This window comes from Streptomyces sp. NPDC057697, from assembly GCF_042799335.1.
Taxonomy (GTDB): domain Bacteria; phylum Actinomycetota; class Actinomycetes; order Streptomycetales; family Streptomycetaceae; genus Streptomyces.
In genome coordinates this window covers 1-115,343 of sequence record NZ_JBHVJA010000016.1, presented here as the reverse complement: position 1 = coordinate 115,343, position 115,343 = coordinate 1, and the positions used below count along the sequence as shown (strand labels likewise).

At 72.5% G+C, this 115,343-nt stretch carries 80 protein-coding genes and 1 pseudogene (1 of these 81 running past the window's edge); 34 read left to right on the top strand and 47 right to left on the bottom strand.

Going from position 1 to position 115,343, the window contains the following annotated elements; translation table 11 throughout:
* Both ACFVFH_RS31580 and ACFVFH_RS31575 read right to left on the bottom strand, forming a co-directional pair.
* On the bottom strand, nucleotides 1-704 hold the 5' portion of the coding sequence (locus ACFVFH_RS31580; protein ID WP_383775025.1) for a sensor histidine kinase. It extends 535 nt beyond the left edge of the window; 704 of the gene's 1,239 nt are visible here — the first part of the coding sequence; it begins with the start codon at nucleotides 702-704; the stop codon falls past the left edge of the window.
* A gap of 100 nt (nucleotides 705-804) precedes the next feature.
* On the bottom strand, nucleotides 805-1,815 hold the full coding sequence (locus ACFVFH_RS31575) for an alpha/beta hydrolase (RefSeq protein WP_383775022.1): 1,011 nt from the start codon (nucleotides 1,813-1,815) through the stop codon (nucleotides 805-807).
* A gap of 244 nt (nucleotides 1,816-2,059) precedes the next feature.
* On the opposite strand from ACFVFH_RS31575, the gene ACFVFH_RS31570 reads away from it, so the two are divergent.
* Nucleotides 2,060-4,096 carry a DUF4139 domain-containing protein gene (locus tag ACFVFH_RS31570; protein ID WP_383775020.1) on the top strand — a complete coding sequence of 679 codons (2,037 nt, stop codon included), beginning with the start codon at nucleotides 2,060-2,062 and terminating at the stop codon, nucleotides 4,094-4,096.
* Nucleotides 4,097-4,104: 8 nt separating this feature from the next.
* The gene (locus ACFVFH_RS31565) at nucleotides 4,105-5,667 is read left to right on the top strand and encodes a DUF4139 domain-containing protein (protein ID WP_383775018.1); all 1,563 of its coding nucleotides are present in this window, start codon (nucleotides 4,105-4,107) and stop codon (nucleotides 5,665-5,667) included.
* A 59-nt stretch (nucleotides 5,668-5,726) separates the two neighbouring features.
* Here ACFVFH_RS31565 and ACFVFH_RS31560 read toward each other — a convergent pair whose 3' ends face one another.
* The 8 genes from ACFVFH_RS31560 to ACFVFH_RS31525 form a co-directional block, all read right to left on the bottom strand.
* Nucleotides 5,727-7,163, bottom strand: a complete 1,437-nt coding sequence (locus ACFVFH_RS31560) for an MDR family MFS transporter (RefSeq protein WP_383775015.1) — start codon at nucleotides 7,161-7,163, stop codon at nucleotides 5,727-5,729.
* Nucleotides 7,160-17,155 (bottom strand): amino acid adenylation domain-containing protein, encoded by a 9,996-nt coding sequence (locus tag ACFVFH_RS31555; protein ID WP_383775013.1) that lies wholly within the window; start codon nucleotides 17,153-17,155, stop codon nucleotides 7,160-7,162. Before ACFVFH_RS31555 ends, ACFVFH_RS31560 begins: the two co-directional genes overlap by 4 nt.
* A gap of 1 nt (nucleotide 17,156) precedes the next feature.
* Nucleotides 17,157-17,942, bottom strand: coding sequence for an ABC transporter ATP-binding protein (locus ACFVFH_RS31550; protein ID WP_383775010.1), 786 nt, complete (start codon nucleotides 17,940-17,942; stop codon nucleotides 17,157-17,159).
* Complete coding sequence (locus tag ACFVFH_RS31545; RefSeq protein ID WP_383775206.1) at nucleotides 17,939-18,880, bottom strand: FecCD family ABC transporter permease; 942 nt, start codon at nucleotides 18,878-18,880, stop codon at nucleotides 17,939-17,941. Before ACFVFH_RS31545 ends, ACFVFH_RS31550 begins: the two co-directional genes overlap by 4 nt.
* Before the next feature lie 50 nt (nucleotides 18,881-18,930).
* A complete protein-coding gene (locus ACFVFH_RS31540; protein ID WP_383775008.1) occupies nucleotides 18,931-19,953 on the bottom strand; it encodes a FecCD family ABC transporter permease in 1,023 nt (340 codons plus the stop codon).
* Entirely contained in the window at nucleotides 19,950-20,945 is a 996-nt protein-coding gene (locus tag ACFVFH_RS31535) for an ABC transporter substrate-binding protein (RefSeq protein ID WP_383775006.1), read from the bottom strand. Before ACFVFH_RS31535 ends, ACFVFH_RS31540 begins: the two co-directional genes overlap by 4 nt.
* A gap of 101 nt (nucleotides 20,946-21,046) precedes the next feature.
* A complete protein-coding gene (locus ACFVFH_RS31530) occupies nucleotides 21,047-21,898 on the bottom strand; it encodes a siderophore-interacting protein (RefSeq protein ID WP_383775003.1) in 852 nt (283 codons plus the stop codon).
* The gene (locus ACFVFH_RS31525) at nucleotides 21,895-22,134 is read right to left on the bottom strand and encodes a phosphopantetheine-binding protein (RefSeq protein WP_383775204.1); all 240 of its coding nucleotides are present in this window, start codon (nucleotides 22,132-22,134) and stop codon (nucleotides 21,895-21,897) included. The genes ACFVFH_RS31530 and ACFVFH_RS31525 overlap by 4 nt, the downstream gene beginning before the upstream one ends.
* A 340-nt stretch (nucleotides 22,135-22,474) precedes the next feature.
* Between ACFVFH_RS31525 and dhbA the strand changes: the two genes are divergently transcribed.
* The 4 genes from dhbA to ACFVFH_RS31505 all read left to right on the top strand — a co-directional run bounded on the left by dhbA (nucleotide 22,475) and on the right by ACFVFH_RS31505 (nucleotide 26,949).
* Nucleotides 22,475-23,305 (top strand): 2,3-dihydro-2,3-dihydroxybenzoate dehydrogenase, encoded by an 831-nt coding sequence (gene dhbA, locus ACFVFH_RS31520; protein ID WP_383775000.1) that lies wholly within the window; start codon nucleotides 22,475-22,477, stop codon nucleotides 23,303-23,305.
* Nucleotides 23,306-23,376: 71 nt separating this feature from the next.
* Entirely contained in the window at nucleotides 23,377-24,582 is a 1,206-nt protein-coding gene (gene dhbC / locus ACFVFH_RS31515) for an isochorismate synthase DhbC (protein ID WP_383774997.1), read from the top strand.
* Between the two features lie 20 nt (nucleotides 24,583-24,602).
* Nucleotides 24,603-26,240: a (2,3-dihydroxybenzoyl)adenylate synthase gene (locus ACFVFH_RS31510; protein WP_383775200.1), complete on the top strand. Its 1,638-nt coding sequence runs from the start codon at nucleotides 24,603-24,605 to the stop codon at nucleotides 26,238-26,240.
* A gap of 76 nt (nucleotides 26,241-26,316) precedes the next feature.
* On the top strand, nucleotides 26,317-26,949 hold the full coding sequence (locus ACFVFH_RS31505) for an isochorismatase family protein (RefSeq protein ID WP_383774994.1): 633 nt from the start codon (nucleotides 26,317-26,319) through the stop codon (nucleotides 26,947-26,949).
* A 30-nt stretch (nucleotides 26,950-26,979) separates the two neighbouring features.
* Here the strand turns inward: ACFVFH_RS31505 and ACFVFH_RS31500 are convergent, their stop codons facing one another.
* Both ACFVFH_RS31500 and ACFVFH_RS31495 read right to left on the bottom strand, forming a co-directional pair.
* The gene (locus tag ACFVFH_RS31500) at nucleotides 26,980-27,564 is read right to left on the bottom strand and encodes an SMI1/KNR4 family protein (RefSeq protein WP_383774991.1); all 585 of its coding nucleotides are present in this window, start codon (nucleotides 27,562-27,564) and stop codon (nucleotides 26,980-26,982) included.
* An 87-nt stretch (nucleotides 27,565-27,651) separates the two neighbouring features.
* A complete protein-coding gene (locus tag ACFVFH_RS31495) occupies nucleotides 27,652-31,287 on the bottom strand; it encodes a CHAT domain-containing protein (protein WP_383774989.1) in 3,636 nt (1,211 codons plus the stop codon).
* A gap of 101 nt (nucleotides 31,288-31,388) precedes the next feature.
* Between ACFVFH_RS31495 and ACFVFH_RS31490 the strand changes: the two genes are divergently transcribed.
* A complete protein-coding gene (locus ACFVFH_RS31490; protein ID WP_383774986.1) occupies nucleotides 31,389-32,360 on the top strand; it encodes a hypothetical protein in 972 nt (323 codons plus the stop codon).
* A 40-nt stretch (nucleotides 32,361-32,400) separates the two neighbouring features.
* Here ACFVFH_RS31490 and ACFVFH_RS31485 read toward each other — a convergent pair whose 3' ends face one another.
* From ACFVFH_RS31485 to ACFVFH_RS31425, 13 genes are all read right to left on the bottom strand, one after another.
* Entirely contained in the window at nucleotides 32,401-35,001 is a 2,601-nt protein-coding gene (locus tag ACFVFH_RS31485; protein ID WP_383774983.1) for an AAA family ATPase, read from the bottom strand.
* Nucleotides 34,998-36,383, bottom strand: a complete 1,386-nt coding sequence (locus tag ACFVFH_RS31480; protein WP_383774980.1) for a hypothetical protein — start codon at nucleotides 36,381-36,383, stop codon at nucleotides 34,998-35,000. Before ACFVFH_RS31480 ends, ACFVFH_RS31485 begins: the two co-directional genes overlap by 4 nt.
* Nucleotides 36,380-37,072 carry a 4Fe-4S single cluster domain-containing protein gene (locus ACFVFH_RS31475; RefSeq protein WP_383774978.1) on the bottom strand — a complete coding sequence of 231 codons (693 nt, stop codon included), beginning with the start codon at nucleotides 37,070-37,072 and terminating at the stop codon, nucleotides 36,380-36,382. The genes ACFVFH_RS31480 and ACFVFH_RS31475 overlap by 4 nt, the downstream gene beginning before the upstream one ends.
* A complete protein-coding gene (locus tag ACFVFH_RS31470; protein WP_383774976.1) occupies nucleotides 37,069-38,655 on the bottom strand; it encodes a VWA domain-containing protein in 1,587 nt (528 codons plus the stop codon). Before ACFVFH_RS31470 ends, ACFVFH_RS31475 begins: the two co-directional genes overlap by 4 nt.
* Nucleotides 38,652-40,052 carry a sugar kinase gene (locus ACFVFH_RS31465; RefSeq protein ID WP_383774973.1) on the bottom strand — a complete coding sequence of 467 codons (1,401 nt, stop codon included), beginning with the start codon at nucleotides 40,050-40,052 and terminating at the stop codon, nucleotides 38,652-38,654. The genes ACFVFH_RS31470 and ACFVFH_RS31465 overlap by 4 nt, the downstream gene beginning before the upstream one ends.
* A complete protein-coding gene (locus ACFVFH_RS31460; protein ID WP_383774971.1) occupies nucleotides 40,049-42,541 on the bottom strand; it encodes a hypothetical protein in 2,493 nt (830 codons plus the stop codon). The genes ACFVFH_RS31465 and ACFVFH_RS31460 overlap by 4 nt, the downstream gene beginning before the upstream one ends.
* Nucleotides 42,538-43,728: a hypothetical protein gene (locus ACFVFH_RS31455; protein ID WP_383774968.1), complete on the bottom strand. Its 1,191-nt coding sequence runs from the start codon at nucleotides 43,726-43,728 to the stop codon at nucleotides 42,538-42,540. Before ACFVFH_RS31455 ends, ACFVFH_RS31460 begins: the two co-directional genes overlap by 4 nt.
* Before the next feature lie 38 nt (nucleotides 43,729-43,766).
* The gene (locus ACFVFH_RS31450) at nucleotides 43,767-45,629 is read right to left on the bottom strand and encodes a hypothetical protein (RefSeq protein WP_383774966.1); all 1,863 of its coding nucleotides are present in this window, start codon (nucleotides 45,627-45,629) and stop codon (nucleotides 43,767-43,769) included.
* Between the two features lie 503 nt (nucleotides 45,630-46,132).
* Nucleotides 46,133-47,230 (bottom strand): macro domain-containing protein, encoded by a 1,098-nt coding sequence (locus ACFVFH_RS31445; protein ID WP_383774964.1) that lies wholly within the window; start codon nucleotides 47,228-47,230, stop codon nucleotides 46,133-46,135.
* A 58-nt stretch (nucleotides 47,231-47,288) separates the two neighbouring features.
* Nucleotides 47,289-47,966, bottom strand: a complete 678-nt coding sequence (locus tag ACFVFH_RS31440; RefSeq protein WP_383774961.1) for an RES family NAD+ phosphorylase — start codon at nucleotides 47,964-47,966, stop codon at nucleotides 47,289-47,291.
* Entirely contained in the window at nucleotides 47,966-48,643 is a 678-nt protein-coding gene (locus tag ACFVFH_RS31435) for a hypothetical protein (protein ID WP_383774959.1), read from the bottom strand. The genes ACFVFH_RS31440 and ACFVFH_RS31435 overlap by 1 nt, the downstream gene beginning before the upstream one ends.
* On the bottom strand, nucleotides 48,627-52,076 hold the full coding sequence (locus ACFVFH_RS31430; RefSeq protein ID WP_383774956.1) for a CHAT domain-containing protein: 3,450 nt from the start codon (nucleotides 52,074-52,076) through the stop codon (nucleotides 48,627-48,629). Before ACFVFH_RS31430 ends, ACFVFH_RS31435 begins: the two co-directional genes overlap by 17 nt.
* 49 nt (nucleotides 52,077-52,125) lie before the next feature.
* Entirely contained in the window at nucleotides 52,126-52,704 is a 579-nt protein-coding gene (locus tag ACFVFH_RS31425; RefSeq protein WP_383774954.1) for a hypothetical protein, read from the bottom strand.
* A 716-nt stretch (nucleotides 52,705-53,420) separates the two neighbouring features.
* Here ACFVFH_RS31425 and ACFVFH_RS31420 point away from each other — a divergent pair.
* The 3 genes from ACFVFH_RS31420 to ACFVFH_RS31410 all read left to right on the top strand — a co-directional run bounded on the left by ACFVFH_RS31420 (nucleotide 53,421) and on the right by ACFVFH_RS31410 (nucleotide 57,097).
* A complete protein-coding gene (locus ACFVFH_RS31420) occupies nucleotides 53,421-54,833 on the top strand; it encodes a family 2B encapsulin nanocompartment shell protein (RefSeq protein WP_383774952.1) in 1,413 nt (470 codons plus the stop codon).
* A gap of 105 nt (nucleotides 54,834-54,938) precedes the next feature.
* Nucleotides 54,939-56,198, top strand: a complete 1,260-nt coding sequence (locus ACFVFH_RS31415; RefSeq protein WP_383774949.1) for a family 2 encapsulin nanocompartment cargo protein terpene cyclase — start codon at nucleotides 54,939-54,941, stop codon at nucleotides 56,196-56,198.
* Between the two features lie 5 nt (nucleotides 56,199-56,203).
* A complete protein-coding gene (locus tag ACFVFH_RS31410; RefSeq protein ID WP_383774946.1) occupies nucleotides 56,204-57,097 on the top strand; it encodes a geranyl diphosphate 2-C-methyltransferase in 894 nt (297 codons plus the stop codon).
* 77 nt (nucleotides 57,098-57,174) lie between these two features.
* On the opposite strand, the gene ACFVFH_RS31405 is transcribed toward ACFVFH_RS31410, so the two are convergent.
* Nucleotides 57,175-59,418, bottom strand: coding sequence for a PQQ-binding-like beta-propeller repeat protein (locus tag ACFVFH_RS31405; RefSeq protein WP_383774944.1), 2,244 nt, complete (start codon nucleotides 59,416-59,418; stop codon nucleotides 57,175-57,177).
* 366 nt (nucleotides 59,419-59,784) lie between these two features.
* Between ACFVFH_RS31405 and ACFVFH_RS31400 the strand changes: the two genes are divergently transcribed.
* Together ACFVFH_RS31400 and ACFVFH_RS31395 are read left to right on the top strand one after the other, a co-directional pair.
* The gene (locus ACFVFH_RS31400; protein WP_383774941.1) at nucleotides 59,785-60,138 is read left to right on the top strand and encodes an AAA domain-containing protein; all 354 of its coding nucleotides are present in this window, start codon (nucleotides 59,785-59,787) and stop codon (nucleotides 60,136-60,138) included.
* Nucleotides 60,081-60,602: a hypothetical protein gene (locus ACFVFH_RS31395; protein WP_383774939.1), complete on the top strand. Its 522-nt coding sequence runs from the start codon at nucleotides 60,081-60,083 to the stop codon at nucleotides 60,600-60,602. Before ACFVFH_RS31400 ends, ACFVFH_RS31395 begins: the two co-directional genes overlap by 58 nt.
* Before the next feature lie 34 nt (nucleotides 60,603-60,636).
* On the opposite strand, the gene ACFVFH_RS31390 is transcribed toward ACFVFH_RS31395, so the two are convergent.
* Complete coding sequence (locus ACFVFH_RS31390; RefSeq protein WP_383774937.1) at nucleotides 60,637-61,680, bottom strand: beta family protein; 1,044 nt, start codon at nucleotides 61,678-61,680, stop codon at nucleotides 60,637-60,639.
* A gap of 508 nt (nucleotides 61,681-62,188) precedes the next feature.
* On the opposite strand from ACFVFH_RS31390, the gene ACFVFH_RS31385 reads away from it, so the two are divergent.
* Nucleotides 62,189-63,577, top strand: coding sequence for a condensation domain-containing protein (locus ACFVFH_RS31385; RefSeq protein ID WP_383774934.1), 1,389 nt, complete (start codon nucleotides 62,189-62,191; stop codon nucleotides 63,575-63,577).
* Nucleotides 63,574-64,863 (top strand): MFS transporter, encoded by a 1,290-nt coding sequence (locus tag ACFVFH_RS31380; protein WP_383774932.1) that lies wholly within the window; start codon nucleotides 63,574-63,576, stop codon nucleotides 64,861-64,863. The genes ACFVFH_RS31385 and ACFVFH_RS31380 overlap by 4 nt, the downstream gene beginning before the upstream one ends.
* 33 nt (nucleotides 64,864-64,896) lie before the next feature.
* Here ACFVFH_RS31380 and ACFVFH_RS31375 read toward each other — a convergent pair whose 3' ends face one another.
* The 6 genes from ACFVFH_RS31375 to ACFVFH_RS31350 all read right to left on the bottom strand — a co-directional run bounded on the left by ACFVFH_RS31375 (nucleotide 64,897) and on the right by ACFVFH_RS31350 (nucleotide 71,129).
* The gene (locus ACFVFH_RS31375) at nucleotides 64,897-65,556 is read right to left on the bottom strand and encodes a YdcF family protein (RefSeq protein WP_383774930.1); all 660 of its coding nucleotides are present in this window, start codon (nucleotides 65,554-65,556) and stop codon (nucleotides 64,897-64,899) included.
* A gap of 18 nt (nucleotides 65,557-65,574) precedes the next feature.
* On the bottom strand, nucleotides 65,575-66,660 hold the full coding sequence (locus ACFVFH_RS31370) for a hypothetical protein (RefSeq protein WP_383774927.1): 1,086 nt from the start codon (nucleotides 66,658-66,660) through the stop codon (nucleotides 65,575-65,577).
* Entirely contained in the window at nucleotides 66,657-67,982 is a 1,326-nt protein-coding gene (locus tag ACFVFH_RS31365; protein ID WP_383774925.1) for a hypothetical protein, read from the bottom strand. The genes ACFVFH_RS31370 and ACFVFH_RS31365 overlap by 4 nt, the downstream gene beginning before the upstream one ends.
* The gene (locus ACFVFH_RS31360; RefSeq protein WP_383774923.1) at nucleotides 67,979-68,236 is read right to left on the bottom strand and encodes an acyl carrier protein; all 258 of its coding nucleotides are present in this window, start codon (nucleotides 68,234-68,236) and stop codon (nucleotides 67,979-67,981) included. Before ACFVFH_RS31360 ends, ACFVFH_RS31365 begins: the two co-directional genes overlap by 4 nt.
* A gap of 12 nt (nucleotides 68,237-68,248) precedes the next feature.
* Nucleotides 68,249-69,493: a radical SAM protein gene (locus tag ACFVFH_RS31355; RefSeq protein WP_383774920.1), complete on the bottom strand. Its 1,245-nt coding sequence runs from the start codon at nucleotides 69,491-69,493 to the stop codon at nucleotides 68,249-68,251.
* 715 nt (nucleotides 69,494-70,208) lie between these two features.
* Nucleotides 70,209-71,129 carry a hypothetical protein gene (locus ACFVFH_RS31350; protein ID WP_383774918.1) on the bottom strand — a complete coding sequence of 307 codons (921 nt, stop codon included), beginning with the start codon at nucleotides 71,127-71,129 and terminating at the stop codon, nucleotides 70,209-70,211.
* A gap of 340 nt (nucleotides 71,130-71,469) precedes the next feature.
* Here ACFVFH_RS31350 and ACFVFH_RS31345 point away from each other — a divergent pair, with 340 nt between their 5' ends.
* On the top strand, nucleotides 71,470-73,011 hold the full coding sequence (locus ACFVFH_RS31345; RefSeq protein WP_383774916.1) for a hypothetical protein: 1,542 nt from the start codon (nucleotides 71,470-71,472) through the stop codon (nucleotides 73,009-73,011).
* A 1,130-nt stretch (nucleotides 73,012-74,141) separates the two neighbouring features.
* Here ACFVFH_RS31345 and ACFVFH_RS31340 read toward each other — a convergent pair.
* Together ACFVFH_RS31340 and ACFVFH_RS31335 are read right to left on the bottom strand one after the other, a co-directional pair.
* Nucleotides 74,142-74,908, bottom strand: a pseudogene (locus ACFVFH_RS31340) (transposase).
* Between the two features lie 36 nt (nucleotides 74,909-74,944).
* Nucleotides 74,945-75,358, bottom strand: coding sequence for a hypothetical protein (locus ACFVFH_RS31335; RefSeq protein WP_383774914.1), 414 nt, complete (start codon nucleotides 75,356-75,358; stop codon nucleotides 74,945-74,947).
* 1,474 nt (nucleotides 75,359-76,832) lie between these two features.
* Between ACFVFH_RS31335 and ACFVFH_RS31330 the strand changes: the two genes are divergently transcribed.
* Both ACFVFH_RS31330 and ACFVFH_RS31325 read left to right on the top strand, forming a co-directional pair.
* Nucleotides 76,833-77,108 carry a hypothetical protein gene (locus ACFVFH_RS31330; RefSeq protein ID WP_383774912.1) on the top strand — a complete coding sequence of 92 codons (276 nt, stop codon included), beginning with the start codon at nucleotides 76,833-76,835 and terminating at the stop codon, nucleotides 77,106-77,108.
* Between the two features lie 591 nt (nucleotides 77,109-77,699).
* Nucleotides 77,700-82,343: a sacsin N-terminal ATP-binding-like domain-containing protein gene (locus ACFVFH_RS31325; RefSeq protein WP_383774909.1), complete on the top strand. Its 4,644-nt coding sequence runs from the start codon at nucleotides 77,700-77,702 to the stop codon at nucleotides 82,341-82,343.
* Nucleotides 82,344-82,363: 20 nt separating this feature from the next.
* On the opposite strand, the gene ACFVFH_RS31320 is transcribed toward ACFVFH_RS31325, so the two are convergent.
* From ACFVFH_RS31320 to ACFVFH_RS31310, 3 genes are all read right to left on the bottom strand, one after another.
* Nucleotides 82,364-83,181 (bottom strand): IS5 family transposase gene (locus tag ACFVFH_RS31320; RefSeq protein WP_383774906.1). Its coding sequence is split into 2 segments (ribosomal slippage): nucleotides 82,364-82,824 and nucleotides 82,824-83,181, totalling 819 coding nucleotides; the frame shifts between segments, so codons are not numbered across the junction.
* A gap of 740 nt (nucleotides 83,182-83,921) precedes the next feature.
* A complete protein-coding gene (locus ACFVFH_RS31315; protein ID WP_383774903.1) occupies nucleotides 83,922-84,404 on the bottom strand; it encodes a recombinase family protein in 483 nt (160 codons plus the stop codon).
* A 67-nt stretch (nucleotides 84,405-84,471) separates the two neighbouring features.
* Nucleotides 84,472-84,894, bottom strand: coding sequence for a secondary thiamine-phosphate synthase enzyme YjbQ (locus ACFVFH_RS31310; protein ID WP_383774900.1), 423 nt, complete (start codon nucleotides 84,892-84,894; stop codon nucleotides 84,472-84,474).
* A 92-nt stretch (nucleotides 84,895-84,986) separates the two neighbouring features.
* On the opposite strand from ACFVFH_RS31310, the gene ACFVFH_RS31305 reads away from it, so the two are divergent.
* From ACFVFH_RS31305 to ACFVFH_RS31280, 6 genes are all read left to right on the top strand, one after another.
* Complete coding sequence (locus ACFVFH_RS31305) at nucleotides 84,987-85,070, top strand: putative leader peptide (protein WP_350692898.1); 84 nt, start codon at nucleotides 84,987-84,989, stop codon at nucleotides 85,068-85,070.
* Nucleotides 85,071-85,307: 237 nt separating this feature from the next.
* The gene (locus ACFVFH_RS31300) at nucleotides 85,308-86,168 is read left to right on the top strand and encodes an ABC transporter permease (RefSeq protein ID WP_383774897.1); all 861 of its coding nucleotides are present in this window, start codon (nucleotides 85,308-85,310) and stop codon (nucleotides 86,166-86,168) included.
* On the top strand, nucleotides 86,141-86,905 hold the full coding sequence (locus ACFVFH_RS31295; protein WP_383774894.1) for an ABC transporter ATP-binding protein: 765 nt from the start codon (nucleotides 86,141-86,143) through the stop codon (nucleotides 86,903-86,905). Before ACFVFH_RS31300 ends, ACFVFH_RS31295 begins: the two co-directional genes overlap by 28 nt.
* Before the next feature lie 57 nt (nucleotides 86,906-86,962).
* Entirely contained in the window at nucleotides 86,963-87,994 is a 1,032-nt protein-coding gene (locus ACFVFH_RS31290) for an ABC transporter substrate-binding protein (protein WP_383774891.1), read from the top strand.
* Nucleotides 87,991-89,199 carry an LLM class flavin-dependent oxidoreductase gene (locus ACFVFH_RS31285; RefSeq protein WP_383774888.1) on the top strand — a complete coding sequence of 403 codons (1,209 nt, stop codon included), beginning with the start codon at nucleotides 87,991-87,993 and terminating at the stop codon, nucleotides 89,197-89,199. Before ACFVFH_RS31290 ends, ACFVFH_RS31285 begins: the two co-directional genes overlap by 4 nt.
* Nucleotides 89,200-89,312: 113 nt before the next feature.
* Entirely contained in the window at nucleotides 89,313-90,437 is a 1,125-nt protein-coding gene (locus ACFVFH_RS31280) for an NAD(P)-binding domain-containing protein (protein ID WP_383774885.1), read from the top strand.
* A 12-nt stretch (nucleotides 90,438-90,449) separates the two neighbouring features.
* On the opposite strand, the gene mltG is transcribed toward ACFVFH_RS31280, so the two are convergent.
* Together mltG and ACFVFH_RS31270 are read right to left on the bottom strand one after the other, a co-directional pair.
* Entirely contained in the window at nucleotides 90,450-91,301 is an 852-nt protein-coding gene (mltG, locus tag ACFVFH_RS31275; RefSeq protein WP_383774882.1) for an endolytic transglycosylase MltG, read from the bottom strand.
* A gap of 386 nt (nucleotides 91,302-91,687) precedes the next feature.
* The gene (locus tag ACFVFH_RS31270) at nucleotides 91,688-93,493 is read right to left on the bottom strand and encodes an ABC transporter ATP-binding protein (RefSeq protein WP_383774879.1); all 1,806 of its coding nucleotides are present in this window, start codon (nucleotides 93,491-93,493) and stop codon (nucleotides 91,688-91,690) included.
* 133 nt (nucleotides 93,494-93,626) lie between these two features.
* Here ACFVFH_RS31270 and ACFVFH_RS31265 point away from each other — a divergent pair, with 133 nt between their 5' ends.
* The 5 genes from ACFVFH_RS31265 (at nucleotide 93,627) to ACFVFH_RS31245 (ending at nucleotide 102,636) form a co-directional block, all read left to right on the top strand.
* A complete protein-coding gene (locus tag ACFVFH_RS31265; RefSeq protein ID WP_383774876.1) occupies nucleotides 93,627-94,070 on the top strand; it encodes a MarR family winged helix-turn-helix transcriptional regulator in 444 nt (147 codons plus the stop codon).
* A gap of 133 nt (nucleotides 94,071-94,203) precedes the next feature.
* Nucleotides 94,204-97,155, top strand: a complete 2,952-nt coding sequence (locus tag ACFVFH_RS31260) for an FAD-binding and (Fe-S)-binding domain-containing protein (RefSeq protein WP_383774873.1) — start codon at nucleotides 94,204-94,206, stop codon at nucleotides 97,153-97,155.
* Nucleotides 97,156-97,366: 211 nt separating this feature from the next.
* Nucleotides 97,367-98,812, top strand: a complete 1,446-nt coding sequence (locus ACFVFH_RS31255) for a Gfo/Idh/MocA family protein (RefSeq protein ID WP_383774871.1) — start codon at nucleotides 97,367-97,369, stop codon at nucleotides 98,810-98,812.
* Nucleotides 98,813-99,019: 207 nt separating this feature from the next.
* A complete protein-coding gene (locus ACFVFH_RS31250; RefSeq protein WP_383774868.1) occupies nucleotides 99,020-100,858 on the top strand; it encodes an ABC transporter transmembrane domain-containing protein in 1,839 nt (612 codons plus the stop codon).
* On the top strand, nucleotides 100,855-102,636 hold the full coding sequence (locus ACFVFH_RS31245) for an ABC transporter ATP-binding protein (RefSeq protein ID WP_383774865.1): 1,782 nt from the start codon (nucleotides 100,855-100,857) through the stop codon (nucleotides 102,634-102,636). The genes ACFVFH_RS31250 and ACFVFH_RS31245 overlap by 4 nt, the downstream gene beginning before the upstream one ends.
* A 60-nt stretch (nucleotides 102,637-102,696) precedes the next feature.
* On the opposite strand, the gene ACFVFH_RS31240 is transcribed toward ACFVFH_RS31245, so the two are convergent.
* Entirely contained in the window at nucleotides 102,697-103,488 is a 792-nt protein-coding gene (locus ACFVFH_RS31240) for a metal-dependent hydrolase (RefSeq protein ID WP_383774862.1), read from the bottom strand.
* A gap of 138 nt (nucleotides 103,489-103,626) precedes the next feature.
* Here ACFVFH_RS31240 and ACFVFH_RS31235 point away from each other — a divergent pair, with 138 nt between their 5' ends.
* On the top strand, nucleotides 103,627-106,140 hold the full coding sequence (locus tag ACFVFH_RS31235) for a DEAD/DEAH box helicase (RefSeq protein WP_383774859.1): 2,514 nt from the start codon (nucleotides 103,627-103,629) through the stop codon (nucleotides 106,138-106,140).
* 49 nt (nucleotides 106,141-106,189) lie between these two features.
* The gene (locus ACFVFH_RS31230; RefSeq protein ID WP_383774857.1) at nucleotides 106,190-107,062 is read left to right on the top strand and encodes an acyl-CoA thioesterase; all 873 of its coding nucleotides are present in this window, start codon (nucleotides 106,190-106,192) and stop codon (nucleotides 107,060-107,062) included.
* 10 nt (nucleotides 107,063-107,072) lie between these two features.
* Here the strand turns inward: ACFVFH_RS31230 and ACFVFH_RS31225 are convergent, their stop codons facing one another.
* The 5 genes from ACFVFH_RS31225 to ACFVFH_RS31205 all read right to left on the bottom strand — a co-directional run bounded on the left by ACFVFH_RS31225 (nucleotide 107,073) and on the right by ACFVFH_RS31205 (nucleotide 111,181).
* Nucleotides 107,073-107,330: a DUF6011 domain-containing protein gene (locus tag ACFVFH_RS31225; RefSeq protein WP_383774854.1), complete on the bottom strand. Its 258-nt coding sequence runs from the start codon at nucleotides 107,328-107,330 to the stop codon at nucleotides 107,073-107,075.
* 251 nt (nucleotides 107,331-107,581) lie between these two features.
* Nucleotides 107,582-107,863 carry an SHOCT domain-containing protein gene (locus ACFVFH_RS31220; RefSeq protein ID WP_383774852.1) on the bottom strand — a complete coding sequence of 94 codons (282 nt, stop codon included), beginning with the start codon at nucleotides 107,861-107,863 and terminating at the stop codon, nucleotides 107,582-107,584.
* Nucleotides 107,864-107,940: 77 nt separating this feature from the next.
* Nucleotides 107,941-108,390, bottom strand: coding sequence for a DUF6325 family protein (locus tag ACFVFH_RS31215; RefSeq protein ID WP_383774849.1), 450 nt, complete (start codon nucleotides 108,388-108,390; stop codon nucleotides 107,941-107,943).
* Between the two features lie 430 nt (nucleotides 108,391-108,820).
* Nucleotides 108,821-110,647: a glycoside hydrolase family 15 protein gene (locus ACFVFH_RS31210; protein WP_383774846.1), complete on the bottom strand. Its 1,827-nt coding sequence runs from the start codon at nucleotides 110,645-110,647 to the stop codon at nucleotides 108,821-108,823.
* 93 nt (nucleotides 110,648-110,740) lie between these two features.
* On the bottom strand, nucleotides 110,741-111,181 hold the full coding sequence (locus ACFVFH_RS31205; protein ID WP_383774844.1) for a hypothetical protein: 441 nt from the start codon (nucleotides 111,179-111,181) through the stop codon (nucleotides 110,741-110,743).
* A gap of 177 nt (nucleotides 111,182-111,358) precedes the next feature.
* Between ACFVFH_RS31205 and ACFVFH_RS31200 the strand changes: the two genes are divergently transcribed.
* The 3 genes from ACFVFH_RS31200 (at nucleotide 111,359) to ACFVFH_RS31190 (ending at nucleotide 113,203) form a co-directional block, all read left to right on the top strand.
* Nucleotides 111,359-111,940, top strand: a complete 582-nt coding sequence (locus ACFVFH_RS31200; RefSeq protein ID WP_383774842.1) for a helix-turn-helix domain-containing protein — start codon at nucleotides 111,359-111,361, stop codon at nucleotides 111,938-111,940.
* A gap of 13 nt (nucleotides 111,941-111,953) precedes the next feature.
* Nucleotides 111,954-112,496 (top strand): GNAT family N-acetyltransferase, encoded by a 543-nt coding sequence (locus ACFVFH_RS31195; protein WP_383774839.1) that lies wholly within the window; start codon nucleotides 111,954-111,956, stop codon nucleotides 112,494-112,496.
* Nucleotides 112,497-112,714: 218 nt separating this feature from the next.
* Nucleotides 112,715-113,203, top strand: a complete 489-nt coding sequence (locus ACFVFH_RS31190) for a glutathione peroxidase (RefSeq protein ID WP_383774837.1) — start codon at nucleotides 112,715-112,717, stop codon at nucleotides 113,201-113,203.
* Nucleotides 113,204-113,279: 76 nt separating this feature from the next.
* Here the strand turns inward: ACFVFH_RS31190 and ACFVFH_RS31185 are convergent, their stop codons facing one another.
* Complete coding sequence (locus ACFVFH_RS31185) at nucleotides 113,280-114,506, bottom strand: acyl-CoA dehydrogenase family protein (RefSeq protein ID WP_383774834.1); 1,227 nt, start codon at nucleotides 114,504-114,506, stop codon at nucleotides 113,280-113,282.
* A gap of 174 nt (nucleotides 114,507-114,680) precedes the next feature.
* Here ACFVFH_RS31185 and ACFVFH_RS31180 point away from each other — a divergent pair.
* The coding region (locus ACFVFH_RS31180) for a TetR family transcriptional regulator (protein WP_383774832.1) at nucleotides 114,681-115,343 on the top strand (663 nt) is incomplete at its 3' end.

Sequence of the window (115,343 nt, the reverse complement as noted above, 5' to 3'; positions counted from 1 at the left end):
TCCCGGATGTCCTCCAGCGCGGTCAGGATCTGTTCCGGCCGCTGGTCCACCAGGTGGACGGCGACGCCCGCCTGCGCGTTGATCAGGGCGATGTGGTGCGCGACGATGTCGTGCAGCTCGCGGGCGATCCGGACCCGCTCGGCGGCGACCCGCTGCCGCGCCTCCTGCTCCCGGGTGTGCTCCGCGTGCTCCGCCCGTTCCTCCACGGCGACGACATAGGCGCGCCGGGAGCGCACCCCGTCCCCGACCGCGGCCGGAAGAGCCGTCCAGGCCAGCGTCGCGGCCGTGTCCGGCTCCAGCCAGGACTGCGGGGTGAACACCGCGGCGGCGCTCACCAGGACCGTGGCCGCGACGGCCGCGGAGACCCAGGCGGTACGCCGGTCGGTCCTTACGGCCACGTTGTAGACGGACACCAGGACCGGGCTCACCACCAGCGGGCTGTCCCGGACCCCGAGCAGCTGGAAGACCACCCCGCAGCCAAGGGTGACGGCCAGTACACCGAACGGGTGGCGGCGCCGCCACACCAGGGCGGCGCAGCCGATGGCCGCCACCAGCACCGGGGGCCAGCGCAGCAGGACCTGGTGCCGGTGCGGGTCGACCGAGGCGGCCACGACCGCCAGCACGAACAGCACGGCGGCGCCCGTCGCGTCCGCCGCGCGGAGCCGGGCCTGTCCCCCCGGCCGCCAATCGTTGATCACCGCCATTCCCCCACGGTAGGGGCGGTGGACGGATCGGGCATCGCCGCGCCGGGGCCGGGGAGCCCGCTCACGCGATGGCGTCCCGGGCCCCGGCGCAGGCCCGTTCCTACGTTCCGGCGGGCCGTCCGAGGAGGCGCCGGAGCCAGCGGGTGCGGGCCTCGCGTGCGTCCCGGCTCAGCGCGGCCCGCGGTGCCAGGCCGTCGAAGCCGTGGCAGCCACCGGGCCATACGTGCAGCTCGGCCGCGCCGCCCGCCTGCCAGATCGCGTTCGCGTAGGCCACGTCCTCGTCCCGGAACATCTCGGCCGACCCGACCTCGACATAGGCCGCGGGGAGGCCGGAGAGGTCGGTGGCGCGGGCGGGGGCCGCGTGGGGCGGCAGGTCGGGGTCGCCGTAGCGGTCCCCCAGCAGCGCCTTCCAGACGGTGGTGTGGGAGGTGAGGTCCCCCGTGCCGATGCCCGACATCTGGTGGCTGGAGAAGGTGTCGCCGCGGTCGTCGAGCATCGGGCACAGCAGCAGTTGTCCCAGCAGCCCCGGACCGCCGCGGTCGCGGGCCAGCAGGGCGAGGGCCGCGGCGAGCCCGCCGCCGGCGCTCTTGCCTCCGACGACGATCCGGTCCGCGTCGATGTCCAGCTCGGCCGCGTGGCCGGCCGCCCAGCGGAGTCCGGCGTAGCAGTCCTCCAGCGGTTGCGGGTACCGCGCCCGCGGTGCCAGCCGGTACTCGACGGAGATGACGGCCAGCCCCAGCGGGAGGGCCCATTCGCGCAGGATCCGCGGAAGCACGGACCACGCGTTGCCCATGACCATCGCGCCCCCGTGCATGTAGTACAGCAGGGGCAGCGGCCCGGTGAGGCCGGAAGGGCGCGCGCCCACGAGTGCGACGTCCGGTCCGCCGGGCGGTCCCGGCACCTGGAACTCCGTCACCTCGAAACGGCCGTCGGCGCGCAGTTCCCCGGCCGTCGGTCTGGGCCGGGACGCGGCGTCGCGTTCCTGCCGGGCGGCCAGGTTCGCCGGGGTGAGCGGCTCCGGAGCCTCCTCGCCCAGGGCGGCGAGCACCACGTCCAGTTCGGGGTCGAAGGGCGGCACCGCCCCCGGGACCGGGACACGGCCGGTGCTCATGCCCCGTCTCCCGGCCGGACGGCGGGAGGCCGTGTCGCGTCCGCTCCGTGCCGGCCGGTCCGCGCGCCCGTGCTCGTGGGGACACCTCTCCTGAGACCCATACGGCCCAGCCAACCACACCGCCGGGCCCGGCAGTCGGCGTACGCCGCGGGGTCCCGGCTCCTCTCCTCCCGCTCGGCGCGTGCCCTCGGACCGTCCGGGCGTAGGCTGCCCTCAGCATGGACACGGCAGGGGGGCGGAACACATGACGACCGGGGCGACACCGCGGTGGGACTCGACGCTCGACGCGGTCGTGGTGTACGCGCAGGGCGCGGTCTGCAGACGCCTGGCCCGGGGCCGCGTGTCGCCCGGCGGCCGGGTGCGGGTGACGGGGCTGCCCCGTTCGCTGGACCCGGGATCGCTGCGGGCCCGGGTGCTGGGCGCCTCCGGGGCGCGCGTCACCGAGGCCCGGGTGGAGGTCGAGGCCGAGCCGCTCGGCACCGGCACGCCGGACGGGCTGCGACACGAGGCCGAGCGGCTGGGCGACGAGCACGCGGCTGCGCGGGAGCGCCGGGACCGGCAGCTGGGCCTGATCGAGGAGGTCGCCGCTCTCCGCCCGGTGCCGCCGCCCCGCAGGCGCGACGACCCGCACCGCCGCGCCCCGGTCGACGCGTGGCTGGAGCTCGCCGACTTCGTCGACGAACGGCTGGCGGGACTGCACCGGCGCCTCGTCGCCCTGGAGGAGGCGCTGCGCGACATCGAGCACGCTCACCACATCGCCGTCGACCGGCTCGGACGCGCCTCCACCGACGCGCCGTCGGCGCATGTGGAGACCACGGTCTGCGCGGCCCTGACCCTCGACGGCTGCGGCGACGCGGAGACCGAGGTGGAGCTGGAGTACGGGGTGCCGGGCGCCGTCTGGGTCCCGGCCTACCGGCTCGCCCACCGCCGGGCCGACGGCAGCGGCAGGCTGACGCTGCGCGCCTCGGTCGCGCAGCGGACCGGCGAGGACTGGACCGGCGTACGCGTCTCCCTGGCCACCGCCGATCTGCGGCGCCGCACCGACCTGCCGAAGCTGCGCTCGATCCGGATCGGGCGCAGTCAGCCCGCCCCCGCTCCGTCCGGCTGGCGCGAGCCCCCGGCCGGGCTCGGTGACCTGTTCACCGGGTACGACTCCGCGGGCCCCCGCCCGACCCCTTTCCGCGCGCCCACGGCTGTCGCGGGCAGTGCCGCGCCGCTCCCGCCGCCGCCTCCCCCGCCGTCGGCGCCGCAGGGCTACGGCGCCCCGGCGCCCGGCGGCGCGGTGCCCGGCGGCGCGGTGCCCGCCCCCGCTCAGCAGACCGGGGCACGGCCGGGCGGGCCGTCGCGTGCCCGCTCCCGGTCCTTCGCGGGCCCGCCCGCGCCGATGATTCCCCCGGCTCCCGGCGGGGCCGTGCCGCCGCCCCCTCCGGCACCGGTGGCCGGTCCGCCGCAGCCGAGCGGGAGCGAGCTCGACTACGACGGCCTCGTCCTGTGCGGCCCGGACGAGCAGGGCGATCGCCGAGGGCGGCTCTTCCCCGGCTCGTCCTTCGACCCGGTGGCGGCCGAGTACCGCCGCCGCGCGGAGGCGGTGGCCGCGCTGCCGCTGCCCGGGAAGGCCGTACGGCCCCGCGAGTCGGCGGGCTCCTTCGACCACCGCTTCGACGCCGCCGCCCGCGCCGACATTCCGTCGGACGGCACCTGGCACACCGTCACCGTCGGTGAGATCCCGGTCGGCCTGCGCACCGAGTACCTCTGCGTGCCGTCCGTGGAGCAGACCGTGTACGCGACGCTGGTGCTCTCCAACGCCACCGATCAGGCACTGCTGGCCGGACCGGTGGAGGTCACCGTCGACGACGAGTTCCTGCTGACCGCCGCACTGCCGACGCTCGCACCCGGCGGTGTCCGCCGGATGGGGCTCGGGCCCGCCGAGGGCATCCGGGTCACCCGCCGTACCCATCTGCGCGAGTCGACGTCGGGCCTGCGCAACAACACCACCGTGCTCGACCACCGCGTCCACGTGGAACTGGCCAACCTGCTCGCCGGGCCCGTCGCCGTGGAAGTCCGCGAACGGGTGCCGGTCACCTCCGAACCGGACGTCCGGATCGAGGAACGGGCCGACTGGACGGCACCCGAGGAGGGAACCGGACCCGACCGGCTCGCTCCGGGCACCCGCGTCTGGCGACTGGACCTCCCCGCAGGCGCCACCGCCGCCCTCGACGGCGGCTACGAGATCCGCATCCCGACCGGCAAGGCCCTGGTCGGCGGCAACCGCAGGAGCTGACACACCACATGTCCACGGCCCCGAAGCCGATCGCCCTCCCCGTCGTCGCCGTGACCTGCCTGGAGGACCGCGCCCACGTCGAGCGCGCCGCCGTGCTCGATCTGGAGGCCGGGGTCCAGCGGCTGCGTCTCGGCCCGGTCGGCGCGCAGGCCGTCGACCGGACCCTCCATGCCGAGCTGACCGCCGATCACCCCGCGACCGTGCTCGACGTACGGATCGTGCGTGACTGGACGCCGCGCGGACCGCGGCCGTCCCCGGACGACGACTCCGCCCTGCGCCTGCGCGTCCACGCCCTGGAGGAGGAGCGGCTCGCCCTGGGAAGGCGGCACGACCGGCTGCGGGCCCGCCTCGACCTGCTCGGCGGCCTCGCCACCGATCTGCTGCGGGAGATCGGCGAGGGCGCCGGCGCCGGGGAGAGCGAACCGCCGCGCTGGGCCCGCGAACTGGACCGGGTGGACGACGAACGCGATACGCGGGGCGAGGAACTGCGCGCCGTGAAGGACCGGCTCTCCGCGCTGGACGTCGAACTCGGCGAGGCCCAGCAGGCGCTGTGTCTCGCCGAGGACGAGCCCGCCGAGCTGACCGGTCACATCGAGCTGACCGTGGAGAGCGCGGTCGCCGGTCCGGTCGGTCTGCGCCTGAGCCATCTCACCCCGTGTGCGCTGTGGCGGCCCGCCTACCGGGCCGTGCTCGACGGGGACGCGCTGACGCTGGAGACCGACGCGGTGGTCTGGCAGCGCACCGGTGAGGACTGGTCGGACGTACGGCTGACGCTGTCGACGGCCCGCTCGACACCGGCCACCGATCCACCGGGGCTGGACGAGGACCGGCTGACGCTCATGGAGCGCTCGGCGGCGGAGCGCCGAACGGTCGACGTCGAGCTGCGCGAGGAGGAGATCGGGGCCCTGGGCCCGGCCCCGGTGCTCGGTCTGCCGGGGGTCGACGACGGCGGCGAGGCCCGGGTGCTGAGAGCGCCCGCGCCGGTCTCGGTGCCGGGCGACGGCCGTGCGCACCGGGTGCCGCTCTCGGCGTTCACCACGGCCGCGGCCGGGGAGTACGCCTGCGTACCGGAGTTGTCGCCGCTGGTCACCCAGGTGGTGCGGTTCGACAACAGGTCCGGACACGCGCTGCTCGCCGGTCCCGTGGACCTGGTCCGCGGCAGCGGCTTCAGCGGCCGGGGCACGGTCGACTTCACCCCGCCCGGCGCACCCGTCGAGCTGGCCTTCGGCAGCCGCGACGACTACCGGGTGGTCCGCCGGGCCGAGGAGACCCGCGACTCCACCACCCTCACCCAGCGGACGGTGGTCACCCGCACGGTCCGGCTGCATCTGTCCCGGTTCTCCGCCCCCGGGGAGCGGGGCGAGCGGGTCGTCGCCCTGCGGGAGCGGATCCCCGTCTCCGAGGTCTCGGCGGTGGAGGTGCGCCTGCGCGAGGACGCGTGCGTCCCGGCGCCCGACGTGGTCGACGCCGAGGGCGTCGTCCGCTGGGACGTGCCGCTCCCGCCCGGCGGCCGCCGCACGGTCACCCTGGTCTACGAGCTGTCGGCGAGCGCCCGGGTCACCGGGCTCTGAGCCAGGGGGTCCCGGTGCCCGGGCACCGGGACCCCCTGGTCCGGCGGGAGGACCGTCCGTCAGCCCGCGGGCTTCACCGGAGACTCCGCCGGCTTCCCCGAGGGGCGCGGACCGGTCCGCGGCAGCCGGGTGGCCCCGACGGCGGCGAACAGGCAGAAGCCGAGCACCCACCAGAAGGTGTCGCCGAACGCCCCGGAGACGTCCGGGCCCCGGGCGGACAGCCGGTTCTGAAGGACCACGGCGAGCGCGGCGGTGCCGACCGAACCGCCCACCGTGTTGAGCAGGTTGAGCGCTCCGGACGCGCGCGGGAGGAGTTCGGGTTCGATGCGGCTGTAGACGATGTTCATCACGGGCGCGCCGACCATGGCCATCCCGACGCCACGGACCGCGAGCGCCGCCGCGATCGCGATGTCGGGAGGCTCGTGGCCGAGCTGGGTGAACGGCACCGTACCCAGCAGGATCAGCCCGATGCCGGTGACCACCAGGGTCCGGGGCGCGACTCTGTCGATGGTGCGGTTGACCAGCACGGACCCGGCCGCCGCGCCGATCCCCTGGGGGGCGAGGAGGAGCCCGGCCCCCCAGGCCGACATTCCGCGGCCGGTCTGGAAGTACAGCGGCAGCAGGAACATCGTTCCGAACACCGAGGCGCCCAGGACGAGCAGCGCGACGGCGGCCGCGCCGAAGGGCGGCCGGGCGAACAGCCGGGGGTCGACCAGCGGTGTGCGGCGGGTGCGCAGTCCGTGCACGGTGAATCCGGCCAGCATCGCCAGCCCCGCCGACACCCCGGCCGCGGCCGGGAGGGTGCGGCCGTGGGCCACCTCGGTCAGCCCGAACACCAGCACGGCCAGGCCGGGCGAGAGCAGCAGGGCCCCGCGCAGGTCGAAGGCCGTCCGCCGGGTGGCGGGGGGCACATCGGGCACATGGCGGCGGGCGAGCAGGACCGCGACCGCGCCGATCGGCAGGTTGACCAGGAACAGCCAGGGCCAGGGCGCCACCGCGAGGATGGAGCCGCCGGCCAGCGGGCCGAGCACCGGTGACAGCAGCGGGACCACCGCGACGACACTGATCACCCGGCCGGTGCGGCCGGGCCCCGCGACCCGGGCCAGCAGCGCCTGCCCGGTGGCGGGCAGCAGCCCGCCACCGAGCCCCTGGACCACCCGGAACAGGATCAGGCTGGTCACCGACCAGGCCGACGCGCAGAGCACCGAGCCGAGCAGGAACACGCCCACGGCGACGAGCCATGTCCGTCGGCCGCCGAACCGGTCGGCCAGCCAGCCGGACGCGGGCACGGCGGCCACGACGGCCAGCAGATAGGCCGTGGAGACCCACTGGATTTCCGCCACGGAGGCATCGAACTCCTGGGCCAGGCCCTCGATGCCGACGCTGACGATGGTGGCGTCCAGGGTGGCCATGAAGGTGCCGAGCACCAGGATGAACGCGGTCCTCAGCAGCTGCTTGTCCACCCGCTCCACGGGTGGCGCGGCGCCGCCGCTCATCGGCCCTCCAGGAGGTTGCTGACGTCGTCGTCCAGGTGCTTGTCCAGGCTGCCGAGCAGGTCGAGCAGTTCGCCCGCCAGCCCGTCGACGTCCGTACCGGCCCGGTGGGCGAGCACACCGGTCCAGCCGTCGCCGTCCGGCATGACGGTCAGGGTCGCGGGGTGGTGGGTGGATTCCCGGAAGCGGGTTCCCACGACCGTGAGGCCCGGGGCGGGTTCACGGAGCCGGTCCGGGTCGACCGGGTAGTTCTCGAAGACCACCAGGCTGTCGAAGAGCCTGCGCCGCCCGGTGAGCCGTTCCAGGTCGGACAGGGCCACGTGGTGGTGGTCGGCCAGCGTCCGCTGGCGGGACTGGAGTTCGGCGAGGCTGTCGGCGAGGGTGCCGTCGAGCCGTGCCCGGACGGGCACGGTGTTGGCCAGCAGCCCGATGATCTCCTCGACGCCCTCCAGCGCCGGGGGCCGGCAGGCGACCATGGCGCCGAAGCAGACGTCGGCCCGGCCGGAGCGCCGCGCGAGCAGCACCGCCCACGCGCCCTGCACCAGGGTGTTGCGGGTCAGGCCGCGCCGGGCGGCGAGCCGGGTGAGCTCGGCGACCAGCGCCGCGTCGAACTCGATGACCTCGGGTTCCTGCCAGGCCGGACCGGGTTCGCCGCCGCCCAGGTAGTCGCCCTCGGGCAGTCCGTCGAGCTCGGCCGCCCAGGCGCCGAGGTCGGGCTCGTGCTCGGCGCACCAGTCCAGGTAGCCGGCGAACGGCACGGGGGCCGGCAGCTCCGGAGCCCCGCCGCGCAGCCTCGCCGTGTAGAGGGCGAACAGCTCGGTGAGGATACGGGGGGCCGACCAGCCGTCGGAGAGGACATGATGGCTGGTCAGGACCAGGTCGGCACGGTCGGGTCCGCGCCGGACGACGGTGAGGCGCAGGAGCGGTCCCCGGGCGAGGTCGAACGGTTCGGCGAGGTCGGCCGCTAGCACCTCGTCGGCGGGCCCGTCGCCGAGGCCGAGGTCCGGCCCGTCGCAGACACGGAAGTCCGGCCGGGGCGACACCGGGATCACCGCCAGGGAGGCGGGGAACACGGCGCCCAGGTTCGGGTGCCGGGCCAGCAGGTCGTCGCCCGCTCCCCGCAGGGCATCCGTGTCGAGCGGACCGGCGAGGGAGAACGTCGACTGCACGGTGTACGGGTCGGGGCGCTCGGTGCGCGAGTGCCGCAGCATCACCTCCTGCAACGGGGTGAGCGGCTGCACTCCGGCGACCGGGCGGTCCCGGTCGAGTGCCCCGAGCTCCGGTGCGGCCGCGATCCGCAGCAGCGCGGTCCGCAGGTGCTCGGCCAGGTCCTCCACCTCGGCGGCGGTGAACAGCGCGGACGGCCAGGTGATCCGGACCCCGAGCATGTCGTCGCGCACCAGGGCGTTGACCATCAGTCCGTACGGCAGGGGCATCGCGTCGGAGCCGCCCGAACCGAGCGGGTCGGCGTCCGGGGGCGCCTGCCACGGCGTCTCCCGGTCCGGGGCGCCGGGGTACCGGCCGAGGTAGTTCCAGGCGATCTCCGGGGTCACGGGGTCCAGCAGGCCCGCCGCGGTGAGGATGCCGTACCCGAGGCCGTCGCCTTGGGCGCGCAGCCGCTCCCTGACCGCCGTCACGTCGTCGCCGGCGTCGAGCCGCACGGGGTGGACGGCGGTGAACCAGCCGACGGTCTGGGAGAGGTCGACCTCCCGGGGACGGCCGTGGCTCTCCAGCGCGACCAGTACCTCCGGCGTTCCGCGCCAGGCGCGTACGGCCTGGGCGAGCGCCGTCAGCAGCACGGCGTCCGGGGTGGTGCGGTGGGCGGCCGGCAGGGTCGTGACCAGGGCCCGGGTCGCCCCGGCGTCGAGCGCGATCTCGTGGTGCGTCGCGGTGGCCACGGTGTCGCGTGCGGGGTCGAGCGGCCGGGCGAGGGCCGGGGTGGCGCTCATCCGCCGCCAGTGCGGGAGTTCGGCCCGCCGGTCGGCGTCGCGCAGCGTACGGGCCCAGCCGAGGAAGGACTGGCCGTGCCGGGTCGGCGTCCCGCCGGAGTGGATGTGTTCCAGGTCGTCCAGCAGCACGCGCCAGGACACCCCGTCGACGACCAGGTGGTGGGCGACGAGGACGAGCCGGCCCGGCCGGTCCGGCCCGGCGTCCACCCAGACCGCGCGCAGTACGGGGCCGGTGCGCGGGTCCATCGCCTCCCGGGCGGTGGCGATCCCGGAGTCGACGGTGGCCCGCAGGTCGTCCCCGGCCCGCAGTGCGGTCAGCACCTCGGCGCCGGTCACCGCGCCGACCGGCGGGATGCGCAGCACGTCGTCGGCCAGATGGGCGCGCAGCACGTCGTGCCGGGCCAGCAGCGCGTCGAGTACGGCCCGCCAGCCCGTCTCGTCGCCGCCGGGCGGTACGCAGATCTCCACCCACTGGCAGAAACCGTCGGCGGCCGCCCCGGAGCGGCGCAGCAGCTCCCGCATGACCGGGGTCAGCGGCGCGTCCCCCACGGCGGGTGCGGTGTCGTCGTCGAGGGCGCGGGCGCGCGCCGCGATGCCCGCGACCGTCTCCCCCTCGAACACGTCCTTCGGGGTCAGGCCGAGTCCTCGGCGCCGGAGCCGGGAGACCAGTTGGAGCGACACGATGCTGTCGCCGCCGATGTCGAAGAAGCTGTCGTCGGGGCCGATGTCGTCGGTGCCCAGGATCTCGCGGAACACTCCGAGCAGTACCGTCTCCGCCTCGGTGGCCGGTTCGCGCCGCGCGGCGCTCACGGTCCCGGGGTCGGGCAGCGCGGCGGGGTCGAGCTTGCCGCCGGGGCTCAGCGGCAGCCGGTCGATCGGCACGAGTGCCGTCGGCACCATGTGGTCGGGGAGTTCTCCGGCCAGGTACGCGCGTATCCGCGCGGTGTCCGGGTCGGCGCCGTCGCTCGGGATGACGTAGCCGACGAGCCTGCCCTCCCGCACGATCACGGCCGAGGCGCGCACATCGGGGTGGCCGGTCAGCGCGGACTCGATCTCGCCCAGTTCGACGCGGAAGCCGCGGACCTTGACCTGGTGGTCGGCGCGGCCGAGGAAGACCAGTTGCCCGTCCGGCCGCCAGCGCACCAGGTCGCCCGTGCGGTACATCCGATCGCCGGGCGGGCCGTACGGGTCGGCCACGAAGGCGGCGGCGGTCAGGGCGGGCCGGCCGAGGTAGCCGCGGGCCAGGCTCGGCCCGCCGAGGTACAGCTCGCCCGTCACGCCGACGCCGACCGGCTGGAGCCCGCCGTCCAGGACGTAGGCGCGGACGTTGGGGTCGGGGCGGCCGATCGGCAGCGGTCCCGCGTCGTCCGGGTCGTAGTGCCAGGTCGTGGAGTTGACCGTGACCTCGGTCGGTCCGTAGGCGTTGAAGAGCGCCCGGCGGCCCCGGCCCCAGCGGCGGGCCAGTTCGGGGTCGAGGCGTTCGGCGCCGACGACGAAGAACACGTCGGGGTCGACGGTGCGGTCGTCGGGCATCGCGGCCAGGAACGAGGGGAGCAGGTTCACTCCGGTCACCCGGTGCTCGACGATGTAGTCGAGCAGTTCGTCGCCGGGGACGCGCACCTCCTCGGGGGCGATCACGGAGGTGCCGCCGGAGAGCAGGGGCACCATGGTCTGCCAGAACGCGACGTCGAACCCGGTCGACGCGAAGTGCAGGTAGCGGTCGTGCTCGGTGACGCCGACGACCTCCTCCTGGAGCGCGATCAGGTCGGGCACGCCGCGGTGGGTCACGCCGACGCCCTTGGGCCGTCCGGTGGTGCCCGAGGTGTAGATGACGTAGGCGAGCGCGTCCTCGGTGAGCCCGGCGCGGGCTCCGGCCGGGTCGGTGTCCGGTGCGTCGGCGAGTGCGGCCGGGTCGTCCAGGCGCAGTACCGGGACGCCGCGGTCGACGGGCGGTTCGGCGCCGGTCGTCACGAAGGCGGCCGGGGCGATGTCGTCGACCATGAAGGCCAGCCGCTCGCGCGGGTAGCTCGTGTCCATCGGCACGTACACGGCGCCCGCCTTGGCGACGCCGAACAGGGCCACGGTCATCTCGATGTCACGGCCCGTCAGGACCACGACCGGGTCCTGCGGTCGCACCCCGAGCCCGATCAGCGCGTGGGCGACCTGGTTGGCCCGCCGGTCCAGTTCGGCGTAGCTCAGGCTGCGGTCGCGGCAGACCAGGGCCTCGGCGCCGGGCCTGCGGCGCACCTGGGCGGCGAACTCCTCCAGCCAGTGGCCGCGGGTCCTGGCGGGGGTGGCGCCGGTGCCGGTACGCAGCATCCGGGCGCGCTCGTCGGCATCGAGCGCGGGCAGCCCGATCGCGGGCCGCGCCGGGTCGTCGACGATCTCGCGCAGGAGGTTGTGGAGCCAGCGGCCGTAGTCGCGCACCGTCTCCGCGGCGAAGGCGCCCGGCTGGTGGCCGAGGCCGATGGTGATCTCCTCGTCCGGGATCACGATGACGGTCAGCGGGTAGTGCGTGGCGTCGGTGATGTCCACGCCGGTCAGGTCGAGTCCGGGGGCGAGCGGGGTGCGGTTGCGGCTGGAGAGCGGGAAGTTCTCCATGACCAGCATGGTGTCGAAGAGTTCGCCGACGCCCACCGCCCGCTGGATCTCGGGCAGGCCGACGTGGTGGTGCTCGGCCAGTGCGACGCTCTCGGCGTGCACCTGTGCCATGAGCTCCAGCACGGTCTGGTCCTGGGTGTGCCGGACGCGTACCGGGACGGTGGTGCCGAGCTGGCCGATCATCGACTCGACGCCGTCGACCTCGGCGGGGCGCCCGGAGACCGGGCAGCCGAAGACGACGTCGCGGCGTCCGGTGAGCCTGCCCAGCAGCAGTCCCCACGCCGTCTGGAGCACGGTCGTCAGGGTGATGCCCCGCTCGCGGGCGAAGGCGCGCAGCCGGTCACTGAACTCGCGGCCCAGCGCGACGGTCTCGCGGCCGGGGCGCTCGACACCGGTCCCGGTGCTTGCGGGGGCCAGCCGGGTCGCCTCGTCGACGCCGGCCAGCGCGTCCCGCCACGCGGCGAGCGACGCCTCCGGGTCCCGGCCCGCCAGCCACCGGAAGTACTCCGACAGCGGCGGGGCGGTGGGCGCGGCGGGGCCGCCGCCCAGCTCGGCGTAGAGGGCGAGCAGGGTGCGGCCGACCAGCGGCATCGACCAGCCGTCGAGCAGGGCGTGGTGGTTCGTGATCACCAGCTTGTGCTCGGCGGGTCCGACCCGGGAGAGCAGGAAGCGGATCAGCGGCGGCCGGGCCGGGTCGAAGGGGCGTTCCAGATCGGCGCGGGCCGCTTCGGGGAACCGGTCGTCCTGGCGCCAGTCCAGGGTGACGTCGGCGGGGACCACCTGCACCACGTCGTCCCCGGCCGTGGCCAGATGGACGCGGAGCGCGGGGTGGCGGCGCAGCAGTTCGTGCGCGGCCTCGGCCATCCGGGCCGGTTCCAGTGCTCCCGCCAGGGTCGTCACGGCCTGGACGACGTAGACGTCGGTGTCATCGGCGTCGCGGACCAGGGTGTGGAAGGAGAGTCCGACCTGGAGGGGGGTGGCGGGCAGTACGTCGGCGACGCGGCCGGTGCGTTCGAGGGCGTCGATGGCGCTCTGGTCGAGGCCGACCAGGGGCAGGTCCGACGGGGTGAGCCCGCCCTCGGTGTGCAGCGCGTGGGCGGCCAGCGCGTCCAGGGCCGCGGCCCAGGACTGCTGGAGTTCCGCCACGGCGTCGGCGCCGAGCACCCCGGTCGCGGCGGTCCACTCGACGGCGAGCCGCGGCTCGTCCTGTTCGTGGACGAAGCAGTTGAGGGCCAGTACCTGTTCCAGGGCCTTGGCGTCCGGCTCGGTCACCGAGAAGGCGTCGTCTTCCGGGAGGGCCCATCCGGTGCCGGTCAACGGGGCGAACCGGCCCAGGTAGTTGAGGAGCACGTCCGGCGGCGGGGTGGCCGCGAGCCCGGGACCGGCCTCCGGGTCGAGGTGGCGCAGGACGCCGTAGCCGACGCCGCCGTCGGGGACCGCGCGCCGGGCCTCCTTGGCGGCGCGCAGTGCCCGCCCGATGTCGTCGAAGGCGGGTACGCGCACCGGGTACTCGCTGGTGAACCAGCCGATGGTGCGGGCCAGGTCGAGGTGTTCGCGGCCGTGTCCCTCCATCGAGACGGTCACCGCGTCCTCGCGCAGGCCCCAGCCCCGCAGGGCGAGCACCAGCGCGGCCAGCAGTACCTCGTCGACGCCGGCGCGGTAGGCCGCGGGCAGGGTCGTCAGCAGTGCCTCGGTGGCCTCGGCCGAGGCCACGGTGACCGAGCGGTGGGCGGTCGCCACCGTGTCCCGCGCGGGGTCCAGCGGCCGGTCGCCCAGCCGGGACGCGGCTTCGAGCGCGGTGCGCCAGTGGTCGAGTTCGCCGCGCCGCGCGCCGGATTCGCCCTGCTCGGCGAGGAGGAGGGCGTGCCGCCGCCAGGACGTCCCGGCCGGGGCGAGGGTGCCGCCCGTGCAGGCCGTGTGCAGGTCGGGCAGGAGGATGCGCCAGGACACGCCGTCCATGGCGAGGTGGTGCACGACGACGACCAGCCGGTCCGGGGTGCCGTCGTCGGTGCGGAGCAGGGCCGCCCGCAGCAGGTCGCCCGACCTCGGGTCGAGCTCTCCGGCCAGCCGCCGGGCCAGGGCGGTCACGTCCTCGCCGCGGAACTCGCCGACGACGGCCCGTACCAGGCCGCGGGGCAGTGTCTCCAGGCCGTCGGCCACCCGCAGCCGCAGGGCGTCGTGGTGGTCGAGCACGGCCTGGACGCCCGTGACCAGGGCGTCGTGGTCGAGTCCGTCGACGCTCAGGGCGGTCCACTGCGCGTATCCGGCGACGACGTCCACATCGGGGTGCGGGTCGAGCAGACCGCGCACGATCGGCGGGGCGGGCACGGCGCCGACCGGGTCGTCCACCGGCTCCGGGGCGTTTGCCAGCAGCTCGGCGGAGGCCGCCAGTGCGGCGAAGCTGCGGCGTGCCAGCAGGTCCCGGGGCCGCAGCCCGAGGCCCGCCGCGCGCAGTCTGCTGCTGACCGTGATCGCGGTGATGCTGTCGCCGCCGAGGGCGTAGAAGTCGTCGTCCACGCCGACGCGTTCGACGTCGAGCGCCTCGGCGAGGACCGCGCACAGCAGTCGCTCCCGCTCGGTGGCCGGCTCCCGGCCGTTGCCGCCCGGCAGCGCGGGTGCGGGCAGGGCGGCGCGATCGAGCTTGCCGTTGGGTGTGAGGGGCAGCCGGTCCAGCACCACCACCGCCGTCGGCACCATGTGGTCGGGCAGCCGCGCGGCCAGGTGGGCGCGGGCCTCGTCCCCGGTGACGGAGGCGGACACGATGTAGCCGACCAGTCTGGACGAGCGGACCGAGGCGGCCGCCGCGCCGACGCCGGGTACCGCCGCGAGCGCCGCCTCGACCTCCCCGGTCTCCACCCGGTGGCCGCGGATCTTGACCTGTCCGTCGCCGCGGCCCCGGTACTCCAGGCCCCGGCCGGGCACCCAGCGGGCCAGGTCGCCGGTGCGGTACATCCGCTCGCCCGGCGCGCCGAAGGGGTCGGCGACGAAGCGCTCGGCCGTCGCCCCGGGCCTGCCGAGGTAGCCGCGGGCCAGGTGCGGCCCGGCCAGGTACAGTTCGCCCGGCGTGCCGTGCGGCACGGGTTGCAGCGCGCCGTCCAGCAGATGGATCCGGGTGCCCGCGAGGGGGTGGCCGATGGTCGGTTCGCCGCCGTCGATCCGGGCGGTGGTGCTGTCGACGGTCGCCTCGGTCGGCCCGTACATGTTGCGCGCGGTGACGCCCGATCCGGCGACCTTCCGCCACAGGGCGGGCGGGGTCGGCTCGCCGCCGAGGACCAGGAGTGCCGGCCGCCGGTCCAGCAGCCCGGCGTCGACCAGGGGCGAGGCCATCGACGGGGTGGTGTCCACGATGTCGATGCCGTCGCGGGCGTACGCGTCGAGCAGGGCGTCGGCGTCGCGGGCGGTCTCGCTGTCGTAGACGTGCAGTTCGTGTCCGCACAGCAGCCACACCAGGTGGTCGAGGGCGGAGTCGAAGGCGAACGAGTAGGTGTGGGCGGCGCGCAGCCGTCGCCCGGTGGTCCGTTCGGCCTCGGCGACGACCGTCGACCGCTGGTGGTGCAGCAGCGCGGCCAGGCCGCCGACCCGGCCGAGCACGCCCTTGGGGCGTCCGGTCGAGCCGGAGGTGTGGATGACGTAGGCGAGGTGCTCGGGGTGGCGGGGCGCGGACAGTTCACCGGCCGTCAGGGGCGCGGCGGAGAGCCCGGCGGCCTCGTCGAGCAGGGTGGTCCACGGCAGCCCGTCCACCGCCCCGGCGGTCAGCACCAGTGCGGGGCGGGCGTCGTCGATCAGCTCGCGCAGCCGCTCGGGCGGGTGCGCGGCGTCCAGGGGCAGGAACGCGGCACCGGCGTCCAGCACCGCCAGCAGCGCGACCACCGAGTCGGCGGAGCGCGGCAGCGCGAGCGCCACCACGTCGTCGGCCCCGATCCCGCGCGCCCGCAGGGCACGGGCCACCCGGTGCACCCGGTCCGCCAGTTCCGCCGCGGACAGCCGGTCGTCGCCGCAGACCAGGGCCGTGTGCCCCGGGCCCGCGGCGGCCATCGATTCGAGCGCGGCCGGCACGTCCACCGGCGTACCGGGCAGCGCGGGCGGGCACCAGTCGGACGGCGGCCCGGACGTGTCGCCGGTCAGGGCGATGCGTCCGACGGGCAGGCCGTCGGTCAGCCCGGACAGCAGGGCGCGCAGGCCCGAGAGCAGGCCGTCGACCGAAGCCTGGTCCTTGGCGCGGGCGTCGACCTCGAAGCCGAGCAGCAGTCCGCCGTCGCGGGTGGGCAGGACGCTCAGGCCCATGTCCTCCGGCGGTCCGCCCGCGACGTTGCGCATCACGCCCGCGGCCCCGGCGAAGTCGAGCGCCAGGTCGAACGCCTTGAGGTTGATCCCGCGCCCGTGCAGCAGCGCGCCCGCCCCGGGCGCTCCGAGGTCGCGGGGCAGGTCCTCGCCCCGGTAGCGCTGGTGGTCACGCATCTCGCGCATGGCGGAGGCGACCCGCCGGCTCAGCTCCACGAGGTCGTCCCCGGCGCGCACGGTCACCCGCAGCGGCAGCACGTTGACCGCCATGGCGGGGGTGCGCAGTTCGGTCGATCCGGTCCGGCACATCAGCGGCAGTGCGAACACCACGTCGGTGCGGCCCAGTACGCGGTGCAGGAAGGCGGCGTAGCCGGCGATCAGCGCCTCTCCCCAGGTGACGCCGATCCGGTCGGCGAAGGCGCGCAGCCGGGCCGTCTCCTCGGGGGTGACGACGGCGCGGGCGGTCAGCGTGCGGTCGGGGGGCCCGGCCGCGGAATCGCCGGGGTCGCCGAGGTCGGGCAGCGGGGTGAACCGCTCGACCCAGTACGCGCGGTCCTCGGCGCACCGGTCGCCGTCCCGGTAGGCCCGGTCGGCGGCGACGAGGTCGGCGAAGCGGCCGAACGTCGGCCGGGGCGCCTCGGTCCCGCGCACCAGGGCGGTGTAGCGGGCGGCGGTGCGGCGGGCGAGCATGGAGGCGGTGTAGCCGTCGAAGACCAGGTGGTGGCCGAGCTGGGTGTACCAGACCTCCTGGTCCGACAGCTTGATGACGGTACGTGAGCAGAGCGCCCGGCCGACCATCCCCCGGCATGCCTCGGCGAGCCGTTGCCGTTCGTCCGCGACGAGCACCCGGGCCGCGGCCGCGGGGTCGGCCGCGCCGCTGACGTCGACCACCTCGGGCAGCGCGACCGGCTCCTCGCTCACCGCCTGGCGCGGCCCGTCCGGGGTGTCGTACACCCGCAGCCGGAGGGTCTCGGCCTCCTCGGTGGTCGCCCGGACCGCCTCGGCCAGGGCGTGCGGGTCGACCGGCTCGCCGCCGGATATCTCCACCACGTCGCCGACCACGTAGTACGGCGAGTCGGGTTCGAGGCGCTGCGCGTTCCAGATGCCCAGCTGGGCTCCGGTCAGGGCGAGAAGGCCGTTGGAGGGCACGCTTGCGGGGCTCAACTTACTCTCCTAGAAGTGTGGGAACGACCATCGGTGTGCCGGTCACCGGGTCGGGGACGATGACGCTCGGCAGGTCGAACACGTCCTTGATCAGCGCGGCGTCCACGATGTCCCCGGGGTCGCCCTCGGCGACCACCCGGCCGTCCTTCATGGCGACCAGGTGGTCGGCGAACCGGCATGCCTGGTTGATGTCGTGCAGGACCGCGACGACGGTGCGGCCCTCGTTGCGCAGCCTGACCAGCAGGCCGAGCAGTTGGTACTGATGGGTGATGTCGAGGAACGACGTCGGTTCGTCGAGCAGCAGATAGGGCGTCTGCTGGGCGAGCACCATGGCCATCCAGACCCGCTGCCGCTGTCCGCCGGACAGTTCCTGCACGGGTCTGTCGGCGAGGTCCCGGACTCCGGCGGCGGCCAGCGCCTCGTCCACGGCGCTCTCGTCCTCCCGCGACCACAGGGCCAGCAGCGACTGGTGCGGGAACCGCCCCCGGCCCACCAGTTGCCGGACCTTGATGTCGTCCGGTGCCAGCGGGTCCTGCGGCAGGAAGCCGAGCTTCTTGGCCAGGGCCCTGGTCGGGTAGTCGCCGACCTCGCGGCCGTCGAGCTCCACCCGCCCGGAGTCCGGGCGCAGCAGCCGGACCAGCGCGCTCAGCAGGGTGGACTTGCCACAGCCGTTGGGGCCCACGACGGCGGTGAACGCGCCGTCGGGAATGTCGAGGCTCAGCCGTGTGGCCACGGTCCGGTCTCCGTAGCGCAGGGTGATCTCCCGCGCCGTCAGGCGTGCGGTCACGCGCGCCTCACCTCCTTCGTCAGCAGCCAGATCAGATAGCAGCCGCCGATCGCGGTGCTCACCACGCCGACGGGCAGCGCGACGGGCGCCAGCAGCATCTGGGCGATCAGGTCGGCGCCCAGGAGCAGCACGGCTCCGCTCAGCGCGGCCGGGAGCAGGGGTACGCCGGCCGCGCCGGCGAGCCTGCGGCCGATCTGCGGGGCGGCCAGGGCGATGAACGCGATCGGGCCCGCCACCGCGGTCACGGTGGCCGTGCAGCCGACGCCGACCAGCACCATCAGCAGCCTCAGCCGGTCGAGTCCGACCCCGGTGGTCACCGCGATCGCGTCGCCGAGCGAGGCCTGGTGCATGGCGTGCGCCCGCGTGGCCATGAGGACCAGCAGTACGGCGATCACCGAGAACGGGATGCCGAGGTCGGCCCAGCCCACTCCGTTGAGCGAGCCCGCGCTCCAGCCGACGGCGGCGATCGCCACGTCCAGTTCGGCGCGCAGCACGATCCACGAGTTGATCGCGGTCACCATCGCGTTGACGGCGATGCCGATGACCACCAGCCGCATCCCGGAGAAGCCCCGTTCGACGGAGAGCAGGTAGATCGTCGCCGCGACGACGAGCCCGCCGAGCACCGAGCCGAGGGCCAGTTGCGCGGAGGTGCCCGAGAGCACGGTGAGGGCGACCAGGGCGCCCGTGTAGGCGCCGGCGTCGAGGCCGATGACGTCCGGGCTGCCCATCGGGTTGCGGGTGAGGTTCTGGAAGATCGCCCCGGCCACGCCGAGCGCGGCGCCGAAGACGAGTCCGGCCAGGACCCGCGGCAGCCGCCAGTCCTCGATCACCACGGAGTGCTCGGCCCCGGTCAGCACGGCGAACACCCGGCCCGGGGAGGACCAGGAGGCGCCGTAGCAGAGCCCGAGGAGTCCCAGACCTAGCATCAGGACGACCATCACGACGACGAGCAGCAGCGTGCGGCGTCCGACGGCGGGTACGCGTACGGTCACAGCGATCCCGCCCCGTACCGGCGCACGGCCCAGATCAGCATGGGGCCCCCGAGGAACGCGGTCACGATGGCCACCGGCACCTCGCCGGTGGGCAGCAGCACGCGCGAGCCGATGTCGGCGGCCAGCAGCAGGATCGGTCCCAGCACCATCGTGTAGAGGATCAGCCACGGGACCGAGCCCGCGGCGGGCCTGCGGACCAGGTGCGGCACGATCAGCCCGACGAACAGGATCGGTCCGGCCACCGCCGTCGCCGCCCCGCTGAGCACGGTGATCAGCACCAGGGCGGCGCCCCGTACCCGGCCCACCCCGGCGCCCAGCGTCTGGGCCACGGTCTCGCCCAGTGTCAGGGCGTTGAGGGCCCGGCTGAGCAGCAGCGCGCCGAGCAGGGAGGCGCCGATGGCGGTCAACGGCAGGGCCAGCGGGGCCTGTTCGCGGCCCGCCAGCGACCCCACCGACCAGAACCGGTAGGAGTCGAAGACGTCCGGGAGCATCAGCCGCAGCCCCATGGCGACCCCGCCGAGCACCGCGGTGAGGGCGACGCCGGTGAGGACCAGGCGCAGCGGTGAGCGCCGTCCGACGGCGGCGACCAGCAGGGCCGCGAGTACGGATCCGGCGATCGCGAAGCCCAGTTCGCCCGCCTGTCCGGCGGCCAGGCCGAGCGCCGATCCGACGGTGACGGCGAACCCGGCGCCCGCGGTGACCCCGAGGATGCCGGGCTCGGCCAGCGGGTTGCGGGCCAGCGTCTGGATCAGCGCGCCGGCCACCGCGAGCGCCGCGCCCACCGCGATGGCGAGCAGGGCGCGCGGGGCCCGGATGTCGCGCACGATCACCTGGTCGTCGGTGCCCCGGTGGTCGAAGAGTGCCCGCACGACCTCGGCGGGCGGAACGTGGCGGGCCCCGACGCCCATGCTGAGCACGGCGATCGCTGCCAGCAGCAGCAGTCCGCCGACGAGCAGGCCGATCTGTGGCCCGGCCCGTCCGGTCCTCGCCGTCCGGGGCGCGCGGCCCGCGACGGTCACCGGTTCAGCAGCGGAGCGAGCGACGTGTCGATCGCGTCCAGGGTCTTGAGGGCCTCGCCGTAGGTCGCGGCCTCGGTGTAGCGGAACGGGAAGACCTTGCCGGCCTTGACGGCGGGCAGGTTCTTCCAGAGCTTCGAGTCCAGGACGTACTGGACGGACTTGGGGACGCTGCCGTCGGCGTTGACCGAGTACGTCAAGACGTCGGCCTCGCGGAAGGCGGCGGGGAGTTCCTCGATGGAGGGGTACTCGCTGACCGACTGCGAACCGGGGCCCGCCTTCTTGACCTTGCCGTAGTACGTCGCGCCGAGGTCCTCGGCGATGTTGGTGCCCCACGAGCCGTTGAACTCGCGCTGGAAGGTGCCCTTGGCGGCGTCCCCGTACGCGCCGACGTGGCCCATCTTGAGCTGCGGCAGCACGTCCTTGTACTTCTTGGCGAGCTCCGCGGCCTTGGTCTCGTACGTCTTCTTGGCGACGTCGAACTGTCCGAGTGCGCCCGCGGCGTCGGCCTGCTTGTGGGAGAGCTCGCGCCACGCGGAGGGCACGGTCGGGCCGATCGCCACGACCGGGGCGATGGACTCCAGCCGCTTGATGTCGATGTCGCCGAGGACCGGGGCGGGTACGCCGATGACGATCAGGTCGGGGTCGGCCTCGGCGACCGCCTCGTAGTTGGTCTCGGCGGCCTGCTCCCCCGCGACCTTGGGAAGCTTCTTGTAGGTGGCCAGGTCCTCCTTGGTCATCATCGGCTCGCCGCGCTTCCACGACGAGATCCCGACCAGTGGTGCGTCGGCCTCGATCATGACGGGCACGGCGTAGCCGGTGGCCACCACGCGCTTCGGATCGGCGGGGATGGTGATCTTGCCGTTGTCCGCGGCGAACACCCGGGTCTTCGACTTGCCCGAGGCGTCCGGCCCGTCGTCCGACGACCCGCACCCGGTCAGGACGAGGGCCAGCGACACGGCGCCGACCAGACCGAAGGTTCTGCGTATGGACATGTGGTGCTCCTTGCTGATTGCGTGAGGGCCGTCCGGATCGACGGCCCGGTGACGGAAGTGCGGGGAGGCGGCGTGAGGCCGGCTCCCTTCGGGTCCGCGGGTCAGTGGTCGTCCTCGTCGAAGTCGGCGACGCCGCGCTTCCAGTAGCCGGTGATGTCGTGATCGGCCCTGTCCAGCCGCAGCACGTCGCGGACCCAGCGGCGCAGCGGTTTGATCTGCCCCGCCTCGCCCGCGACCCACACGTACACCCGCTCCCCCTCGGGCACGGTCACGGAGGTCACGGCCCGCTCCAGCGCGTCGCCGGTGCCCGGGGGCAGGTCGCCGCGGTGCAGCCAGCGCACCTCGACGCCCTCGGGCGCGGACAGCTCGATCTCCTGTGCGGCGTCGACGACTTCGACGAATGCCCAGCCCTTCGCGTCGCCGGGGAGTTCCTCCAGCCAACGGGCGATCGCGGGCAGGGCGGTGATGTCTCCCGCGAGCAGGTACCGGTCGTAGGCGTGCGGGACGATCAGCCCGCCGGGCGGCCCGGCGACGTGCATGGGGTCGCCGGGCCGGGCCGCGCGTGCCCAGTCCGACGCGAGGCCGCCGTCGTGCGCGGCGACGTCGATGTCGATCTCGCCCACGACCGGGTCGTAGCGGCGCACGGTGTACTCCCGCGAGACGAGCGCGGGCCGGGGCCAGCTGAGCATGGCCCCGTTCGGTTCGGGCAGCCGCAGCGTGCCGTCCGGGTCCGGGAAGATCAGTTTCACGTGTTCGTCCGGCGCGTGGGCCTCGAACCCCTCGGCGCCGGGCCCGCCCAGCGTCACCCGCAGCAGACCGGCGCCGACGGTGGTCACGCGGACGACCTCGGTCGCCCGGATGCCGATCGGGTAGCCCACCTTCTCGGCGTGGCGGCCCGCCCGGACCTCGGCGATCCGCTCCAGGTGCCGGTGGCGGTGGTCGACGCGGCTCATGCGGCATCGCCCGTCAGAAGGGTGATCCAGTGCCCGAGTTCGGGCTGTTCGGCCAGGTCGGGGAATTCCAGTGCGGCCGCTCCGGCGGCGCGCCAGCGCCCGACCAGGGTCATGATCCGCACCGAGTCCAGGCCCAGGTCGACCAGGTTCTCCTCGGGCGCGATCTCGGCGGGGTCGCAGTCGAGCAGTTCCGCGACGTCCGCTCGGACGCGTTCGGGCGACAAGGTCTGCTGCATCGGGGCTCCTGCGGGGACGAGCGCCGACAGCGCGGTCGACGCGTCGGCGGTGGTGGTCACGACGCCATGGCGCGGGGCGTGCGCCCGGTCATGGCGTGCGGGAAGAACGGGAGAAAGCGGTGGTCAGCCGGAACACCGGCACCCCCACTTCAAACCCAGGTAAGGCTAACCTAACCGATCGATGCCGGACACCTGCCCGTACCCCCGCACGAACCGACCCCCTCGTGCCAACTCCGCCCGCACCAAAGCGGGTCACACCACCACATCGCCCCACCGGTACCTCCGTCGACGGTCAAGAGTTAGGTTACCCTTACCTAACTTTCCCCACAGGAGGTTGCTCATGCCTGAGCACATACCGGACAGAAGCGGCGAGTTCGACGGCCGCACTGTCCTGGTCACCGGTGCCGCACAAGGCATCGGGGCGGCCGTCGCCGAGTTGTTCGCCGGACTCGGCGCCCAGGTGGCCGCCACCGACCGCTCGCCCGACGGCATCGACGCCCTGGCCGCGAGGTGGATCCGCCGGCAGCGGGAGGCCCCGGGCGCCGCAAACGCGGCGGGCCGTCTGGAGCCGTACGTCATGGACGTCACCGACCGGCCCTCGGTGGAGCGCACCGTGGCCCGCGTCGAGCACGAACTCGGCCCCGTAGACGTGCTCGTGAACGTCGCGGGCATCCTGCGCACCGGTCCCGCCGCCGAACTCTCCGCCCAGGACTGGTCGGACACCTTCGCGGTCAACACCAGCGGCGTCTTCCACGTCTCGCAGACCCTCGCGCCCCTGATGGCCGGACGGGGCAACGGCTGTGTCATCACCGTCGGTTCCAACGCCGCCGGAATTCCCCGCACGGGGATGGCCGCCTACGCCGCGTCGAAGGCGGCGGCCACCATGTTCACCAAATGCCTGGGCCTCGAACTCGCCCGCAGCAACGTGCGCTGCAACGTGGTCGCCCCCGGATCCACCGACACGGCGATGCAACGCGCCCTGTGGACCGGCCCCGGCGCCGAGCAACGCGTCATCGACGGGGACCCGGCGACCTACCGCACCGGCATCCCGCTGGGCCGCATCGCCGCCCCCGAGGACATCGCCGAGGCCTGCGCGTTCCTCGCCTCGGACCGCGCCCGCCACATCACCCTCCAGGAACTGTATGTCGACGGCGGCGCCACCCTGCGCTGAGCGGCCCTCGACCCGTCCGTACCCCCCCATCCACCGCACTCGCTGACCGAACCACCGAGAATGGAGCCCCCGTGTCGACGGCATCCCAGGTCGCCACACACGTACCCGCGGCCGATCCGGCCCACCCGGCCGTAGGCGCCGCCACCTCACTGCTGGACGCCTACGCACCGGGTGACCGCTTCCTCGCCACCCCGGGACGCACCCTGCTGGCACACGGCGCGGTCCGCCCCGTGCCGCACGACGAGAGGCCCCTGGACGACCGGGTGCGGGCCGCCCTCGCCGAGGCGGGCGCGGCCGGACAGCCGGAACCCGTGGTCATCGGCGCCATCCCCTTCGACCACGAGGCCCCGGCCGCCCTGGACGTACCGACGGCACTGCGCGTCGCGCCGCCGCTCGCCTCGGACCCGCTGATCGCCCTGCCCGTCGCAGTCTCCGGCCCGGCCGGCTGGGCGATACGCCCGGTGCCCGGACCCGAGGTCTACGGGGCGGGCGTGGCCTCGGCCGTGGAGCGCATGTGGCGCGGCGAGTTCAGCAAGGTGGTGCTCGCCCGCACCCTCGAACTCACCTCCCCCGGCCCGCTCGACCTGCCCACGATGCTCCAGCGCCTGGCCCGCCGCGACCCCCTCGGCCACACCTTCGCGCTGCCGACCGGGCCCGGCCGCACCCTCATCGGCGCCAGCCCGGAACTGCTGGTCTCCCGGCAGGGGCGGCAGGTCGTCGCCAATCCGCTCGCCGGGTCCACCCCGCGCAGCACCGACCTCGCCGAGGACGTGCGCCGCGCCGCCGCGCTCCTGGAGTCCGCGAAGGACCTCCACGAGCACGCCGTCGTCGTGGACGCCGTCCACCAGGCCCTGGCCCCGCACTGCACGGAACTCACCGTCCCCGCCCGGCCGACCCTGATCCGCACCGCCACCATGTGGCACCTGTCCACCACCGTGACCGGCACGCTCGCCTCCCTCGACACCTCGGCCCTGGCGCTCGCCTGCGCCCTGCACCCGACACCCGCCGTGTGCGGCACGCCGACCTCGACGGCCCGTCAGGTCATCGCCGAGACCGAGCCGTTCGACCGCGGGTTCTTCACCGGGATGGTGGGCTGGGGCGACGCCCGCGGCGACGGCGAGTGGGTCGTCACGATTCGCTGCGCCGAGGCCGAGCAGCGCACCCTGCGCCTCTACGCGGGAGCGGGCGTCGTGGCCGCCTCCGAGCCCGAGGCGGAGACCGCCGAGACCGCGGCCAAATTCCGTACGTTCCTCAGCGCCCTGGGAGCCGAACTGTGAGCCGAAACGTGAGCCGGGACGTGAGCCGGGACGACGCCCCCACCTGGCCGCCCGTCTTCGCCGAGCGGTACCGGGCCGCGGGCTGGTGGCGCGGGGAGACCTTCGGCTCCATGCTCCGGGAGCGCGCCGAGGCGCACCCGGACCGGATCGCGGTGGTCGACCCCGTCGCGGACATCCGGTGGAGCTACGCGGAGCTGGACCGGCGCGCCGACCGCCTGGCCGCGGGGTTCCTCGCCCGGAACATCACCAAGGGCGACCGCGTGGTGGTGCAACTGCCCAACATCGCGGAGTTCTTCGAGGTCGTCTTCGCACTGTTCCGGATCGGCGCGCTGCCCGTCTTCGCGCTGCCGGCCCACCGCGAGACGGAGATCTCGTACTTCTGCTCGTTCACCGAGGCGGTCGCCTACGTCATCGCGGCGGAACACGACGGCTACGACTACCGCGAGCTGGCGGCGAAGGCCCGCGCCGGGGCCGACACCCTGCGGCACGTGTTCGTCGCCGCCGGGGACCCGGGCCCGTTCGAGGCGCTGTCCGACGTGGCGCGGGCTCCGGTGAGCTGTCCCCCTCCCCGCCCGGACGACCTGGCCTTCCTCCAGCTGTCCGGCGGGAGCACCGGCGTCCCGAAACTCATTCCGCGCACCCACGACGACTACCTCTACTCGCTGCGCGGATCGAACGACATCTGCGGGGTCGACGAGAACAGCGTGTACCTCTGTGTGCTGCCCGCGGCCCACAACTTCCCGCTCTCCTCCCCCGGCTCGCTCGGCACGCTCCACGCCGGCGGACGCGTGGTGCTGTGCCCGCGGCCCTCGCCCGAGGTGGCCTTCCCGCTGATCGAGCGGGAGGGGGTCACCCTCACCGGGCTGGTGCCGCCGCTGGCCCTGCTGTGGACCGAGGCGGCGGCCACCACCGCGTACGACCTCGGCAGCCTGGACGTCCTGCTGGTGGGGGGCGCCAAGTTCAGCGAGGAGGCCGCGCGGCGGGTCGGACCGGCCTTCGGCTGCACCCTGCAACAGGTCTTCGGCATGGCCGAGGGACTGGTCAACTACACCCGGCTGGACGACCCGGACGAGGTGATCGTCACCACCCAGGGGCGGCCCATCTCCCCGGACGACGAGATCCTGGTCGTCGACGACCACGGCCGCGAGGTCGCACCGGGCGAAACGGGCCACCTGCTGACCCGCGGGCCGTACACGATCCGCGGCTACTGGCGGGCGCCGGAACACAACGCCCGCTCCTTCACCGAGGACGGCTTCTACCGCACGGGCGATGTCGTCCGGCTCACCCCGAGCGGGCACATCGTCGTCGAGGGGCGTGCCAAGGACCAGATCAACCGGGGCGGCGAGAAGGTCGCCGCGGAGGAGGTGGAGAACCACATCCTCGCCCACCCGTCCGTGCACGACGCCAATGTGGTGGCCGAGCCCGACCCGTACCTGGGCGAACGCGTCTGCGCTTACGTGATCCGGCGGCCCGGCACGGATCCGCTGAAGCCGGCCGCCATCAAACGGTTCGTACGCGAACGGGGCCTGGCGGCGTACAAGGTGCCGGACCGGGTGGAGTTCGTGGACGTGTTCCCGCAGACCGGTGTCGGGAAGATCTCCAAGAAGGAGCTGCGGACCGCCGCGGCCCGCCGCGCGGACGTCCCGCCCAACGCCTGAACCGGACCGGCCCGCCCGGCCCCTCCCCCTTTTCCCACTCCGGCCCTTTTCCCACTCCGAACGGATTCCCAGCACCATGGCCCTGCCCGCCATCGCCCCGTACCCCATGCCGACCGCCGACGAACTGCCCGCCAACCGGGTCGAGTGGACCGTCGACCCCGCGCGCGCGGTGCTCCTCGTCCACGATCTGCAGAACTACTTCCTCTCGGCCTACGACCGCGGCACCTCGCCGGTTCCGGAACTCCTGTCCCATGTGGCCGAGTTGACGAAGGAGGCGCGGCGCCTGGGCATTCCGGTGCTCTACACCGCGCAGCCCGGCGGCCAGAGCGCGGTCGAGCGCGGGCTCCAGCAGGACTTCTGGGGTCCGGGCCTGCCGGCCGATCCGGAGGCGGCCGCCATCGCGGAGGCCGTCGCACCCGAGGAGGGCGACACGGTGCTCACCAAGTGGAAGTACAGCGGCTTCGTCCGCACCGATCTCCTGGAACGGATGCGCGAGCAGGGCCGCGACCAGATCGTCGTCACCGGCGTCTACGCCCACATCGGCGTCCTGATGACCGCCTGCGACGCCTGGATGCAGGACATCCAGGCGTTCGTGGTGGCCGACGCGGTGGCCGACTTCTCCGCCGAGGACCACGCGATGGCGCTGCGCTGGGCGGCCGGAAAGTGCGCCGTCGTCACCACCACCCGGTCCGTCCTCACGGGCGGCTGACCGGGGCGCGTCGCCGCCCGGCGCCCTCGGCTACCGGCCGTCGGCCACGGCGCCCGGGGCGTCATCGAGGTCCTGCTCCGGGGTGCCGTGGACGGCGGACTCGTCGACCAGACCCATGACGAAGGCCTCGAAGTCCTCCGCGACCGGAGTGATCGCGAAGTCGCCCTCCTGGTCGACATGGACCACGGCCGGTTCGCCCCGCCTGCCGCAGGCGCGGTAGTCGAGGGCGAGCATGTCGTGTCCGGCGGAGGGGGTGTCGGCGAAGTAGACCCCGATGTCGGGGTACTCCCACATGTCGATCCAGAACCGGCTGCCGAACTCGCCGCCGAGCGACTGCGGCCGGGTCCGTCCCACGCCCCTGATGCCGGTGATCACGACATGGTCGTCGGCCCGGGAGGACGGTCCGGCCAGGGGGAAGTGGTCCCGCCCGGGGATGCCGCCGTTGTGCGCGGCCATCAGCGCGAGGTACGAGGCGGGGAGCCGGTATCCGCCGAGCTCCTCCTCCAGCGACGCGATCAGCCCGGGGGCGGGCGGGCCCTCCTCCACGTACTCGCTCAGCGCGTACGCCGAGTCGTCCCAGAACCCGGCCTGGTCGAAGCCCTCGAAATGTCCCACTGTGCCCTCCCAGACCCGCTCGCCCGGCGATCGTACGTCCCGGCCCCGGACGCGGGTGCGGCGCCCCGGCGCCGTGTGCGCGCCGCGCTACCCGCCGCTCGCCGTGGGATTGCCCTGATGGGTGAAGGCCGCCCAGTGGTGCAACCGGTGCAGATCGGGCCGGGCGGCCTCGGCGCGGAGGGGGCCGTCGAGGGCGGGCGGGGGTACGCGGCGCGGGTCGAGCATCCAGAGCTGGGCGGCGCGCAGGGCGTCGGGCGGCGCCAGGCCCCGGGCGGTGAGGTGGTGGTGGAAGACCGCCATCATCACCGAGGTCGGTCCGTCGCGCACCGCCCAGCGCGACCCCACCACGTCGGCGGCCCCGCCCGTGACCAGTGCGGTGGCGAGGGTCAGCGCCTCGTCGTGGTGGCCCGCGCTCAGGTCGGTCTCGCAGGCGCTGAGGACGACCAGGGGACCCGCCGCGCCGGGCCCCCGGTCGGCGGAGGCGTCGAGGATGTCCGCGACGGTGAGCCTGCCCGCGTCGGCCCCGGCGCCGGACGGGACGGCGAGCCGCAGCTCCGACGCGGTGGGCCGGGGCGCGGCGACGGCATGACAGGACAGATGGATCAGCGCGGCCGGGGCCGGACCTCCGGGCAGCACGGCGAGCAGGTCCTGTGGTGTACCGGCGGCATCCCGTTCCCCGTCCGCGCCGAAGAACTCGCCGTAGCGCAGCGCTCCGGCGTAGCAGGCCGAGCGCAGTGCGGCCGTCTCCAGCTCGGCCCACGGCAGGGTGAGTTCCGGGTCGGCGACGAGCACCTGCGGTCCGGTGGCGGGGGTCATCCGCCGCCGGGCGGCCGCCGCCAGGAACTGGGCACCGGAGGGGGCGTAGCTGAGGACCGCCTCCTGACAGGCGTACCGGTGGCCGTGCTCGCCCGGGCCCCGAATGCGCGCGGCGTGCCACGGGACGACGCCGAGCGGCCCGCACGGGACGAGGACGATGCGCGGCGGGCGGGCCAGGGGCCACTGGGCCGCGAGCGTCGGCCGCACGGCGCCGAGCACCGGTCCCATCACGGCCCGCCAGGCCCAGTCGCACAGCGCGTCCAGCGCCTTCTGCCAGCGCTCTTCGCAGGCGGCGAGCGCCGCCGGTCCCCACTCCGGGGCGGCGAGCCCCCGGGAGCGTTCCGCCGCCGCCTCCAGATAGCGGTCCAGCGGCGGGCTGCCCGACCGGAGCAGTCCCGGAAGCGCGACGGTGGCCGGGGCCGTGCCGGGGCGCAGGATCAGCGCACGGCCGGGGAACCCGCCGTCGGCCGTAGCTGCTCCGGCCACCAGGTACACCAGTGCGTCGGTGTCCGTGGCGGCGAGCCCGGCGGACACGTCGGCCGGGCCGGTGGCGCCGAGGAGCGGCCGGGGGCCGGGCCCGTGTGCGGCTCCCCGGCCCGCTCCGAGAGCCTTGAGCACCATGCGCCGCAGACCGCTGGGGATCGGCGGGGCGTCGTCGGAGGCCGTCCCCGGGCCGGGCCGGACCGGGCTCAGGGGCACCTGGGCCCGCCACCGCCGGGCGAGTCCGGGGTGGCCCGCGGCGTCGAGCAGTGCCGGGATGTCCCGGGTGGCGGCGGCCGCCTGGAGCACCAGGGCGCGGCCCCGCTCCAGGTCGGCCGCGGCGTCCGCCGGCCGGGCGGTGCGGAAGGCGATGAAGGCGAGGCGCCACGACAGGGCGGCTCCGTCGAGCGCCGCCGTCAGGCCGTGGTCGGCGCCCGACTGGAGCAGGACGTCGGCGGCCAGTTCGCCCAGTGCCTCGCGGAAGACGTCGACGCAGGCCCGCTGGTCGGCGGCGCGGTGCGGGCCGCCGCGCGCGGCGCGCATGAGGTGGGCCTCGGCCAGCTTCGTCAGGACGTCCACACGGTGCGCCCGGCCGCGCCCCTCGGCGATCAGCGCGCGGACGCGGGTCAGCTCGGTGATGGCTTCGTCCAGCAGTTCCCCCGGCCCCTCGCCGCGCACCACGTCGAACAGCATCCGCAGTCCGAGAGCGCTCCGTCGGTCGTACTCCTGGTCGTGGTAGAGCTGTGGGCCGGCCAGGGCGCCGCGGAACTCGGAGATCGCACGGGACAGGACCTCCGGTTCGTCCCCCTCGGTCGACCCGGGTTCCTCGGTGGGGCGCAGCAGGGCGTCCAGATCGGCGATCCGTTCCTCCAGCGCCCCGCGCCGGTCGGCGTCCGGCGGCAGGGCCGCGTACCGGGCGCGCAACTCCTCGCCCAGACGGGGCAGTTCCCCGTGGTTCCCGGTACGCCGGGCGTGGCTCAGCTCGGCATCGGCGGCGGAGAGCGCGAGGTCGAGGACGAACGGCGCGTCGGGCGGCACCGAGCCGTCGCGCTCCAGGGCGGCGCGCAGTTCGCGCAGGGAGGCCAGGGCGGCATCGGCGTCGTGGAAGCTGCCTCCGTGCACGGCGGACTGCTCCAGGACCCCGGCCAGCTCCGCCTGGAGGACCACACCCCACCAGGAGCCGTCGGGGCTCGCCCCGATCGCCTCCCTGAGCAGTGCGGCGGCGTCGTCCAGATAGCCGGGGTCACCGGTGCGGTGGGCGAGGAGCCGGTCCCACCGCGCCGCCACCTGCCGTTCGCGGATGCCGGTGTGCGCGACGAAGTCCCTTACGTGGTGGTCGAGATACGGGAGGACGCCGGGATCCACCGCCGTGCCGATCGGCCAGTCGGCCAGGCGGTCCGCGCCGTCGCCGTCCGGCTCGGGCGTGGGCCGTTCCGTCCCGGAGAAGTCAGCCGGCTCGCCGGTCAGGTCCTCCCGCGCGAGCAGCAGGTAGGCGTGGAGCCTGGCCACCCGGGCCCGCCGCGGGGTGTCCGGCGGCCAGGCGCGCATGCTCCTCGACGCGAGGTCGGCGGCCCGGCGCAGTCCATCGGCACCGGCCGTGCGACCGGCGGCGAACCGGCGCACCAGCAGCGCGGTCTCCGGGTCGAGGACCGGGTCGCCGGACGCGGAGTCGCTGTCCGGTCCCGCGGTGAACCCGACGACCAGACGGACGAGTACGCGGGTGAACCGCGCCGTGCTGCACGAGCGGGCGAGGTCCACCATGCCCCGTACCGCGTCCAGGAGTCGGCCCTGTGCCGAGGAGACGTCCTCACGGGCCGCCGCGACGTGGTCCGCCCGGTCCGCGGAACCGGCGGACGCGGACGGGGCGCGCCCGGCCGCGAGCATCCGCTCGATGACGTCCCGGTTGTTCTCGTTCCGCCTGTGGAACTCCTCGTCGCCCGGCGCCCCGGCGATCCGGTCGACCACCTCCCGGGCCTCGACGAGGTCACGGCAAAGGGCGTCCGTGAGGACCCGCCCGTCGGCCGCGTCGAGCAGTGCGTTCCGGAGCGCGGTACGGCTTCCGTCGGCCCGGGGCAGGACCCAGGGCGTGAGCAGGAAGAGCAGCAGCATCCGGGACAGCACCACGAGCGGGGCGTCGAGGGGTCCCTCGCGGTCCACCCGGCGCAGGCGCCGCAGCGCCTCCGCCCGCTCGTCGGGGTCGCACGCCGTCCCGTCGCGCCGCAGGTGGCAGCGCGTGCCGATCAGGAGGGCCGCGTGCACGCAGACATCGGGGTGTTCCACCCCGTGCCGGAGCAACTCCCTTTCGGGGGACAGGAGTTCCTCGATCGCGGATTCCAGTCGCGTCCCGTCCTTCCAGCCCTCGCCCGCCAACAGCCGCCCGGCCGCGCGGACCGCCGCGGCCGCCCGCCCGCGCAGTTCCTCAGTCATGCGCCCGCCCCGCGCGCCCCGCGCCCGGCGATACGCTGACGGTCGGTACAGCCCGGGACCGTCGAAGGACGGACCCGCCGAGCACTCCGGGAAGGGGCACCGTGCGCGAGGCCAGGACGAGGATCGCAGACGCACTGACGGACTCCGGGCGTCGCGACCGGGAGACGGCGCTCCTGGTGCTGGGGCACGCCATGCGCTGGGCTGCCGACGCGCTCGGCGCGCCGTACGCCACCGAGGACGCCGACGGAGCCGACGCCCTGACCGCCCTGTACGCGCTGGACGACGCGCTGCACGAGACCCCCGACCTCGCCGAGGCGCTGCCGGCGCTGCTCCGGGCGGCCCGAGCGGGCGAGGCGCTGGGGCGGGGCGTCCAGGACATGATGGGCGAGCTCACCTCGCTCACCGAGCGGATCGCGAAGGAGCATGCCGCCCTCGACGAGTTCCTGGCCCGCGAGGCCGAGCTGCGGCGGCGCCTCGCGGAGCACGAGAAGCTGAGCCGGGAGGTCGACGAACTGCGGCGGCTCGAAGAGCTCGTGGCGGAGCTGGACGGCGTACGGGCCCAGCAGGCGGCGATCGACGACCGGCTGCGGGAGCTGCGCGACCAGGACCCCGACGCGGCCGACCGGGAGCTGCGCACCGGCGCCGAGGCCCTGCTGCGCCTCACCGAGCAGCAGCTCTCCGTGCTCGCCCCACGGACCCGGCAGTCCCTGGAGCAAGTGGACGCGGCACAGCGTGAACTGGAGGAGACCCGCCGCAGGACGGCTGGGAGCACCCAGGAGCTCGCCTCCTTGCGGGAGGCCCTGGAGCACGTCCGGGCCGAGTACAGCACGGTGTTCGCTTCCCTGACCCGCCATGCCCGGGCCGACCGGGAGCTGGCACACGCCCTGCGCGAGGCCGCGGACGACGACGGCGAGGCGCGGGCGCCGGGTCTGAGCCTGGCCGAGGTGGCGGTGCTCACCGAGACCGTCGAGCGCCGGCTCGCCGAGGCGGACCGTGCCCTGCGCCGTGCCCTCGCGGAGCGGGACGCCCCCGACGCCGACGGCCGGGGGAAGATCACCCGCGCTCCGGCGTGAGGCGGGGCCGCCCGGCGTACGGGCGTGCCGGGGGTCCGCATCATCCGGACCACCCCGGTGGTTCCCCGGCGGACCGGCCCTCCGCCGGATCCGGCACGTCCTCGGGCAGGAACTCCGGCCCCTTGTCCCCCTCGCTCCAGCGCCTCGCCTTGAGCGCCTCCATGACCTCCATCAGCCGGCGCACCTCACGGGCGTTGCCGAACGAGTCCGGGCCGGCCCTCCTGGTCTCCTCCAGCCACCGGCGGGCGCGTTCCGCGGTCCCGGGGCCCAGGACGTAGCCGCCCGCCACGGCGGAACGGCGCAGGATCTCCACGAGGTCGTCCAGGGAGAACTCGGGGAACGGCACCGTCGTGGTGAACCTCGACCGCATGCCCGCGTTGAAGGCGAGCAGTTCCTCCATCTCCCGGGGGTACCCGGCGACGACGACCACCAGCCGGCCGCGCCGGTGCTCCATCTCCCGGAGCAGGGTGTCCACCGCTTCCGCGCCGAAGCCCCCGGTGCCACGGGCGTCCCGGACCAGGCTGTACGCCTCGTCGATGAACAGCACCCCGTCCAGCGCCCGTTCGACGGCGTCGCGGACCCTGGGCGCGGTCTGCCCGACGTACTGGCCGACGAGGTCGGCCCGGGTCACCTCCACGACATGGCCCTTGCGCAGCAGCCCGAGTGCCCGGAAGAGCTTCCCGGCCAGTCGGGCCACCGTGGTCTTCCCGGTGCCCGGCGGCCCCGTGAACACCAGATGCGGCGGGTCGAAGGTCGCGGCGCCCCGCTCCTGGCGCATCCGCAGCCGCCGCGCCAGTCCGGCCAGTTCCGCGCAGACCGGTCCGAGGCCGACGTACTGGTCGAAGGAGGCGAGGAGCTCCGCCGGGTCCGGTGCCGGCCGGGGCAGGTGCTCGCGGTAGGTCTCCGGGATGTCGTCGCCCACGACGGGCTGATCCACGTCCCGTCCCACGCGTACGGACCACCGGGAACGGACCGCGTCGGCGAGGGTCCGCATCTCCCGGACGTTCCCGAACGCGGCGTCGCGGCCCCGGTGCATGCTCTCCACGATCTGCCGCAGCGCCGCCGCCGTGTCCTCCTCGACCGCCAGGCCGCCCTGTTCCAGACGGTTCATGAGGGTCGTGTGCAGGGTACCGGGGTCGTAGTCGGGGAACGCGACGATGTTGGTCTCGGGGAAGCGGCTCCGCAGCCCCGGGTTGGCGTCGAGGAACTGGTCCATCTTGTCCGGGTAACCCGCCACGACGACCACCAGTCGCCCGCGGTCGTCCTCCATGCGCTTGAGGAGCGCCTGGACCGCCTCGTCGCCGAAGCCGTCCCGCTGGTCGCTGAGCCCGTAGGCCTCGTCGATGAACAGCACCCCGCCCAGCGCCCGGTCGACCACCGCGTCGGTGCGCTGCGCGGTCTGCCCGATGTAACCGGCGACCAGGTCGCTGACCTTGGCCTCCACGCAGTGGCCCCGGTCCAGCACCCCGACGTCCCGGTACATCTCGCCGACCAGGCGGGCCACCGTGGTCTTGCCCGTGCCGGGGTTGCCCGTGAACACCAGGTGCCGGGAGGGTGGTTCGCCGTCCTGGGACCGGCCACGGGCCCGGAGCTCCTCGCTGGTCGCCAGTTCGGCGCGCAGGTCCTCGAAGCGGCGTACGAGCTCCTGCGTACCGGGCATCGCGGCCAGCCGCTCCCAGGGGGAGCGTTCGTGGGCGACGCCGCCGCCCAGCCAGGGCCGGACCGATTCCCGGTCCAACGCGTGCCCGGCGGCGAGGAGTTGTTCGAGGCGCTCCCGCCAGACGCGGGCGGTCCCGGGCTGACCGGCCATCGCCCGCACCACCCGGTCCAGGTCCCGCCACTCGACCCGCAGCCCCTTGCGCAGCCGCACCGAGTGCACCAGCCGTTCCAGTTCCGGTCCCCGGGGGAGCCCGATCCGGTGGGTGCCGCCGAGTGCGGGCTCGTCGCGTCGTTCGGCGACGAAGGTCTCCAGCTGGGGGCAGCGCCCGAGCCCTTGCAGGAACGCGGCCACCTGGCTCAGGGAGGACCTGTTGAACACGAGGATCCACTGGTTGCCCTCGACCGCGTCGGCCGCCCATTCGGCCAGGGCCCCGGCGAGCTGGCGCGGAGCCTGGTTGTGCAGCAGGAACTCGTCCGCGTGCGGGAACACCACCGCGGTCCGGTGTTCGGTGCCGCGGAGATAACCGGTGAGCGTCATCACGCCGAACGGGTCGGCGATCCCCGAGGCGCGGGCGGCGCCCACGCCCGACCCGGGGTCCGGGCCCGGTTCCGCGGTGGGCGCGGCGGCCAGGAGCTGGGTCCCGCCGAGCGGGCCGCGCAGCCCGGTGTAGTGCATGCCGCCCGGCCCGGAGGTGCGGCGGGCCGGGCGGCGGGAGCGTTCCCAGGACTCCTTGTCGCGGAAGTAGACCGGGTCGTGCAGGGTGCTGAAGACGATCCGCTCGAACCCCTCGGAACGGAGCATGCGCCAGAGGGCCTGTTCCATGGAGCGGACCTGTCCGGTGCCGTCGACGAAGACGTCACCCACGCCCGGCCCGTAGAACACCGTGAAGGGCTCCCCGGTGCGGACGGCCTCCGGGGCGAGCCGCTCCGTGTCCGGCGGGCGCCCGGGGGCGGGGCTCCCCTTCGTCAGGTCTCCGCTCATGTGGCCGCGCCCCGTCGGCCGGCCCGGCCGCCCGGCTCTCCGGGGCCCGTGATCCGGGCGCCCTCCGGAATGACCGTGGGCGCCGAGGGCTCCAGCCCCAGGGGCACGCCCTGGTCCCGCAGCGCCCGGTGCACCGCGTCGGCCCGCTCGCGGAGTTCGGCCTCCGAGGTGACGTCGTGGTCGCTGGACTCCACGCGGATCACGCACTGGTCCGAGTCCTTGTCCTCCTGGACGATCTCGACCCTGATCTCGTTGCCGTTGGCCGCGTTGCGCAGCCGGGCGTGGAAGGCTCCCCGTTCGTCGTCGTCGGCGTAGCCGGACTCTTCCTCCACCAGGTCGTAATAGGCGACCTCGGCGAGGGTGTGGGCCACCACATCGGCCAGGTTGACCCGCATCTGCGAGGTGAGCTGGCGCATCCCGGCCCGCTCCACGGCCTGGTCGAGACCCTGTTCGAGCCGGGGCGCCTCCTCGTCGCGCAGCGCGTGCAGGTCCTGTACGCCGGTGTGCGGGTCGCGGGCGCGGGTCAGCGCCCCGGCGGTCTCGTGGAGGACCTGGTCGAACTCGCCCTCGGACCAGTGCACGACGTCCAGTGTGCAGCCCGCAACCGGCCGGGCGTCCGGGCCGACGACGGGCAGATGCCGGTTCTCCGCCGCCAGGGCCTCCACCCGCACCAGTGCCTCCACCGCCTCCTTCTGGGCCAGGCAGCGCTCGAACTCCCGCTGCTCGATGTCCACCCGCAGGTCGCTCAGTTCGTGGAAGGTCTCCTGCGCCACGGCGAGCGCGGCGTCGAAGCGGCCCTCGGCCGCGGTCGCGTCGGCCGTGGCGATCCGCCCGCGGAGCCGGTCGAGCCGGCCGGGGGCGTACCGGTCGTGGGGCAGCTCCCCGTCGATGAGGTCGGCCATGGTGCGGGCGTCGGCGAGCCAGGTGCGCACGGTGTCCTCGGCGCGGGCCCGGTCGGCCTTGAACGCGTCGATCTCCCGGGCGAGGCGGGCGGTATCGGCGCGCCGCTCGGCACGTTCGGTGGCGAGGGCGCGCTCCGCCTCCCGGCGCTGTTCGTCGAGGCGCCGCCGGGTGTTCTCCTCGATCCGGCCCGCCGTCTCGCACAGGTCCTGGTGCAGGCGTTCGGCCTGGTCGCGCAGTGCGCGGTTGGTGTCGGCCTCGATCTGCCGGGTCCGGTCGCTGAGCCGGTCGATCGCCGCGTCCTGGCGGCGCTGGCGGGCCTGCACCGTGGAGAACACCCGGTCGACGTCGGCCCTGGTCTGTTTCCGTACATCGGCCACCAGGCGCGGGATGTCCCGTTTGACGGCCTGGAGCTGGCGTGCCCTGCGCTGCAGGCGGTGCCACTCCGACTCGTCGACCTGAATCCTCTTCCTGCCGCTCATGACCGTCCCTTCTGCTGTGGATGCGCGTCCGGACCCGTGCCGGAGCCGTGGGGGTGCGCTCCCGGGGGCCGGGCGCGGACCGTGTCGACCGCTCGCTCGAAGGCGGCGGGGAAGTCTCGCGGAGGCACCCCGATGAGCAGGGCCTCCCGGCCGTCGAGGGCGATCTCGACGTCCCTGGCGCGGCCCTCGAAGTCGTAGCCGCTGTCCACGAGGCGCGGGGTGAGGTGGTGGACCCGCTGGTTGCCACTGCCGCGCAGCCCGCGTCCGTCGTTCAGGGCGGCCACGTACGTGCCGTCGATCAGCACGTCGACGACGGCGAGCAGTTCGGGCACGTCCGGGGACGGGGGCCGGGTCCGCAGCCGCTCCAGCCGGTGGCCGGTGAAGCAGACCACGGAGACGTCCCTGATCCGCCGGGCCCGTCGGACGAGCCGGGCCAGCCCCGCGGCCTGGCTCATCGGTTCGCCGCCCGAGAGGGTCAGTCCGGTGACCCGGGGGTCCCGGAGCAGTTCGGCCGCGAGCTCGTCGGGGTGCGCCCGGCGCGCGGGGCGTTCGGGGATCCACTCCGGCGCGAGGCAGCCCGAGCAGTGGAACGGGCAGCCCTGCACCCACACCACGGAACGCACTCCGGGCCCGAGCGCGCGGGTTCCGACGCGGGTGGCCGCCACGTTCAGCGGCGGCTGCCCGGTCATCGGGCACCGCCGGTGCCGGGCCCGGCGGTGCCCGGTGCGGGCGCGGGTCCGCTGTCCGGGCGGTGTGTGAACGACAGTCCGCCGACCACGGCGCGGGCGCCCGGTGCGCAGATCACCCGGTCCGGCCGACCGGTCGCGCCCTGCGGGACGTACCGGATCAGCAGCTCCGTCCGGGGGCCGTCGGCGCCACGGCGGCGGCGTCCGCGCACCGTGCCGTGTCCGCCCTCGCGCGGCTGGAACGCCACCCGCCTCCCGGAGAGCGCGATCCGGCCCGGAACACCTCCCTCGAACACCGGCACGACGATCAGCGCCCCGGAGAGGAGGGGCCGGTTGACGCTCCGCCAGCGCAGCCAGGCCGGCACCAGGACCGCGAGGAGCCCGAGCAGGATTCCCGGCAGCAGGAGGGCGGAGCCGGTCTCCGCGCGCACGGTCAGCGGGCCGCCCCCGACCGCGACCGCCCCGGGCACCTTCAGGTCCACGTCGGGTGCGAGGGCCCGCTGCCACGGGGACGACACCCGTCCGGACACCCGCAGCACGGCCGAGGCCTCCTCGGTGCGGCGGTAGGGCAGCCCGCCCCCGTCCGGCCCGCCCGCGAGGCGCACCGGATACGTCCTGGACTCGCCGGGGCCGAGGGTCAGCCGCGTCGGCAGGCCGCTGATGCCGAGCGTGGCCCCGGCCGCCGAGAGCCGTGCGCCGCTCACGGTCAGCGGCAGATGCCGGGCGGCCGACCGAAAGGTGACGGAGGCGGTCGCGGAGCCCGTGGTGAGGTCACGAGGGCCGGTCGGCTCCCACGACGCGGTGACGCCCTTGCCCCGGTCCTCGGCGAGCAGCCGCGCCGCCGACCGGGCCCGGGTGCTGTCCCCGGCCCGCTGGAGGTAGGAACCCAGGTCCTGGATGCTTCCCGGGCGCAGCACGAGCGTGTTGCCGACGACGTCCCCGAGCCGTTCGGCGCCGCTCGCGCCCGAGGCCAGCGGCAGCGCGTACCCGGCGAGCGCGGTACGGGCTCCGAGGGCCTCGGCGCGCTTGCGCAGCGCCGTCCAGGGGGCGCCGGAGGACGTGGGGTAGCCGGACCCGCGCGGCGGCTGGTGGCGGCCGTCGGTGAGCATGACCACGGAGGCGACGCTCGCGGCGTCGGACCGCTCCAGCTCGCGCAGCGCCAGGTCGAGGGCGGCGCCGATGTCGGTGCCGCCGTCCGGGTCGGGGGCCTCGGGCAGCCTGGCGACGATCTTCGCGGGGTCGCCCGCCGAGCCGATGTAGCGTGCCTCGGGCCGGTCGTCGAAGGTGATGAGGGCGACGTGGTCGGCGCGGGTCAGGCCGCCGAGGAAGGTGCGCAGGGTCGAACGGACGGTGCCGTAGCGGCCCTTGGCCTTCATCGAGCCGGAGGTGTCGACCAGGACGACGTAGTCGACGGGCTGGTCGGCGACGCCGAGGTCACGGTAGATCTCTTCCCGGTCCGGTCCCTCGGCGGAGGCGGAGGCGGCCGGAACGGTGGCCGCCGCCAGGACGGTCAGCAGGACGGCCCCCGCGGCCACCGCACGCCGCAGCGTGGTCGTGGCACGTGGTGACCGGGTGGTTCGCTTCACGGGCGGACTCCCTGGGTGTCGGGCGGGCGTGGGGACGGCGGGCGTCGTGGGGCGGGGGGAAGGGGCGGTGCGGGGCCGGTCCCGGGCCGCGGGCCGTCCGGCAGGACGCCGAGCGGGAACTCCTCGGGCGGGTGCGCGCCGGTCCGGCCCCGGCCCAGCGGCTGGAGGACGAGGTGCGCGGCCCCTTCGGCGGTGAGGCGCAGCCCGACGTGGAAGCGCTCCCCGGCCACCGCGGGGACCGTCACGACGGCAGCGGGCCCGCCGTCCTCCGCCCCTTCGCCGCGGACCAGGATCCGGACCGCGCGCTCACCGCTCCCGTCGGCGGACGCGGTCCCGAACCGCACCCGCTCCCCGTCGGACTCGGCGAACACGGTGGCTCCCCCCGGGGCCAGCGTGTCCGGCGGGCTGATCAGCAGTTCGCCGCCGCGGGGCCGTCCGTGCACGGTGCGGTGGACGGCCACGGCGACCGCGTGCGGGTACCGGTCGGCCGCGTCGACGCGTTCCGCGGCCACCAGCGCGGCCCCGAACACCGCGGCCAGCGCGGGATCGGTGCCGTCCGGCAGCGGCACCTGCGGGCCCGTGCGGTCCGTCAGGAGCCGGGTCACCGCCCCCAACCGGGCCGGGCCGCCCACCGCGACCACGGGCGTACGGTCCGGCCCGGGGCGGGCGTCCGCGAGGGCCCGGTCGAGGCCGTCCGTGAGCCGGGCGAGGGCCCGGTGCACGGTACCGGCGGTGATCTCCCGGCCCGCCACCTCCTGGACCACGGTGTCCGCGAACCGCGCGGCGCGGTCCGGGCGGTCCGTCATCCGGTCGAGCGCGACCTCGGTGCGCCGCGCGTTCTCCGCCCTGGCCAGGTCGAGTCGGCGCAGTACGTCCGGGTCGTCGACGGCGAGGCCCGCCCCGTCGAGGACCGCCCCGTCGAACGCGGCGCCGTAGCCGTCGGGCGGCCCGTACCGGGTGAGCCGGGACACGGTCACGGTCCCGCCGACGAGCGCGCACCGCGCGATGTCGATCCCGGACGCGCCCAGATCGCACACCAGCACCGGGGGCGGGGGCGTGCCGTCCGCGTGGCGCAGCAGGGCCAGCACGGCGTGCGGGGCGCCGAGCAGCCGGGGCGGCGGGCCCCCGAAGTCCGGGGCGGGCCGCGTCTGCCGGCCGTGCGGGACGACCAGGACCAGCCGTTCCGGTGTGCCGCGGTGTTCGCGGTACGCGGCGTACGCCACGCCGAGTCCGGCGTACGGGTCGCCGCGTACTCCGGCGGGGGTGGGCAGGCCCTCGCCGGGCACCGCGCCCGGCAGGTCGACCAGGCGGGGTGTCCCGTCGGCGCCGATCCGCGCCACCCGGAGGAAGCGCGAGCCCGCGTCGACGGCGACGGCGTGTCGGGCGGGCGCGGTCATCGACGCTTCCCGGGCACGATCCGCCCCATCCTCCCCAGGACGCCCCGGCGTTCCCCGTCGGCGTCGGGTTCCGTCGCCGTCGGCGCGTCGGGGCCGTGCCACAGCTCGGCCATGATCCGTTCGTGCCGGGCCCGTTGTCGCCGGCTGTGCTCGGTGAGCAGTTCGCGCAGCCCGGGGTGCCGGTCGCCCCGGACCAGGTCGCGGTACAGCCGGAGGCCCGGCAGGTCCGCCGCGCGTTCGTCCATGGACCGGGCGACCTGCTCCAGTCCGTGCGGTCCGTGCGCCATGGTCCACCGGGCGACCGTGTCCAGGAGCTGCACCGGCAGCGGCGCGCCCGCGGCCAGCAGGAGGCGGGCCAGCTGCTCGTACGGCGCCTGGTCGCTCACCGCCCTGCGGAACTCGTGGACGGGCCGCAGCCAGGCCATGTCGTACCGGCGCGCCACCTGCTCCATGAGGTACGCGGGGACGTCGAGGTCGTCGAGCGGGCCGCCGCGCCCGGTGAGACGCCGGTGCAGCACCTCGCACACCGGTTGCAGGAAGCTGTCCGGCAGCACGACGCCCAGCTGCTCGATGACCCGCCAGCCGCGCGTTCCCGGCGTCCCCGCCAGAAGGGCGTCGGCGGCGAGGCGCCGCAGTTCCCCGTCCGGGCCGAGCCGGTTGATCAGGGCGGCGACGTACGCCCGCAGTTCCGCGTCGTCGGCGAGCCGTTCCAGGCGGGGCATGCCGGGCGGGCCGGTGCGGGTGGCCGCGCAGAAGAGGTCCGCGTCGGCCGCCACCGCGCCCCCGACCCGCTCCTCGACCGGCACCAGGCGTCCCACGGCCTCGCCGAGTCCGCGTTCGGTGCGGGCGACCCGCCACAGCCTGGGCCACATCGGGCCGAGCACCTCGGGCCGGCGCTGGAGCCGGGCGATCTCCAGCGTGGTCCGCCAGCCCTCCTCGAAGGCCTCGGCGAAGTCGGCGGCGTCCGTGGCGGTGGTCCCGGCGGGTGAGTCGCCGAGCAGCACGGCCGCGAAGCGCAGCCAGCCGGGGGTGGCGTCGGCGGCCAGCTCGGTCCGGGCCCGCAGCACCAGCCGTTCGAGCGGCCTCAGATTGCGCCGCCTGTGCTTCAGCAGGTACCGGAGCCAGGTCTTGCCGACGGCCGGTTCTCGGAAGAGGATGCGGTCGGCCGGCTCGGTGCTCCGGCCCCACTGGTCCTCCGCCATGTAGATGAGCGACCCCGCCCAGTCCCGGGTCGGCGCCTGGGCCTCCACCAGGGCGTGGAACAGCTCGTCGAAGGTTCCGGGTCGGTGCGTCTCGACCACGTTGTGGACGACGCCCAGGTACTGCTCGGCCCGTTCGAAGGAGCGGGCCGGGTCCCCGGCGCCGAGGACCTCCGCAACGAGAAGGGACCGCAGCCGGTCGGACCACTGCTCGGCGAGGAGCGCACCGGCCCGCGCCGCCCTGCCGTGCCCGCCCCGGACCAGATAGCCCGTCAGGACCGTGAGCCGCTGGTCGTCGAGGGTGGCGGCCGGGTGCCGGTCGAGGACGCGGGCCACCTCGGTCAGGTCGCCCGCCCCCGAGCGGACCTCCTCGACCACCGTGTCCAGCAGGTCGGCCTCGCGCAGGGCCTTGTGGGCGCCGCCCGGATCGGGGGCGGAGGCGGCCGGTTCCGTGGCGGCCAGCAGGTGCCGCACGAGTGCCCGGGTGTCGTCGGTCTTCGTCCGCAGCGCGCGCAGGCCCTTCAGATAGCCGCGGGCCGCGGAGCCGCGCGGCTCCTGCGGCGGGGCCCCGCCGAACGCGGCGGCGCACTGCCCCGCACGTGCCGTCGGCGCGAAGAAGAGCCGCAGGTCGTGCTGTGCCTGGCCGGTCCAGGTCGCGGCGCTGAGCCAGGACCGGCACGCGTACGGCAGGAGCGAACAGATCGCGTCCAGGGCCCGGACCCGGTCCGCGACGTCCGGCAGCGGCCGGCCGGGGCTCGGGGTGATCGCGACCTGCCGGTCGTCGAGCAGCAGCGCGGCGACACCGGACGCCCAGGCGAAGCCCAGGTCGTCGACGAGCGCGGCGAGTTCGGCGGCCGAGGTGTCCGGCACGGTGATCTCGGCCGGGGCGTCGTCGTCCGGCAGCGCGGGCGGTTCCGCGGTCAGGGCGCGGTCGATGCCGGACCAGGTCAGGGCGGAGCGGGAGACGTCCGGCCAGTCGAGCAGGGTCAGCCGCCAGGTGTAGCTGGGGGCTCCGGTGCCGTCGGACGTCCCGTCCCAGCTCGTGTCCACGCGGGCGCAGACGGGGGCGGGGCGGGTCTCCGACGCGCCGAGGAACACCCGCCAGGGCAGCGCGCCGTCGGGGTCCTGGCCCTCGGGCGCTCCGGTGGCCGCGGCCCGCCAGAGGTAGCTGTCGGCCCGGTTGCCGGGGAGGCTGCTGCGCAGCACCTCGTACCCCATGGTCCGCCCGGGATGTTTGCCGAGCACCGCCCGGTGCGCGGTCAGTCGTCGCTCCCCGAGGCCCCCGTTCACCGCCGCTTGCCCCCGAGCTTGCCGGCGAGGCCGCGCTCGCGGGCCCGGTTCCGGTAGATGCGCTCCTCCAGGTCGATCAGGGGTTCGAGTACGTTGATCGGTTCCGGGGAGGTCCGCAGGCACGATTTCCCGTCCACCTCGATCGGCTGGACGTAGTCCCGGTAGTCGAAGACGTGCTGCGGGGTGAGCCGGAAGCCCACGGCGGAGGTCGCGTAGTAGGCGATGCGCCGCCGGTCGAAGTAGGCGTGCAGGGCGTCCCGCACCAGACGCGCGTTGGCGCCGCGGAAGTCGTCGCACATCCACTGGAAGAACTGCTCGCCCTGCTCCGCCGGCACCCGGGGCAGCTGCGCGCCCACGGTGTCCTGGACGGCCCAGCCCGCTTCCGCGGCGGGCCGGAAGATGTCCGGGTGGTCGAACTTGGCGACGCAGACGGACACGTAGTGGGGCAGTCTGCCGTCGACGAGCCCCTGGCGGTTGCGGACCTGTGCGGTGAGCCGGGTCAGGGTCGACTGGAGGAAGGTGAAGCTCTCGGTCGCCGTCTCGGCGTCACCGAGCGGGTCGAAGAGGTAGATCAGCCCGTGGGAGCGGGCGAGCTGGGCGACGAGCTGGGCCTGTTGGGGATGGCCGTCGCCGAAGACCTCCCCGGCCGCGTCCTGGATGTCGAGGACGAAGCCGGGCCGCCTGCCGCTGAGCCCCAGCTTCCCCTTCTTCCTGGGCCCCTGGATGGACCAGGCCAACTCGCGGACGCCCATGGTGGCCTCGGGGAAGACCCGCTGCCGGGTCAGCAGGTCCATGCCGCGGCTGAGGAACGCGCCGGCCTCCTCCGTCATGCCGCTGATGTTCCAGCCGCCGTCGTGGTGCCGCTGGTGCTGCATGGCGGCCAGGGGCAGTGCGGTCAGGTAGGTGGTCTTGCCCGAACGCGGCGCGCCCCACAGCCCTATCCGGATGCGGTCCGCGTCCGGGCCGCCGGACGGGATGCGCTCGGGCGTCGAGTTCGGTACGGAGTCCGGTACGGCCGACGGCGGCAGGGCCCCGGAACCCCCGCCGGGGAGCGTACCGCCCCCGCTGTCGGCGTCGTCGCGCGCCGTGCCGTTCGGCTCGTTCCCCTCCCGCCCCGCGTTCGGGTCGTGCCCGTTCGGTTGCCTCCTGGTCGGGTCGTGCCTGTTCGGGTCGTAGAGGTCGTCCATGGGCTCTCCTCGTGCTGGGCCAGGTCGTGGGGGGTGTGTCACATGAGCGGGGCGGCGAAGGCGATCGGGCACTCCGGGCCCTCGTGCCGCCACGGCGGGTCCAGGGCCCGGACCGCGTCCCGGGCCGAGTCGGTGCCCGGCCGGAGCACCCCGTCGACGCCCAGGGCCCGCCAGGTCTCGGCCGCGTAGTGTCTGGCCTGTCTGCCCGCCGCGTCGGAGGGCGGCGGGCCGGTGGCCGGGTCCGCCCGCGCCAGCACGCGGAAGCCGTCCGCCCGGAGCCGGTCGAGCGCCGCCCGCCAGTCGGTGCCGTGCGGGCAGGCCGGTACGACCCCCTGCTGACGGGACGGGGCGGGCGGCCGGCGGCCGACGATCAGGAGGACCCGGCACACCTCGGCGGTGCGGGGGTGTCCGGCGGAGAGCGCGGCCACCGCGTGCAGCGCGTCCTCCAGGGAGGACACGGTGTCCTGCCGCCGCGGGGCCGGTGCCCAGTCGGCCAGCGCCCGGGACAGCCCGGCGGGCGGGCGCGCGGTGACCGGGGCCCGCAGCAGCACGCCCTCCCTGGCCCAGGTGCTCTCGTAGTCCGTGTGGTCGTAGTGGCCCACGGCTCCGACCCGGACGGCGCTGCCGGTGTGGTCCCTGCGGGCCAGCAGGGCGGCGACGTCCCGCACGAAGGCGAGGCGTTCCTCGGTCTCGGCCGCGTCGGCGCCGCTGAGTTCGACGGTGAACAGCAGATCGAGGCGAGGCGGGCGCACCATCCGGCGGGGCAGACCGGACAGCAGACGGGGCACGTCGACGGAGGACCGCTCGGGCTGCCGCTCGCTCGCGGGGGCGACGAGGTCCACCTCGCCGGGGCCGCGCAGCACGAAGGTGAGCCGCGCCGGTTCCAGCGCGGCGACCCTGAGCCGGTGCACGGTCACCGCCGGGGCGCCGTTGCCGTCGGGGGCCGGGGTCCCGGCGAGGACCGGCAGATGGAGGGGGTCGGCTCCGGTGGCTCCGCCGTAGACGGTGACCTCGGCGGTCGCGGTCTCGCCCGGGGCGAGCCGGGAACCGGCGGGGAAGAGCACATGGCTGTGCGGGCGTACGGCGCCGGTGTCCCGGTCGGCGCGGGCCAGCAGCAGGGTGTGGTCGGTCAGCAGCGGCAGGGTGCGCAGGATCCGGCGCACCCGGTCGACGGCGGCGCGGCGGGCGGGCCCTTCCCCGGGGTTCCCCGGCGCGGCGCCGTCCCCGGGCAGTTCGAGGCGTACGGCGTGGTCCCGGGCCACGAGGTCGGCCGCGCGCCGCAGCAGTTCCCAGCCCGGTGCCGGGCGCAGCAGGACGGCCGCGGTTCCCGGGGCGGACGGCAGTCCGGGGGCGAGCCATTCCCGTACCGCGTCGTCGAAGGCGTGGCGGTCCACGGGCGGGAGGGTGCCGTTGCCGCCCGCGAGCTGGAAGCGGCGCAGGACGGCGTCGGCGTCGAGGGCGGGCACGACCGTGCGCCAGGGTGTGCTGTCGGCGTCGAGGACGGGGATTCCGGCCTCGGTGAAGGTCGCCCGGGTGAGGTGGAGTCCGTCGGGGGCGCACTCCACGAACGTCAGTTCCGCCCGGCCGCGCCGGAGTTCGTCGAGCGGTGTGCCGTGTCCGGCCGGCGCGGGGAGGCCGTCGGGGAGACCGGCTCCGGGCCGTGCCGTCGCGTCCTCCCGCGGCGGGCCGCCCCTGATGACGGCGGCGAGGCGGGGGTGGTCCTGCGGGTCCGGTGCGGCGAGTGCCGCCGCGCGCAGGTCCCAGGCGTGTTCCGCCGTCCGGAGTGCGGCCTCGGCGGCCGCCAGGTCCGCCGCGGTCGGTCCACCGAGCACCGGGTCGTCGTGGAGGCGCCAGCCGCAGACCGCGCAGCTGTCGAGCCGGTCCTCCGGGGTCGCGCACACCGGACAGACACCATGCACACCACAGCCCCCCGTAGTCCGTCCGTGCCCCGGGTCGCCGTGGCGGTCCGGGCGCTGCCGAGGCCACGCGCCGGTGGCCGCCGCGATCACTCGATCCCCTTGCGGAAGAGGGATGATGATTCCACGTCAGATTCACGCACGGGCGACTTCCGAGAACCGCGGACAGAACTCGCCGGAGACTCCATCAGCCGGTCACGACCGGAACCAGCCACTCCGATCCCCGTCGGCCGGACGCGCCGCCCATGCGGCCGCGCACTGCCCGCACGGCCGCCTCCGGTACCGGCGCGGACGACCGGCCGCCCCATCGTCAACCCGCTCACCACCCCGTCGTTCACCGACCGGTGCCGTTGGGGAGAACCACGACCGTGCGCGTCCCGACGGCGAATCCGGCGACACGAATGCGCCACGCCGCTCTCGCTCGTCAGGTGCCGGGCGGAGGGCCTTGGCTCCATTCCAGCGGGTCGGCCGGTCGCGGACCGGGCACGTTACGGGCGGATCCCGGGCCCGAGCCGGGCCAGCAGGGCCGCCGCCTGCGGATTGCGCATCACGAAGTGGACGTCCCAGTCCGCACCGCGCGCCAGCTCCGCCTCGACGGCGGCCCACACGGCGCCCAGACTGACCTGGTACGGCAGCCCGCCGCGGCCCGAGCCGAGCAGGGGGAAGCACACCGAACGCAGCGGCGGGTCCGTCCGCCCGGACTCCTCGGCCAGCACCGCGAAGGTCCGCGACACCGCCGCCGTGACATGGGTGGGCAGCACGTCGTAGTCGTTGGTCCCGGCCCGGGGCACCGCGATCGCGGCGTGGTAGATCCGCCGCACGCCCTGCGCGTCCAGGGCACCGGAGCCGGTGGCGACCACGGTGCCGGGCAGCACGGCGCGCCCCGAAGTGCCGTGCCGCACGGCCCACTCGTGCAGCCCGTCGTGGACCGGGTCCTCGATCACATCACCGGTCACCCCCCACACGGTCGCCGCCCTGCGCAGCGAGGCGGCGACGGACGACTTGTACGACTCCGGCAGCGCGAGGTGGACGTTGATCGGCGAGACCACCACGTCCACGTCCCGCAGCAGGTCCACGGGGTGCGTGTGCACGGTGAGCATCACCTGGCGGTCACCGGCGCGCACCCGCACCGTGCGGTGCGTGACGGTGCCCCGCGCCCTCTCCTCCTCCGGGGGCGCCTCCTCCGCCGCCTCCCGCTCGGCCGGTGCCGCCGCCAGGCGTACGACGTGCTCGGCGACCTGGCCCAGGACCATCACCTCGTGGTCCTTGCGGAAGCGTTCGACGCTGACCCCGTACACCGAGGCCGCCCTGGCCCGGCGCGAGGACGCCGGCCAGTCGCGGGTGCCCTGCGCGAGTCCCAGGGTGTACTCGGCGGCGGTACGGAGCGTGCCCTCGTCCAGGAGGGAGACGGCGCGCCGCAGCAGCGACTCGACGGCCGCACCGGACGTACGGGCACCCGTCGCGGCCACGGCCGCCGCCGACTCCAGGTGCGGCAGCGGACGGCCGCGCAGCCGGACGAGGCCGATGCGCCGGACTTCCCTGATCTCTTCGAGAGTTGACGCAAGGTCAGGTTGGGGCGATGCCATGCGATCACCATGGCACCGCGGCCCCCTGCGGACAAGCCGGTCCGGATTCCCGCGGGTGTCACTCCCGTCGCGGCCGCGAGATCTCCGCGCGCAGTGGTTCGAGGTACTGGTTGGCCCGGTCGATGCCCGCGTCGGAGTCGAGCCGCGGGATCCCCGAGGCGGGCACCACGTCCAGCGGGCGGCCCTCGCAGTGCGCGAACCGGTCGTGGAACAGCACCAGGGCACGCTGCGGGCGGTTGTGCCGGGACTGCCAGATCAGCCCCATGGCCTCGGGGGCCTGCGCCCGGATCTCGCTCGCCCAGCGCCGGGCGGAGACATAGTTGCGCTCGTCCTCCAGAAGCGTGGACTCCTGGCAGACGGCGGCCAGGTCCTTCGCCTCGACCAGGGAGACCAGGGTCAGCTCGCACCGGGTGCGCAGCACGCTCAGCGTGCGGTGCAGGACGGTGGCGTAGGGGATGCGCCGCCGCCCGGCGGGCAGTTCGAAGGGGCGGGAGCGCAGCACGCTCTCGGCGAGGGCCGTGGTCGGGGTGTCCCCGAGGTAGAGACAGTGGTACGGGTCGAGCGGCGTGCCGTCGAAGCGGCTGCCGTCCTTGAACTCGAAGGGGTCCGCCAGCTTCGGGTTGAACTGGTCCGGCTCGTACCGGATGTTGTGGACCCGCCACAGCTCGGTCCCGGCCGGCAGCACCTGGAGGACGGGCCGCAGTTCCAGCGAGGTCATCGGGAAGATGCCGGTCATCAGTCCCCCTCCACCAGCGCGGCGGCCGCGCCCACGAGTTCCTGGTCGGGCAGCCGGCCCAGGAGTGCCGCGGGTGTCCCGCCCAGCCAGGTGTTCCCGCTGAGCCACCAGGCCGCCGCGCCCCAGGGGTCGATGTCGGCGAGGAGCAGCCGGTTGACCCGGATGACCACCTCGTACGGGCTTCCGCAGCCTTCGGGGAACTGGAACTCCGGGTAGCGCTCGCCGCCCCGGGGGTCCGCCAGTCTGATCAGTTCCGGCGGCGCCGCTCCCCCGCACCGGGCGTGGGCCTCGTCCCTGGAGAGGGCCGGGGCGCGCAGGATCTCGTCCGAGGTGTCTTCCGGCGTGCCGGGTGCCGGTGGTGACGTGGGCGCCAGCAGCGTCACCAGCTCCCGCGCTCCCGTGACCGCGGCGGGTTCGGGCGGTGCGGCGACCAGGCGTACGGCGTCCAGGGCGGCCCGTACGGGATGGTCGAACGGCAGCGCCAGCAGGGCAAGCCGGACGCCCTGGAAGGCCCTGCGGACGGCCATGCCGTCGTCGGGCGCCACCTCGGCGAGCGCTCCCAGCCGGGTGAGCAGCAACGCGTACTGCTCGTCGTCGAGCGCCGCGCGGACCGCGGTGCGGTGTTCCCCGATCAGTGCGAGCAGCCGGCCGGCCGGGCCCTCACCACTCGTGTTCATCCGGTCCCCCTCCTTCACGTGTCTCCCCCGTCCCTGCCGGGCCGGGGTGCCCCTGGTGGATGAACGCGGCCCACAGCGGGACGCGGTCCAGGTCGGTTCTCTCCGCCTGCCGGAGCAGCGCGCCGCCGAGCGAGCCCGGGTTCTCCCGGCCGGGATCGAGCATCCACAGCTGGGCGGCCCTGAGCGCGTCGACGGGGCTGAGCCCTTCGGCGTTCAGATGGTGGTGGAAGACCGCCATCAGCAGGGCCGCGGTGCCGTCGTCAGCCGCCCACCGGGATCCGACGACATCCCGTGCGCCGCCCGTGACGAACGCCGTGGTGAGCGTCAGCGCCTCGTCGTGGTCGCGGGTGCTGAGATCGGTCCGGCAGGCGCTCAGGACGACCAACGGGCCTTCTTCCAGGGTCTGTTGACGTACGGGCCGGTCGAGCAGCCGGGTCACGGTGAGGTCGCCCGGTTCCGGGCCGTCCGGCCCGGCGGACGGTTCTCCCGCAGGCTCGGCGGCGAGGCGCAGGGCGGAGACCGTGGGCCGGACGCCCGCCGATCCGTGCGAGGCGACGTGCAGCAGGGAGGCGCCGTCGGCGAGGAACCCGAGGACGTCGTCCGGGGTCCCGGGCAGCAGCTCGTCCCGGGGTACCTCGAACATCCCCCCGCACAGCCGGGCCCGCGGGTAGAAGGCGTTCCGCAGGGCCAGGACCTCGACCTCGGCGTAGGTCAGGTCCAGGGTGGGGTCGGCGAGGAGCACCGGGGCGGCCGCCGGGTGCCGCGGCGCGCGCCGCACCGTGCGCAGGAACTGGCCGCCGGACGCCGCGTAGCTGAACACCGTGGTCCGGCAGAGGTAGGCGGGCGGTGTGCCGGGCCCGCGCGCGGCGTGCCAGGGGACGATGCCGAGGCGGCCGCAGGGCACCAGGACCAGGCGGAGCGGGTCCTCCGTCCGGTCGCCACCGGTCCGCAGCGCCTCCTCCAGGGCGCCGACGACGGGGCCGAGCACCTCGTGGGCCCAGTCGCACAGCGCCACCAGGGACTCCTCCCAGCCCTGGGCCGCAGCCGCGTCGCCGGGGGCCGCGTCGTACAGGGCGGTGGCGTCGAGGTAGCGCTCCAGCGGGCCGTTCCCGGCGCCCGACAGCTGTGGCAGGACCTTCATGGCGAGGCCGCGCTCGGGCGACACGATGACCGCCACTCCGGCTTCCGCGTCCTCTCCGGGGACGAGGTAGACCAGCGCGTCGGCGTCGCTCTCCGCGACCCCGTCCGCGAGGTCGGCGGGCGTGGGGGTGCCGAGCGGACCGCCCCGCTCGCGGTAGCCGAGGGCTTCGAGGGCGCGGCGGCGCAGGGTGCTCGGCAGTTCGGCGGGGACTCCCTGCTGCCGGGCGGTGTCCGGGGCTCCGTCGGCCCCGGGCGCGACGGCTTCCCGCCAGGCGTCGGCGAGTTCGTGGTGGCCGCCCGCGTCGAGGAGTTCGGGCACGGCGGACGAGGTGGACGCGGCGTGCAGCACCAGGGCACGCCCCAGTTCGAGCACGGCCACCGCCTCGTGCAGCCGCCCCTGCGAGGCCGCCCACAACGCCGCCTGGACGGCGCGGTTCGCCCCGGAGCGGGCGGTGAGGAGCCCGTGTTCCGCACCGGCCTGGAGGAGTACGTCGGCTCCGAGCGCCGTCAGCGCCTCCTCGGCCGCGGCCAGCGCCCTGATGTCCTTGACGTCCTGGTGGAGGACGCCGCGCTCGCGGTAGGCCTCGGCCAGTCTCCACAGTGCCTCGGCGGCGATCCTGGGGGCCCTGCCGTCCCGTACGGCGTCCCGGACACGTTCCAGTTCGCCGATGAGCAGGTCCAGGACGGCCGGGTCGCGGGTGAGTGCGTAGCGCAGTCCGGCGAAGAGTGCGGCGGAGTAGATCTCGTCCGGGGAGGCGTCCGGCGGCGGTGGGACGTGGTCGGCGCCGGGCGCCTCCCCGCCCGCGAGTGCGGCGCGCAGCAGGTCGAAGTCCGGTCCGGTGGGCAGGGGCGCCGCTTCCGCGAACGGGAAACCGCTGGCGCGGGCACCGGCCATCCCCTTCTCCAGGAGGGGGGTGCCGCGCCGGACCGGCTCCAGGTCGCCGAGGACGGCACCGAGCCGGGTGAGGGCCGCGCCCAGGGTCAGTTCGACGACGAAGCGGAACGGATGGCCCTCGGGGACGGTCCGGGCCAGCTCCTCCGCGTCGGCGACCAGTCCGGCGAGCGTCTGCGGGTCCTCCGCGTCGAGCACCTTGGCGTAGAGCGCCTGTGCGTGCCCGAGGACGGCCGGGTCCCGGAACCCGGGAGGCAGCGGGCCGTCGTAGTTCTCGAAGTAGCGGACGATGGCGTCGAGGTGGGCGCGGCCCGCCGACTGGTCCTGGATCGTGCCTCCGGCTCCGGCGCTGACGTTGAGCAGCAGCGCCATCAGGGCCTCGATCCCGGGCGTCGGGTCGGGGCCGGGCGGCGGCGTGTCCTGCACGGAACGGAGCTTGCGGAGCATGTCGTTGAGCGCCTGGGGATCGCCGTTCCTGAGTGCCTCGTCGAACCCGTGGGTGGTGGCGTTCACGGCGTCCAGAGCGGCCGCGATACGCCGGATGTCCCCGAGGGCGAGCGGCGGCCCGGGTTCCGGTGGCGGGCCGGGGGCGGCGGCCTTCTCTGTGTCCGTCTTCTCCCCCCGCGCCTTCTCGGCGTCCGTCTTCTCGGCGTCCGCGGGGCCGTCGGCGGCGGCTCCCTCGCTCCCCGCGGCCTTCTCGCCCCCCGGCCACCCGCCGTCGCCCCCGCCGTCGCCGAACATCCGCCCCACCGTCTGCCGCAGCACGTCCGCGAAGGGGTCACCGGCGGGCATCGTGTTCGCGAGGATCTCGGTGAAGTCCGGTCCCGTGCCGGCCGAGAACAGCGCCCGCATCCGCCGGTACTCGGTGAGGAACTCGGGCGGCAGCGGCAGTTCCGCGATGTCGTCGGTCAGCTCGTGGATCTCCGTCGCGAAGGTCATCACCCCGCCGGGCCCGGACCGCGTGATCCAGTCGACGAACGCGGCGAGGTCCGGCACTCCCCCGGGCACGCCCGGCTGCGGCTTCATCGGCGTCAGGAGCGTCAGCAGGAACAGCGCGGCCCACCGCCGCTCCTCCGCGCCGACCGTGGCGCCGAGCGCCGTGCGGGGGTCCCGCGCGTCCCGCAGCAGCCGTTCCGCACGCTCGCGGTCCGCCTCGGACCCGGCCCCGGCGGAGAGCCGCAGGGCGAGCGCGCCGCCGAGCCATACGCTCACCGCACCGCGCAGCACCGGGTCGTGGTCCAACAGCCGTACGAGTTGGTCGAGTTCCCCGACCGACCTGTCGTACCGCGCCGGTGGCACCGCTCGCGCCCCCATGGCCGGGACCAGTCCTCTGACCCGCTCCGCCGCCTCCGCCGACCAGGTGCGCAGGCCCTGGACACCGCCGCTCTCCTGGTCGCTCATCGGCACTTCCTCTCCCCCGGAGCCCGGTCCGCCCCCGGCAACGACACCACTATGCCGATCCGTCGGACGCGGGCGGGCGGGTTCCCTGGCTTCGACCACGGAACACCCGGGGCACGCCCAGTTCGGCCCGCATCTCCCGCCGCATCTCCCTCAGGCGGCGCCAGAGCACGTCGATGCGCTCCTGCACGGCCGCCTTGGAGTCCCCCTCGCGCGGCATCCCGGCGTCGAGACGCCGCACCATGCCGTAGACCCTGCCCAGTTCGCGGCTGAGGTCGCCCGCCAGGTCCAGGACCCGGTCCGGCACCCGCAGCTGGGCCTCCGCGTACACGTCGCGGTGCTGGTCACGCGCCTCGGCCAGCCGCTGCCGCACGGACGTCGTGTCGTCGCGGTTCAGGGCGTGCACATGGTCGGTGAGTGCGGCCAGATACTGCCGCGCAGCGGTGTTGAGGGCGACGTAACAGGCCCTCAGCTCCTTGGCCTCGCCGCGCCGTTCCCGCGCCAGCTCGGCACGCTCCCGCTCGTGCTGCCGGCTGCGGTCGGCGGCGCGCTGGGTCAGCAGCGCGGACAGCAGCGTTCCGACGACCCCCACGACGGCGGCCGACAGAGCGGTCGCACTCCCGACGTCCACGCAGTACCCCCACTCCGGCGCACGATCACGTCATGACGGTCCGGTCACGTCCTGGGTCCAGCGAAGCAGGGGGTCTCGGGGCTTGGGAACAGCGCGCCCGGAAGTCGCCCCGGGTACGGCCTGCCCGCGACCAGCGGGACGTACGGGGGCCCGCCGTCGTGCGCGCGACCGGTGGATGTGCCGGTCGCGGCGATCGCGTCCGTGACGGCCGCCCGGTACGCCCCCCCCCGACGGCCGGTGGAGCGGTGACGAGTACCGAACCGCGTGCACGGACTCGTACACGCCCTCGCTCAAAACCACCCCTGTCCGCCCGCGCCGTCCGGCCGCCGGAATCCCGGAAACTCCGCCCGTGCGTGCCGCGCCCAGCGGCCGCCCACCTCGCGGAAGGCCCGCACGGCCAGCAGAAACCCTGCGCGAACGGCGGTTCCGCCGCTCCTCGGGCCGTCGCCCGGCGACTACCGCGGCACGACCGGTCACGCGCCGGAACCCGCCACCGATCGCGGCTGGATCACGCCGACGCTCGAACAAACATCGCGCGAGCACGATCATCGTATCGAGTTAATGTCGACGGCTTTCCTTGCTGCCGAGGGCGAAGCGGCCATTAGTGTCCCCCTGTCACTTGGACGGATTCCCGTCCACTTACCCCCTTTTCTCTCCTCTCGCCCCATGGCGTCCTCATATGTGCGTCACCGCCCCGACCAAGGAGAACGTGCCCGATGACTGTTGGTTCGAGCCCGGAAGCACCGCAGGAACCGGCCCGGCAATCCAGCCTGAGCACGGCCGCTGCCCGCAACCTCGCCAGCACGACCAAATCCGCCCCGCAGATGCAGGAGATCACCTCCCGGTGGCTGCTGCGGATGCTCCCCTGGGTGGAGGCCAAGGGCGGGGCCTACCGGGTGAACCGTCGCCTGGCCTACACCGTCGGCGACGGAGTCGTGGAGTTCGTCCAGGACGGCACCCATGTCAGGGTGATCCCCCGCGAGCTCGGTGAACTGGCCCTGCTGCGCGGCTTCGACGACGTGGAGGTGCTGACCGCCCTCGCCGACCGGTGCGTCCAACGCGACTTCCGGGCCGGCGAGACGCTGGTCGAGCGCGGGACCCCCGCGGACAAGCTCCATCTGGTCGCCCACGGCCGCATCAGCCAGACCTCCGCCGGTAATTACGGCGAGGAGGTCGCGCTGGACGTGCTCGCCGACGGCGACCGCTTCGGGGAGAACGCCCTCCTGGACGAGGAGGCCCGGTGGACGCAGACCGCCACCGCCGAGACCTCGGGCACCCTGCTCACCCTGTCGCGCGCCGACTTCGCGGCCGTGGTCTCCGGCGCACCGGGCCTGCGGAACCACCTCGAAGAGTTCGCCTCGCTGTCCGACCGGCGGCAGAACCACCGCGGTGAGGCGGAGATCGCGATGTCGGCCGGCCACGTCGGCGAACACGGGCTGCCCGGCGCGTTCGTCGACTACGAACTCAATCCGCGCGAGTACGAACTCTCGGTCGCCCAGACCATTCTGCGGATCCACACCAGGGTCGCCGACCTCTACAACGGCCCGATGAACCAGACCGAGGAACAGCTCAGGCTCACCATCGAGGCGCTGCGCGAGCGGCAGGAGCACGAGCTGATCAACAACCGCGAGTTCGGCCTGCTCCACAACGCCGACTTCAAGCAGCGCATCCAGACGCACTCCGGCCCGCCGACCCCGGACGACATGGACGAACTGCTCTGCCGGCGCCGCGGTTCCAAGTTCTTCCTGGCGCACCCCCGGACGATCGCCGCGCTCGGGCGCGAGTTCAACGCGCGCGGGATCTATCCGGACCACGTCGACCTCGGCGGTCAGCAGGTCCCGGCCTGGCGCGGCGTTCCGATCCTCCCCTGCAACAAGATCCCCGTCACGCAGGAGAAGACCAGCTCGATCCTCGTCATGCGTACCGGCGAGGAGAACCAGGGCGTCGTCGGTCTGCACCAGACCGGCCTGCCGGACGAGTACGAGCCGGGGCTGTCGGTCCGCTTCATGGGCATCGACGAGAAGGCCATCATGTCCTACCTCGTCAGCACCTACTACTCCGCCGCGATCCTCGTGCCGGACGCCGTCGGCGTACTGGAGAACGTGCAGATCGCCCGCTGGCCCAAGTAGCGCCCCCGGTCCGAACGGCTCTGTGCGACACCCCGGACGCCCGGGGGAGGCCGCGGACGCCCGAAGGACTTCGGGACAGCCGACCACCCCACCAAGGAGCCATGGATGTCCGCGCCCGAGCCGCCACCACCACAGTCGAGCCTGCCGGAGGCCGCTTCCCATTTCGGGGCACACGTACTCGCCGCCGCGGCCGCCCTCGGCACCGGCAGCACGCCCGCCACCGGCGGCCCGGCCCCCACGCCCGCCCCGCCGCACCCCGGCGTCCCGGCTGCGCAGGTACCGGGCGCCGGTCTGGAACGGATCCTCCGCGGTCCCACGGGCCTGGGGACGGCGGGCCTGCGCCTGACCCCGCGGGAGGAACCGCCGACGCCCGCGGCCCCGGCGGAAGGCGTGCCGGTCCCCGGCCTTTACCACCACCCGGTGCCCGAACCCGACCCGGCCAGGGTCGAGGAGGTCAGCCGGCGGATCAAGGCCTGGGCACTGGACGAGGTCGCCCTGTACCCCGAGGAATGGGAGCAGGAGTTCGACGGCTTCTCCGTGGGCCGCTACATGGTCGGCTGCCATCCGGACGCGCCCACGATCGACCATCTGATGCTCGCCACCCGCCTGATGGTGGCCGAGAACGCGGTGGACGACTGCTACTGCGAGGACCACGGGGGCTCACCCGTCGGCCTGGGCGAACGACTGCTGTTGGCGCACACCGCGCTGGACCCCCTGCACACGACGGAGGAGTACCAGCCGCAGTGGGCGCGGTCGCTCCACGCGGACGCCCCCCGGCGCGCCTACCGCTCCGCCATGGAGTACTTCGTCCGAGCGGCCGGGCCGTCCCAGGCGGACCGGCTCCGCCACGACATGGCCCGGCTCCACCTGGGATACCTCGCCGAGGCGGCCTGGGCCCAGCTGGACCACGTACCGGAGGTGTGGGAGTACCTGGCGATGCGCCAGTTCAACAACTTCCGCCCCTGCCCCACCATCACCGACACCGTCGGCGGCTACGAACTGCCGGCGGACCTGCACGCGCAACCCGCCATGCAGAAGGTCATCGCCCTCGCGGGCAACGCGACGACCATCGTGAACGACCTGTACTCGTACACCAAGGAACTGGATGCTCCGGGCCGGCACCTGAACCTGCCCGTCGTGATCGCCGAGCGCGAGGGCCTCTCCGACCGGGACGCCTATCTGAAGTCGGTCGAGGTCCACAACGACCTCATGCACGCGTTCGAGACCGAGGCCTCGGCGCTCGCCGCCGCCTGCCCCGTCCCGCAGGTGCACCGCTTCCTGCGGGGCGTGGCGGCCTGGGTCGACGGCAACCACCACTGGCACCAGTGCAACACCTATCGCTACAGCCTGCCCGATTTCTGGTAAGAGAAATGGACTCATCCGTGACCAACACCGCACTCACCGCCACCGCCGCCCCGCTGCGCGTCCCCGGCCCGGCGACGCCCTACCAGGGGGACATCGCCCGTTACTGGGACGGGGAGGCCAGGCCCGTGAACCTGCGCCTCGGCGATGTCGACGGCCTCTACCACCACCACTACGGCATCGGTGAGATCGACCATTCCGCGCTCGGCGACACCGGCGACAGCGTCGGCGAGAAGAAGCTGATCGCCGAACTCCACCGGCTGGAGTCGGCGCAGGCGGAGTTCCTCCTCGGGCACCTCGGCGACATCGGGCGGGACGACACCCTGGTGGACGCCGGCTGCGGCCGCGGCGGCTCGATGGTGATGGCGCACCAGCGCTTCGGATGCGCGGTCGAAGGGGTCACGCTCTCGGCCAAGCAGGCCGACTTCGCCAACAACCGCGCCCGGGAACTCCGTATCCAGGACCACGTCCGCGCCCGTGTCTGCAACATGCTCTCGATGCCGTTCGAGACCGGGTCGGCCGCGGCCTCGTGGAACAACGAGTCGAGCATGTACGTCGACCTGAACGACCTCTTCGCCGAACACTCCCGCGTCCTGGAAGTCGGCGGCCGCTATGTGACCATCACCGGCTGCTGGAACCCTCGGTACGGCCAGCCCTCGAAGTGGGTCTCACAGATCAACGCGCACTTCGAGTGCAACATCCACTCGCGCCGGGAGTACCTGCGCGCCATGGCCGACAACCGGCTCGTGCCGCAGGCCGTCGTCGACCTCACCCCCGACACGCTGCCCTACTGGGAGCTGCGGGCCACGTCGTCGCTGGTCACGGGGATCGAGGACGCGTTCATCAACTCCTACAAGGACGGTTCCTTCCAGTACCTCCTCATCGCGGCCGACCGCGTCTGACCGTCCGGCCCCCTGCTGACCCGGGGGCGCCACGGCGGTGCCGGGGAGGGCCCTCCCCGGCACCGCCGTGTCCGCGGTCAGCCCGACTTCGGCGGCTTCTGCGCGTCGAAGGCGAAGACCGTGTTCTTGGCCGCGGCGACGATCACCACACGCCCCGCGACGGTCACCCGCGGGCTCGCGCCCTGCTCACCCGTCAGCCCGTCGGCCTGCGGATCCGTCGTCCACAGTGCCCTGCCGTCCCGCGGCGACAGCGCGACCACCCGGCCGGTGGCCGAGCTGAAGTACAGCGCACCGGCTCCCGTCACGGGGCCCGACGCACCCTCCACGCCCGTCTGACGGGACCACTTCGCCCGGCCGGTCGCGGGGTCGATCGCCGTGACGAGACCGGTCTGCCTGCTCACGAAAAGGGTGCCGTCCGCCATGCCGGGCGTCCCCGTGTACATCTCGGCCAGCCGGGAGTACGTGACCTTCCGCGAGTCCGGGTCGACCCGCGCCACCCCGTCGTAACCGGCCAGCGCCGGTCCCTCCAGACGCTCCTTGAGGAGGACGAGCCTGCCGTCGGCCACGCCCATCGGCACGGCGGGACCGTCGACCGCGACGGGTCTGCCCAGGGCTCCCGAGGCGCGGTCGACCGTGTACAGGGTGGGGTGCCGCACCTCCAGGGCGTCCACCTCCGCGTCGGTCGCGCACATCGCCAGGAGCCGTGTGCCCATCGGTACGGGAGCGCACTGGGTGCCCGCCGGGAACGGCGTCTCCCAGGAGACCGTGCCGCTGTGCGCGTCCCGGGCCTCGAAGCGGGAGTTGGTGGCGTCGACCGTCACCACGTCGGAGCCGACGACGGCGGCGTCCTGGGACCGGCCCGTGACGGCCTCCGACTGGGCGCCGGACGCGACGGACCACAGCTCCCGGCCGCTGCTCGCGTCGAGGGCCACCACCTCGGTGGGAGGGCCCTGCGGGGCTTCCTGGTCGGCGAAGCGGTAGCCGAGCACGGTGTCGTCGGTGGCCCCCACCAGGTGCATGCCCTGGGCCGGGACGCCCGGACTCTTCGCCGTCCAGACCCGCGAGCCGTCCGACACCCTGATCCGGGCCGCGACGACACCGCCGCCCCCGCAGAACAGCGCGTCGCCACGCGCGACGCAGCGCAGCTCGTCGGGGATGTCCTCCTGGCCCCCCGGCACGGTCCTGTGCCACGGCCGGAAGCCGTCCGGGAGCGCGACACCCGGCGTCGCGACGCCGTGGTCCCGGACGCCGCCGCCCTTCCCCCCGAAGGGACCCGCCTGCAGCGCGGCGGCTCCCCCGCCGATCGCCGCCACCGCGACCGCGGCCGCGAGCACGGGACGCCACCGGCGGCGCAGACGGCGGCCGATGGAGGTGTCGGCGTTCCCCGTGCCGGGACCGTCCGGGGCGTCGGCCGGCCCGGCCGGCGACGGGGCGACCGGCGTCGCGAGATGGTGCTGGGTGGCCATGTCGCGGGTGCGGCCCGTACCGGCCCCGGCCGCCGCGGCACCGCCGAGGTCGGCCGGCAGGTCCCGCAGCAGCACGAGGAGTTCGTCCGCCGAGGGGCGCCCCTCGGGCTCCTTGTCCAGGCACGGCTCGACGACCGCCCGCAGAGCCACCGGTACGGCGTCCAGCGACGGCTCCTCGTGCACCACCTGGTACGCCGTCAGGTACGGGCTGTCCGCGTCGAAGGGCCCGTGGCCGGTCGCCGCGTAGACCAGCAGCGTCCCCAGCGAGAAGACGTCGGACCGCGGCCCGACACCACGCGGCGCCTGCAACTGCTCCGGCGACATGAAGGGCGGGGTGCCGATGACCCGCCCCGTCATCGTCAGCGTCTGCTGGTCCGCGGCGCGCGAGATGCCGAAGTCGATGACGCGCGGGCCCTCGGGCGAGAGCACGACGTTCGAAGGCTTGAGGTCACGGTGGACGACACCCACCCGGTGGATGTCGCGGAGCGCCTCCGCCAGCCCGATGGCGAGCCTTCGCAGCTCCGCCCCGTTCAGCGGGCCGTGCTCCGCGATGCGCTGGGCGAGCGTGTGCCCCTCGATGTAGGTCGTCGCCATCCACGGCTGCTCGGCCTCGGGGGCGGCGTCGACCACGGCGGCGGTGAACGCGCCGCTCACCCGCCTCGCCGCCGCCACCTCCTGCCGGAATCGGATGCGGAACTCGTCGTCCGCCGCGAACTGCTGGTGGATCAGCTTGATGGCGACGGGCCGCCCCGAGCTCGTCCGGGCCAGGAAGACCGTGCCCATGCCGCCCGAGCCGAGCCGCGCCTCCAGCGGATAGCCGCCGATCTCGGCTGGATCACCTCCGCGCAGCGACACTCTTCCCGACCTCCTGTTCCCCGTGCGCCTCTGCCATCACGGGCCTGCGTATACGTCCTGCACACAAACTAGCCGCAGGGCAGTACAGCAGAACAAAGCGGGTGACGCACGGGGAGCCCGGGGCCGCCGCGGCGCGGCCGATCCGGAGACGCTGCCGCGGACGGCCACGCGGTGTCACGACGGTCGAGATCTCGCCGGGCCTGCTGGTACGGACAGAAACCTGGAAGCCCGGGAGCGGGAGGCCGCGACGTTGGCCGCACTGCTGGCCGAGCCGGCCGGGGCGCCGCGACCGTCGCCGGTGAGCTGCGCAACCACCACGCGCGTACGGCTGCGCTCCGGGCCGAGCCGGCTCCGGTGCTCGGCTGGGTGGACGTGCCGTACGGCGAGTCCTCGGTCGGCAGCGGCGGCCGGTCGTGGCGCAACCGGGCCGAGGCGGACCAGGTGCGGCAGACCGTGGACGAACTGCCGGCACGGCTGCCCGAGGACGCCACCGTCGGGGTGGTGACGCCGTTCCGCGCGCAGAAGGACGCGCTGGCCCGGGTGTGGGCCGGTGACGACCGGGTCCGGGTCGGTACGGTGCACGCCTTCCAGGGCGGTCGGCGCGACGTCATGGTCCTGAGCCCGGTGGCGACGGACAACACCCCGCCGAGGACGACGCACGGGTGTCGAGCCAGGTCAATCTCTGGAACGTCGCGGTCACCCGGGCGAAGTCGCAGCTGATCACGGTGGGGAACCATCGCTTCTGGCAGGGGCAGGCGGGGCTGCCGACGGTACTCGCGGAGCGCTCGACGCCGCTGCGTACGGGGGCCGCCGACGACCGGAACGTGATCCCCGTCCCCCAGGCACCGCCCGCGTTCCGCGAGGAGCTGGCCGACCGTCTCCAGGAGTACCTCGGCGCCCGTGGCGTCACCGACCTGGAACGCGCGGCAGTGGTCGGCGGTCACACGGTGGACCTGCTGTTCACGGTGGGCGGAGAGAATACCGCGGTGCTGATCGACGCGGGTACGCCGCCCGGACAGGATCCCGCACGCCACCTACGGCTCAGCCACGCACGCGGTGACCTGTTGATCGGGCTCCCCTCCGGCGGTCGCGGCGCGAAGCCCGCGCCGGTGACCCGGACGGTGCGGCTGCCGGCCTGGCGAGTGGAGGCCGGACCGGCACTGCTGGACCCTCTCTTCGCCTGACCACCCCCACACGGAACGGATGCCGCGGGCGGGGTCACGCCCGCAGGCTCCGGACGACGTACGACATGTGCTGGACGTTGCCCACGCGCAGCCAGACCGCCGCGTTGCCCGTCCCGGAGGGCCCCTGCCCGTGCGCGCAGTCCCGCAGCCAGACTTCTCCCGCGCCGGCTGCCGCGCCCCGGAAGTCCGGCATCTCGACGAGCTGTCGGGCTGCCGCCCGGTTGACGGTGATGCGGTCCTCGCCACGAGCAACGACCTTGGCGAGGACGAACGCCTCCTCCGTGGTGTAGCGGAGCGTCCCCCAAGGCGGCCCACCGCCCTGGGACGCCTCGCGCGCGAGCGCCCGCACGGACTGGATCCCGTAGTCGCCGTGGTTGAGCCACCGGACGTAGCCGCGACCGCTGTCCAGCAGCTCGCGCCAGGTGTGCCAGTCCGTCCGGGGTACGACGTGCAGGCCGTGTTCCACCATGTCGGCGGTCACCGCCGGAAAGGCACCGCCGAGCACGGCGGCGGTACGCCACGGAGTCAGCGGCATCAGGTCGTCGAGGGCGCGCAGGGCCTCCTTCGCGGCCCCGGCCCGGTCGGCCAGGACGGTGCCGAGGTCGAGCAGGAGGTCCGTCTCGACGGCCGGATCCGCGCGGGCCAGGAGATCACGCACGGCTACGGCGGCCGCGCCTTCCCACTCGCCGGGCACGGCGACCCGTATGCCGAGGCCGTTCCCGCCGGTCCGGGCCTGAGCCAGGGAAGCAACCTGGTGCGAGACGGGGCGGTCGGGGCCGGTGACCGGTCGCAGCGGGGCCAGTCCGCCCAGCTCCGCGAGCACGGCCGTCAGTGCCGTCAGTTGTGCCGCGTCGGCGAACGGGGCGTCGAGCCAGGCGGGATGGTGGCGCTGCCTCTTGCTCACCGCGTGCGCGTCACGCCGGATCTGCGAGCGGAGGGCGTCCGGGGGAAGGCCCCGTCGCGGAGGCAGGTTCCAGAGGGGTACGACGGCCGACTGCACGGCCGGGGCCAGGTGCTGGTAGGCAGCCAGGGCGTGCGGCTTGGCCGGCAGGACGGGAACATAGAGCGGTCTGGACATGGCGGCTCCCCCTCGGCTCTGCCCGTGCCCTCTTCCCTCGCCTCTCAGGTTCTCCTGCTTCCGGGCACCCCGGAAACGACGCCTTTTCAGTCCGATTGGCCGAAAGCCCGTTGGACCGCCCATCATCCGGCCGTATGTCGAACGCGCCCAGCCTGATGTGACGGCCCTTCAGAACGAGCGCGGTGCGAGCGACGGCGACCCGGCGGACACACGGAGACGGCGTGCACGATGCGGCGCATCGGGAGCCGACAGCCGTACGAGGGGACCGCCAGGGACCACGTCCCAGGTGGCGAGGCGGCCGACGGTGTCTCAGGCGTCACGGAACAAGGCCGATGAAAGGAGCGATTCAGGGCGGTCGGTTCACGCTCCGCACCACTGAGGCAAGGAGTCGCGCGGCAGGTCCTGTGGCTCTTGCCGTGATCCCGGCGAGGACCTAGCATCCCCTCTCGATCGACAAAATTGGTCCAGTCCAGTCTCGTTCAAGGCTGAACACCACGTCGGGAGACTCTTGTTGGCCCCGTTCCCGCTCTCTCCGGAACAACAGAGCATGCTCTTCCTGGAAGGCCTCTTCGGTCCCGGGATCTTCCGCAACACGCTCATCTCCCTTCCGCTCCGGCCCGAGACGTCCAGGGCCCGGATCCAGTCCGCGATCACGCGTCTGCAACAGCGGCAGGAGGCGCTGCGCAGCGGTTTGGTCGGGCGTGCGCCCTACTTGCAGCGGATCGAGGCCGTTGCCCCTCGACTGCGCACCGCCGTCACACGCCCCGGCGAGAGTGCGGGAGACCTGCTGGCCGCCTGCAAGGCCGATTGTCTGGTGTCGGCGCAGGTGCGCGAGATCCCTGGTCGCGCCGAGTATGCGCTGATCGAGGACTCGGCCGGGCGGGAACGATACCTGCTGGTGACCCTGGATCACCTCGTCTGCGACGGACATGCCGAGCGGGTCCTGACAGCCGAGCTGACGGCCCTGCTGGAGGGCGCGCTCGGGCGGCACGGGAGCGAGACGGACGAACTTCCGGTGAGTTACCGTGAGTTGTGCGAGAGGCGAGTCGACGCCGCGGCGCGGGCTGAGCGCGAGACACGGTACTGGTCCCGCTCCCTGGATCGCCTCGAACCGGTTTCGGGACTGATTCCCCGGACGGGCGGAACGGACGCCGGGCCGACAGGTGGACTGTCACTGGGCCAGGTGCAGAAGCTCTATCGTGGACCGGCCCTGCATACGCTGGTCGGCGCCGTCTGCCGAGCCCAAGGGGCCACCGCTTTTTCGGTGTTGGCGGCGCTGACCGCGGCGGCGATCTGGCACCGTGGTGGGCCCCGTACGCTCGCGCTGTTCACTCCGGTCTCGACTCGGCAGCGGCCCGGGTTCGATGTCGCGGCCGGTTGCTTCGTTCACGACCGTCCGGTGGTCTGCCACATCGATCCCGACCAGGCCCTGTCGGACTGCTTCAAGTCCGTCATGGGCCAGAATCTGGCCGCTCTCCGCTTCTCCGCGCTGAGCGTCGCGGATCTGGCCTGCGCCGTACCACCACTGGGTGCGGCACTGCTCTCCGACGGCATCGACTACGTACAACTGCACGTCCGGATGCCGACCGAGGCCGCGACCGGCTCCGCGGCCGCCGCGCGATCCGTCGCCGACGCCACCGGTCCGTTGCCGGCCCCTGACGAACGCGAGCCCCGCGATCTGGGTCCCTTCCGTCCGGCCCAGGACCTGAGTGTCACCACTCTGCGCTTCGAGTTCACCCCCGAGGCATCGACGGTGCGGGCCTTCTGCGGGGGCGCTCCCGGTGGGATGGCCGTGGCCGAGGGGCTCGCCGACGACGTGCTGGCGCTGCTGGCCGGCGTGCTGCGCGACGCGGATGGCACGGTCGCGGCCCTGGTCGAGAGCTCGTTGCCGCGGTGAGAGCGCGGGCACGCTCCGGGTACAGCGGTGCCGTAGCGGAGAGACAGCGTGAACGACGGCTGTGGTCGCGGGACTTCAAGCTGTTCTTTCTCTCCCGTGCCGTGGCCCGGCTCGGTGACACGATGCTGCCGGTGGCGCTGGCCGCAGGGCTGCTCCAGCAGGGCCACAGCGCCACGTCGGTCGGTGTGGCCATGGCGGTACCCACGGTGTCCTGGGCCGTTCTGGTCATCTTCGCGGGGGTGATCGCCGACCGGGTCGATCCGCGGCGGCTGATGATCGGGGCGGACCTGGTCCGGCTGGTCAGTCAGTCCTTCGCGGCCGGTCTCTTTTTCTCCGGCCACGTGGCGCTCTGGCAGGTCCTGGTGATCGGTCTCGTCAACGGTGGCGCCTCGGCGGTCTTCCAGCCCGGAGTGGCCGGCACGGTGCGCCAGTTGTCCGCGGATGCGCAACAGGGCAACGGGGCGATCCGCACCGTCGAGGCGGTGATGTCGCTCGTCGGCCCGACGGCGGCCGGCCTTCTGGTCGCCGTGGCGTCGGCCGGCAGCGTCTTCGCCGTGCATGCCGGCACATACGCGGCCAGCGCCCTGTGTCTGTGGGCGGTGCGGCGGCCGGACCGTGCCGCGTCGTCGGGAACGCGCGCCGAGGAGACGGGTACGGCACCGTCCGCGACCGGCGGCATGCGCCAGGGCCTGCGGGAGGGCTGGAGGGCGGTCCGGGTACGGCCGTGGCTGTGGGGCGTGCTGGCGCTGTGGAGCTTCTTCGCGCTCACAGCACGTGGCCCCACCACCCCGCTGATCGCGACGGAGATGGTCCAGCAGCACGGCGTGACCGACTACGGCCTCGTCAACTCGGCGCTGGGCTGCGGCACCGTCGTCGGCGGGATCCTCGCCATGCGGCTCCGGCCCGCCTTCCAGCTGCGGGCCGGAGCCGTGGGCGTGGCGCTGTTCGCCGTCTTCCCGTTCGCGGTGGGCAGCGGACTGCCCGTGCCGGTGATCGCGGCGGGCGCGGTCGTCGGAGGGCTGGGGATGGCGTTCTGGGGGGTGATGTGGGCGACCAGCATCCAGACCCAGGTCCCGCACGAGGTACTCAACCGCGTCTACGCCTATGACATCGCCGGCTCGATCGCCTTTCTGCCGGTCGGCGAGGCGCTGGCCGGGCCCGCCGCGGAGCTGTTCGGCCGACGCTCCATGCTGCTGGCCGGTGCGGTGTGCACCGTGGCGGTGTCGGTGGCGCTGCTGAGTGTGCCGGCGATCCGAAGGCTGCGGCGAGTCGACGGCCAGGACTGACACAGGCCGCGCTCCGGCTGACCGGCTGTCCCGCTACGACTTGACCAGGCGGCTGTCGAAGCCGGCCCGCACCAGATGGTCGTAGGCCCCGCGCACCGGGGCGGGAACCCGCTGCTCGGTAGCGAATCCGAGCCGTGGGTACTCCTGTATGCGCTGCAGCTCTCCGACCAGCATGTCGATGACGAGTTTGCGATCTCCGATGGCCGCCAGGTAGTCCTCCAGGCCGATGCGTTCGGACGCGCACTGCACAGCGACCTCCGGCCACACCTTGCGACAGGTGGCGTAGGCCCGCCGCTCCATGTACGGCTTGCAGATGAGCATGACGGAGTCGACGGCCAGGCCCCGCTGGTCCAGCAGCGTTCGGGTGCAGGTGATGTTCTGTCCGGTGTTGGCGGCGCGCGGCTCGACCAGCACGGCATCCTCGGGCACGCCGAGGGCGATCGCGTGCTCCCGGTAGTGCACCGCTTCGCCGCGCGGAAAACGGTCCTTGGTGGTGGGGCTGTTGCCGCCGGTGAACACCAGGATCGGGAAGAGCCCGGCGCGGTAGTGGCCGACCGCGGTCGTCGCGACCCCGAGATCATGACTGCCGAGTCCGATCGCGGCTGAGCAGGGGCGGACCGGGCGGTTCAGGAGCAGATAGTCCCACATCTGCCGTGCGGCGTGCAGATCCTGGTCATGGATGGTGATGGTCATGGGTGTTCCACCTTCGCCTCAGATTCGCGGGGTCAGCAGGCCGTCGAGCAGATTTCGCGGCCGGGCGGCGGCGCCGAGCAGCGCCCGGTGCAGGGGCTCCAGGCGTTCGGGGGCGAAGCCGTCGGCCTTCCAGTCGTCGTAGGACAGGGCGAAGCCGAGTTGCTGCCACAGCCGTCCGTTGGCGGCCTCGTGGCTGCCCGCCGGCTCCAACAGGATCAGCGGGGTGGCCGTCCAGAGGCTGTCGAGCAAGGTGCCGCCGCCCGGCTTGCTGACGATGGCACTCGCCGACCGGGCCAGCTCGTACGGCAGTTGCCGCCCCTGTCTTTCGGAAACAGCGGGATCCGTGGGATCCGTGGGATCCGTAGGGCCCGCGGGACCCGTGGGATCCGCGAGGACTTTGAGTAGCGGTGGCAGACCGTCGTCGTGCCAGGGATGCCAGTCGGGGTCGAGAGTGAAGCAACGGGCCCAGTCGACGGCCGCGGGCGCCTCCGGCACGATCAGATCGAGCGGCAGACCGGCCTCCGCCAGCTCCCGCGCCCGGTCCCGGTAGCTGCCGATGGCCCAGCCGCCGCCGTGCACCAGCAGCCGCCCCTCGCGCGCGGACCAGGGGATCGGCGGGCGCGGGTCGACGGGGATGGTCCAGGGCAGGGTGCCGTCCTCGCGGGCCAGCCACACGTGCTCGGTCTCAGGTGCGTAGCGGCCCGCACGGCGGTACGACGGTGAGACCACGGCGTCGACATGGCAGGCCAAGGTGCGCGTCGGCCGACGGCCGAGGTAGCCGTCGAGGAGGCGCAGCCAGAAGCCGGAGAAGACCACGAAGGTCTGTACGCCCTGCTCCTCCCAGTGCTTCTCCAGCGCTCCCACGGCCTGTGGCGTGAAGTCGTCCACCGGGTCGGTCGCCAGGCCCTGCGCGGCCACCGCGAAGCGCAGATCCCGCTGGAAGCACCGGCGGGACTCCACCACGGCCGCCAGCCGGTCGCCGGGCAGCCAGCGTTCCAGTACGTCGACCATGACATCGGCGCCGTGCTCCCGTAGCCGCTGGGCAAGGCGCAGACCTGGAACATGGGCACCGAGCGCCACCCCGGAGGTGAGGACGGCGATCATCCTGTGGGCACCTTTGTGCGTGTCACGCTGATCCCGGCGGTCGTCGCGCACTTCTCGGTGCGGGCGCGCAGCGCCGGGAAGTCGCCCGGTGCGCAGAACGCGGCGCAGACGAGCCGGCCGCGCGGAGTGCACAGACTGCCGCCTGACAGTGGCAGGACCCCGGGCCGTGCGCCGCCGCCGTACAGCAGTCCCGCTGCACGCAGTGCGGACAGCAGTGATGTCACGTCGGTTCCGTGCTCCACAAACATGTCCTGTTGCCACAGATGCGCCCGCAGGCCGTATGCCCGGACGCGTTCGTCGAGCTCCAGCGTCAACAACCCCATCGACATCCGGGCGTTGATCTCCAGGACGGGCAGCCAGCCGCCGTCGGCCAGGAGCATGGAGTCGATTCCGACAGGGCCGAAGTAGCCCGCCGCCGCCAGGGCGCGGGCCACCTGCTCCAGGACGTCCGGATAGCCACGCCGGTCGAGTTCGGCCGGCAGGTCCGGCGGCACCGGGTGGGAGACCGCGTGCCGGTAGCCGCCGTTGGTCATGCCTTGCAGGCCGCGCAGGGACCAGGTGCCGTCACGGCGCATCTCCAGATGGGCGGAGAAGTCCTGGGCCCGCTCGTAGCGGGGCTGGACCACCAGCTCGGTGCGCAGGCCCTCGTCCTCCTGGGCCTGTAGTCTGCGCACCAGTCGGCGCAGCGCTCCCGGCCCGGTGACCTCGACAGTGCCGCGACCGGCCACCCCGTAGGGGTCCTTCACCAGGACCGTGCCTTGCAACCGCTGTACGGCGGCGGCCAGTTCATCGGCGGATCGGACCACGGTGCCCGCCCCGGGCAGTTCGAGGGCGGCTGCCAACTCCGATGACCAGGCCTTGCCGTTGACCTGCCGAACCACAGAGGGGTGCGGCAACTCACCTTCCCTGTCGGGATGTTGCCGCAGCAGCTGTTGGGTCGCAGGAAGCACCGCGTACGGCTGGATGTCCGCGGCCGTGGCCACGGCACGGCACAGTGCGGGATCATCGGCGATCGCCTCTTCCACAGCGGCGTCGGCGTCGCCTGTCGCGGCTGGTGCGGCCGGGACGGACCGGAAGGTGATGCCTGCCGCACCGAGGGCTTCGAGCTGGGCTTGGGCCAGGGGGCCGCGGGTGACCAACAGGTCGTCCGGCCGGCAGGCCGCGGCAAGCGTCTCGTCCAGGCCGGAGATCACCGTGCGGGCCTCGGCGCCCACCAGGCTCGGTAACCGGGTGAGGGAGGCGGGGCGCCAGAGCCGCTCCGCGTCGAAGGTACCGAAGCGAGCGGTACCCCGGGGCCGCAGCGGGCCGGTTCCGACCGTCACCGGGAGGGTTCCCGGCGTGCGATGACTTCCGCGCTGAACGTACGGACCGAATTGAGGTGCTGCAGGCTCAGGTTCTCGAAGTCCAGCTCGATGTCGAATTCATCCTCGATCTGCAAAAGAAATTCGATGGCCTCCAGCGAATCCAGACCGAGCACAGCCACCATGTCGACGTCGGGCGATATCTGAACGGGCTCAAGTCTGCGGCCGAGCACGTTGGTCAGCACCTTCATCACGCGCGTCTCGGTGTCGGTCATCTCCTGCACCGTTCACACCCCGTTCATGTAGAGAAGAATGCACTTCGAGCAGACCGGCATCATTCCCGTCTCCGCCAGGATCGTCCGGACACGGCGGAACCGTTCACTCTGCCACAGTTGCAGCGTCGGCGTCTCGTACAGATTTCCGACGACGAACTCCGGGAAGAATTTGCACGAACTCACATTTCCGTCCGCATGCACCTCCATGCGATTGGTGACGGCCAGACAGCGGGTGCGCCGCTGGGCCGGCTGCGAGGTGCCGAGGATGAACGACTCGACCTCGCCGTCCGCCAGCTCCGGCTGGTAGCGGATGCGAGGCGCCCAGGTCCGCGAGGCCAGTCGCGCCATGGACTCCCGCAGCACCGGCAGCAGTTCCTCGGGCAGCCGGTACGTGTAGGAGTGCCAGGTGGGCCGGGCCGTACCGGTATCGGGCTCCAGCCAGGCGAAGTGCTCGCGGTAGACCTCGTCCATCGCTCCGGCGACCTGCGGGCTGATGTACCAGGGGAACTGGAAGTAGACGGTGTTGACTCCGGTCTCCTCCGCCCATTCCATGAACTCGTACATTCGATGCACGGTGACATGAGAAACCATGCATCCGACCGATACCTGGCCGCGGTACTCGCCTTTCCGCTGCAGGTCGAGCATGGCTTCCATGTTCTTCATCGTCCGTTTGAACGTGCCGCGACCGCGCAGTTCGTCGTGGTCGGAGTCCAGCCCGTCCAGGCTCACGAGAAGATTGAGATGCTCGCCCATGCGCAGCAGATCATCCATGTGGCGTTGGAAGAGCAGACCGTTGGTGCACATGGTCACGGTGCGCGGATAGCGTTCGATCAGGCGCGACACCTCGTCGAAGCGACTGTGCATCAAGGGCTCGCCGCCCCAGATGTACAGACGTCCGGGCACCCCCGATGTCTCCTGCAGTATGTTCTCGATCAGTTTCGGGTCGAGTTCCTGCCGCTGCTTGTCGATTCCCCAATCCCGAAAGAACCCCTGCTCATTCCACTGATAGCAGTGCGTGCAGCGAAGGTTGCACTTGTAGGTGAGCTGCAGGCTCACCTCACGCGGTATGTCTGCCGCGTAGGCACGGTCGACGCGTAACCCCGCCCGGGATTCGGAGCGAATCGCAACCGTGTGCTTGATGTCCGCAAATTCTTTGGCGGTGAGCTTACGGCTCGTCCTGGGGGACATCTCTCTCCTCGGTTCGACCAGCAAGGCAAAGCGAATTCGTGGAGCAATGCGACGCATCGTGGCGTGCACGCACCGCCACTGTCAACCACTGCTCGGGCGCCGAGCGCGAGCATCAACTTGCCTACCGGACATGGCCTGTTCGGGTACATGACCCCAGGTAGAGGCTTGACACCCACAGATGGTCTAGGCCACTATTCGAGTGGTCTCACCCTGCTGGTCCGGCACGGGTGAACCACCGTATCTGGATTTCCACCCCGGAGGTCGGCCGTGGAATCGAGCGCGTTGGACAGGTCTGCCATCACGGGAATTCAGCCCGTCTTCACTAGAACGTAGAACAACGACTGACGCAATATGAATGGCCCGGAACGGACCGCCGCACCCGGTCCTTTGGGCGGTACCGCTCCAGGGCGAGGATTGCTCGACACATGGACGTCATTCGATTCGGGCGGCAGTGCGCCGGGCGAAAGACACGCAGGTCTTCGGACGGGCGACGCCGCGTTCGACGGACCCTCGGGCCTCGGCCAGGGCACGGCGGTTTCTCTTTGGTCACCAGGCGCGTTCGGTCCGGTCGGACTTCGGTCCTGCCGCCGGCGTCCTCGTCACCCGAGGAACGACAACCGCACCTGCCGACGAGGGTTGTCCTTGTTCGTGTCCACCAAACTCCGTTAAGGCAACCCCCAGCCTATCCGGATCCCAACGCACGGCTGAAGCATCCACTCGGCATGTGTGGCGAGCCGTGCCCAGTCCCCACCACGTCAGCATCACGCCTTCTTTGCCGACTCGATCACGAGACGTAGCGTTCGGTCACCACCATCGCCGTCCCTGCGAGGACCGCTCCCACGCGCGACTCAGCCCACTCGGCGAGCAGCAGCGGCTTCTCGTCCACGGACTTCAGCAGATGAGCGATCTCCTCGGCGGTCGGCGCGACCGGAAGGGCACAGCCGACCATGTCGTGGCCTGTCGCGCTGGTGTGGTTCCCGGGCTCCTCCTCGGGATCGTCCGGCACCCATCGGCCGACCTCGATCTCCCACGAAGTCTCGTCGTCGCCTGGCTCCGGCGCTTCGATCGTCAGGTAGAAGCCGTCGGAGTCGTACGGCTCCACGAAGAGGCGACAGCTGGGGTCGTCGAGTGAAGCCCCCACGTCGCCGCCCTGGGCGTGCGCGGTAACCAGCACCCGGAGGGCAGCGATCGCCTTCTCCCGTTCCTCCGAGGTGAATCCCGACTCGCGTCGGTCGAGCTGCTCGCGCGTCTCATCGCTCAGCGTGTCCAGCCCGTCGTCGTACTTCACGAAGGGGTGCCCGAACTCCCAGCAGCGCTCGGTCTCCGGCTCATCCTCGGTGGAAGCTCCCGAGAACTCTACGAGTCCTGTCTGCAACCCGTGCTTCTCTTCATCCAGTTCGGATCGGATCGCCCTGCTAACCGTGTCGGGGAGAGCTGCCACGGCACTTTCCAGGTCGGCGAGCGCCCGGTGAAGCCGCAGGCAGACGTACTCGTACCAGAGACTGTGGGCGCCGCCGAGAAGGTTGGGGCGGGCGGCAGGATCGGTCAGGGCGGCGAGGTGCGTGCGCGGGTAGTAGCCCACACGCCGTTCCCGGCGGTCATGGATGCTGACAGGGACAGTAGCGAAGGCGGAGATTCGATTGAGGGCATCGACGACCGGACCCGCAAGGTGAGGCTCGGCAAGACTTGTCACGGTCTTGGACACGACGCTGTCCGGACCTTGGTAGGTCGCCAGGATCTGAGTCTTTCCACGAGTGGCATGCTGAGAGTAGATGGTCAAGGAAACGCCTTTCGGCTGTCCGGCACAAGACGGCCGGACAGAACAGGTGCGCAGGAAGCGGGAAGGAGGTGGTGGCGAGGGCGCGTTCCGACGCTCCGTACCTCGAGATGACCGGGGGTGGCCCAGGTACCGTCCCAGGCTCCGTTCCTGCCCGTAGGGTAGCGCATACTCTGCGGGCCGTAGGCAGATACTCTCCCCAATCGGCCGCAGGGAGGGGTATTCGATATCACGGCGGGATGTTGACCGCGCCGCATATAGTCAGCCGGTGGACCACATCTCCCATCGTGACGATTACTACTACCACGAGCAGGACCCCAACTGCCCCCGATGCTGTCTGGACGCGTTGCGCACTCGTCCTCCTATGGCCGGCGAATTCGCGACGGCACGCGGCCTTGAAGGACTGGTGGACGAGCATGGCTCCTTGGTCGAGCAGCATCTGTTGCGGTTGACGATCGATAGCTGGGTCACAGCTGGTCACATGTACCCGTCGCCCCCGGGCCTGGTGGAGTGGATGGCTCGCCTCAAGAGCCCCGCTCGGGTCGCCGAGGCCATGCCGGTACCGGCTGCGATAGCCGTCGGCGTCGCTGCGGGCCTGATCGACCTCAACCAGGATCTCGTAGACGGCCGGGCCGGCGAGGTGACGAGGCGGCTGGCACCGCACGCCGAACGCGCACTGGTGGATCTGTGGCGCAACCTGACGCTGTTCAGCATGGAGCGCTTTCCCGTGGAGGCTGCGGGACTCCGAGCCAGAGTGGAAAAATCCGCGAGTCGCCGCCCCACGCTGTGGGCCAGGTCACTCCCGTGGCTGTTCGCCCTTGCCCGCCACATGGACGGTCTCGATATCTACCTCACACTTGCCCTAGCCGAACAGCGCCGGTCAGTGCGAGCGGCTGTCAAGGCGGCCACGCTAAGCGTGGTACCGGAAGTCCGGCGCCGAGCCGAGGGAATCCAGGCCATCGCCGACGGCAGTGGCCCCATCGAGCAGAAACTGATCGACGCTCTGGGCGGCTCCATGGACGCTCGACGTCGTGTCTTCCCGAGACCCCTCGACGCTCCGTCGTCGACGTGGCTCGCCGGCGCCGGCCTGGAGGATCTGATGCGCGGAGCGGTAGCGGGCGCGGTCAAGGACTTCATGGGCTTTGTGTCCCGGTCTGGTGCGCAGGACGAAGAATCGCTGACTGCCCGCCTGCTGGAGAAGCTCGGGCAACGGTTCGCCGCCGGATCGAGGGCAGGGCAGTGGACGGATCCGGATTCTCCAGAGGTAGCGCTGGCGAGTCGGCAGGAGACGAAGAACGCGGAGAAGGCGACCGGCGCGGACATCGGTATCGTCCTCGAGGTCACGGTCCCCGGTCGGCTGACCACGAGGATCGGTGACCTGGTCCAGGTAAAGAAGGCCAACGCCCTTATTCCCAGCGCCTCAGCTGGTGACTCCTGGAAGATCAACCGCCTGCAGCTCGACACCCTGCTAGAGGTCAGTTCGACGGCGACATACTGGCTCATTCCCAGCAGCGGCAATGTCTACGTCGTGCCGGCTAAGTTTCTGGCTGCTATTGGTGCTGCCCGCTCCGGGCGCGATTCCCTGTTCACCGTCGGCCACAGCGATGTACGTCATACCGCCCTGAGCCTGGAGCACTACCTGACCGACCTGACGGTAGGCATGTGGCTGGGAGGTACTAGCGCCGCGACGCTCTCAGCTGCCGCAGGCAAAAATCCGGCGAACCGTCCAGAGTTCTTCCTCAATATCAAAGTCACGCTTCCCCGCTTCCTTGAGGATGGGCAGAGTGGTCCGCAGCGGATCGGAGGGTGAGCAGCATGAGAATTAGAGGGTTGTGACCGGCGCGGAACTCGGCGAGCTATTACTAACACCGGCAACGGCCAGATGTCAGAAGCCTCAGCCGTCGGGGTCCTCGCTATCCGTGGAGCCGGGCTACTCAGGTCGGGGCCCCACGGGCGCTTCCAGACGCCAATGCAACTGTCCGGGAGCAGTACACCCCGACCGCCAGGCCAACCTGGCGATGCACACCATCGTGCTGGTGCGGATGCGTCAAAACGGGAAGGTTCCTCTTCAAATAGGCGACATCATGATGCTTCACTCCCCGAGTTCGCCGACGGAGACATCAACTGGCACCTCGGCATCGACGACTGCGCGCCCCGGCCTGGTTCGAGCCCTTCCTCAACGCCACACCACGCACCCCATCCGCACCTACCGCCGCTGAACAACTCCCAGCTCACCGGCGCCGCAAGCTGGCGGGAGCAGCCCCTGAGTACCAGATCCACGGGCGGCAACCGCGACCGCTCCGAGTCGGCTCACTGGGCCAGCACCCGTAGCGCGCACCTCTGTGCGCCTCGTGTAGCCAGCCAACATCGACAAGCCGGTGCCACCAGCTTCGGAACATTCCAGTGATGGGGCGTTCCTAGCAAAACGTGGTGACCTGTCAGCGGCTCCGCCTTCAGTTGGGAAGGGTCTCCTTGATCGATGGATTCTGTGATACGTATGCTGACGGCCCTCGCTGTGCGTGGCACATGGGGAACAGCCTGCCGAGCGGAAAGTTCGGGCTGCCTAGTCGACGTGGAGGTAGCCGGGTTGGAGCGTTCCCTTAGCGTGGCGGCCGGCATTCCGCCCATACATTTCGGAGTGCACGAAATCCGAACCGGCAGCACGGACGGCGCGCGCCGATTTCGATAAGATGCTTGCGCAGCTCGCCAGCGCAACCAATCCGAATGTCCGGATGATCGCCGCCAATCCGGGTGACTGAGGAATCGATGCTTTCGCTGGCAACCTCGAAGGCGCCGTCACCGTCTGGCAGTCCAAATACTTCATGCCGACAACCATGACCAACCATTCGCAGCAGATTCGCGAGTCATTGGCTAAGGTCTGTCCCGTAAATGATCTCCGGTTGGGTGTGGACGTGATTGTTGGCCAGTCTGGCTGCTCGCCTATCCGGCGAGGTTGAGGTTGTGGAGGCGGGCGATGCCGAGCATGGCGTGGTGACTCCGGCGCCTTTGAGGCGGCAGTCGCGGAGGATCTTCCAGGTCTTCATGCGGGCGAAGACGTGCTCGACACGGGCGCGGACCTGTTTGTGGGACGTGTTGTGGGCCTGTTTCCAGGCGGGCAGTTCTTCGCCTTTGCGGCGGCGGTGGGGCATCACGAGTCCTGTGCCCGGATAGCCGCCGTCGGCGATGGTCATGGTCTTGCCGACGGTGGCCTTCGCGCCGGACTCCTCCCATGCCTTGCAGTCGTTGCGGTTGCCTGGCAGGGGCCGGCCGACCACCACGACGAGCCGGGTGTCGGCGTCGATGACGACCTGGTGGTTGGTGGAGTATCGGTAGTTCTTGGACTGCTCGGCGATGGTGTGGTCGCGGGTGGGCACCAGGGTGCCGTCCACAATGAGCACGGTGTCCTTGGCGAACCGCTTGCGGGGCTGCAGCGCGAGTGACGGGCCGAGGTGGTCGATGATGCGGTCGGCCGCGGACTTCGAAATGCCGAAGAGCGGTGCGAGTTGGTGCATCGTCAAGTTCGTGCGCCAGTAGGCCGCCACGAGCAGCACCCGGTCCTTCAGGGGAAGAGACCACGGGCGGCCCTTGCGGACCGGATCTGCACCCTCACGGCGCAGAGCGTTCACCAGCTTGCCGAACGAACGCGGGCTCAGCCCGGTGAACGGGGCTATCCAGGATGGCTCGGACGCCGTGATCACACCAGCCACAACAAGATCATCTCACCCGTGACCAGAGGGGGCGCCTCAGATGCGGATGCTCAGCCGCAGGTCAAGCAGATGGCGTAGACGAGCAGAGGCACCACGAAGGGTTCCGAGCCTCCTTACCTCATCCACCTCAAGCTCCAGCCGGTCGGCGAGAGCGAGTACGGCGGCGTAGGGCCGCTCGCCCTCATCGAGCTTCGCTGCAACGGCTTCGAGGACAGCTCGAAGAACGACAGGGTTCGCACTGGGATGGCCTGCGAGCAGGCGAAGAAGCTTGTTGTCGTTCCAGACGCTGTCGCGGGCCGCGCTCAGTTCCCGGAGGGCTTCGGGCGGCGTGTGGGGATTGGTGGCCAGGGCTTGCCAGACAAAAGGGTACGGACATCTCGCGAGACGCTGCAGGACAAAGCTGTCTCTCTCGGCACGTGCCAGTGCGAGGTAGTCGGCAGGCGTCGGCACGAGGATGGCCTCTCAAGATGGTCGAAGCCGCCATCCTGCCACTGGACCTTCGCCGCAGCCGACTCCGGGCCAGTCATGACCCACCTGCCTCGACCATCACTTACGGGACAAGTCTTAGCGCCGAAACCTTGGCTCGGCAAGCTGCCGACATCGGTCTCCGTTCTCTCTGGGGAGCATTTTCCGTAGTCGCGCACGACTCTAGACGTTTCTTCCGTGCGCTTTGGCCGATAGTCTGGACCCAGATGGCACACCGTCATCAGAGACACCGGGCCTTCTTCCCCGATGGAGCCGTACCGGCACAGGTAATGGGGCGGCATGAGATCACGATGCCGTCCCATTCGCCAGCGTGCATACGTCACACTTGTCGGCATCACCCCTCCGCATTACGGCTCCCACTGCTCCGGCGTCCAGCAGAAGATTTGCTGGAGGGGGGTCCGAGTGTCGAACTGGTTGTGAGGCACGACCGACGGCAGCTGCACATCTGCTTCTACCATCGGAGATAGTTCATAGACTGAGTGCCTCCAAGGGGCCTCTGACGGCTGTGCCCGGGAAGAGCCGGGCACCCGCGGCATACCGATGCGCGAGACCGGTTGGTCGGGTCGCCTCTGCCGGGCATAGGCGCGCTCCCCGGATCAGAATCGCCAGCGGTAAGCCACCAGGCAGGCGATACTGAGGCGTGGCCCGTATCGTTTTTTTCCTCCACCGCCGGTCGACAGCGAGCAGACCCGCAGCTTCCGCACCCACGCCTCATACATCCGCGCGTTCCGTTAACTCACGCTCGGCGACAGCAGAGCAGAGGACGCTGTCGCCAGCCTTCATGACTCTGCGGCACCAGCCCTTTTCAGGGCTGATGTGCCATCGCGTTCCTGCATTCGGGAACAGGTGCTGGCATGCCTGCGTCGCGCATGGGCGACCGCTCGCCTACTGGAGCACACGCACGCACTGGCCGGAGACTCCGAGATTATCCGGCTCGCCAACAGCTGGGGAGCTGTTCAGTCCTACTACGTTCTCTACGGGGCCGCCCAGGCCCTGATCGTGGCCGAAGGTGGCGTGCGTCCGCAGATGCACGAGCCCACGAAGCGGCGCTACGTGGATCTGTGGACCTCTCGCAGTCTGCGGATCGCGCCTTGGACTCTCGCGGCGGCGGCTCCGGGGACCCGGCATGCTGACGCGGGCGGGATCCTCGGCGGTCCCAAGCGTTCCCCCTAAATTTCGATCTGCACCCGTAGGTAGCGTGGCAGGGCGGACAAGCCTGGGACATCGCGGCCAAGGCCTTGCGCTCCACCCACCAGTTGTCGTCGAGGACCGCCTCGCCAAGAGACGGCGTGAAAAGCTCAGCGCCAAGAAGAAGCAAAGGCGCCTCAACGAGGAGACCCGGGCGGCGACGGGCCGAAAGACCGCGCCTGAGCCGAAGGGTGTCAGGCTGACCTCGGCGGAGCGGGACACCGTAACTTGTGGCATACGCCCTGCGACCATGGCTGACTACCGCTACCGCCTGCGGATCAAGGCCAACTACGAAGATGTCACCGTCTTCTCCAACGGCCCCGCCTCGCACGGTGAGGCAACGGAGGTCAGCGCGGACCTAGTCGCCGTGACCTCTGCGACATTGCTTGTCCACGAGCTGCGCATTGCCGCAATCATCGGCGTCGACGAACTCGTTAAGGCTATGAACTTGGTGCTCCAGCACTCCTCGGGAGAATCCGCAGGCGGCATGGCACACCGTCGTGATCTGCATGACCGGCTCTCCTGATCCAGTGGAGGGTGTCACCAAAGTTGCTGACCCTCGACTCCACCAACCTCCTTTAAGACAACCCCAGACTAACCGGATGGCGACGCGCACCGAGCCCGTGCCGTCGTCATCACCTTGCGGAGGCACACGGCGGCTCAAGCAGGTGCAGCCCGCATAAGTCGACCGTGGCACTTCCCTCGCGTTATCAGCTCGTCGTCCTCGCCGGAGAGCTGGCTAGGAGTCGTAACGTTCGTCGCCGTCCGTCCTCATGCCATGCGGGACCGCTCTGCCCGCGCTGATCGTTCCTGACCGTACAAAGTCGGGCGGGCCCCACGGCACAGCGATCCGACCAGCCGAGGCGCTATACCAGGCCGGTCTGACAGTCGAAGGGCGATCGGAATCAGTTTCCGCCGCGTTCGGCACCTTGCCGGAGCTCGGTGTCATCCGCTCCGGTGCCCGCACCCGTAGCACAAGCGTCGTCCGACCGAACTGCGCCGTACGCCGCGGCACCTCACGCACATGGCTGGATCACGTCAGCCCGATCATCGGGAACCATCCCGGACCCCCAGGCTAGTCGACATCAAAAGGCACCAAAAGGGGAGGGGTACGGACGTGGACGCTCTCGCGGCTGCGGTACACACGCTTCTGGAAGATCCGGACGCATCTGTCGAAGTGGAAGTGCCGACCCCCGACGAAGCCGCACGCGCTGTCCGGCTTTTCGATCAGGGGTTGCGCAGCGGCCGCGGGGTCCATCGCAAGATGGCCGAAGGCGCGTTGCACGGCGCCAAAACACTTTCGACAGACCGACTTCAGGTCCTGTCCGAGTTCGTCCAGAACTCCGACGACGCGGGTGCCGAACAGCTGCGCATCCTGCTGCGGTCCGACTATCTTCTGGTCGCCCACGACGGAGCCGGCCTGCACCTGGCCGATGTCCTCCCACTCGGCATGCCCTGGCTCAGTGGCAAGACGGCCGACGCCGAAACCACCGGCCGGTTCGGCATCGGACTGTCCACGCTCAGGGCGCTCACCGCGGTCTGGGAGGTGCACTGCCACCCCTTCCACATGCGCTTCTCCGGTACCAGCCTCGAACCCGCAGCACCACCGGAACTTCCCACCGAGATCTCCGGACCCGAGTGGACCGTCTTCCGCATCACGCTGGCGCCCGGCACGCTGACCGCGGCCCAACTCCTTGCATGGTTCGACGACTGGAACGACGCTTCCCTACTCTTCCTGCGCCACCTCCGCAGCCTCAAGGTGACGGCGGGGGAGCACAGCACCGTACTGTCCCTGGCCTGGGCGGACGTGACAGAGCGTCGGCTGCTGATCGAGGGCGTCGAACACCAGGTGAGTGTGCAGCACGCCCGGGCGACCGACGGAGCACTGTGGCGTGTGTACACGGCCCAGGTGGAACCGCACCCTGACTGGGAACGGAGCCACAAGGCACTGGGCCCGCTCGTGCCCGTGGGCGTCGCACTGCCCCTGGAGCATGGGGCGCACGGCAGCGTCCACGCCGGCCTGCCCGTCGCCCCGCTAGACATGGCGGCCCGCGTCCACACCCAGTTCGACCCCGTCGCCAGTCGCGAGGGTTTCGCCAGCAGCCTCCTCAACACTCAGCTCGTCCCCGTGATCGCCGACCTGTGGGCAGCCGCCGTACGCGACGTCCTGGAGAGGGTGGATCACACAGCGTGGCACCTCGTTCCCCTTCCCCTCCCATCAGGCTCCGCGCCGGCAAACCTGCTCCAGGACCGCATCCGCACCGCGCTACTCACCCGCGCACGGCAGTCACTCGCCGCCGAACTGGCCCTGCCCGTCAAGGAAGACGGCCCCGACGCCCTGTTGGCCGAGTTCGCGGTCGAGGAGGCTGCGCTGTCTGAAGTCCTCGCCGCCACCGATATCGCCAGGCTGGGCACAGCCCCGTACACCTTGCCAGCCGCTGTCCGCGACAGCTCCGGCCGCTGGCGGGAGGCCCTCTCGGACTGGCGTGCGGAGGGTGCCGCAAATCTGCGCCCGGAGGTGCGGGTAATGGACGCGCTCAGCCTGTTCTCCAATGACGAGTGGCAGGACATCGCGCGGCTCGTACGGCTCGCCGCGGTCGCCATCGAAGCGGGCCTCGATCATGAGCTGGCCAGCCGGACGTGCATAGCCACCGCCGACGGGCGGCGACTTCGGCCGCAGCCCGCAGAGAGCACGTTCGCCGACGCGTCCGGCGGGACTACCGGCCCCTTGGACCTGCTAGGCGTCGTTCTGGACCTGCATCCCGCCTACGCGGAGGACAACGCCTGGACGAAGACCGTCACCACATGGCTGCGGCGGCGGGACTGCCTGGTGCGCCGCGACGACACGGCAGCCGTGCTGAAGATCGTCTCCCGGATCGGAAAAGCTGGCGGACGACTTGCCGACGGCGACGAGGCGACGGAGACAGCCCGGCTCGTCGCCTTGCAGCAGGCACTCGGCGACATGCCCAAGAAGCTGCGCGACCCGCTCGGTCCGGGCATCGGAAGGGCCATCCTCCTCAACGGGTTCACCTACGACAAGGACGGAACCGAACAGTCCCGCCGTGTGAGGCCCGGTGCCGCCTACCTCCCGCAGGCGTTGGAGAGCGCTGACGGAGACCGGTTCGAGGTCGCTGCGCGCAGAACTCCCGGTCTCATCTGGGTGCGCCGCTCCTACGCGCGATCGCTTCTCTCCGCCGCCCGGGCAGGTGGCCTGAGCAGGACGGTCTTCCTGCGTTTGCTGGGCGTGGCGGATGTGCCCCGGCTCGCTGCGGTGCGTGAGGGCCCGGCGGACACCAAGACTTACCCGGGAGATTCCCGTCTCGGCCTCGCACGGTACTGCAGGTGGTCCATCACAGGCCGGCGGCAGCAGATGATGGGCACGGGAGCCGACCACACCCTGGACGACCTGACCAGCAGCGACATCGCCGCCGTGGTCAAGAACATTGCGGCTGAGAAGAACGTGGACGAGCGACGACGCCGCACAGCCGCCCTGCTCCGCACCCTCACCGCACTGCTGACAAACTCGGACCAGGCCGTCGTCCCCATGGCCCGGGGCCACTACAAATGGAACCTCAAGGGCGAGACGGCGGCCATCTGGGTATGGCAGCTCCGGGAGACCGCTTGGCTGGAGGACAGCCACAGCCGACTCAAGCGGCCGGCCGAACTCACCCTGCGTACACCAGACACGGAGGCCCTGTACGGACCCGAGGACCCCGGATACCTGCATCCCGCAATCCACCAGGCCCTGGCCACCCGCACGGAAGTCCTCACCGCTCTCGGTATCTCCGGCGACCCCGACGTCCCGCGCCTTATGGAACGGCTGCGTGAACTCCGGGACCGTCACGACGAGGCCGATACCGATGCCGACGTGCCGGACAGCCTGCGAGCGGAGGCGCTGCTGGTCTACCAGTCCCTTGCCCGACGTCTGACTCGCCGTCCGGCAGATGCAGCTCAAACGGCAGTGGAGAAGCAGATCCGCAACGAGTTCCGCAACGAGGACCTCGTCCTGACCGACCAGGGATGGACGGAATCGGGCAAGTGCTTCCAGGGACCCGCGATCTTGCGTGGGTTCCGTCCCTTCGCCCTGACCGGGGCTGACATCGACCCCCTGTGGCAGGTACTGGGCATCCCCGAACCCGGACTCGATGACCTCATCGACGTGCTGAAGGAAATCTCCGGGACCGGCGCGACGCCCAACGCCGAGCACGAGAGGGTCATGCTCGAGGCTCTGCGCCGCCTGCGGGACGTGATCCGCTCCGACGAGAAACCCATGTCACCCGGACTGCAGAGCAGACTGCGGAGTCTGCCGCTGTGGACCACGGCAGGCTGGGTCAAGGGGAAGGGGCGAGCGGTGTTCGCCGTGGCCGACTCCGGGGTCGAGCGGGTTCTGACAAGCCGTCTGCCGCTATGGAAACCGGGAGGGAACGTGCAGCAGTTCACGGCGCTGTTCGGTCCACTGCACATCACACCGTTGGACGTCGCGGGCGCCCAGGTCACGTACGAGCCCGGAGGCGTGGACAAGGCTGGGGACGCAATCCTGAACGAGTCGGCGGACGCGAGCCTGACGGAAGAGTTCCGGCGGGGAGTCGCCGCGCTCCAGGACCTTCTGGTACGCGACGAGCCCGAGACGGCCGAGGCCTTCACCGGCTGGACCTGGCTGGCGGGCCTGGAAGTCCGGCTTCTCCCCGGCCTGATGATCCGCCTCGATCCGGGAAACACCCACGCACCCATCGAGCTCCCCGTCGAAGCGCAGATCAACCGCGGCCGCAACACGCTGTTCCTGAACTCGAACGCGGCTCTGGCCACCAAGGCGGGTGCGGGCACGGCCATCGCCGCCCACTTCGCGGAGGAAAGGTCGCGCGTGGGCCACAGCTGGCGGGACGTCTGGGAGGAACACCTGGTGGAAGCAAAGTCCGGAACCGAGCTCACATCGTCGAGGCAGCAAGGCCGCGAGGAACGGCAGCGACTCGCCGAAGAACTGCGCCGACGCGCACAGCGGACTTCCGCCCCGCCGATGCCGAACGGGAAGCAGCCCGCTCAACGGGGCGCCAGCATCGGCCCGGCCGTCGTCATCCCGCCGCCCCGCAGCGGTTCGTTCGCCGCACCTTCGCCCACAAACCCCGGATCCGGCGCCCTATCCGGCCCACAGCACGCGCCGGCCGCACGCTCTCTGGTGGACGCGTCCGCCTTCGACGCCCTGCCCGGCAGCATCACCCGCACGGGAGCGCCGTCCACACCGGGCGACGCCCCTGCCCGCACGTCAGGGCTGGCGAATCCCTCGCCCCGCCGACACGGGGCCCCACTCCCCCAGCCCAGGCCCGGAGGGGCTCCGCCCCGCAGCCAGGCCTCACCGCTTGGCTACGCGGACCATGACAAGGAAGAGCTCGTCATCCAGGCTCTTCGCCGGATTCTGCAAGAGCAAGGAGTCGAGCTGGACGACCAGCGGGGTGCGTCAGGTATGGGCGCCGACGCGTACGACTCGACTGGGCGCTACTACGAGATCAAGGCCCACGGGGGCGCGGTGCCAGGCGAACTGATGCTTACACGTTCCGAGTTCGTACGGGCCTGGAGCGAAGGCGAGAACTACACGCTCGTGATCGCCTCACACCTGGAGAAGGGCGCCGGCAGGCCGACCCTCCGCCTAGTGAACGACCCCGTACACCGTTTCGAAGTCGAACCGCCGACAGACGTCCGCCTCAAGGGCGTACGGGACGACTCAGTGGAATCGACCGTGTACGAATGGCCCGGCTCAGACCGCTAACTTGATCTTTAGACCGTGTCCTATGCGGTGAGTCGGACCAGTCGTTTGTAGCAGCAGATGGCGGCGGCGAGGCCGAGGAAGGCCAGGTAGTTGCGGGGTTGGCGTTCGTAGCGGTGGTTGAGTCTGCGGTAGCCGGTCAGCCAGGACATGGTGCGTTCGATGACCCACCTTCGGCGTCCGAGCCGTTCGCGGGATTCGATTCCCTTGCGGGCGATACGGACGCCGATACGCTTCCCACGCAGCCATCTGCGTAGGTCAGGGATGTCGTAGGCCTTGTCGGCGTGGAGCCTGCCGGGTTTGAAGTTCCAGCCGCGGTGGGGGCCGTGTCTCGTGTGGAGGCCGGCCACCATGGGCTTCAGGGCTTGGCTGTCGTGGGTGTTGGCGGCGGAGATGCCGACGACCAGGGGCAGTCCGTTCGCGTCCGACAGGACGTGCATCTTGGAACCCGGTCTGCCCCGGTCCACGGGGCTCGGGCCTGTGAGTCCGCCCCTTTTTTGGCCCGTACGTGCGCGGAGTCGAGGACCACGCGGGTCACGTCGAGCAGTCCGCACTCATCGATACGGTCGAGCACCGCCTCGTGCAACCGGCCCCAGACACCGGCCCTGGACCAGATCGCGAAGCGGCGATGCGCGGTGGACTTCGAGACCCCGAAACAGGGCGGCAGTGCCCGCCAGGCACACCCGCTCACCAGCACGTAGATGATCGCGGCGAACAGGGTCTCATCAGGCGTGTCCTGCGTCCCGCCGCCCTGCGGCCGTACCTTCGACGGCGGGATCAGCGGCTTCGCGATCTCCCACAGCCCGTCCGGAACAATCCAACTCCACGTATCCCTCCCCATGAACAGCCCAACGAGCAATCACCACATAGGACACGATCTAAGTAGTTGTTGTCGTTCCGTTCTTGAGGGGTGGGCGTAGAACAAGAGTCTCCTTCGGGTGACCGTGGCTGGCTGCGGGCATGAAGGCAGGGCCTCTTGGTAGCTCGGGGTTGCGAAGCCAACCGAGATCCAGGAGACCCTGTTGCCGCAGTTGTACGTGCTCGCGCCGATGGAGTTCAACTCGGCTGCTCTGTCCTGTGATTGTGTCGCTCACCGGTTCGGGAACGCGGCCGACCATCCGGAGCGTGTTCGGCGGTATCCGTCGGACATGACGGACGCGGAGCGACTCGTGTGTGGCCCGGTCCCACAGCCCCTCGCAGAGCCGTACGGGGTGACCGTCTCCCCTGCCGAAGACGGGCTTGTTGCGGTACATCAGGTACCCGAGGGTGGCTTCTGACAGAAGGATGCTCTTCAGGCTCTGCGGAGACCACGGCCGGCCACCTGCAGGCTTGCCGTACATCACGGCCAGGTGATCCGCGGGTGACAGTTCCCCGGCACGGTTGAGACGCGCGGCCTCACTGCTGCAGGTGACGTTGTCCGGATCGGCCAGGATGCGGCGGGCGACGTTCCGCAGCACTTCCGAGGCATGCGGATGCAGTTCGACCTGATCGATCTTCCCTCCCATCACCTTCCGGACGTACTGGAAGCCGTACGACGGCTTGCCTTTCGGCCGGCCGGCGGCGCGGGTCTTGACGGTGGCGTCACGGTGGCGTCACGGTTCCTGCGCTGGATCGCGCGCAATTCCATCTGCGCACCCCAGGCTTCCATGGTGAAACGGTTCTCGTCCGCGGGGTCGTCGAGGTCCCAGGCTCCGTCGTGTCCATACGTGACGAGCATCTCTTCTCGTCCCGCATCTTGTAGCCGGTGTTCAGGCAGTCGACGACGTTGCGACCGAGCCGGTCCACCGCTGCGGCGACCAAGCCGTCGTACGGGCCCTTCTCATCACGGAGCCACGGGCCCAGGCTGGGGCGGGTCACGGGATCGGTGGCACCGGAGACCTCCCAGTCGTCGGCCCAACGGATGATGTGAGCTCCGACGGAGGCGGCGGCAAAGAGCACGTTCTCACGCTGGCGTTCAGGCGAAGACGTCGCCAGCTTCACGCGCGACAGCCGCCGCACTCCGAGCAGGCACTTGCCGCATCCGTCGTAAGGTCGTTCGATCGCATTGAGGTCCGTACCGCGCATTTCTTCTCTCCATTCGAGCGCGCATGGTACGGAGAATCGGCGGCACGACCCAGCTGAACGATCTTGGTTAGCCCAGGAAGCTCAGACGAACCTGACGGTTGTCTTTAGCCATGTTCGTGTCGACCAGGCACACCGACTGCCACGTCCCGAGCTCCAGCCGGCCGCCGATCACCGGAAGCGTCGCGTGCGGGGGCACCAGTGCGGGCAGCACGTGGTCGCGGCCGTGGCCGGGGGTGCCGTGGCGGTGCTGCCAGCGGCCGTCGGCGGGCAGCAGGGTGTGGAGGGTGGCCAGGAGGTCGTCGTCGCTGCCGGAACCGGTCTCCAGGACGGCGATCCCGGCCGTGGCGTGCGGTACGAAGATGTTGAGGAGGCCGTCCCTGGAGGCGGCGTTCCGGGCGAGGAACTCCTCGCATTCGGCTGTCAGGTCGGTGACGGTCTCCGTCGATCCGGTGGTGAGGTGCAGGACGCTGGTGGCGAAGGCGTGGGGCATGGGTCCATCTTCCCGCTCGTACCGGGAGATCGCGCGTCCACCTGCCGAGACACCATTGACCGTTTCGGCCGGGGATCGCTACGTTCAGCGCCATGTTCCGTTCAGCTCTGCTCACTTCGCGCGGTCACATCGACCTGCTGCGGGTGGCCTCCGCCGCGTGTCGCCGCGGCTGCTGACGTTCTGCGGCACTTCCTCCCGCCGGTGACCCGGCGCTCGGGCCACCCGTTTCCACGGCTGTACGCGTCTGCCCGCATGCGCCCCGGCACACCTCGCCCCGCCCGCCACGCCCCGTGACCGCCGCGCCGTAACCGCGGTGGTCGTCCGCGTGCCCGTGGCCGGGGCGCGCCTTCCCCTGTCCGTGGACTGCTCATGGAGCCCCCATGCCCCCAGGCCATGCTCTCGCCCCATCGGATATGTCATGGGATTCCGGAAAGATCCCGGGTCCGTCCGCTCATCGACCGCTCGACCTGGTGCCCGTCGTCCCGGCCTCCGCACGGGGTGTACGGCTGCGTGCCGTGCCCCGTTGGCTCCGGCGCACCGCCGGGCCGCTGCTGCTGCTCGCGCTGTGGCAGGTGCTCAGCGCCACCGGGGTCCTGCACCCCGATGTGCTCGCCTCGCCCGGCACCATCGCACGCGCCGGATCGGATCTGGTCGCCGACGGGACGCTGTCCTCGGCCATGGCGGTCTCGCTGCGGCGGGTCGCCGCCGGGCTGGTGCTCGGAGGGGTCGTCGGAACGGCCCTCGCGCTGGTCTCCGGGCTCTCGCGGCTCGGCGAGGACCTGGTCGACGCGAGCGTGCAGATGCTGCGCACCGTGCCCTGGGTCGGGCTGATCCCGCTGTTCATCATCTGGCTGGGCATCGGCGAGGCCCCGAAGGTGGCGCTCATCGCGCTCGGCGTCGCCTTTCATCTGTATCTCAATGTGTACGCGGGCATCCGCGGCGTCGACGCCGGGCTCATCGAGGCCGGGGAGTCGCTGGGGCTCGGCCGGTGGGGCCTGGTCCGGCACGTGGTACTGCCGGGGGCGCTGCCCGGCGCCATGACCGGGCTGCGCTACTCGCTCGCCACCGCGTGGCTGGCCCTGGTCTTCGGCGAGTCCGTCAACGCCGACGCCGGGATCGGCTTCCTGATGAACCAGGCCCGGGAGTTCTTCCGTACCGACGTCATCGTCGTCTGCCTGGTGGTCTACGCCTTCCTCGGCCTCACCGCCGATGTCATCGTCCGCACGCTCGAAAGGCTGCTGCTTCAATGGCGACCGACCTTCACCGGGCAGTGAGCCCCGTCGGCCCGGCCGGGACCGCCGTGCGGGTCGAGGGGCTGACCCGTTCCTTCGACGGCAGGGCCGTCGTCGACGGACTCGATCTCACCCTGCGCGCCGGGGAGTTCACGGCGCTGCTCGGGCGCAGCGGCTGCGGCAAGTCGACGCTGCTCCGGGTGCTCGCCGGACTCGACCGCGAGATCGAGGGCACGGTGCTCGTGCCGAAGCGCCGGGCGGTCGCCTTCCAGGCTCCCCGGCTCATGCCGTGGAAGAAGGTCTGGCGCAATGTGCTGCTGGGGCTTCCCGGCAAGCCGGAACGGGCGGTCGCCGAGCGGGCGCTGGCGGAGGTCGGACTCGCGGAGCGGTCGGGGGCATGGCCCCGGACGCTCTCCGGGGGCGAGGCCCAGCGTGCTTCGCTGGCCCGCGCCCTGGTGCGCGAGCCGGATCTCCTGCTGCTCGACGAGCCGTTCGGCGCGCTGGACGCGCTGACCCGCATCCGGGCGCAGCGGCTGGTGGCCGAGCTGTGGCGGCGGCGCGGATGCGCCGTGCTGCTGGTCACCCACGACGTCGACGAGGCGCTGCTGCTGGCCGACCGCGCGCTGGTGATGCGGGAGGGGGCGATCGCGTACGAGACCCCGGTCGCCCTGGACCGGCCGCGCGGCGCGAGCGGTCCCGGATTCGCCGCGCTGCGCTCCCGGCTGCTGACCGAACTGGGCGTCGAGGGCGATGCCACCGGGAGCACCGGTGCCGCCTGAGCCGGGGTCCGCCGCACACTCCCGTACCGCCCGCGACGTACGACGAAGGAGCATCCGATGAGAAGACCCGCCACGCCCGTTCTCCTTCTGCTGTCCCTCACCGTGCTGGTGTCCGCCTGCGGCGGGACCGGTTCCGCCGCCTCCACCGGAAACACCGACGGGAAGGGGTCCGTCACGCTCGACGTCGGTGACCAGAAGGGGGGGTACGAAGCCATCCTGCGGGCCTCCGGCGAGCTGGACGACCTCGACTACCGGATCGCCTGGTCCACCTTCTCCTCGGGCCCGCCACTGCTGGAGGCGGTCGACGCCGGGGCCGTGGACATCGGGGGCGTCGGCAACACCCCGCCGGTCTTCGCGGCGGGTTCCGACTCCCGGATCGTCGTGGTGGGGGCCGGTCACGGCTCGTCCGCCGGTGAGGCGATCGTCGTTCCCGAGGATTCGCCGCTGCGCTCCCCCGGGCAGCTCAGGGGCAAGTCGATCGCGGTGGCACAGGGCAGTTCGGCCCACTACCAGCTGATCGCCTCGCTGAAGAAGGCCGGGCTGGGCATCGAGGACGTGAAGCCGAGATACCTCCAGCCGGCCGATGCGCTGGCCGCCTTCAGCCGGGGCAAGGTCGACGCCTGGGCGATCTGGGACCCGTACACCTCTCAGGTGCTGCGCAGTACGAAGTCCCGTGTGCTGACCACCGGGCAGGGCCTCGTGAACGGTCTCAGCTTCCAGGTGGCCTCGCCCGAGGCGCTCGATGACGCCGGGAAGTCCCGGGCGATCGGTGATCTGCTGGTGCGTCTGGAGCGGGCCCAGTCCTGGGTGTTCAGGCATCCGGAGGCATGGGCGAGGGTCTGGGCGAAGGAGACGGGGCTGCCCTACGAGGTGGCTCTGGACGCGGTCGAGCGCAGTTCCGGGACCCGGGTGTCCGTCGCCGTCGACCCCGCCGCGATCGCCTCCGAGCAGGCGATCGCCGACACCTTCGCCGATCTGGAGCTCATTCCGCGGCACTTCTCCTTCGAGGACTACGTCGACACCCGGTTCAACCGCGATCTGCCGCCGTCCTCGACCGCTCCCCGCTCGTACGGAAAGGCCTCGTCATGAATGTTCGTCTGCACTGGTTCCTGCCCACCGGCGGCGACGGCCGCACGCTCGTCGACCGGCACGCGTACGCCGACGGCGGGATCGGGCGTGAGCGGATCACGCCGGTGAGCGGGGTGCGCGCCCCCGACATCGAGTATCTGGCGCAGATCGCCAAGGCCGCGGAGCAGTTGGGCTTCGAGGCCGTGCTGACGCCCACCGGGACGTGGTGCGAGGACGCCTGGCTGACCACGGCGGCCCTGTCCCAGCACACCGAACGGCTGAAGTTCCTGGTGGCGTTCCGGCCGGGGGTGATCTCGCCGGTGCTCGCCGCGCAGATGGCGGCGACCTATCAGCGGATCACCCGGGGCCGGCTGCTGCTCAATGTCGTCACGGGCGGCGACTCGACCGAGCAGCGGCGGTTCGGTGACCATGTGGACCACGACCGGCGCTATGCGCGGACCGCCGAGTTCCTGTCGGTGGTACGGGGGGCGTGGAGCGGGCGGCCCTTCGACTTCGACGGTGCGCACTACCAGGTGGAGGGCGGGCTGACCGCGCTGCCGCCGGACCCGCTGCCGGACATCTTCTTCGGCGGGTCCTCGGCGGCGGCCGGTCCGGTGGCCGCCGCGCACGCCGATGTCTATCTGACCTGGGGCGAGCCACCGGCCGCGGTGAAGGAGAAGACCGACTGGATCCGGGGCCTCGCCGAGGAGCAGGGCCGTACGGTCCGCTTCGGCATCCGGCTGCACACGATCTCCCGCGACTCCTCGCGCGAGGCCTGGGCGACGGCCGACCGGCTGCTGGGCGACCTCGACGCCGGGACGATCGCCGCCGCCCAGCAGGCGCTGGGGCGGAGCGAGTCGGTCGGGCAGCAGCGGATGCTGGCGCTGCACGGCGGCTCGCGCGACGAGCTGGAGATCTCGCCGAACCTGTGGGCGGGTGTCGGCCTGGTGCGGGGCGGTGCGGGCACCGCGCTGGTCGGCAGTCACGCGGAGGTCGCCGACCGGATCGAGGAGTACCACGCGCTGGGTGTGGAGCACTTCGTCCTGTCCGGCTATCCGCATCTGGAGGAGGCGTACTGGTTCGGCGAGGGCGTGACGCCCGAGCTGGCGGCACGCGGCCTGCTGTCGACGGTGCCCGCGTCGCCGCTGCTGGGGGTGCCCGCCGCCCACGGCAGGCCCGCGTCCGCGCCGGGCGGGGCGCCGCTGCTGGTCGCCGGGGGCCGCTGACCCGGCGGCGGGGCGCCGCGTCGTCGCGCCGGCCCCGGCGGCAGGCGGGCGGCGGGGCGGGATCGCGGGCGGCTGCCGGGAAGATCCCCGTCCCCCGCACAGTTGGTAGAAGCGTGAACAACTTTGGGGTGGCGGCGGAGCGCGTGGTCGATGTGGTCGTGATCGGTGCCGGACAGGCCGGGCTGTCCGGCGCGTACCATCTGCGCCGCGCCGGTCTGGAGCCCGACCGTGACTTCGTGGTGCTCGACCACGCCCCGGGGCCCGGCGGCGCCTGGCAGTTCCGCTGGCCCTCGCTGACGTACGGCAAGGTCCACGGCATGCACGCGCTGCCCGGCATGGAGCTCACCGGCGCGGACGACGACCGGCCCTCCTCCGAGGTGATCGGCGGGTACTTCGCCCGGTACGAGAGCACCTTCGGCCTGCGGGTCCACCGCCCCGTCGACGTGACGGCGGTGCGCGAGGGGGCCGGGGGGCGGCTGCTCGTCGAGAGCTCCGAGGGGACGTACGCCACCCGCGCCCTGATCAACGCCACCGGCACCTGGGACAGGCCGTTCTGGCCGCGCTACCCGGGTCAGGAGAGCTTCCTGGGGCGGCAGCTGCACACCGCGGACTACCCCGGTCCCGCCTGGTTCGCCGGGCGGCGCGTGGTGGTGGTCGGCGGCGGCGCCTCCGGTACGCAGCATCTGATGGAGATCGCCGAGGTGGCGGCGGAGACGTACTGGGTGACGCGTCGGCCGCCGGTCTTCCGGGACGGCCCCTTCGACGCGGACCGGGGACGGGCCGCGGTGGCGATGGTGGAGGAGCGGGTGCGGCGCGGGCTGCCGCCGCAGAGCGTGGTGAGCGTGACCGGGCTGCCGCTCACCGACGCGGTGCGGCGCGCCCGCGAGACGGGCGTGCTCGACCGGCTGCCGATGTTCGACCGGATCACACCGGGCGGGGTCGCCTGGGACGACGGCCGGACGGTCGGGGCCGACGTGATCCTCTGGGCCACCGGCTTCCGGCCCGCCGTCGCCCACCTCGCGCCGCTGGAGCTGCGCGAGGTGGGCGGCGGCATCCGGGTCGAGGGCACCCGGGCGGTCCGGGACGCCCGCGTCCACCTCGTGGGGTACGGGCCGTCCGCCAGCACGATCGGCGCCAACCGGGCCGGGCGGGCAGCCGTGCGCGAGATCGGGCGGCTGCTGGACGGAACGGACCCGGCGGCCGAGGCCGACGGGGCGCTCGCGCCCGCCGCGGTGTGAGGGCGCGGGCGGTCAGCCGGCGGACGCGCCGCGGTGGTTGCGGTTGAACTCCGCGACGTTGCGCTGCTGTTCCGTGTAGCTGCTGGTGAAGCGGGTGTCCCCGGGCGCGACCGTGACGAAGTACAGCCATTTTCCGGGAGTGGGGTCGATCGCCGCCCTCATCGCCTGCTCCCCCGGGTTGCCGATGGGCGTGGGCGGCAGCCCCTTGTGTTCATAGCTGTTGTACGGGCTGTCGATCTTCGTGTCGCCCCTGCTGGTGTGCAGGGTGCTGCGGTTCAGGGCGTAGTTGAGGGTGGAGTCCATCTGGAGGGGCATGCCCCGGTCCAGCCGGTTGTGGACGACCCGGGCGACCTTGCCCATGTCCTCCACCGAGTCCGCCTCGGCCTGCACGATGCTGGCGACCGTCACCATCCGGTACACCGACAGTCCGCTGCGCCGCGCGCCCGCGGCGATGTGGTCCGCGCCGAACCGTTCGACCGCGGTGTCGACCATGTAGGTGAGCAGGCCGCGCGGCGTCGTGGCGGAGGTGACGGGGTACGTCGCCGGGAAGAGGTAGCCCTCGGGGTTGCCCTTCGCCTCGGCCGGGAGGGGCAGGTCCGCCGTGCGCGCGGCCTTCCCGGTGGTCCCGGGGCCGACCGCGAGGGCCTTGTCGACCGCCGCGTACACCTGGGACGCCCGTCGGCCCTCGGGGATCACCAGGGAGCGCGGCTGCCGCTCGACCCGTGGCGCCCTCGTCAGCAGCGGTACGAGCACGGCCGCCGCGACGGCCAGGACGAGTACGACGCCGATCAGGAGCGCCAGACGGCCGCGCCGGGTCGGACGGAGCGTGCGGCGGGGCGGGGTGTCCGGGGGCTCGTTCGCCATGCGGGCACGCTATCCCGCCGTCCGGAACCGCGGGCCGGACGACACGACCCCCTCGTTCCGCGAAGGGAACACACGAACAGGGGATCGGATGTTCGCTGGAACGCGTGATCGTGTCGCCATTCGTTGCTCAACTCCCCTGCGACGCATGATGATTACAGGGCGCAAGCGACGGGCTGCAGACCGCGACTGTGCTGTCCCGAAAGATGCACCACGCACAAGGAGAAACACCTCATGAACGTCATCACCAACCTGCTCGCCGGCATCGTCCACTTCGTGGGTTGGCTCATCTGACCGTTGCTCCGCCCGGCGCCGTCGCTCCCCGTCCCACGGGAGCGGCGGCGCCGCCGCGTGTCCGGCGGGAGGGCCCCCGCCCCTGACCCCGCCGGTCAGCCCGCCACGTGGGCGGGCTGGGCGTCCCTGCGGACCAGCGCGGCATAACGGCCGTCCGCCCGGAGCAGTTCGCCGTGACTGCCGCGCTCGGCGATCCGGCCGCCGTCCAGGACGACGATCTGGTCGGCGTCGCGGACGGTGGAGAGCCGGTGCGCGATGGTGAGGGTGGTGCGCCCCTCGGAGAGCGCGTCGATGGCTTCCTGCACGGCGGACTCGGTACGGGTGTCGAGGGCGCTCGTCGCCTCGTCGAGCACCAGGACGGGCGGATCGCGCAGGATCGTGCGGGCGATGGCCAGGCGCTGCTTCTCCCCGCCCGAGAAGCGGTAGCCGCGCTCGCCGACGAGGGTGTCGTAGCCGTCGGGGAGCGAGGAGATGTGGTCGTGGATCTGGGCCGCGCGGGCCGCCGCCTCGATCTCGGCGTCGGTCGCGTCCGGCTTGGCGAAGCGCAGGTTGTCGGCGACCGAGGCGTGGAAGAGGTAGGTCTCCTGGGAGACCACGCCCACGGCTCTGGCCAGGGTGTCGAAATCGAGATCGCGCACGTCCACGCCGTCGAGCGTGACCCGGCCGCCGGTGACGTCGTAGAGCCGGGGGACCAGATAGCTGAGCGTGGACTTCCCGGATCCGGTCGGTCCGACGACCGCCAGGCTGCCGCCCGCCGGGACGGTGACCTCGATGCCGTCGAGCGTCGGGCCGTTCTTCTCGTCGTAGCTGAAATCGACGTCCTCGAAGCGGATCTCGCCGCGGATCCGCTCCAGCCTGACCGGGTGCTCGGGCTCGGTGATGTCCACGTCGAGGTCGAGGTATTCGAAGATCCGCTGGAAGAGCGCGAGGGACGTCTGCATGTCCACGCCGGTGGAGAGCAGGCTCACGGCGGGCCGGAAGAGGCCCTGCTGGAGCGAGACGAAGGCGACGAGGGTACCGATGGAGACGTCGGGCCCGCCGGACTGCAGGGCGAGGCCCGCGGCCCAGTAGATGACGGCGGGCATGGCGGCCATGACGATGCCGATCGTGGACATCCGCCAGCGCCCGGCCATGCTGGAACGCACTTCGAGGTCGACGAGCTTCTCGGACTCCTCGGCGAAGCCCTTGGTGAGGGAGTCCGAACGGCCCATCGTCCGGCCGAGCAGGATGCCGCTGACCGAGAGCGACTCGGTGACCGTGGCCGCCATGGCGGCCATCTGCTGCTGGCGCCGGGTGGTGATGCGCTTGCGCTCACGCCCGACCCGGCGGCTGATCCAGACGAAGACCGGCAGCAGCAGGAGCGAGACCACGGTGAGCCGCCAGTCGAGTGCCAGCATGGCGACGACCGTGGCGACGACCGCGGTGAGATTGGAGACCAGGGACGTCGCGGTCGAGGTGACCGTCGCCTGCATGCCGCCGATGTCGTTGGCTATGCGGGACTGGACCTCGCCGGTGCGCGTCCGGGTGAAGAAGGCGAGCGGCATCCGCTGCAGCTGGGCGTAGACGGCGGTGCGCAGATCGTGCATGACCCGCTGGCCGACCGTGGTGGAGATCAGGGTCTGCAGGACGCCGAAGACGCTGTTCAGCACGGCGGTGAGGATCATGCCGAGGGCGAGCAGCGACAGCAGCCCGGTGCGTCCCCGGGGAATGGCCACGTCCAGGATCTCGCGCAGCAGGAAGGGCGAGGCGACGGAGACCAGCGACGAGGCGCCGACGAGCAGGCCGACCAGGGCGAGCCGGCCCCGGTAGGGGCGGAAGAGGCGCAGGATGCGGCGCACCTCGGCGGGCGGGCGGTCGGCGTCCTTCGGCGGGGGCGTCCAGTTGATTGCGTCGGGTTTCATGGGCTCCTTCGGAGGGGGTGCGGCGGCCGTACCCGCACGGGGCAGGCGCAGGGCTCGGGGAGAGCCGATTTTGAGAGGCTAGCTCATTGTTACCTATACTCACAATGAATGGGGTCCTGATATTGTTCCCTCCATGGACTCCTCCGACGCCGATGGCGTGCTCGCCGAGCAGCTGCTGAGGGTGACCCGCAGGCTCCAGCGGATCCAGAGCCGCCAGCTGGAGCCGATGGGCATCACCCCCGCCCAGTTCAGACTGCTCCGCACCGTCGCGCATTACGACGGCCCGCCCCGGATGGCCGATCTCGCGCAACGCCTGGATGTCGTCCCGCGCGCCGTGACCACCCTGGTCGACGGGCTGGAGGCGAGCGGGCGGGTGCGTCGCGCCCCCGATCCGGACAGCCGCCGGGTGGTCCGCATCGAGATCACCGAGGAGGGCCGCGCCACCCTCCGGTCGATGCGCGACGCGCGCCGGGCCGCCGCGGAGGAGATCCTGGCCCCGCTCACCACCGAGCAGCGCGAGGTGCTCGGCGGGCTGCTGTCCGCCCTGGTCGACGGAATGCCGGAGCGACGCTGTTAGGGCGTGTGCCGGCATCGTCCGCCGAAGCCGGGCCTTTCGGCACACGCCGCAGACCTCGCGCGGCCGGACCCGCTCCCACCGAGCGGCACCCGCCCGCCGCGATCCCGAACCGAACCGCCGAGGAGACCTCGACATGCCACTGCTGGAGCCGAAGCCGGAAGCACTCCGCCCTGGTGCGGTACGCACACCGTCCATGGACCGGGTCCCCGACCGGCAGGCTCCGGGCACGCCCGAACCGCTGTGCGGCGACCTGCTCGCCCTGCTCGGACCGGAGAAGGTGCTCCGGAAGGTCTCCGACCTGGTGAAGTACGCCTCGGATGCCAGCCCCTACCGCTTCGTCCCCCAGGTCGTCGTGGTCCCGCAGGACATCGACGACATCGCGGCGGTCCTGTCGTACGCGCACACGCACGGCCGCGAGGTCGTCTTCCGGGCGGCCGGCACCAGCCTGAACGGCCAGGCCCAGGGCGAGGACATCCTGGTGGACGTACGCCATCACTGGGCGGGCATCGAGGTCCTGGACGACGGCGCACGGGCCCGCATCCGCCCGGGTACGACGGTCGTGCGGGCCAACGCCGCGCTCGCCCGGCACGGCCGTCTGCTGGGACCCGACCCGGCGAGCGCGATCGCCTGCACGATCGGCGGGGTCGTCGCCAACAACGCCTCCGGAATGACGGCGGGCACCACCCGCAACTCGTATCGCACGGTCTCCTCCCTCACCTTCGTGCTGCCGAGCGGCACCGTCGTCGACACGGCCGCCCCGGCCGCGGACGAGGACCTCGCCCGCGCCGAGCCGGAGCTCTGCGCGGGGCTGCTGGCCCTGAAGGCGGAGATCGAGGCGGACGCCGCGCTGACCGCCCGGATCCGCGCCAAGTACGAGATCAAGAACACCAACGGCTACCGCCTCGACGCCTTCCTGGACGGCTCGACGCCGGTCGAGATCCTGCGCGGCCTGATGGTCGGCTCCGAGGGCACCTTCGGCTTCATCTCCGAGGTCGTCTTCGACACGCTGCCGCTGGACCGCCGCGTCTCCACCGCCCTGCTGTTCTTCCCGTCGCTGACCGCGGCGGCGGCCGCCGTGCCCCGGTTCAACGAGGCGGGGGCGATCGCCGTCGAGCTGATGGACGGCAACACCCTGCGCGCCTCGGTGAGCGTGCGGGGCGTGCCCGCGGACTGGGCCGAGCTGCCCAAGGAGACCGCGGCGCTGCTGGTGGAGTTCCGGGCCCCGGACGAGGCCGGCCAGGAGGTCTACGAGCGGGCGGCGGCGGCCGTGGTCGAGGGGCTCGACCTGGTCGCGCCCGTCCTCTCAGTGACCAATGGGTTCACCCGTGACGCCAAGGTCATCGCCGGGTACTGGAAGGCCCGCAAGGCCTTCGTCACCGCGGTCGGCGGCTCCCGGCCCTCGGGCACGACGCTGATCACCGAGGACTTCGCGGTGCCGCCCTCCCGGCTGGCCGAAGCCTGCGAGGCCCTGCTCTCGCTCCAGGCGGAACACGGCTTCGACGCCGCCGTGGCGGGCCACGCGGCCCACGGCAACCTCCACTTCCTGCTCGCCTTCGACGCGGCGAAGCCGTCCGACGTCGACCGCTACGCCGCGTTCATGGACGACTTCTGCCGGCTGACGGTGGAGCGCTTCGACGGCTCGCTGAAGGCGGAGCACGCCACGGGACGCAATATCGCCCCCTTCCTGGAGCTGGAGTGGGGCCCCGCGGCGACCGAGCTGATGTGGCGCACCAAGCAGATCATCGACCCCGACGGCGTACTGGCCCCGCGGATCGTCCTCGACCGCGACCCCAGGGCCCATCTGCGCGGGCTGAAGACCATTCCCGAGGTCGAGGCGGTCGCCGACCCCTGCATCGAGTGCGGCTTCTGCGAGCCCACCTGCCCCAGCCACGACCTGACCACGTCACCGCGCCAGCGGATCGTGCTGCGCCGGGAGATGATGCGGCAGCCGGGCGGCTCCCCGGTGGAGACCCGGCTGCTCGACGCCTACGGTTACGACGCCGTCGACACCTGCGCGGGCGACTCGACGTGCAAGCTCGCCTGCCCGGTCGGCATCGACACCGGCGCGATGATGAAGGACTTCCGCCATCAGCGGCACTCGCCGCGCGAGGAGCGGGTCGCGGCGCTCACCGCGAAGAACTTCAAGGCGGTGGAGGCCGCGGCGCGGCTCGCGGTGGCCGCCGCCGACCGGATCGGCGACCGGCTCGGCGACGGGCCGCTGGAGACCATCACCGCTCTCGCCCGCAAGGCCGTGCGCCCCGATCTGGTGCCCGAATGGCTGCCGGAGATCCCCGGGGCCGCCGCCCGCAAGCTGCCCGGGACCTCGCGCGTCGGGGCGAGCGCCGTCTACTACCCGGCGTGTGTGAACCGCATCTTCGGCGGCCCCGAGGGCCATCGCGGCCCGTCGCTGCCGCAGGCCGTCGTCGCCGTCTCCGCCCGCGCCGGAAAGCCGGTGTGGATCCCGGACGACGTGGCGGGCACCTGCTGCGCGACGATCTGGCACTCCAAGGGGTACGACGAGGGCAACGCCGTGATGGCCAACCGCATCGTGGAGGCGGCCTGGGGCTGGACGGGCGGCGGAAAGCTGCCGCTGGTCGTCGACGCCTCCTCCTGCACCCTGGGCATCGCCCACGAGGTGGTGCCGTATCTCACCGATGACAACCGGGAGTTGCACCAGGAACTGACCATCGTCGACTCCCTGGTCTGGGCGGCCGACGAGCTGCTTCCCGGGCTGACGGTCCTCCGGAAGACCGGTTCGGCGGTGCTCCATCCGACGTGCTCCATGCAGCATCTGGACGATGTGGAGCAGCTGCGCACCGTCGCGGAGGCCTGCGCCGAGGAGGTCGTGATCCCGGACGACGCCGGATGCTGCGCCTTCGCGGGCGACCGGGGCATGCTGCACAAGGAGTTGACGGCCTCGGCGACGGCGAAGGAGGCCGCCGAGGTGAACGGGCGCGCGTACGACGCCTATCTGTCGGCCAACCGGATGTGCGAGATCGGGATGGACCGGGCCACCGGGCACACGTACTACTCGGTGCTGATGGAGCTGGAGCGGGCGACCCGGCCGGAGGCCGCGGTGCGCTGACCCCCGGGAACGTACGCTCCCCGCAGACGCCCCGGACAGCCGGGCGGGCCGGCATGTACGAGCCCGCCCGGCTTTCGCATGGGCACGAAAGTCCATGGTTTCGACACAGGAGTCCAATCGCGCCCCTTGCGCACCAACGGACCCGGCTACCAAGGTCCTTCACGAGGTTCGTTACCAGCCGCGCACGTCAGACCCCCCTTACGGAGGATCGATGAACGACGCAGCACAGCAGAACGACGGTACGCAGGACGGCGACGAGGGCCCGATGAGCCGCCGCTCGGTCCTCCGGACGACCGCCGGAGTGGCCGGTGCCGGGCTCGGACTCGGCGCCCTCGGCGGCCCGGCCGCGGCCGCCGCCCCCGGCCGGGCCCCGGAGTCCGCCACCCCGGCCACCGCTCCCGAGCGCCGGGGCAGGACCATGGTGGGTGTCCCCTTCGACCGGCGCTCCACCGTCCGGGTCGGCATCGTGGGCCTCGGCAACCGGGGCGGCAGCATGATCGATCTCTTTCTCGCCGTCAGCGGCGTACAGGTCGTCGCCGTCTGCGACCCGGTCAAGGACAAGGCGCTCCGCGCCGCCGCGAAGGTGACCGCCGCGGGGCAGCCCGCCCCCGCCGTCTACACCCACGGCGAGGACGACTACGAGAACCTCTGCGCGCGCGGGGACATCGACTTCGTCTATGTGGCGACCCCCTGGGACTTCCACTTCCGGATGGCGAAGACCGCCCTGCTGAACGGCAAGCACGTCGGCGTGGAGTGTCCGGTCGCGCTCCAACTCGACCAGCTCTGGGAGCTGGTCGACCTGTCCGAGCGCACCCGGCGCCACTGCATGCAGCTGGAGAACTGCTGCTACGGGCAGAACGAGATGCGGGTGCTGCGCATGGCGCACGCCGGTCTCTTCGGCGACCTGCTGCACGGCGCGGGCGCGTACAACCACGATCTGCGCGGCCTGATGTTCGACCCGGACTACTACGAGGGCCCCTGGCGCAGGCTCTGGCACACCCGGCTGCGTGGTGATCTCTACCCCAACCACGGGTTCGGCCCGGTCGCCAACTACATGGACATCAACCGCGGCGACCGTGCGGTGAGCATCACCAGCGTCGGTTCCCCGTCCCTCGGGCTCGCCGAGTACCGCAGGAAGAACATGCCGGCCGGCGACCCGAGCTGGAAGGAGACCTATATCGAGTCCGACCGGACGATCAGTCTCGTCCAGACCGCCAAGGGGCGGGTCATCCGGCTGGAGCACGACGTGTCCACTCCGCATCCGTACTCGCGGATCAACAGCCTCGGCGGCACGAAGGGGGTCTTCGAGGACTATCCCGCGCGCATCTACATCGAGCCCGACCACACCGACGACAACTGGGGCGACTTCTCCCGGTACCAGGACTGGGACCACTGGCTGTGGAAGGAGCACGCCGACCCGCCCGGCGGCCACGGCGGCATGGACTACATGCTGGTCTTCCGGCTGATGCAGTGCATGCGGCTCGGCCTCGTCCCCGACTTCGACGTGTACGACGCGGCGACCTGGACCGCGCCGGTGCCACTCAGCCATCTTTCGATCAGGGCGAAGGGCGCTCCTCAGGAGATACCGGACTTCACCCGCGGGGAGTGGAAGAAGGCCCGTTCCGGCATGGACTCGGAGAATCCCGAGAAGTCCTGAACGGCCGCCCCGGCCGGGCGGGACCGGTACGCGCCCCGCGGGGCCCGGCCCGACCCGCCCGGCCGCCTTTCAAACATGGCGCGATGTGCACCGTTCGTGAAGAAAACCGATTGCTCCGACCGACGTCCTGGGGCGAACCTGGCACGGTTTGGATCATTCACCTCGGTCCATTCACCGAACCACCGTCACACCGAACCATGGGACGTCATGCAGATTCGCGATCTTCCCTACCCGGATCCAGGCGACCCCGATGTCCGCTCAGGTCCACGCTTCCTGCTCTGGCTCGGCCGCAATCAGCTCGGGGGCCAGCTCGGATCCCTGTCCTGGGGTCTGCTGCACCAGTGCTCCATCGCCGGGCTGTCACCCGCCGTCGGCCTCGCCGTCCAGGCCGTCGTCGACCGCTCCGGCACCCGTCTCGCCTGGACGGGCGGGCTGATCGCGGTGCTGGGCGCGCTCATCGCCCTCGGCGACACGATGCTCCACCGCACCGCCGTCACCAACTGGATCACCGCCGCCGCCCGGGTCCAGCAATTGCTGGCCCGCAGGACCGCGGAGCTCGGCTCGGCGCTGACCCGCCGGGTCGCGGCGGGCGAGGTGGTCGCGGTGTCCACCGGCGACGTCGAGAAGATCGGCTGGTTCGTCGAGGCCGTCTCCCGCTTCGCCGCGGCGGCCGCCGCCCTGGTCCTGATCTGTGCGGGGCTGCTCCTCTATCTGCCGTCGCTGGGCATCCTGGTGACGGTCTCCGTGCCGCTGCTGGCCCTCGCCGTGCTGCCACTGCTCCCCCGGGCCACCAAGCGCGCCGACCTCCAGCGCGAGAAGGCGGGCAAGGCCACGGAGCTGGCCTCGGACACCGTGGCGGGGCTGCGGGTGCTGCGCGGGATCGGCGGCGAGGAGCTGTTCCTCGGCCGCTACCGGCGGGCCTCGCAGGAGGTCCGCGAGGCGGCGGTGCACAGCGCCCGGATGTGGTCGCTGATCTCCGCCGTCCAGGTGCTCCTGCCGGGCCTGCTGCTCATCTCGCTGGTCGTCTACGGGGCGATGCTGGCCCGGGACGGCCGGATCGAGGTCGGTCAGCTGGTCACGGTGTACAGCGCCGCGACGCTGATGCTGTTCCCGCTGCGGCACTTCGAGGAGATCGCGATGGCGTACTCCTTCTCGCGGCCGTCCGCCCAGCGCGCGGTACGGGTGCTGTCGCTGCGCCGTACGGCCGGGCCGTCGACCGTCGACGCCACGCCGACCGGCGCCCTGTACGACCCGGCCACCGGTCTGATGGCCCCCGCCGGGCTGTTCACCGCGGTGGTCTGCGGCGATCCGGACGAGGCGGGCCGACTGGCCGAGCGGCTCGGCGGACACGCGCAGACGGACCCGGAGCCGGGCTCCGGGCCGGCCGAGGGCGCCACGGAGCGGAAGACCCCGTCCGTCCTGCTCGGCGGCGTGCCGCTGGACGAACTCCCGCTGGACTCCGCCCGGACCGCCGTACTGGTCCAGGACAAGGACCCGGTTCTGCTCTCGGGCACCCTGCGCGAGCTGCTGGACGTCCCGTCGTCCGGCCGGGTGACCGCCGAGGAGGCGCTGGAGGCCGCACAGTGCGGCGATGTCCTGGACTCCCTGGCACAGGCGTCACCGGCCACCGAGGGCGACCCCATGGCGACCCGGATCACCGAACGCGGGCGGTCGCTCTCGGGCGGCCAGCGCCAGCGGCTGGCGCTGGCCCGCTCCCTGGTGACCGACCCGGAGGCGCTGGTCCTCGACGAGCCGACCTCCGCCGTCGACTCGCACACCGAGGCCCGGGTCGCCGCCGGGATCAAGGCGTTGCGCCAGGGGCGCACCACCGTCGCGTTCGCCTCCTCGCCCCTGCTGCTCGACCTCGCGGACCGGGTGGTGCTGGTGCACGGGGGCACGGTCGTCGCGGTCGGCGAGCACCGCGGACTCCTGGACACGGAGCCCCGCTACCGGGCGGTCGTGACCCGCGAGACGGACGACGAGATCGCGGCCCTGACCACCGGGGCCACGACCGGAACGATCGAGGAAATCGAGGAACGGGCATGATCGGCGTCGCAGTACCGGCGTACGACCCGGCCGCGCCGGAGTCGGCGACGACCCTGCCGGTCGGCACCCCCACCACCGTGCGCGGCTATGTACGGGAGCTGATGCGGCGCCATCGCGGCCGGTTCACCGTGCTCGTCGTGTTCAACGCGATCGCGGTCGTCGCGTCGATCGTCGGCCCGTATCTGCTGGGCGGGCTGGTGGAGGATCTCTCCGACGGTGTGCGGGAGCTCCATCTGGAGCGCACCGCCGCGCTGTTCGCGCTCGCGCTGATCGTGCAGACCGTGTTCACCCGGCTGATGCGGCTGCGCAGCGCGATGCTCGGCGAGGAGATGCTGGCCGATCTCCGCGAGGACTTCCTCGTCCGGTCGGTCGGGCTGCCGCCGGGGGTACTGGAGCGGGCCGGCACCGGCGATCTGCTCTCCAGGATCACCACGGACATCGACCGCCTGGCCAACGCGATGCGCGAGGCCGTGCCGCAGCTGGCGATCGGTGTGGTGTGGGCGGGGCTGCTGCTCGCCGCACTCACCGTGACGGCCCCGCCGCTGGCGCTCTCCGTGCTGATCGCCCTGCCCGTGCTGATCCTCGGCTGCCGCTGGTACTTCCGGCGGGCGCCGTCGGCGTACCGGTCGGAGGCCGCGGGATACGCCGCGGTGGCCGCGATGCTCGCGGAGACGGTGGACGCCGGACGGACCGTGGAGGCGCACCGCCTGGGTGCCCGCCGGGTGGCGCTGTCGGACACCCGCATCGCCCAGTGGACGGCGTGGGAACGCTACACGATGTTCCTGCGCTCGGTGCTCTTCCCCGTCATCAACGTCACGTACGTGACGATCCTCGGCGCGGTGCTGATGCTCGGCGGCTGGTTCGTCATCGAGGGCTGGCTGACCGTGGGGCAGCTGACGACGGGCGCGCTGCTGGCCCAGATGATGGTCGATCCGATCGGTCTGATCCTGCGCTGGTACGACGAGCTCCAGGTGGCGCAGGTGTCGCTGGCCCGGCTGGTCGGCGTGCGGGAGATCGAGCCGGACGCGGGGGACGCGGAGGTCGTCCCGGACGGCCGGGACGTGCGCGCCGACGAGGTGCGCTTCGGCTACCGCGCCGGCCTCGACGTCCTGCACCGGGTGTCGCTGGACGTCGCGCCGGGGACGCGCCTCGCGCTGGTCGGCCCGTCCGGCGCGGGCAAGTCCACCCTGGGCCGGCTGCTGGCCGGGATCTACGCTCCGCGCACGGGCGAAGTGACGCTCGGCGGCGTCGAGTTGTCACGGATGCGGGCCGAGGACGTCCGTACGCACGTGGCGCTGGTCAACCAGGAGCACCATGTGTTCGTCGGCTCGCTGCGGGACAATCTCCTGCTGGCCCGTACCGGCGCCGAGGACGCGGAGCTGTGGGCGTCGCTGGCGGCCGTCGACGCGGACGGCTGGGCGAGGGGCCTGTCCGGGGGGCTGGACACCGAGGTGGGTTCCGGCGGTCTGGCGCTGACACCGGCCCAGGCGCAGCAGATCGCCCTGGCCCGGCTGGTCCTGGCCGATCCGCACACGCTGGTGCTGGACGAGGCGACCTCGCTGCTGGACCCGCGGGCCGCCCGGCATCTGGAGCGTTCGCTGGCCCGGGTGCTGGACGGCCGTACGGTCGTGGCGATCGCCCACCGGCTGCACACCGCGCACGACGCGGACATGATCGCGGTGGTGGAGGGCGGCCGGATCAGCGAGCTGGGCAGTCATGACGAGCTGGTGACGGCGGACGGCGCGTACGCGGCGCTGTGGCGGTCCTGGCACGGCTGAGCGGAACGCACCAGGGCCCGCCCGGTCACGGCCGGGCGGGCCCTGGGCGGTGTGCCGCCGTCAGATGAAGTTCAGCGCGGCCGCGCCGCCCACTCCCCCGAGCACCATGAACACCGGCATCAGTACCTTCAGCTCCACCCAGCTCCCCGCCCGGAACCGCATGGCCTTCGGCGGGCCGATCGGGTACCAGCGCTTGCGGCCGACCGGAATGGGCCACAGGATCGGGCAGCCGGAGACGGTCAGCGCGTCACCGATGTCGTGGACGAGGGCGCCGAGCACGATGGGCAGCCCGAGCCAGAGGTACTCCTGGCCGGGGGCGGTGAACAGCCAGTCCGAGCCGTTGCCCGGCTTGTCGAGGACACCGGCGAGTATCCAGGCGCTGGTCGCGCCGAGCAGCCAGACCAGGACGTCGCTGGACATCCGGGCGGCCCGCCACAGCAGCCCTTCGACGGCGAGCACCAGATGGACGAAGAGGATTCCCAGCACCGCCCACCGGCCGCCGGTGATCGCCGCGGCGGAGGCGCCGCCACCGATCAGGACCGCCCAGAGCCAGGTGTGGGTCAGCGTCCGGTGGCCGCCGTTGCGGTGCGAGTCGCCGCGCATCCTGGTCGCCTTGTAGACGGCGTGCGAGAGCTTGTCGACGATCTCGCAGAGCCCCCGGGACACCGGCCCGAAGGCGCGCGAGATGGTCGCGGACTTGTGGTCGAGGTCCGGGGCCAGTGCGGCGCCGGCGGTGATCAGCGCCCCGACGACGAGGACGGGCCACGGCATCGCGTGGCCGACGGCGGCCGCCGCCGCGCCCACCCCCAGCCAGGCCGCCGCCCCTGACAGAGAGTGTGCCGGTCCCATCATGGTTCTTCCCGCCCCCAGAGTCGTATCGCTGCCATGGCCGTTGCGGCATGGCCGAGTTGAGTGGGAAGCGTATCGCCCGTGATCTTCATACGGTCGTCCGGTTCCCTCATCCGGGCGGAAGGCAGGCAAGATGGGGGCGTGACCCTTATCGATCAGCTGCCCCCGACCGACGACCCCGACGCCCTCTTCGAGGCTTTCTCGTCATGGACCGAGACGCGGGGCATCACCCTCTATCCGGCCCAGGAGGAGGCGCTGATCGAGGTGGTCTCCGGCGCGAACGTGATCCTCTCCACCCCGACCGGCTCCGGAAAGAGCCTGGTCGCGGCGGGTGCGCACTTCACGGCGCTGGCCCAGGACAAGGTCACCTTCTACACCGCGCCGATCAAGGCGCTGGTCTCGGAGAAGTTCTTCGACCTGTGCAAGCTGTTCGGCACGGAGAACGTCGGCATGCTCACCGGCGACGCCTCGGTCAACGCCGACGCCCCGGTGATCTGCTGCACGGCCGAGGTGCTGGCCTCCATCGCGCTGCGTGACGGCAAGTACGCCGACATCGGCCAGGTCGTGATGGACGAGTTCCACTTCTACGCCGAGCCCGACCGGGGCTGGGCCTGGCAGATCCCTCTGCTGGAACTGCCCCAGGCGCAGTTCGTCCTGATGTCGGCCACCCTCGGTGACGTCCGGATGTTCGAGGAGGACCTGACCCGCCGCACCGGCCGCCCCACCTCCGTGGTGCGCTCCGCGACCCGGCCGGTGCCGCTGAGCTACGAGTACCGGCTGACCCCGATCACCGAGACCCTCACCGAGCTCCTGGACACCCGGCAGTCGCCGGTCTACATCGTGCACTTCACCCAGGCCGCGGCGGTCGAGCGGGCGCAGTCGCTGATGAGCATCAACATGTGCACCAAGGAGGAGAAGGAGAAGATCGCCGATCTGATCGGCAACTTCCGCTTCACCACCAAGTTCGGCCAGAACCTCTCGCGCTACGTGCGCCACGGGATCGGGGTGCACCACGCGGGCATGCTGCCGAAGTACCGGCGTCTGGTGGAGAAGCTCGCGCAGGCCGGTCTGCTGAAGGTGATCTGCGGTACGGACACCCTCGGCGTCGGCGTCAACGTCCCCATCCGCACCGTGCTGTTCACGGCCCTGACCAAGTACGACGGCACCCGCGTCCGTACGCTGCGCGCCCGGGAGTTCCACCAGATCGCCGGCCGGGCGGGCCGGGCGGGCTTCGACACGGCGGGCTTCGTCGTGGCGCAGGCGCCCGAGCACGTCATCGAGAACGAGAAGGCCGTCAAGAAGGCGGGCGACGACCCGAAGAAGAAGCGCAAGGTGGTCCGGAAGAAGGCCCCCGAGGGCTTCGTCGCCTGGTCGGAGACGACGTTCGACAAGCTGATCCAGTCCGATCCGGAGCCGCTGACCTCCCGTTTCCGGGTCACGCACACCATGCTGCTGTCCGTGATCGCACGGCCCGGCAACGCCTTCGACGCGATGCGGCACCTGCTGGAGGACAACCACGAGCCGCGCCGGGCGCAGCTGCGGCACATCCGCCGGGCCATCGCGATCTACCGCTCGCTGCTGGACGGCGGTGTGGTGGAGCAGCTCGCCGAGCCGGACGCGGAGGGCCGGATCGTCCGGCTCACCGTCGATCTCCAGCAGGACTTCGCGCTCAATCAGCCGCTGTCCACCTTCGCGCTGGCCGCCTTCGACCTGCTCGACCCGGACTCCCCCTCGTACGCGCTGGACATGGTCTCCGTCGTCGAGTCGACGCTCGACGACCCGCGGCAGATCCTCGCCGCGCAGCAGAACAAGGCGCGCGGCGAGGCGGTCGGGCGGATGAAGGCGGACGGCGTCGAGTACGAGGAGCGGATGGAGCTGCTCCAGGAGGTCACGTACCCGAAGCCGCTGAGCGAGCTGCTGTGGCACGCCTACGACGTGTACCGCAGGAGCCATCCGTGGGTGGGCGACCACCCGGTCTCGCCGAAGTCCGTGATCCGGGACATGTACGAACGGGCCATGACGTTCACGGAGTTCACCTCGAACTACGAGCTGGCGCGCACCGAGGGCATCGTGCTGCGGTATCTGGCGAGCGCGTACAAGGCGCTGGAGCACACCATTCCGGACGACCTCAAGTCGGAGGACCTGGAGGACCTGATCGCCTGGCTGGGCGAGATGGTCCGCCAGGTGGACTCCAGTCTGCTCGACGAGTGGGAGCAGCTGGCCAACCCGGAGGTGGAGACCGCCGAGCAGGCGCAGGAGCGGGCCGACGAGGTGAAGCCGGTCACGGCCAACGCCCGCGCCTTCCGGGTGCTGGTGCGCAACGCGATGTTCCGCCGGGTGGAGCTGGCCGCGCTGGACCGGGTCCGTGACCTCGGTGAGCTGGACGGCGAGGCGGGCTGGGACGAGGACGCGTGGGGCGAGGCGATGGACGCCTACTGGGACGAGTACGAGGACCTGGGCACCGGTCCGGACGCCCGGGGGCCGAAGCTGCTGAAGATCGACGAGGACGCGGCGCACGGTCTGTGGCGGGTCCGGCAGACCTTCGCGGACCCGAACGGCGACCACGACTGGGGCATCAGCGCGGAGATCGATCTGGCCGCTTCCGACGAGGAGGGCCGGGCCGTGGTCCGCGTGACCTCGGTCGGTCAGCTGTGAGGGCGTACGCCGCAGGGGCGGCGCCACTGCGAGCAGGGGGACGGACGGCATGACGAATCCCGCGGAACGCCTGGTCGATCTGCTCGACCTGGAGCGGATCGAGGTCAACATCTTCCGTGGCCGCAGCCCCCAGGAGTCGCTCCAGCGGGTCTTCGGCGGGCAGGTCGCCGGGCAGGCGCTGGTCGCGGCGGGCCGGACCACCGACGGGGACCGGCCGGTCCACTCGCTGCACGCGTACTTCCTGCGGCCGGGGCGTCCGGGGGTGCCGATCGTGTACGAGGTGGAGCGCGTCCGGGACGGCCGGTCGTTCACCACCCGCCGGGTCACGGCCGTCCAGCAGGGCCGGACGATCTTCAATCTGACGGCGTCCTTCCACCGGCCGGAGGAGGCGGGTTTCGAGCACCAGCTACCGCCGGCCCGCGAGGTGCCCGCTCCCGAGGAGCTCCCGACCGTCGCCGAGGAGGTCCGCGCGCACCTGGGTGTGCTGCCGGACGCTCTTGAGCGCATGGCCCGGCGACAGCCCTTCGACATCCGGTACGTCGACCGGCTGCGCTGGACGAAGGAGGAGGCCGAGGACGCCGACCCGCGCAGTGCGGTGTGGATGCGCGCGGTCGGCCCGCTGGGCGACGACCCCCTGGTGCACACCTGTGCGCTGACGTACGCGAGCGATATGACGCTGCTCGACGCGGTCCGCATCCCGGTGGAGCCGCTGTGGGGGCCGCGCGGCTTCGACATGGCGTCGTTGGACCACGCCATGTGGTTTCACCGTCCGTTCCGGGCGGACGAGTGGTTCCTGTACGACCAGGAGTCGCCGGTCGCGACGGGCGGGCGGGGGCTGGCGCGCGGACGGATCTACGACCGCGGCGGCAATCTGCTGGTGTCCGTGGTGCAGGAGGGGCTGTTCCGCCGCCTCGGCGGGTAGCCCTGCCCGGTCAGACGCCGGGCAGCGGGTCCTGCTCGACCTCGTGGCGGCGGGTGCGGATGTCCGGGGGCGCGGGGTGGAGCTTGGCGTCGCAGGCGGGGCCGAGACCGGTGCGGCGCGACTCCGTGCCGGTGAGCGGGCGGCCGCACAGACGGCAGCGCACCACTGCGCGGCGGGCCGTGCGACCGGCGGGTTCGTCCTCGGGCGAGGGCCCGGTTCCGGATCCTGATCCGGGGAGGGGTTCGGGGAAGGGCTCGGCGGATTCCACGGACCGATCTTCTCAGGACCCGCGTCCGCGATGCGACGACGCCCCTGCGGCACGGTGGCGTCCCCCGGCGGTGCGCGACGGAGGAGTCGACCGCTCGGCGCGGCGTGTCGTCCGGCGGCGGGCCGGGATGTTCCGCCGGAGTCCTTCTCGGGCGACGGACTCCCTGTCCACGCGCCCCGGACCGGCCGGCGGCCGCGCCGATCCGTTCCTTCGACGGCCGGCCGGGCACGCCCGGGGACGGCAAGCGCGCCTCAGGAGGCGAGGAGCCTGGCCTTCTGGGCCTCGAACTCGCTCTGGCTCAGCACCCCCTGGCTCCTGAGGTCGCCGAGCTCCTTGAGCTGGGCGATCTTGTTGCTCATCTCGTCCTCCGGCGCGAGGGAGGCGGGCGGAGGCGCGGCGGGAGCGGGCCGCGCCTGCTCGGCGTCCTGCTGCGCCCAGCGGCCCGCCTGGCGCCGGGAGACCCGGTTGGAGACCGAGGTGGCGGTTCCGGCGATCACCGCTGTGCGGGCGATGCCGCGAAGAAGGCCTGGCATGGTGCATCTCCTTTGACTGGCTCGGCGAGAACGGCCGGCGGCCGGCTCCGCGCGGGCGTCCGGCCCGGCTCGGCGGCTCAGGCCCTCGACCCGGCCTCGGCCGCGTCGAGGGAGGCCAGGACCTCCTGGACCGGGATGCGCCCACTGGCGACGAGCCGTCCTCCGGAGCGGCGCAGGGCGGCCGCGAACGGTCCGGCCCAGACGTTCTCGTAGATGACGATCCCGGCGGCGCTGCCGGGTTCGAGGACCGCGCTCACCTCGTCGATGTCGTCCCGGCCGACCAGCCCGGAGGACACCCCTTCGAACACGGCGAGCTCGTCGTGGCCGTCCCCGGTCAGTTCGGCGAGCTCCACCCCGGCGACCGTTCCGTCCTGGTCCTTCCTGACGAAGACCAGGTCGAGGATGCGGATGATGCCCCGGTCGACGAGATCGACCAGCAGGGGCAGTCCCTCGCCCGTCATCCGGTTGCCCGGGAACTCGACCACCAGGTAGTCGATCGGCCCTGTCTCGTCGGTCTCGCTGTTCACACCGGCTCCTCGGAGTCTCGACTGCCCCGCTTCGGGCCGGGGCCTGTGCTTCCGTCATTGCAGCAGCGGGCGGGCCGGTGCGCATCTCGGTCATGGGTGTGGCGGGGCGGGGCCGGTCATGGCGCCGGGAGACGGCGCGGGGCCCGTCGGCCCCGTGGCGCGGGCCGGGGCCGCCCGTCCCCGGCCTCCGGCGGCGGTGCTCGCCCGCACGGCCCGCGGGACCGGCGCGGGTTCCCCGGTTCCCGGCCCCGGCACGCCCGGGGAGACACGGAACGTGTCGGCCGATCGGGTCACGGCGGGCACGGCCCTCCTCGTGGCTCCGGCCGCGGGTGCCCGCGCCGCCGCCCCCGTCGGCGTACGACGTCCACGCCGAGAGGGCTTCACGAGGCCGGGCCCGCCGGGGCGGGGAGACGCGGCGCGCCGGGCGCCGTCAGCCGTGGTGCCGGGAGTGCGCCACGTCCAGTGCCTCGTCCAGGGTCCGGGCCGCCGTGATGAGCGAGAGGTGGGTCAGCGCCTGCGGGAAGTTGCCGAGTTGCTCGCCGCTGGGGCCGATCTCCTCGGCGAACAGGCCGACGTGGTTGGCGTACGTGAGCATCTTCTCGAAGGTGTAGCGGGCCTTGGACAGCCGCCCCGCGCGGGCCAGGGCGTCGACGTACAGGAACGTGCAGAGGCTGAACGTGCCCTCGCAGCCCCGCAGCCCGTCCGGGGAGGCCGCGGGGTCGTAGCGGTAGACCAGGCTGTCGGAGACGAGCGTGCGGTCCATGGCGTCGAGCGTGGCGAGCCAGCTGGGGTCCTTCGGCGCGAGGAACCCGACCCGGGGCATCAGCAGCAGCGAGGCGTCCAGCACCCCGCTGCCGTAGTACTGGGCGAAGGCCCGCTCGGATTCGTTCCAGCCGCGTTCCATGACCTGTTCGAGAATGGCGTCCCTGGCCCCGGTCCACCGGACGGTGTCGGCGGGCCTGCTGAGTTCGGAGGCCAGGCGCAGCCCCCGGTCGAACGCCGCCCAGCACATCACCCGGCTGTAGGTGAAGTCCTGCCGTCCGCCGCGGGTCTCCCAGATGCCCTCGTCGGGGCGGTCCCAGCGGTCCACGAGCCGGTCCAGGGTCCTGGCCACGACCTGCCAGCCCCCGTAGCCCGCCTGGAGGCCCACCTCATGGCACTCGGACAGCGCGTAGAGGGCCTCGCCGTAGATGTCGAGCTGCAACTGGTCGGCCGCCGCGTTGCCGAGCCGTACCGGGTACGAGCCCCGGTAGCCCTCCAGCCGGGGCAGGGTCTCCTCCGTCAGCAGGGGTTCGCCGTCGACGCGGTACATGATCCGGAGGGGTTCCTCCCCGCCGTCCTCCTGCCGGAGCCGGTCGGTGATCCAGTGGGTGAAGGCGATCGCCTCGTCCGCGAAACCGAGGTCGAGCAGGGCCCGGACCGACAGCGCGCCGTCCCTGACCCAGGTGTAGCGGTAGTCCCAGTTGCGTTCGCCGCCGACCTGCTCGGGCAGCCCCATGGTCGCCGCCGCGACGGGTGCGCCGGAGGGGGCGTAGGTGAGCAGCTTGAGCGTGATGGCGGAGCGGTTGACCATGTCGGTCCAGCGGCCACGGTAGCGGGAGCCGCGCACCCACCGCTGCCAGAAGTCGACGGTCTCCCAGAGCTGTTCGGTGACGGAGTCGACGGTCGGTTCGGGCGGTGCGGGTCCGTCGGCGGCGCAGACGGTGAAGACCGCGTAGGCCGACTCGCCGACGTTCAGCACCACGTCGCCCACGACGTCCCGGCCGTCGCGCGCCACGGGGAATCCGGTCCGCAGGTGGGCCGCGATGCCGGGGGCCCGGAACACCGCTCCCCCGGGCCGCGGTTCGAGCGCGTGGGCGGCCCGGCCGTAGTCGAACCGGGGCCTGCATTCCAGGGCGAAGCGTACGGTTCCGCGCACCGTGCGCATGGCCCGCACCAGGGTGTGCCGGTCGGTGGGGGTCCCTGCGGGTCCGGGCGGCATCCAGTCGAGCACCTCGCCGACCCCGTCCGGCGCCATGAAACGGGTGACCAGGACCGCGCTGTCCGGGTAGTAGAGCTGGCGGCAGGTGCTCGCGGGGTCGTCGGACGCCAGCCGGAAGCAGCCGCCGTGTTCGTGGTCGAGCAGTGCGGCGAAGATGCTGGGGGAATCGAACCTCGGGGCGGCGAACCAGTCGACGACGCCCCGCGAGGAGACCAGTGCGGCGGTGTGCAGATCGCCGACCAGCCCGTGTTCGGCGATGGGCGGGTACCGGTCCATGGACGCCACTCCCGGGGTCCGTTGCCATCCGTTGCCGGCGGACCGCCGCGGTCTTGCGCTGTCCGCCTCCTGCCACGGCGCCTGCGGGCGCCCTCAGACGGCCTTCTTCTCCTCCTCGGGACCGGCGCACAGCGCCCAGATGATGAACACGTCGATCGCGATGAGCACGATGGACCAGAGCGGGTAGTGGGGCAGCCACAGGAAGTTGGCCAGCGCGCTCAGGCCCGCGAGCACGATGCCGGTCACCCGTGCCCACAGGGCTCCGGAGAACAGCGCGCATCCGGCGACGACGATGACGATGCCGAGTGCGAGGTGGATCCAGCCCCAGCCGAAGAGGCTGAACCGGAACACGTAGTCGCGGGTGGCGATGAACACGTCGTTCCTGGCGATGGCGGCGATCCCCTCGAAGATCGCCATCGCTCCGCCGAAGATCATCAGTACCGCCGCGAAGGCGGTCCAGCCGATCCGGAAGGGGTGGTGCGGGGTCGGAGAGGTGGCGGGTGCCACCGGCGGCCCACTGCTTGTGCCGGCCATTGCGGCCTCCTCGGCTTGCAGAGCAAACCCGGCGGGCCGAGTGGCCGTCGGGGCCTCCCCGAACCAGGGTGTCACGTAGGCACCCGCTCGGCAGAACGAAGGCTTCCGGGGCCGCGGTGCGGGCACTTCCCGGGCCCCTCACCCCATCCGTCTCCATGCAGAGATATCATCTCCATGATGAGAGGAACCCGAGAGATGGATTCCGGCTCCGTCGACGCCCGGCTCGCCGCCCGCCTGGGCGCGCTGCGCACCGAGCGCGGCTGGTCGCTGGAGGAGCTCGCACGGCGCAGCGGGGTGAGCCGGTCCACGCTGTCGCGGCTGGAGCGTGCCGAACTGAGCCCGACCACCGCCCTGCTCGGCACGTTGTGCGCGGTCTACGGACGGACGATGTCCCGGTTGCTGCTGGAGGTGGAGGCCGAACCCCCGCGGCTCGTCCCCGCCGCGCGGCAACCGGTCCGGCGGGACGAGGCCCCGGGCTTCGTGCGCCGGTCGGTGTCGCCCCCGCACGCCGGTCTGCGGGCGGAGGTCGTCGAGGGCACCCTCCGCCCGGGGGCCGCCATCGCCTACGAGAAGGCACCGGTCCCCGGTACGGAGCAGCACGTGTGGGTACTGGAGGGAGCGGTCGAGATCACCGTCGAGGGCACCGTGCACACCGTGCGCCGCGGCGACTGTCTCCGGTTCCGGCTGTACGGCCCCTCGCGCTTCCGCTGTCCGGGGCCGGAGCCGGTCCGCTACGCACTGATGATCGTTCTGCCCTGAGAGGACTCCGTACATGACCGAGATCGTCACCGTCTGTGGACATGAACTGGTCACCTATGCCGATGAGTTGGCCGCCCTTCTGGTGGACACCGTGAACGGCGGTTCGTCGGTGGGTTTCCTCGCGCCGCTGGAGCGCGACGCGGCCGCCGCCTGGTGGCGGGAGCGGGCCGGGGCCGTCGACGCGGGCGATCTCCAGGTGTGGATCGCCCGCGACGCCGAACGGGTCGCCGGGACCATCGGCCTGGTCCGGGGCCGGCTGCCCAACGCGCGTCACCGCGCCGAGGTGACCAAGCTGATGGTGCGTCCGTCGGCCCGCGGCCGGGGGCTGGGCCGCTCGCTGCTGGACGCCGTCGAGCGGTCGGCCGCCGAGTCCGGCGTCACCCTGCTGGTCCTGGACACCGAGAGCGGAAGCCACGCGGAACGGCTGTACCGTTCGGCGGGCTGGACGGAGTGCGGCTCGATCCCGGGGTACGCCGGGGACCCGGACGGGGCCCTGAAGCCGACGACGCTCTACTACAAGCCGCTCGGTCCCGAGCGGGCGGCGCCCTCACGATGACGGCGGGAGCGCCGGATCCCGGGCGGGGCACAGGAGTTCGGCGACCGGCGCGAACCGCACACGGGTCGCTCATCGGGGTCATGCCGCGTTCGAGGCGGTGACGGGACTCCCGCAGGTCGGCGGCGTACGGAGGGTCCGGGCCGCCGGCGGCCGGCTTCGAACGGGCCGTCCCCGGGCGGGACAATGGCCGCGGAAGTCACTTCTACGAGGAGACCCTCATGACGCTGCACGACATCCCCCTGCGCACCCTCACCGGCGAGCCCACCTCCCTGGCCGACCACAGCGGCAAGGTGGTCCTGCTGGTGAACGTCGCGTCCAAGTGCGGGCTCACCCCGCAGTACGCGGGCCTGGTGAAGCTCCAGAACGAGTACGCGGACCGCGGCTTCACCGTGCTCGGCGTGCCGTGCAACCAGTTCGCCGGCCAGGAGCCGGGGAGCGCGGAGGAGATCCGGACCTTCTGCTCGACGACGTACGGGGTCAGCTTCCCGCTGCTGGAGAAGACCGAGGTGAACGGCGAGGGCCGCCACCCGCTCTACGTCGAGCTGACCCGGCTGGCGGACGCGGACGGCGAGGCCGGTGACGTCCAGTGGAACTTCGAGAAGTTCCTGATCTCCCCGGCGGGCGAGCCGGTCGCGCGGCTGCGCCCGCGCGTCGAGCCCGAGTCGCCCGAGCTGGTCACGGCGATCGAGTCCCTCCTCTCCGCCTGACGCACCGCGGCCCCGGTCGCCGTACGGGCCGCGACGGCGACCGCACGGCGACCGGGGCCGGACCCGGCGGGACGGCTCAGCGGATCGGCATGCCCGAGAGGGTGCGGGCGATGACCAGACGCTGGATCTCGCTCGTGCCCTCGAAGATCGTGTAGATCGCCGCGTCCCGGTGCATCCGCTCCACCGGGTACTCACGGGTGAAGCCGTTGCCGCCGAGGATCTGGACGGCCTGGGCGGTGACCTCCTTCGCCGTCTCACTGGCGTACAGCTTGGACATGGAGCCCTCGGCGGACTCGAACGGCTTGCCGGTGGTCGCCATCCAGGAGGCGCGCCAGACCAGCAGCCGGGCGGCGTCGATCCTGGTCCGCATGTCGGCGAGCTGGAAGGCGATGCCCTGGTTGTCGATGATCGGACGGCCGAACTGCGTGCGGGTCTTCGCGTAGTCCAGCGCCACCTCGTACGCCGCGCGGGCGGTGCCGACCGCCATGGCGCCGACCGCCGGGCGGGACGCCTCGAAGGTGGCCATCGCGGCGTTCTTCACCCGCTCGCCGCCGGACGCGGCGCGTTCACGGGCCCGTGCCAGGCGCTGGTCGAGCTTCTCCTTGCCGCCGAGCAGGCAGTGGCCGGGGACCCGGACGTCGTCCAGCACGACCTCGGCGGTGTGCGAGGCGCGGATGCCGTGCTTCTTGAACTTCTGCCCCTGGGAGAGACCGGGGGTGCCGGGCGGCACGATGAACGAGGCGTGCCCCTTGGAGCCCAGCTCCGGGTCGACCACGGCGACCACGACGTGGACGTTGGCTATGCCGCCGTTGGTCGCCCAGGTCTTGGTGCCGTTCAGCACCCACTCGTCCTTGGCCTGGTCGTACACCGCGCGGGTGCGCATGGAGGCGACGTCGGAGCCCGCGTCCGGCTCGGAGGAGCAGAAGGCCGCGACCTTCACGTCGTCGGCATCGCCGTACATCTGGGGGATCCAGGTCCCGATCTGCTCCTCGGTGCCGTTGGCGAGGACGCCCACGGCCGCCAGGCCCGTACCGACGATGGACAGGGCGATGCCCGCGTCGCCCCAGAAGAGCTCCTCCATCGCCATCGGGATGCCGAGCCCCGTCGGGTCGAAGAACTGCTGGGCGTAGAAGTCGAGGGAGTAGATGCCGACCTTGGCCGCCTCCTGGATGATGGGCCAGGGCGTCTCCTCACGCTCGTCCCACTCCGAAGCCGCGGGACGGATCACATCCGCGGCGAAGCCGTGAAGCCAGTCACGGACCTGCTTCTGGTCATCGTTGAGTTCGAGCGTGAACTCCGCCATGTTCCCCTCCACGTACTGCCGTGAAAAAACCACTCGTTACTTGCGGTAACCGCAGTCTGTTACCGACAAGTAGCCTCTGTCAACCGCCCGGGTTCGGATCCGCACGGCGCTGGGCAGGGTGTTACGTTGCGCAGGCAGGACGCATATGCACGGCCAGGGGCGGGGAGAGGCGACATGGAGAGCACACGACAGGCAGAGCGCCAGCGGACAGCAGCGGAGAGCCGCCGTCGCGAGCTGCTCGAAGCCGCCGACCGCGTGGTGCTCAGGGACGGGCCGGGGGCCTCGATGAACGCCATCGCGGCGGAGGCCGGAATCACCAAACCCATCCTCTACCGGCACTTCGGCGACAAGGGCGGTCTCTACCGCGCCCTCGCCAAGCGCCACACCGACGCGCTCCTGATCGCCCTGCGCGCGGCCCTGGACGCCCCGGCCGAGCGCCGTCGGCGCGTCGAGTCGACGCTCGACACCTACCTCGCGGCCATCGAGGCCCGCCCGCAGGTCTACCGCTTCCTGATGCACCCGTCCGACGACGCGGCGCCCTCGACGGAGCAGGGCTTCGACGTCGGACGGCACTCGGCGCCGCTGCTGCGCCGGCTCGGCGAGGAACTCGCCCTGGTGATAGCCGAGCGGGTGGACCTGGGGCCCGACAGCGCGGCCATGGCCCGCATCTGGGGCCACGGCATCGTCGGCATGATGCACGCCGCCGGTGACTGGTGGCTGGGCGAACGCCCCTGCTCCCGCGAGCAGTTGGTACGCAGCCTGGCCGATCTGCTCTGGGGCAGGCTGGCCGCGGCCGGTCGCCGGCCGCGGGAGCGGTCAGCCGGTGCGCGCCCAGGG

What these genes read in the sequence shown, in the direction of transcription:
- ACFVFH_RS31575 (WP_383775022.1), bottom strand. Translation starts at nt 1,815, where the DNA reads ATGAGCACCGGCCGTGTCCCGGTCCCGGGGGCGGTGCCGCCCTTCGAC.
- ACFVFH_RS31570 (WP_383775020.1), top strand. Translation starts at nt 2,060, where the DNA reads ATGACGACCGGGGCGACACCGCGGTGGGACTCGACGCTCGACGCGGTC.
- ACFVFH_RS31565 (WP_383775018.1), top strand. Translation starts at nt 4,105, where the DNA reads ATGTCCACGGCCCCGAAGCCGATCGCCCTCCCCGTCGTCGCCGTGACC.
- ACFVFH_RS31560 (WP_383775015.1), bottom strand. Translation starts at nt 7,163, where the DNA reads ATGAGCGGCGGCGCCGCGCCACCCGTGGAGCGGGTGGACAAGCAGCTG.
- ACFVFH_RS31545 (WP_383775206.1), bottom strand. Translation starts at nt 18,880, where the DNA reads ATGGTCGTCCTGATGCTAGGTCTGGGACTCCTCGGGCTCTGCTACGGC.
- ACFVFH_RS31535 (WP_383775006.1), bottom strand. Translation starts at nt 20,945, where the DNA reads ATGTCCATACGCAGAACCTTCGGTCTGGTCGGCGCCGTGTCGCTGGCC.
- ACFVFH_RS31530 (WP_383775003.1), bottom strand. Translation starts at nt 21,898, where the DNA reads ATGAGCCGCGTCGACCACCGCCACCGGCACCTGGAGCGGATCGCCGAG.
- ACFVFH_RS31525 (WP_383775204.1), bottom strand. Translation starts at nt 22,134, where the DNA reads ATGCAGCAGACCTTGTCGCCCGAACGCGTCCGAGCGGACGTCGCGGAA.
- dhbA (WP_383775000.1), top strand. Translation starts at nt 22,475, where the DNA reads ATGCCTGAGCACATACCGGACAGAAGCGGCGAGTTCGACGGCCGCACT.
- ACFVFH_RS31505 (WP_383774994.1), top strand. Translation starts at nt 26,317, where the DNA reads ATGGCCCTGCCCGCCATCGCCCCGTACCCCATGCCGACCGCCGACGAA.
- ACFVFH_RS31495 (WP_383774989.1), bottom strand. Translation starts at nt 31,287, where the DNA reads ATGACTGAGGAACTGCGCGGGCGGGCGGCCGCGGCGGTCCGCGCGGCC.
- ACFVFH_RS31485 (WP_383774983.1), bottom strand. Translation starts at nt 35,001, where the DNA reads ATGAGCGGAGACCTGACGAAGGGGAGCCCCGCCCCCGGGCGCCCGCCG.
- ACFVFH_RS31480 (WP_383774980.1), bottom strand. Translation starts at nt 36,383, where the DNA reads ATGAGCGGCAGGAAGAGGATTCAGGTCGACGAGTCGGAGTGGCACCGC.
- ACFVFH_RS31475 (WP_383774978.1), bottom strand. Translation starts at nt 37,072, where the DNA reads ATGACCGGGCAGCCGCCGCTGAACGTGGCGGCCACCCGCGTCGGAACC.
- ACFVFH_RS31465 (WP_383774973.1), bottom strand. Translation starts at nt 40,052, where the DNA reads ATGACCGCGCCCGCCCGACACGCCGTCGCCGTCGACGCGGGCTCGCGC.
- ACFVFH_RS31455 (WP_383774968.1), bottom strand. Translation starts at nt 43,728, where the DNA reads ATGGACGACCTCTACGACCCGAACAGGCACGACCCGACCAGGAGGCAA.
- ACFVFH_RS31445 (WP_383774964.1), bottom strand. Translation starts at nt 47,230, where the DNA reads ATGGCATCGCCCCAACCTGACCTTGCGTCAACTCTCGAAGAGATCAGG.
- ACFVFH_RS31440 (WP_383774961.1), bottom strand. Translation starts at nt 47,966, where the DNA reads ATGACCGGCATCTTCCCGATGACCTCGCTGGAACTGCGGCCCGTCCTC.
- ACFVFH_RS31435 (WP_383774959.1), bottom strand. Translation starts at nt 48,643, where the DNA reads ATGAACACGAGTGGTGAGGGCCCGGCCGGCCGGCTGCTCGCACTGATC.
- ACFVFH_RS31430 (WP_383774956.1), bottom strand. Translation starts at nt 52,076, where the DNA reads ATGAGCGACCAGGAGAGCGGCGGTGTCCAGGGCCTGCGCACCTGGTCG.
- ACFVFH_RS31420 (WP_383774952.1), top strand. Translation starts at nt 53,421, where the DNA reads ATGACTGTTGGTTCGAGCCCGGAAGCACCGCAGGAACCGGCCCGGCAA.
- ACFVFH_RS31415 (WP_383774949.1), top strand. Translation starts at nt 54,939, where the DNA reads ATGTCCGCGCCCGAGCCGCCACCACCACAGTCGAGCCTGCCGGAGGCC.
- ACFVFH_RS31410 (WP_383774946.1), top strand. Translation starts at nt 56,204, where the DNA reads ATGGACTCATCCGTGACCAACACCGCACTCACCGCCACCGCCGCCCCG.
- ACFVFH_RS31390 (WP_383774937.1), bottom strand. Translation starts at nt 61,680, where the DNA reads ATGTCCAGACCGCTCTATGTTCCCGTCCTGCCGGCCAAGCCGCACGCC.
- ACFVFH_RS31375 (WP_383774930.1), bottom strand. Translation starts at nt 65,556, where the DNA reads ATGACCATCACCATCCATGACCAGGATCTGCACGCCGCACGGCAGATG.
- ACFVFH_RS31370 (WP_383774927.1), bottom strand. Translation starts at nt 66,660, where the DNA reads ATGATCGCCGTCCTCACCTCCGGGGTGGCGCTCGGTGCCCATGTTCCA.
- ACFVFH_RS31360 (WP_383774923.1), bottom strand. Translation starts at nt 68,236, where the DNA reads ATGACCGACACCGAGACGCGCGTGATGAAGGTGCTGACCAACGTGCTC.
- ACFVFH_RS31330 (WP_383774912.1), top strand. Translation starts at nt 76,833, where the DNA reads ATGGCTGACTACCGCTACCGCCTGCGGATCAAGGCCAACTACGAAGAT.
- ACFVFH_RS31315 (WP_383774903.1), bottom strand. Translation starts at nt 84,404, where the DNA reads ATGCGCGGTACGGACCTCAATGCGATCGAACGACCTTACGACGGATGC.
- ACFVFH_RS31310 (WP_383774900.1), bottom strand. Translation starts at nt 84,894, where the DNA reads ATGCCCCACGCCTTCGCCACCAGCGTCCTGCACCTCACCACCGGATCG.
- ACFVFH_RS31305 (WP_350692898.1), top strand. Translation starts at nt 84,987, where the DNA reads ATGTTCCGTTCAGCTCTGCTCACTTCGCGCGGTCACATCGACCTGCTG.
- ACFVFH_RS31300 (WP_383774897.1), top strand. Translation starts at nt 85,308, where the DNA reads ATGTCATGGGATTCCGGAAAGATCCCGGGTCCGTCCGCTCATCGACCG.
- ACFVFH_RS31295 (WP_383774894.1), top strand. Translation starts at nt 86,141, where the DNA reads ATGGCGACCGACCTTCACCGGGCAGTGAGCCCCGTCGGCCCGGCCGGG.
- ACFVFH_RS31290 (WP_383774891.1), top strand. Translation starts at nt 86,963, where the DNA reads ATGAGAAGACCCGCCACGCCCGTTCTCCTTCTGCTGTCCCTCACCGTG.
- ACFVFH_RS31285 (WP_383774888.1), top strand. Translation starts at nt 87,991, where the DNA reads ATGAATGTTCGTCTGCACTGGTTCCTGCCCACCGGCGGCGACGGCCGC.
- mltG (WP_383774882.1), bottom strand. Translation starts at nt 91,301, where the DNA reads ATGGCGAACGAGCCCCCGGACACCCCGCCCCGCCGCACGCTCCGTCCG.
- ACFVFH_RS31270 (WP_383774879.1), bottom strand. Translation starts at nt 93,493, where the DNA reads ATGAAACCCGACGCAATCAACTGGACGCCCCCGCCGAAGGACGCCGAC.
- ACFVFH_RS31265 (WP_383774876.1), top strand. Translation starts at nt 93,627, where the DNA reads ATGGACTCCTCCGACGCCGATGGCGTGCTCGCCGAGCAGCTGCTGAGG.
- ACFVFH_RS31260 (WP_383774873.1), top strand. Translation starts at nt 94,204, where the DNA reads ATGCCACTGCTGGAGCCGAAGCCGGAAGCACTCCGCCCTGGTGCGGTA.
- ACFVFH_RS31255 (WP_383774871.1), top strand. Translation starts at nt 97,367, where the DNA reads ATGAACGACGCAGCACAGCAGAACGACGGTACGCAGGACGGCGACGAG.
- ACFVFH_RS31250 (WP_383774868.1), top strand. Translation starts at nt 99,020, where the DNA reads ATGCAGATTCGCGATCTTCCCTACCCGGATCCAGGCGACCCCGATGTC.
- ACFVFH_RS31245 (WP_383774865.1), top strand. Translation starts at nt 100,855, where the DNA reads ATGATCGGCGTCGCAGTACCGGCGTACGACCCGGCCGCGCCGGAGTCG.
- ACFVFH_RS31240 (WP_383774862.1), bottom strand. Translation starts at nt 103,488, where the DNA reads ATGATGGGACCGGCACACTCTCTGTCAGGGGCGGCGGCCTGGCTGGGG.
- ACFVFH_RS31230 (WP_383774857.1), top strand. Translation starts at nt 106,190, where the DNA reads ATGACGAATCCCGCGGAACGCCTGGTCGATCTGCTCGACCTGGAGCGG.
- ACFVFH_RS31220 (WP_383774852.1), bottom strand. Translation starts at nt 107,863, where the DNA reads ATGCCAGGCCTTCTTCGCGGCATCGCCCGCACAGCGGTGATCGCCGGA.
- ACFVFH_RS31210 (WP_383774846.1), bottom strand. Translation starts at nt 110,647, where the DNA reads ATGGACCGGTACCCGCCCATCGCCGAACACGGGCTGGTCGGCGATCTG.
- ACFVFH_RS31205 (WP_383774844.1), bottom strand. Translation starts at nt 111,181, where the DNA reads ATGGCCGGCACAAGCAGTGGGCCGCCGGTGGCACCCGCCACCTCTCCG.
- ACFVFH_RS31200 (WP_383774842.1), top strand. Translation starts at nt 111,359, where the DNA reads ATGAGAGGAACCCGAGAGATGGATTCCGGCTCCGTCGACGCCCGGCTC.
- ACFVFH_RS31195 (WP_383774839.1), top strand. Translation starts at nt 111,954, where the DNA reads ATGACCGAGATCGTCACCGTCTGTGGACATGAACTGGTCACCTATGCC.
- ACFVFH_RS31190 (WP_383774837.1), top strand. Translation starts at nt 112,715, where the DNA reads ATGACGCTGCACGACATCCCCCTGCGCACCCTCACCGGCGAGCCCACC.
- ACFVFH_RS31185 (WP_383774834.1), bottom strand. Translation starts at nt 114,506, where the DNA reads ATGGCGGAGTTCACGCTCGAACTCAACGATGACCAGAAGCAGGTCCGT.